Here is a 115,343-nt window from a genome sequence, read left to right as displayed (position 1 = left end):
GCAAAGCGGTGAACATCAAAACCAAGCGCGGGGTAATTAAGCCGCGTACGCCGAACCAGGCACAATACATTGCGAATATCCTCGACCACGACATCACCTTTGGCGTTGGCCCTGCGGGTACGGGTAAAACGTATCTTGCGGTTGCCGCTGCGGTCGATGCGCTTGAGCGTCAGGAGATCCGTCGAATCCTGCTGACCCGTCCGGCAGTGGAAGCGGGCGAAAAACTCGGCTTCCTGCCGGGTGACCTCAGCCAGAAAGTCGATCCCTACTTACGACCGCTGTATGACGCACTGTTCGAAATGCTCGGGTTTGAGAAGGTCGAAAAGCTGATTGAGCGTAACGTCATTGAAGTTGCGCCGCTGGCCTACATGCGCGGTCGTACGTTAAACGATGCGTTCATCATTCTTGATGAGAGCCAGAACACCACCATCGAACAGATGAAAATGTTCCTGACCCGTATCGGCTTTAACTCCAAAGCAGTTATCACCGGCGATATCACCCAGATTGACCTGCCGCGAAGCACCAAATCCGGTCTGCGTCATGCCATTGAAGTACTGGCTGAAGTCGACGAAATTAGTTTTAATTTCTTCCATAGCGAAGACGTGGTTCGCCACCCGGTGGTCGCCCGTATCGTCACGGCGTATGAAGCCTGGGAAGAAGCAGAACAGAAACGCAAAGCCGAGCTGGCTGCAGAACGCAAGCGCGAAGCTCAGGAGCAGGAACAAAAATGAGTCAGGTTATTCTCGATTTACAGCTGGCATGTGAAGACGAATCTGGTTTACCAACAGAAAGTCAGTTTCAGGGTTGGCTGGATGCGGTGATCCCACAGTTTCAGGAAGAGTCTGAAGTTACCATTCGTCTGGTCGATGACGCGGAAAGCCACGAGCTGAACCTGACCTATCGCGGGAAAGATAAATCAACCAACGTACTCTCTTTCCCGTTTGAAGCCCCGCCGGGCATTGAAATGCCGCTGCTGGGCGATTTGATCATCTGCCGTCAGGTAGTCGAGAAAGAAGCGCAGGAACAAGGCAAACCGCTTGAGGCCCACTGGGCGCACATGGTGGTGCACGGTAGCCTGCATTTACTCGGTTACGACCATATCGAAGACGATGAAGCGGAAGAGATGGAATCCCTAGAAACAGAGATTATGCTTGCTCTGGGCTATGAGGATCCGTACATTGCCGAGAAAGAATAAGCATTTCGAAATCTTGTAAGCCTGATAAGGCGCAGCCGCCATCAGGTATTGCGCCTTATCCGGCTTACCTGGTTTGAAGTACGATAAAGAGACATGCCGTCAACAGCTGAATATACGCATGACGAGCTTTGTATTAACTAACATGAGAACCCATACGACGCCATGAGCGACGACAATTCACACAGTAGTGACACCTTAAACAGCAAAAAGGGATTTTTCTCCCTGTTACTGAGCCAACTTTTCCACGGTGAACCAAAAAACCGCGACGAACTGTTGGAGCTGATCCGTGATTCCGGGCAAAACGACCTTATCGATGAAGATACGCGCGATATGCTCGAAGGGGTGATGGATATTGCGGACCAACGCGTGCGCGACATCATGATCCCTCGCTCTCAGATGATTACCCTGAAACGCAACCAGACCCTGGACGAATGTCTCGATGTCATTATCGAGTCTGCCCACTCGCGTTTCCCGGTGATCAGCGAAGACAAAGATCACATTGAAGGGATTCTGATGGCCAAAGATCTGCTGCCGTTTATGCGCAGCGATGCCGAAGCCTTCAGCATGGAGAAAGTGTTACGCCAGGCGGTTGTCGTACCTGAAAGCAAGCGAGTTGACCGCATGCTGAAAGAGTTCCGCTCCCAGCGTTATCATATGGCTATCGTCATCGACGAATTCGGCGGTGTCTCAGGTCTGGTGACCATTGAGGACATCCTTGAACTGATCGTGGGTGAAATTGAAGATGAGTACGACGAAGAAGACGATATCGATTTCCGTCAGCTTAGTCGCCACACCTGGACCATTCGCGCTCTGGCGCCGATCGAAGACTTCAACGACGCTTTCGGTACCCATTTTAGCGACGAAGAAGTAGATACCATCGGCGGGCTGGTCATGCAGGCCTTTGGTCATCTGCCCGCGCGCGGGGAGACTATCGACATTGATGGTTACCAGTTCAAAGTGGCAATGGCCGACAGCCGTCGTATTATTCAGGTTCATGTCAGAATTCCGGACGACTCACCCCAGCCCAAACTGGACGAATAAACCCGAAACTGGATCTAAGACTACATGGCATTTGCCCCATTAATTGAACGCCAGCGCATTCGCCTGCTGCTGGCGTTATTATTCGGTGCCTGCGGGACGCTGGCTTTCTCTCCGTATGACATCTGGCCCGCTGCGATCGTTTCACTGATGGGCTTGCAGGCTCTTACCTTCAATCGCCGCCCGCTCCAGTCTGCCGCAATCGGCTACTTCTGGGGATTGGGGCTGTTTGGCTCCGGCATCAACTGGGTTTACGTCAGCATCGCGCAGTTTGGCGGTATGCCGGGCCCCATTAATGTGTTCCTCGTGGTTCTGCTTGCCGCATACCTTTCCCTCTACACCGGCCTGTTTGCCGGCGTGTTGGCGCGTCTGTGGCCGAAAACCACCTGGGTACGCGTGGCGATTGCCGCGCCGATCGTCTGGCAAATAACCGAATTCCTGCGCGGCTGGGTACTGACCGGCTTCCCGTGGCTACAGTTCGGCTACAGTCAGATCGACGGTCCGTTAAAAGGGCTGGCTCCGGTGATGGGCGTTGAGGCGATTAACTTCCTGCTGATGGTGGTTAGTGGCCTGCTGGCGCTGGCGCTGGTGACGCGTAACTGGAAGCCGCTGATTGCCGCGCTAGTGCTCTTTGCTCTGCCCTTTCCGCTGCGCTATATCCAGTGGTACGCGCTTGAGCCGGAAAAAACCACTCAGGTCTCGATGGTGCAAGGTGACATTCCGCAGTCGCTCAAATGGGATGAAGGTCAGTTACTCAACACCCTGAAGATTTATCTCGACGCCACCCAGCCTGAGATGGGCAAATCACAGCTGATCATCTGGCCAGAATCCGCTATTCCGGACCTGGAAATTAATCAGCAGCGTTTTCTGGGCATGATGGATGACCTGCTGAGATCGAAAAACAGCACGCTGATTACCGGTATCGTTGACGCACGTCTGAACAAGCAGAATCGTTACGACACCTACAACACCATCATCACGCTGGGTAAAGACAGCCCGTACAGTTACGACTCCAGCAACCGCTACAACAAAAACCATCTGGTACCGTTTGGCGAGTTCGTCCCGCTGGAATCGATCCTGCGCCCGTTAGCGCCGTTCTTTGACCTGCCAATGTCGTCTTTCAGCCGTGGGCCTTATGTGCAGCCACAGCTGCATGCGCACGGCTTTAAGCTGACGGCTGCCATCTGCTATGAAATCATTCTTGGCGAACAGGTACGGGATAATTTCCGCCCGGATACGGACTACCTGCTGACGATTTCCAACGATGCCTGGTTTGGTAAATCCATCGGCCCGTGGCAGCACTTCCAGATGGCGCGTATGCGTTCCCTCGAGCTGGCGCGCCCTCTGCTGCGTAGCACCAACAACGGTATTACGGCGGTGATTGGTCCACAGGGTGAGATTCAGGCGATGATCCCGCAGTTTACCCGCCAGGTCCTGACCACCAGCGTGACGCCAACGACGGGCTTAACCCCTTATGCACGTACCGGTAACTGGCCGCTCTGGCTGCTTACCGCGCTGTTTGGCTTTGGTGCGGTAGTAATGAGCCTGCGCCAGCGTCGTAAGTAACCTTCCTTTCCCGGCCGGATAACGTTTCGCTTATCCGGCCCACAAAACATTTCCCGCTCCCCATTCTGGCACGTCTATTGCTTTGTTCTACAAGACAAATGCAGTTTTGGCTGAATGTGCAACCTGGTCGCACCAACGTTGAGCGCCGGTAGCACCTGAAAAGTGCAACAAGATATTTTTGCCCCCAAATGGTGCGGCGCACCTCGCAAAAATAAACAATAAAACAGCAAATTCTTTACATTCATCCAAACTAAATGTTAACAAACATATACAAGACTGCACGTTTTAGTAGCAAACAATAACAACATCACATGGGTATCAATGCGTCCCTGGCGCAGACGATAAAGGAGTTGGATATGCAATTACGTAAGCTCGCCACTGCCATGCTGGTCATGGGAATGTCCGCCGGTCTGGCGCACGCAGAAGACGCAGCACCAGCGGCAGGCAGCACGCTGGACAAGATCGCCAAAAACGGCGTGATTGTGGTCGGCCACCGTGAATCATCGGTACCGTTTTCTTACTACGATAACCAGCAAAAAGTGGTCGGTTATTCACAGGATTACTCCAACGCGATCGTTGAAGCCGTGAAGAAAAAACTGAACAAGCCTGACCTGCAGGTGAAGCTGATCCCGATTACTTCACAAAACCGTATCCCGCTGCTGCAAAACGGCACCTTCGACTTTGAATGTGGCTCCACCACCAACAACGTCGAGCGCCAAAAACAAGCGGCTTTCTCTGACACCATTTTCGTTGTTGGTACTCGTCTGCTGGCGAAAAAAGGCGGCGACGTCAAAGATTTCGCCGATCTGAAAGGTAAAGCCGTAGTCGTGACTTCGGGTACCACCTCAGAGGTGCTGCTGCACAAGCTGAATGAAGAGCAAAAAATGGATATGCGCATCATCAGCGCGAAAGACCACGGTGACTCTTTCCGTACTCTGGAAAGCGGCCGCGCCGTTGCCTTTATGATGGATGACGCCCTGCTGGCTGGCGAGCGCGCGAAGGCGAAGAAACCAGACAACTGGGAGATCGTCGGCAAGCCACAGTCTCAGGAAGCTTACGGCTGCATGCTGCGTAAAGATGACCCTCAGTTCAAAAAGCTGATGGATGACACTATCGCCAAGGCGCAGACCTCAGGCGAAGCTGAGAAATGGTTTGATAAGTGGTTTAAAAATCCAATTCCACCGAAGAACCTGAACATGAATTTCGAACTGTCAGACGAGATGAAAGCCCTGTTCAAAGAACCGAATGATAAAGCGCTTAACTAATTAATTAGAAGAGTACACAAAACCTTTCAAGTTATATCGAGGCGGCAACTGAGCGAATTCCCGGGCGCTTACATGAGTAAGTAACCGGGATGAATAAAGGCAGCCAACAACGAGATATCTTGAAGGATGAAGTGTAATCAGGGAGGCTTCCCCTCCCTCTCGATTGCTACTCAGCACGGACAGACTATAAGTCTGATGGTCGTTCCCCATCAGGCCTGAAAACCGCAAAACGCTGAATAACAATCTTCGGGGGTAGCGCTGCTACCCTTTTTTTTCTGGAGTAGATTTATGTCTATAGACTGGAACTGGGGTATTTTTTTACAACAAGCCCCGTTCGGCAACACCACCTATCTCGGCTGGCTCTGGAGTGGTTTCCAGGTCACTGTCGCGTTATCTATCACCGCCTGGGTTATCGCTTTCCTCATCGGCTCTTTATTCGGCATCTTACGTACCGTACCAAATCGTTTCCTTTCCGGGATCGGAACGCTGTACGTCGAGCTGTTTCGTAACGTTCCGCTCATTGTCCAGTTTTTTACCTGGTATCTGGTCATTCCTGAACTGCTGCCGGAAAACATCGGGATGTGGTTTAAGTCAGAACTGGATCCCAACATTCAGTTCTTCCTCTCATCCATGCTTTGTCTGGGGCTGTTTACCGCTGCGCGCGTCTGCGAACAGGTTCGTGCCGCTATTCAGTCTCTGCCTCGCGGGCAGAAAAATGCCGCGCTGGCGATGGGGCTGACGTTGCCGCAGGCCTACCGCTATGTTCTGCTGCCAAACGCTTACCGCGTGATTGTTCCGCCAATGACCTCGGAGATGATGAACCTGGTAAAGAACTCCGCGATCGCCTCCACTATCGGCTTGGTCGATATGGCTGCGCAAGCGGGTAAACTACTGGATTACTCCGCCCACGCATGGGAATCGTTTACGGCCATCACTCTGGCCTTCGTACTGATTAACGCCGTCATCATGCTGGTGATGAATCTCGTCGAACGCAAAATCCGCCTGCCTGGCAATTTGGGAGGCAAATAATGTACGAATTTGACTGGAGTTCTATCGTCCCTTCCCTGCCGTATCTGCTGGATGGGCTGATCATCACGCTGAAAATCACCGTCACGGCAGTCGTCATTGGTATCGTCTGGGGGACCATCCTTGCGGTAATGCGTCTGTCCAGCTTCGCGCCAATTGCCTGGTTTGCGAAGGGCTACGTCAACGTATTCCGCTCCATTCCGCTGGTGATGGTGCTGCTGTGGTTCTACCTGATTGTGCCCGGCTTCCTGCAAAACGTGCTGGGTCTGTCGCCAAAAACCGATATTCGCCTGATCTCAGCGATGGTCGCATTTTCGATGTTTGAAGCCGCGTACTATTCCGAGATTATCCGCGCCGGTATCCAGAGTATTTCTCGCGGGCAGTCTAGCGCCGCGCTGGCGCTGGGGATGACCCATTGGCAGTCGATGAAGCTCATCATTCTGCCGCAGGCATTCCGCGCGATGGTGCCGCTGCTGCTTACCCAAGGCATCGTACTCTTCCAGGATACCTCGCTGGTCTATGTATTGAGTCTGGCAGACTTCTTCCGTACCGCCTCCACCATTGGTGAGCGTGACGGCACGCAGGTTGAAATGATCCTGTTTGCTGGCGCCGTTTATTTCGTATTCAGTCTGAGCGCATCGTTGTTGGTCAGCTATTTGAAGAAAAGGACAGTTTAATGATTACCCTGAAAAATGTTTCTAAATGGTATGGTCACTTTCAGGTGCTGACCGACTGCTCCACGGAAGTGAAAAAAGGTGAAGTGGTGGTGGTCTGCGGCCCGTCAGGTTCAGGTAAATCAACGCTTATCAAAACGGTGAACGGGCTGGAGCCGGTACAACAGGGCGTCATCACCGTTGATGGTACCGTGGTGAATGATAAAAAGACCGATCTGGCCAAACTGCGCTCTCGCGTTGGCATGGTGTTCCAGCACTTTGAACTGTTCCCGCATCTGTCGATTATTGAGAACCTGACTCTGGCGCAGGTAAAAGTGCTTAAACGCGATAAAAAGCCGGCCCGCGACAAAGCGCAAAAGTTACTGGAACGCGTTGGTCTGTCAGCGCATGCCGAGAAGTTTCCAGCTCAGCTCTCCGGGGGCCAGCAACAGCGTGTCGCCATCGCTCGGGCGCTGTGCATGGATCCTATCGCTATGCTGTTTGACGAACCGACGTCAGCACTCGACCCAGAAATGATCAACGAAGTACTGGACGTCATGGTTGAACTGGCCAATGAAGGGATGACCATGATGGTGGTTACCCACGAAATGGGCTTTGCGCGTAAAGTGGCGAACCGGGTGATCTTCATGGATGAAGGGAAGATTGTTGAAGACTCACCGAAAGAAGAGTTCTTCGCTAATCCAAAATCAGACCGTGCCAAAGACTTCCTCGCGAAAATCCTGCACTAATTTTGCTGGCGCGCACCTCCATGTGCGCGCCACCTCACGATTTATCTCTTCACTTCTCGAAACAGGCACAGCCCAGCGTTAACCTTGTCACAAAGTCCCACTTACAAGGAGCAACAATGGCACTTCCTATCCTGTTTGATTGCGATCCAGGTCATGACGACGCTATCGCAATTGTTCTCGCCCTCGCTTCACCTGAACTGGATGTGAAAGCGATAACCTCCTCTGCCGGTAACCAGACCCCCGACAAAACGCTGCGTAACGTATTGCGTATGTTAACGTTGCTCAACCGCACGGATATCCCAGTGGCCGGTGGCGCAGTCAAACCGCTGATGCGCGACCTGATAATTGCCGATAACGTCCACGGTGAGAGCGGGCTTGATGGCCCGGCGCTGCCTGAACCCGCTTTTGCTCCACAGGACTGTACCGCCGTGGAATTGATGGCGAAAATCCTGCGTAACAGTCAGGAACCGGTGACGATTGTCTCCACCGGGCCACAAACTAACGTGGCATTGCTACTGAATAGCCATCCTGAACTGCACCCCAAAATCGCCCGTATCGTAATCATGGGTGGGGCAATGGGCCTCGGAAACTGGACGCCCGCCGCTGAGTTCAACATCTTCGTGGATCCAGAAGCCGCTGAGATCGTGTTCCAGTCGGGCATTCCGGTGGTGATGGCTGGACTGGATGTCACGCATAAAGCGCAAATACATCGTGAAGATACCGAACGGTTCCGCGCTATCGGCAATCCCATTTCGACAATCGTTGCTGAACTACTCGACTTCTTCTTTGAATATCACAAAGATGAAAAATGGGGATTCATTGGCGCGCCGCTGCACGATCCATGCACCATTGCCTGGCTGCTGAAACCTGAACTGTTTACCACCGTTGAACGCTGGGTTGGTGTGGAAACTCAGGGCAAATACACCCAGGGAATGACCGTGGTTGACTACTACTTCCTGAGCGGCAATAAGCCAAACGCCACCGTAATGGTGGACGTGGATCGCGAAGGTTTTGTCGATCTGCTGGCAGAACGGTTGAAGTTTTACGCCTAATGCGTAGGCCGGATAAGACGCAGCGCGTCGCATCCGGCAACATTATCACGGCTCAAACGGTCGACGCTGGAACTGATCGTGTCCGCATTTCGGGCATAGCGGCAGCACGTCAGGAGTGTACACCGCTAAATGGAAGTGGCACTTCTCGCAGACCAGATTGCCCAACCCGACCACCTCGCCGCTGTGATAAACCCCGTGATGGCTGAGGTCCTGGAACACTTCGCGCCATTCGAGCTGCGTTTTATCGGTAATATCGGCCAGTTCCTGCCAGATACTCTCTTTGATTACCCGCATAAAGACGCTGTCGGTCTCCTCATCGAGGCTTTCTTCATAGCTCAGAGCAAACTCTTCCAGATCGCGTCTGACGGCCCGGGTGAGCTCTTCCACCTCGGTGCGCGTTAACTCCCCGGTCTGCATAACGCGCTGACGCGCCTGTTCCACCAACGCATCAATATCGCGTTCGCCATTACGCAGGCGTTCACTCAGTGAAGCCACCAGTTCACGGTAATATTGAGCAACCTTGTTCATCGCTTCGCCTCCTGGGTCGTTAACTGTCTATAATAATAGACGTTATTTACGCTACGCTTTGCAAGACTGTCCACAGAGTGTGTAAATTCGTGCAAGAATTATCCTTACGGGAATTCAACGTTGAATGCGCGAAAGGCTGTTTTGGCGCGGGCGTTTGGGCTATGCTATGCGGATCTAAAACACCACATCTAGAGCTACGTTTGTAGCTGTATTGAAAACAGGACCACTGGCTGCCATGCAAGAGCAATACCGCCCGGAAGAGATAGAATCCAAAGTACAGCTTCACTGGGATGAGAAGCGCACATTTGAAGTTACCGAAGACGAGAGCAAAGAGAAGTATTACTGCCTGTCTATGCTTCCCTATCCTTCTGGTCGACTACACATGGGCCACGTCCGTAACTACACCATCGGTGACGTGATCGCTCGCTATCAGCGTATGCTGGGCAAAAACGTATTACAGCCAATCGGCTGGGATGCGTTCGGTCTGCCGGCGGAAGGTGCAGCGGTCAAAAACAATACCGCCCCCGCGCCTTGGACGTACGACAACATCGCTTACATGAAAAACCAGCTCAAAATGCTGGGTTTCGGTTACGACTGGAGCCGCGAGCTGGCGACCTGCACCCCGGAATACTACCGCTGGGAACAGAAGTTCTTCACCGAGCTGTACAAAAAAGGGCTGGTGTACAAGAAAACGTCTGCCGTTAACTGGTGCCCGAACGACCAGACCGTACTGGCGAACGAACAGGTTATCGACGGCTGCTGCTGGCGTTGCGACACCAAAGTTGAGCGTAAAGAGATCCCGCAGTGGTTCATCAAAATCACCGCTTACGCTGACGAACTGTTGCGCGATCTGGATAATCTGGATCACTGGCCTGACACCGTGAAAACGATGCAGCGCAACTGGATTGGCCGTTCTGAAGGCGTGGAAATCACCTTCGATGTGAACGATTACGACAACACGTTGACCGTCTACACCACACGCCCGGACACCTTTATGGGTGCGACCTACCTGGCCGTTGCTGCAGGTCATCCGCTGGCGCAGAAAGCCGCTGAAAATAACCCAGAACTGGCTGCCTTCATTGACGAATGCCGCAACACCAAGGTTGCTGAAGCCGAAATGGCGACCATGGAGAAGAAAGGCGTCGACACTGGTTTCAAAGCCGTTCACCCGCTGACTGGCGAAGAGATCCCGGTTTGGGCGGCAAACTTCGTGCTGATGGAATACGGTACAGGCGCAGTTATGGCCGTTCCGGGTCACGATCAGCGCGATTACGAATTTGCGACTAAATATGCCCTGACCATCAAGCCGGTAATTCTGACCGCTGAAGGCGCAGAGCCGGATCTGTCTGAACAAGCGCTGACCGAAAAAGGCGTGCTGTTTAACTCCGGTGAGTTTGACGGCCTCGACTTCGAAGCGGCCTTCAACGCTATTGCTGACAAGCTGGTAGCTAAAGGCGTGGGTGAGCGTAAAGTTAACTATCGTCTGCGTGACTGGGGTGTTTCCCGTCAGCGTTACTGGGGCGCGCCGATTCCGATGGTGACGCTGGAAGACGGTACCGTCCTGCCAACGCCAGAAGACCAACTGCCGGTTATTTTGCCGGAAGACGTAGTCATGGACGGCATTACCAGCCCAATCAAAGCCGATCCAGAGTGGGCGAAAACCACCGTTAACGGTATGCCTGCGCTGCGTGAAACTGACACCTTCGATACCTTTATGGAGTCGTCCTGGTACTACGCGCGCTACACCTGCCCGCAGTATCAGGAAGGTATGCTGGATTCCGACGCGGCGAACTACTGGCTGCCGGTTGATATCTACATTGGCGGTATTGAACACGCCATCATGCACCTGCTCTACTTCCGCTTCTTCCACAAACTGATGCGCGACGCAGGCATGGTCAACTCTGATGAACCAGCTAAACAGCTGCTGTGTCAGGGGATGGTTCTGGCCGATGCGTTCTACTACGTTGGTGCCAACGGCGAACGTAACTGGGTTTCTCCGGTTGATGCCATCGTTGAGCGTGACGAAAAAGGTCGCATCGTTAAGGCTAAGGACGCAGAAGGCCATGAACTGGTGTATACCGGCATGAGCAAGATGTCCAAGTCGAAAAATAACGGTATCGACCCGCAGGTCATGGTTGAACGCTACGGCGCCGACACCGTACGTCTGTTCATGATGTTCGCTTCTCCGGCTGATATGACGCTGGAATGGCAGGAGTCCGGCGTTGAAGGGGCGAACCGCTTCCTGAAACGTGTCTGGAAACTGGTTTACGAACATACGTCCCAGGGAGATGTTGCTGCCCTGAACGTTGATGTGTTGAGCGAAGATCAAAAAGCGCTGCGTCGCGACGTGCATAAAACCATTGCTAAAGTCACCGATGATATCGGTCGTCGTCAGACCTTTAACACCGCGATTGCGGCGATTATGGAGCTGATGAACAAGCTGGCGAAAGCACCGCAGGCAGATGAGCAGGACAGAGCCCTGATGCAGGAAGCATTGCTGGCTGTTGTACGCATGCTTAACCCGTTCACCCCACACGTTTGCTTCACCCTGTGGCAGGCGCTGAATGGCGAAGGCGATATCGACAACGCGCCGTGGCCGGTGGCGGACGAAGCAGCAATGGTTGAAGACTCAACGCTGGTTGTGGTTCAGGTAAACGGCAAAGTACGTGGCAAAATCACCGTTCCGGTAAACGCCACTGAAGAGCAGGTTCGTGAACGTGCTGGCCAGGAGCATCTGGTGGCAAAATATCTTGATGGCGTTACCGTACGTAAAGTGATTTATGTACCGGGTAAACTCCTCAATCTGGTCGTTGGCTAAGCGCGGGAGGAAGCGTGCGACTTCTGACAACATTGTTGTTATCGCTGGCGGTGCTTGTCACCGCCGGGTGTGGCTGGCATCTGCGTAGTACTACGCAGGTTCCACCCTCAATGAAAACCATGATCCTGAACTCTGGCGATCCGAACGGCCCGTTAAGCCGCGCGGTGCGTAATCAGCTGCGTCTGAACGGTGTTACGCTGCTTGAGGACGGTACCATGCGTAAAGATGTGACGTCCTTACGACTTGGCGCTGTGAGTCTCTCAAAGGATACGGCATCGGTATTCCAGAACGGTCAAACGGCTGAATACCAAATGGTAATGTCTGTAAGAGCTACTGTGCTAATTCCAGGTCATGATATTTACCCTATCAGCGCCAAAGTTTATCGTTCGTTCTTTGATAACTCTCAAGCAGCACTGGCGAAAGATAACGAGCAGGACATGATCATCAAAGAGATGTATGACAAAGCGGCTGAACAGTTAATTCGTAAGCTGCCAAGCGTACATCTGGCCGATACTCAGTCATCCAAGGCTGATGCTGAGCCTACGGTGAATAAAGCCGAGACGCCTGCGTCATCTCCGGCGCGTGTCTCCACCACGCTGGGTAACTGATGCTCAAGTTGTACCCTGAACAACTCCGCGCACAGCTCAATGAAGGGCTGCGCGCGGCGTATCTACTCTTAGGTAACGATCCTCTCTTATTGCAGGAAAGCCAGGATGCCATCCGTCAGGCTGCCGCAACACAAGGATTCGAAGAACACCACGCCTTCACTCTGGACAACAGCACCGACTGGGGAGAGATATTTTCACTCTGCCAGGCGATGAGCCTGTTTGCCAGCCGTCAAACCCTGCTTCTGCAGTTGCCTGAAAATGGCCCTAATGCCGCCATTAATGAACAGCTCGCGTCACTCGTCACTCTGTTACATGACGATCTGCTACTGATGGTTCGCGGCAACAAACTCACCAGGGCACAGGAAAACGCCGCATGGTATACGGGGCTTGCAAATAACGCGGTTCAGGTAAGCTGCCAGACGCCGGAACAAGCACAGCTTCCTCGCTGGGTTGCCGCCAGGGCGAAACTTAACAACCTGCAGCTGGATGACGCAGCCAATCAGCTTTTGTGCTATTGCTATGAAGGTAATTTGTTAGCACTGGCGCAAGCGCTGGAACGATTAGCGTTGCTTTGGCCTGACGGCAAGCTAACGCTGCCTCGCGTGGAGAAAGCGGTTAACGATGCCGCGCACTTTACCCCATTCCACTGGGTAGACGCGCTGCTGATGGGCAAAAGCAAACGCGCGCTGCACATTCTGCAGCAGCTACGCCTGGAAGGTAGCGAGCCGGTTATTTTGCTGCGTACGATACAGCGTGAGTTGCTGTTGCTGGTTAACTTAAAACGGCAGTCGGCCCATACGCCTTTGCGCACGTTGTTTGATAAACACCGGGTGTGGCAAAATCGCCGGGGTATGATGGGAGATGCGTTAAACCGGCTGAACCCGGCGCAACTGCGTCAGGCTGTTACGCTTTTAACGCGTACGGAAATTACGCTTAAACAAGACTATGGTCAGTCAGTGTGGGCGGAACTTGAGGGGCTTTCCCTTTTGCTCTGTCATAAATCGCTGGCCGATGTTTTTATTGATGGTTGATATGAAATCATTGCAGGCTCTGTTCGGTGGCACCTTTGATCCGGTGCATTACGGTCATCTTAAACCGGTTGAAATTCTGGCGAATCTGATTGGCCTTTCCCGGGTCATCATCATGCCCAATAACGTGCCGCCACATCGTGCGCAGCCCGAAGCGTCCGCTGAGCAACGTAAGCGTATGGTTGAACTGGCCATTGCTGATAAACCTCTGTTTTCCCTGGATGAACGCGAGCTGAAACGCGATACCGCCTCCTACACCGCGCAAACGCTAAAAGAGTGGCGCGAGGAGCAAGGCCCAAACGTGCCGTTAGCGTTTATCATTGGTCAGGATTCGCTGCTTACCTTCCCTTCCTGGCATGACTACCACACGATTCTGGGTAATACCCACCTCATCGTGTGCCGACGTCCGGGCTATCCACTCGAAATGGCGCAGGAAAAACACCAGCAATGGCTGGAGGATCATCTGACCCATTCAGCAGATGACCTGCACAACCTGCCTTGCGGGAAGATTTACCTGGCCGAAACGCCGTGGTTTAACATCTCCGCCACGCTCATCCGTGAGCGCCTGGAAAAGGGCGAGCCGTGCGACGACCTGATGCCAGACGCGGTGCTTGACTATATCAATCAACAGGGACTGTATCGCTAAGCGCCTTGCGTAAGGCCGTCAGCAGGCGGTTATTCTCTTCCTGGCTGCGAACGGCTACCCGATAATAGCGCGCATCCAGCCCCGGATAATTGGCGCAACTGCGAATCAAGACATGCTGTTTCAGCAACGCAAGTTGCAGATCAATATCCGCACGATCGCAGCGTAATAAACGATAATTTGCCCGGCCGGGATACGCCGTCAGGCCGGGCAGATCTTGCAGTTGTTGATCAAACCGCTCCCCCTCTTGTTCCAGCCATTTCCACGTCGCCCGCTGATACGCGCTATCGCGTAAGATAATCTCGCCTGCCAGGGCAGCAAACGCATTAATTGACCACGGCATTTGTTGGCTGCGCATCTGTGCAACCGCCTGTTCGTTACTGTTGACCAGATACCCCAGACGCAGTCCCGGGATCGCATAGAATTTGGTGAGCGAACGCAGCACCCAAATATGCGGGTTCTTGTGCAGTAACGGGATAAACCCCGACTCCTTGGCAATAAAATCGATAAACGCTTCATCAAGGATCAGGGCGATCCTCAGCGACTCGCAACTCGTGGCAATTTCACGCAGCAGGCGGGTTTCGGGCAACAACCCGGTGGGATTATTGGGCGTACAGAGAAACAGGCAGTCCAGCTCAGGCGTTAACGCATCGAGGATCGCATCGGTAAGCTGCCAGCCATCCTCTTCGCACAGCGCAAACTCATGGATCGTACAGTCTCCCCATTGCAGCGCCCGACGATATTCCGCAAACCCGGGCGTCACAATCATCGCGTGGCGTGGCTTCAGGCCATGCACCAGGGTAAAAATGGATTCGGTTTCACCGTTCCCGGCCAGGATCCACGAGGACGGAATTTGATGATGCTCCGCCAGCGCGGCATGCAGTTGCGCGTAATCGACATCCGGGTAACGCTCCGTGCAGTCCAGATTGTCGATAATCGCCCGTTTTAAACTTAATGGCATACCCAGCGGGTTAATATTCGCGCTAAAATCCAGCAACTGCTCAGGCAAGATGCCCAACAATTCGGCGGCTTCTCGGGTGTTACCGCCATGTGCGCTCTTCAATAAAGACATCGTGCCGCTCCACGTAAAAAAGGGTATTTTAGTGAAAAATCACTGCGCAATCAGGGCAAACATCATATTTTGTGCGAATAGCCTCACGAGGAAAACATGAGACTCTGGTTAGTACGTCATGGCGAAACCGAAGCCAATGTCGCTGGTTTATATAGCGGCCACGCCCCCACACCGCTAACGGAACGGGGGATCGCTCAGGCGCAAACGCTGGGTACGCTGTTACGCAATGTCCCTGTCGACAACGTTCTGTGCAGCGAACTGGAACGCGCCCGCCATACAACGCAGTTGATTCTGGCGGAACGTGAAGTTCCTGTGCGCAACATGCCTGAGCTTAATGAGATGTTTTTTGGTGACTGGGAAATGCGTCACCATCGCGATCTGGCGCGCGAAGACGCCGAAAATTACGCCGTGTGGTGTAACGACTGGCAGAATGCGACGCCCACCAATGGCGAAGGTTTTCAGGCGTTTTCCCAGCGAGTGGAACGTTTCATTGCCCAGCTTGCTGATTATAAAGCGTGCCAAAATCTGCTGGTGGTGAGTCATCAAGGCGTGCTGAGCGTGTTGATCGCCCGTCTGCTGTCCATGCCCGCTGCGGCAATGTGGCATTTCCGCGTCGAACAAGGCTGCTGGAGCGCAATTGATTTTTGTGACGATTTTGCGGTTCTGAAAGTGCTTAACAGCCGGGCCGTATGGCGCGACGGGGAGTGAAAGCGCTGTTTTTTATGCCGAAGGGCCTCTCTCCCATTGACACCCCATGACAGGCTGTTATTCTCCGCAGCCTGACTTTTCCCGCCCTTCAGAGCTTTGCAGAAATTGTTTTACAAAAATGGCGATGCATTCTGTGGCGTGGGGTGGGATGATAGCGCACTTCACAAGCGCATTCGGAGACATTTGTCCCGATATCGCCTCTGGTTCAGGTATACTAACAGACGTTTTTAACTCTTTTCACCCAGGGGGAACACTTGCAGGGTAAAGCACTCCAGGATTTTGTAATCGACAAAATTGATGACCTGAAAGGTCAAGACATCATCGCCTTAGACGTTCAGGGCAAATCCAGCATCACTGATTGCATGATTATCTGCACCGGTACATCCAGCCGTCACGTTATGTCTATTGCAGACCACGTGGTTCAGGAGTCCCGCACTGCTGGCCTGCTGCCGCTCGGCGTGGAAGGCGAGAATGTCGCTGACTGGATCGTCGTTGACCTCGGCGATGTGATTGTCCACGTGATGCAGGAAGAGAGTCGTCGCCTGTATGAACTGGAAAAACTCTGGAGTTAATGCGTGAAGCTGCAACTTGTCGCTGTGGGTACGAAAATGCCTGACTGGGTACAAACCGGATTTACCGAGTATCTCCGTCGGTTTCCGAAAGATATGCCCTTTGAGCTGATCGAAATCCCGGCAGGAAAGCGCGGCAAGAACGCGGACATCAAACGCATTCTCGACAAAGAGGGTGAGCAGATGCTGGCTGCCGCAGGCAAAAACCGCATCGTCACCCTTGATATCCCGGGTAAACCCTGGGACACGCCGCAACTGGCGACCGAACTGGAGCGCTGGAAACTGGACGGTCGTGACGTCAGCCTGTTAATTGGCGGGCCTGAAGGTCTCTCTCCTGCCTGTAAAGCCGCAGCGGAACAAAGCTGGTCACTCTCTGCATTAACCCTTCCACACCCTCTTGTTCGGGTTCTGGTTGCGGAGAGTCTGTACAGGGCGTGGAGCATTACCACCAACCATCCTTATCACCGTGAGTGATCATTGATTCTTGAGTAGATTAAGCAGCGGATGAAACTACAGAATTCTTTTCGCGACTATTCGGCTGAGTCCGCGCTGTTTGTGCGCCGGGCGCTGGTCGCTTTTTTGGGGATTTTGCTGCTAACCGGCGTGCTGATCGCCAACCTTTATAATCTGCAAATCGTTCGCTTCACTGATTATCAGACCCGTTCGAACGAAAACCGCATCAAACTGGTGCCTATCGCGCCGAGTCGCGGCATCATTTATGACCGCAACGGTATTCCTCTCGCCCTTAACCGCACCATTTATCAGATAGAAATGATGCCGGAAAAGGTAGACAACATTCAGGATACCCTCGACGCGCTGCGTAACGTCGTAGACCTGACGGACGACGATATTGCTGCCTTTAAAAAAGAGCGCGCCCGTTCACACCGTTTCACCTCAATTCCGGTAAAAACCAACCTGACTGAAGTTCAGGTCGCACGCTTTGCCGTGAATCAATATCGCTTTCCTGGGGTCGAAGTTAAAGGCTATAAACGCCGCTATTACCCATACGGCTCTGCGCTGACCCACGTAATTGGCTACGTATCGAAGATCAACGATAAAGACGTAGACCGCCTGGACAAAGACGGCAAACTGGCTAACTACGCGGCAACGCATGACATCGGCAAGCTGGGTATTGAACGTTATTATGAGGACGTGCTTCACGGCCAAACCGGGTATGAAGAAGTTGAAGTGAACAACCGCGGCCGCGTCATTCGCCAGCTGAAAGAAGTGGCGCCGCAGGCCGGGCACGATATCTATCTCACCCTTGATTTGAAACTCCAGCAGTATATTGAAACGCTGCTGGCGGGCAGTCGTGCCGCCGTGGTGGTTACCGACCCGCGTACCGGTGGCGTTCTGGCGCTGGTATCTATGCCGAGCTATGACCCGAATCTGTTCGTGGATGGTATCTCCAGTAAAGATTACTCCGGGTTGCTCAATGACCCGAACACCCCCTTGGTTAACCGCGCCACACAGGGTGTTTACCCCCCTGCTTCGACGGTTAAACCTTACGTTGCGGTTTCTGCGTTAAGCGCAGGCGTCATCACCCGCAATACCGGCCTGTTCGATCCGGGCTGGTGGCAGCTACCGGGCTCTGAAAAACGTTACCGCGACTGGAAAAAGTGGGGGCACGGCCATCTGAACATCACCCGCTCACTGGAAGAGTCCGCGGATACGTTTTTCTATCAAATCGCCTATGATATGGGGATTGACCGGCTTTCCGAGTGGATGAGCAAATTTGGCTACGGCAAATATACGGGCATCGATCTTGCCGAAGAGCGCTCCGGCAATATGCCAACCCGCGAGTGGAAGCAAAAACGGTTTAAAAAGCCATGGTATCAGGGTGATACCATTCCCGTCGGCATCGGCCAGGGTTATTGGACAGCAACCCCAATCCAGATGAGTAAAGCGCTGATGATCCTTATCAACGACGGTTTGATAAAAGTCCCGCATCTGCTGATGAGCACGGCAGAAAACGGCAAGCAGGTGCCGTGGGTACAGCCGCACGAACCGCCCGTTGGCGATATTCATTCTGGTTACTGGGAAATCGCGAAAGACGGTATGTACGGTGTTGCGAACCGCCCTAACGGAACTGCGCATAAGTATTTTGCTGGCGCGCCTTACAAAATTGCGGCGAAATCCGGTACCGCGCAGGTCTTTGGCCTGAAAGCTAATGAAACCTATAACGCACATAAGATCGCCGAGCGTTTACGTGACCACAAGCTGATGACGGCCTTCGCCCCCTATGATAAACCCCAGGTCGCTGTCGCCATGATCCTTGAAAACGGCGGTGCGGGTCCGGCGGTGGGTACCATTATGCGCCAGATCCTTGACCATATTATGTTGGGCGACAACAACACCAATCTGCCTGCGGAAAACCCAGCGGTTGCAGCAGCGGAGGACCAATAATCGTGACGGATAATCCGAACAAAAAAACATTCTGGGACAAAATCCACATAGATCCCACAATGTTGCTTATTTTGCTGGCTCTGCTGGTTTACAGCTCACTGGTCATCTGGAGCGCCAGCGGCCAGGATATTGGCATGATGGAGCGCAAAGTCGGCCAGATCGCAATGGGCCTGGTCATCATGGTAGTGATGGCGCAAATTCCCCCCCGGGTGTATGAGGGCTGGGCGCCCTATCTCTATATCTTTTGCATCATTCTGTTGGTGGCGGTAGACGCCTTCGGCGCCATTTCCAAAGGTGCGCAGCGCTGGCTGGATTTGGGTATCGTGCGTTTTCAGCCTTCTGAAATTGCCAAAATCGCCGTGCCGCTGATGGTTGCGCGCTTTATTAACCGTGACGTTTGCCCACCATCGCTAAAAAATACCGCCATTGCGCTGGTGCTGATTTTTATGCCCACGCTGCTGGTCGCCGCCCAACCAGACCTCGGCACTTCAATTCTGGTCGCCCTTTCCGGTCTGTTTGTCTTGTTCCTTTCTGGTTTGAGCTGGCGCTTAATCGGCGTTGCGGTGGTTCTGGTCGCGGCGTTTATCCCGATACTGTGGTTCTTCTTGATGCATGATTACCAGCGTCAGCGCGTCATGATGCTGCTCGACCCGGAAACCGATCCGCTGGGCGCGGGTTATCACATAATTCAGTCTAAAATTGCTATTGGCTCCGGCGGGTTACGCGGCAAAGGCTGGCTGCATGGTACACAATCGCAGCTTGAGTTTTTACCCGAACGCCACACCGACTTTATCTTTGCTGTCTTAGCGGAAGAGCTGGGTCTGGTGGGGATCTTGATTCTGTTGACGCTCTACATTTTGCTGATTATGCGCGGATTATGGATCGCTGCCCGCGCGCAAACCACCTTTGGTCGCGTCATGGCGGGTGGCTTAATGTTGATATTATTCGTTTATGTCTTCGTAAATATTGGTATGGTGAGCGGTATTCTGCCCGTGGTTGGGGTTCCACTCCCACTGGTCAGTTACGGAGGCTCGGCACTTATCGTGCTGATGGCCGGGTTCGGGATTGTTATGTCGATCCACACCCATAGAAAAATGTTGTCGAAAAGCGTGTAAGGGGTACGCAATGCGTAAGCAGTGGCTTGGTATCTGCATCGCAGCAGGAATGCTCGCGGCGTGTTCGAGTGATGATGGTCAGCAACAGGTTGCTGTCGCGCCGCAGCCTGCGGTGTGTAATGGTCCGATTGTTGAAATCAGCGGGGCCGATCCGCGCTTTGAACCCCTGAACCCAACGGCGAATCAGGACTACCAGCGTGATGGTAAAAGCTACAAAATCGTGCAGGATCCCTCCCGCTTTAGCCAGGCCGGACTTGCCGCTATCTATGATGCGGAACCAGGAAGCAACTTAACCGCGTCTGGCGAAGCGTTCGACCCGATGCAGCTGACCGCTGCGCATCCGACGCTGCCTGTCCCCAGCTATGCCAGAATTACCAATCTGGCAAACGGCAGGATGATCGTCGTGCGCATTAACGATCGCGGGCCTTATGGCAACGATCGCGTGATTTCACTTTCGCGCGCCGCAGCCGATCGTCTGAACACCTCCAACAACACTAAAGTGCGTATCGACCCAATCATCGTCGCCCAGGATGGTTCATTGTCCGGACCGGGTATGGCTTGTACCACGGTCGCGAAACAAACTTATGCCTTGCCTGCGCGTCCTGATTTAAGCGGTGGCGGCAATATGGGAAGCATGCCTTCGCCATCGGATGCAGGTCAGCCGCAAGGCGATATTCGTCCGATCAGCAATTCCACGCTGAAAAGCGATGATCCAACCGGTGCGCCAGTAAACAGCAGTGGATTCCTCGGTGCGCCAACCACGCTCGCATCAGGCGTGCTGGAAAGCAGCGAGCCGACTCCGGTGCCGCAATCGACAACCACCGCACCGGTCACGTCAACCGCGCCGGCAGCAACACCAGCCGCCGTCACAGCTCCTGCGCCTGCGGCAACTGCCAACGGACGCTATGTGGTTCAGGTTGGCGCAGTCAGCGAGCAGTCGCGCGCGCAGCAGTATCAAAAGCGTTTAAGCCAGCAGTTTGGCGTTCCTGGCCGGGTGGTACAAAACGGCGCAGTCTGGCGTATCCAGATGGGGCCGTTTGCCAGCAAAGCCGAAGCCTCCACATTGCAGCAGCGTCTTCAATCCGAGGCGCAATTACAGTCCTTCATCACCGGCGTGTAATAACGTAAATCAGGTATCTGAACTGTCAGTTTCTGTAAATGACATTAACAAAGTCACGCGGAAAGTCAGATGCCTGCCAGTTATGCATTTGCTATAGTAGGGCACTTTTTTAAATTTCATCACGGACGTCGTAGTTCAGACCATGAAGACCACTTTTTCCGCTCGTTTCGTGCAGCGTATGGCGCTCACCGCGGCTCTCTGCGCAGCCTCTCTCTCTGCTGCCCATGCCGATGACCTGAATATTAAAACCATGATCCCGGGTGTTCCGCAGATCGATGCGGAGTCGTATATCCTGATTGATTACAATTCAGGTAAAGTTCTGGCAGAACAGAACGCAGACACTCGCCGCGACCCCGCCAGCCTGACCAAAATGATGACCAGCTACGTCATCGGCCAGGCGATGAAAGCCGGGAAATTCAAAGAAACCGATCTGGTCACCGTCGGCAATGACGCATGGGCTACGGGCAACCCGGTCTTCAAAGGTTCATCGCTGATGTTCCTCAAGCCAGGCATGCAGGTTCCTGTTTCTCAGCTGATCCGTGGTATTAACCTGCAATCCGGAAACGACGCGTGCGTGGCGATGGCAGACTTCGCAGCCGGTAGCCAGGATGCTTTCGTCGGCCTGATGAACAGCTATGTGAATGCGCTGGGCCTGAAAAACACCCACTTCCAGACCGTTCATGGTCTCGATGCTGACGGTCAGTACAGCTCGGCTCGCGACATGGCGATGATTGGTCAGGCTCTGATTCGCGACGTGCCTAACGAATACTCTATCTATAAAGAAAAAGAGTTCACCTTTAACGGCATTCGTCAGTTAAACCGCAACGGCCTGCTGTGGGATAACAGCCTGAATGTCGACGGTATCAAAACCGGTCACACCGATAAGGCTGGCTATAACCTCGTTGCATCCGCAACCGAAGGCCAGATGCGTCTGATCTCCGCCGTTATGGGTGGTCGCACCTATAAAGGCCGAGAAACCGAAAGTAAAAAACTGCTGACCTGGGGCTTCCGTTTCTTCGAAACCGTGAACCCGTTGAAAGTGGGTAAAGAATTTGCCTCAGAACCTGCCTGGTTTGGTAACACCGATCGTGCGTCGTTAGGCGTTGATAAAGACGTCTACCTGACCATTCCGCGCGGCCGCATGAAAGACCTGAAAGCCAGCTATGTGTTGAACACCACTGAACTGCACGCCCCGCTGCAGAAAAACCAGGTTGTCGGCACTATCAACTTCCAGTTAGATGGCAAAACCATTGAACAGCGTCCGCTGGTGGTGCTGCAGGAAATCCCTGAAGGCAACTTCTTTGGGAAAATCATTGATTACATTAAATTAATGTTCCATCACTGGTTTGGCTAAAAATCGAACACTTGAAAGTGTGATTTACGTCCCCATATACTAGGTATCCAGATAACTCCCACGCGCAGTGGGAGTTATTATTTTTTGATGTAACGCCGGAGCTGACATGAAAACCAAACTTAACGAACTGCTTGAATTCCCTACTCCATTTACTTACAAAGTAATGGGGCAGGCGTTGCCTGAGCTGGTTGATCAGGTGGTTGAAGTGGTACAGCGCCATGCGCCAGGTGATTACTCTCCGACGGTAAAACCGAGCAGCAAAGGCAACTACCACTCGGTCTCAATCACCATCACTGCTACACACATTGAGCAGGTTGAAACGCTGTACGAAGAATTAGGCAATATCGATATCGTACGCATGGTGCTGTAAAAACCTGTCGGTTACCCGCTGCATCCCCGCTCGGGTAACCCCTCCCCCCTGTGATATACTTTTCCCCTCTTTAACATTCTCTACGGAGATGCCGTTTTGTATCAGGATAAAATTCTGGTCCGCCAGCTCGGTCTTCAACCTTACGAGCCAGTCTCTCTGGCCATGCATGAATTTACCGATACCCGTGATGAAAACAGTCATGATGAAATCTGGCTGGTAGAGCATTATCCTGTCTTCACCCAGGGTCAGGCAGGTAAAGCTGAGCACGTATTGATGCCGGGAGATATTCCGGTGATCCAGAGCGATCGTGGCGGTCAGGTGACCTACCACGGGCCAGGCCAACAGGTTATGTATGTGCTGTTGAACCTGAAGCGTCGTAAACTTGGCGTGCGCGAACTGGTTACGCTGCTGGAGCAAACCGTCGTGAATACCCTTGCGGAAATCGGCATTGACGCCCACCCGCGAGCCGATGCGCCTGGCGTATATGTGGGTGAGAAGAAAATCTGTTCTTTGGGATTACGTATCCGTAAAGGATGTTCATTTCACGGCTTAGCGCTCAACGTGGATATGGACTTGTCGCCTTTCCTGCGTATCAATCCTTGCGGTTATGCCGGAATGGAGATGGCGAAAGTATCGCAGTGGGATAGCACAGCCACGACCGAGAGCATTCGCCCCCGCCTGCTGGCCAACATCTTCGCGCTGTTGGGTAACCCACCGCACGAGTACATTGCGGACTGAAAATACGGTCATACTTTGCCACGGCATATGTTGTGGCAAATGGCACAAAACAACAACTATTTTACATTTTGCCAGCCTGTCAGGCTGCTTTCTGGCCCGTTTCAATGATATACTGCGTATCACTAATTCAAAAATAGTTGATAAATGCAACATTCCCTTGAATTGAAACGCTTTCCTTCGTAATTCGCAACTGGAACACGCAAGCTATGAGTAAACCCATTGTGATGGAACGCGGTGTTAAATACCGCGATGCCGATAAGATGGCTCTTATCCCGGTAAAAAATGTGGCAACAGAGCGTGAAGCCCTGCTGCGTAAACCGGAATGGATGAAAATAAAACTGCCAGCTGACTCCACTCGCATCCAGGGCATCAAAGCGGCAATGCGCAAAAATGGCCTGCACTCTGTCTGCGAAGAAGCTTCCTGCCCTAACCTGGCTGAATGTTTCAATCACGGAACAGCAACCTTTATGATCCTCGGCGCAATCTGTACTCGCCGTTGCCCATTCTGTGACGTTGCCCATGGCCGTCCGGTTGCTCCTGACGCCAACGAGCCGTTAAAACTGGCTCAGACGATTGCGGATATGGCGCTCCGCTATGTCGTGATTACCTCCGTTGACCGCGACGATCTGCGTGACGGCGGCGCTCAGCACTTTGCTGACTGCATCACCGCGATTCGTGAGAAAAGCCCGTCGATTAAAATCGAAACGCTGGTGCCTGACTTCCGTGGCCGTATGGATCGCGCGCTGGATATCCTCACAGCCACGCCGCCGGACGTGTTTAACCACAACCTCGAAAACGTACCGCGTATTTATCGTAATGTACGCCCTGGGGCTGACTACAACTGGTCGCTGAAGCTTCTGGAACGCTTCAAGGAAGCGCACCCGGAGATTCCGACCAAATCGGGTCTGATGGTGGGTCTGGGTGAAACCAATGCTGAAATCATTGAGGTCATGCGCGACCTGCGTAGCCATGGCGTGACCATGCTGACGCTGGGGCAGTATTTACAGCCAAGCCGCCATCACCTCCCGGTTCAACGCTATGTAAGCCCGGATGAGTTCGATGAGATGAAAGCAGAAGCCATGGCTATGGGCTTTACCCACGCTGCTTGCGGTCCATTCGTGCGCTCTTCATACCATGCTGACATGCAGGCCAAAGGGCTGGAAGTGAAGTAATCGTGTAATACTCACTTACATATCAGCAATAAAAAACCGGCAAATCGCCGGTTTTTTTTCATGCAGAGTTTGCAGTATTACTCTTTATGAGAAAGCTTCTCAGCCTGAACGCTACCATCAGCCTCTTTCTTGGCATCGGCATTATCGTCGTTCATTGCTTTCTTGAAGCCCTTGATTGCCGTCCCCAGGTCTCCACCCAGAGTACGTAACTTCTTGGTACCAAACAGCAGAACAACCAGTGCGGCAACCACCAGCAGTTTGGTAATACTAATCTCACCCATAGATACCTTCTTGACTTAAACCAGGCTACATAAAGCGCCATATTAACCTGAGAATATTAACGGCCTTTCGACGCGCGCACACAATAGCAATCTGTAACAAGGTGAATCAAGCCTTGTTTAAAAAAACGTCATAATAATTGCGGTGGCGCAAAGCGTCGGTTACTTAACACCGGAAGTTGTGCCCTGACCTGCCTCACCCGCTCGGCGGAAACCTCGGCCATAATGAGAGCGGGCGTTTCAGCCGCCGCCGCAATAGTCACGCCAAAGGGATCGATGACCCGGCTTTGGCCGATATTCTTGTTACCGCATTCTCCAGCCGCAACCAGATAACACGTGGCATCCAGCGCTCTTGCCGCCAAAAGCGTGGCCCAATGATGCTCTTTTAACGATCCCCGCACCCAAGCCGCAGGTAAAACGAGAATCTCAGCCCCCTGCAACGCGTGCGCCAGCGCCAGCTCAGGGAAGCGCAGGTCATAGCAGGTCATTAGCCCTACTTTTAATCCGCCTACGTCCAGCAGCGGTGCTATGGCGTCCCCTGCATCGACATTACGTGACTCCTGAATCGAAAAGGCATCATAGAGATGTAATTTAGCGTAATGGGCCACTACCCGACCAGCCCGTAGCGCCACCAGCATGTTAAATGCCCGGCCTGGCACAGAGGGAACATGAATCGTCAGGATTGTCGTCATCTCATTTTGTGCGCTTTCTCGCAACAAATGCGTCAGAAACCCGCCTTCCAAAAGCTGAGCTGATTTCACTGACAGGTCAGGGTCTAAATCGTCACGCGCCAACAATGCCTCCGGTAATACCAGTAGCGACGCCCCCTCTCCAGCAGCCTGAGACATCAGTAAGGCGCAGGTTTCTGCATTTTTTTCCCATGAAGGTCCCACGGCAAATTGCCCTGCTGCAACGAACATATTCCCTCCAGAAAACTTTGTTAAGCTCGCCAACAACAATTATTCAGCGTTACACTCACCCTCTATACAATCAAATAGCAGGATTACGCAGTGTTACAACTCCTTTTAGCGGTTTTTATCGGTGGTGGCACAGGTAGCGTAGCAAGATGGATGTTGAGTATGCGGTTTAACCCGCTGCATCAGGCCATTCCATTCGGTACGCTGGCTGCAAACTTACTTGGCGCATTTATCATTGGTATGGGTCTGGCATGGTTTAATCGCATGACAAATATTGACCCAATGTGGAAGGTGCTGATTACTACTGGCTTTTGCGGGGGACTGACAACGTTTTCCACTTTCTCTGCTGAGGTAGTGTTTTTACTGCAGGAAGGACGCTTTGGTTGGGCTATGGTGAATGTACTGGTTAATCTGTTGGGATCATTCGCGATGACCGCCCTGGCATTCTGGTTGGTATCTGCCTCTCCCGCACATTGAAGCGAAAAAAACCCGCAATTAAGCGGGTTTTGAATGCTTGCTGTCGTATGCTTACAGAGCGATTACGTTTGCAGCAGAAGGGCCTTTGGCACCGTTAGTGATTTCGAACTCTACACGCTGACCTTCAGCCAGAGTTTTAAAACCATTGGTCTGGATTGCAGAGAAGTGTACGAACACATCTTTGCTGCCATCTTCCGGAGTAATGAAACCGAATCCTTTGGACTCATTAAACCACTTAACGTTACCTTTAATCTTAGACATCAAAATTACCTTTACATGAAAAATAGACACAAATGCTGTGTCGGGTATCAGTACAACAATTGTGGTGCACTTTGTCCAGTCGAACTTTATCAAAAAGTGATAAATGTCGCGTTATTTTTCAGTTAAACTTCCTATCACTATGTTTTTAAAAGGCTTTCCAATAAACCACCTGACAATACAGGTAGTCCATCAAAACTGGAACCGCATCCACGCAAAGTAGACGTTGCCGTTGTTATACGTTCCAGGAATGTAGGTCATCTGAAACGTTGCCGGACCATAACCAATTGATGCCAGCGGTAACAGCACCGGTACCGGAATGTAGTTCCAGTTATCACGCGCGGTGAAACCGGCGGTAAAGCCGAGACCTGTATGGAAGTTTTCATCAGCCAGCGGTCGCCAGGTTTTTTCCCAGCCATAGCCGCCAATGGGTTCCCATTTATTGTAGGAATCCTTAAACGCCATGATATAAAGTCCGTGCCAGTTACCTTTATCATCCCAACGGGATTGACCAAATCCTGCACCCCACGGCCGTTCATTGTAGCGATCCGTTTTTTCTTTATCGTAGGCAAAACGCGCATGCCAGGTAATAGCAGGTACATACAGATCATAATGTTCCGGCTGCTGCCAGGTTTCACTGACATTATCTTTAAAAGTAGCAAACCAGCCTTTATCTTCAGCAGCAGCCTGGGAAGTGAAAGCTAACTGAATAAAAACAAATGAAAAAATGAGAAAATATCGTTTAGCGAAAATCACAACTTAATTACCATCCTGGGATTTATTATTAATTTTAGCAAACCCAACCTTAATGTCAGCTTAACAAAAATGCGCAAATAAAAAATCAGAATATTCCTCAGCCTATAACCTACCCCTTTATTTACTGAGCCATTTCATAGGAACTATTTTCTCTTTATTGCCAATAAATTGTGCTTTCCTGCGGCGAGAGTTAAATAACATCACAATAAATTAACAATAAAGCATCAATACCACCACAAAACACACACACCAACGCTGCGCTTCACAGTTTTTTATTGTGATATTCTTTTTTTAATCGCGATGCTGAAAAAACGGCTTAGCCATCGCTTGAATCCGTATTTTTATTGATTTCAATCAGCAAGAGTTATCGGTTTATTAGGCACATTCTGTCACCACTTTTTACTTTTTTTAGTTTTTTAACTTTCTGGGCAGCAATGCGACAGGGGAAACAATGTTGACATTTATTGAACTCCTTATTGGGGTTGTGGTTATTGTGGGTGTAGCGCGCTACATCATTAAAGGTTATTCCGCGACAGGCGTACTGTTTGTCGGCGGTCTGGTTTTGCTGATTATCAGTGCGTTGATGGGCCATAAAGTTTTGCCGTCTAGCGCAGCAACAACGGGCTATACGGCAACAGACATTGTTGAATATATTAAAATTTTGCTGATGAGCCGTGGCGGCGATCTCGGCATGATGATTATGATGCTGTGTGGTTTTGCCGCCTACATGACGCATATTGGCGCGAATGATATGGTGGTTAAGCTGGCCTCTAAGCCGCTGCAGTATATCAATTCACCTTATCTGCTTATGATTGCCGCCTATTTTGTCGCCTGCCTGATGTCCCTGGCGGTCTCTTCAGCAACCGGTCTGGGCGTATTGCTGATGGCGACATTGTTCCCGGTCATGGTTAACGTTGGGATTAGCCGTGGCGCCGCAGCGGCCATTTGCGCCTCCCCAGCCGCTATTATTCTTTCGCCAACATCCGGTGATGTAGTGCTGGCTGCAAAAGCCGCGGAAATGCCGCTGATCGATTTCGCGTTTAAAACCACGCTGCCAATTTCCATTGCCGCCATCATTGCTATGGCGATTGCCCACTTTTTCTGGCAGCGTTATCTGGATAAAAAAGAGAACATTTCTCATGAAATGTTAGATGTGGCTGAAATTACCACTACCGCCCCGTCGTTTTACGCCATCTTGCCATTTACCCCGATCGTTGGCGTCCTGATTTTCGATGGAAAATGGGGCCCACAGCTGCATATCATTACGATTCTGGTGCTGTGCATGCTCATCGCTGCTGTACTGGAGTTCGTACGAGGATTCAACACCCAGAAGGTTTTCTCGGGTCTGGAAGTCGCCTACCGTGGTATGGCGGATGCCTTTGCTAACGTGGTGATGCTGTTAGTCGCGGCGGGCGTTTTTGCCCAGGGTCTGAGCACAATCGGCTTTATTCAGAGTCTGATTTCTATCGCCACCTCGTTTGGCTCCGCGAGCATTATTCTGATGCTGGTACTGGTGATCCTGACTATGCTGGCGGCAATGACCACGGGGTCCGGTAACGCACCGTTCTATGCCTTCGTTGAGATGATCCCGAAACTGGCGCACTCTTCTGGCATTAACCCGGCTTACCTTGCTATCCCGATGCTGCAGGCATCAAACCTTGGACGCACAATCTCTCCGGTCTCCGGTGTGGTTGTCGCTGTCGCAGGGATGGCAAAGATCTCTCCGTTCGAAGTAGTGAAACGTACCTCGGTTCCGGTACTGGTTGGACTGCTGGTTGTGATTATCGCAACTGAAGTGATGGTGCCGGCGACGTCCGCCCTGATTGGCGGTTAACGATAACTGTCAGCATCTGACCTTGATACGCAAAATCATTTAAGCTGCATCAAGGCGGCAAGTGAAGACATCCCCAGTACCATAGATAATTATGTGACTGGGGTTTCTTCACGCCGCCCACAAAGAGGCAGCTTCAAGGATGACGTGAATTAGCCGCCGTGATAAATACGCTGCGGCCTCCCCACCTTACCGTGAATAATCTCCGCAATAATCAAATGACGGCTGGCACAGTACTCCAGGTAGCGCCTGGAGGTGGTACGGCTGATAGTGAGTGCCTGGGCGATCGTTTCCGCAGTATGATGTACCGTCGGATCGGCAAATAATTTCAACACCGCATTCAGCGTTAACGCATCAATTCCGGTCGGCAAATCGCCTTTCGGTTCGCCGCGCGCATAAGCATTAAACATTTCATCAATCTGCTTTTGACTGGCGCTGTCATTACCGGCCAACATGCGTCTGCGCTGTTGATAACGCGTCAGCGTCTGTCCCAGGCGCTCGTAGGCAATGGGTTTGACCAGATAATCAAACGCGCCGCTGCGCACGGCCTCGGAGACCGTTTCCATGTCGCTGGCCGCCGTGGTAAACACCACGCCCCCCGGATAACGCGTCTGGGTTAGCTCATGCAACAACGTAATTCCCTTGCCGTCCGGCAAGTAGTTATCGAGCAGAATCAAACCGGGCTTAAAACGCTCAATCATCATCCTCGCTTGCGCAAGATTACCCGCCAGCCAAATCTGGCTGAAGCCGGGTATATGGCGGATATATTCAGCATGCATTTCCGCCAGTAGCGTTTCATCCTCAACGATCAATAGCGTTAATGGTTCCGTCATTATTTTTTTTCACTTTCGGAAGAAATAAAGAAAATAAGGTGCCGCAGGGGGAGTTATCTTCGAGTGTAATCACCCCGTTACAGCGCCTCACATAACTTGCAATCAGATACAAACCGATGCCATGTTCACCTGGTTCATCGGTACGGGTGCTCACACCCTGTTCAAATATTTTTTCACGCAATGCTTCCGGTACACCGCATCCCTGATCGGCAACTTCGATGATCACGTCATCCCCTTCATCGCTCAAATAGAGTTCGACGATCTTGTTGCCTTGCTGGGTGCGCAAGCTCGCTTCAAATGCATTATCAAGCAGATTGCCAACAATTGCTGCAAACTCTGTGCTATCCAGCCCCTCGGGGAGTTGATGCAGTTGACTGCCAGGAACGATAGTCATAGTGAGGCCCAGTTCACGCGCACGCTGCACCTTGCCAAACAACAGACCGGCTACCTGACGATCGGCAAACGCGCCGCGCAGGCTGTCAATCAGTTGCTGTTGCGCCTGCGATTCCCCCTGCACCATTGCCAGCACCCGGTCATACTCTTTCATTTGCAGCAGGCCATTAATGGTCGACATCCAGTTAAGGTGTTCATGACGCAGCGTTCTCAGGCTCTCTACATACTGTTTGATCTGCGTTAATTGCGCATTAAGAGTAGCAATTTCATCTTTACTACGAAAACTGATGATTGCCCCAAGCAGTTCATCGCCGGAGCGAATCGCCTCACGGTTAGCGATAACGCTCAGGCCATTAAAGTTCACCATCGCGTCCTGTCGTTTTTCCGCAATCTGCTGGGTGAAAAAGTCAGTCGGCTGAACCACCTCACTAACCGGTTTTCCAAGCCACTTTCGTCCAGGCGAAGACAGCCCCAGCATTTTCCTCGCGCTGCGGTTTATTGCGGTGATATACCCATCAGGGTCCACGGCGATCAAACCTTCATATACCGAGCTGAATAGCGCTTCCTGCTGACGCACTACCCGCGCAATTTGCTTAGGTTCCATCCCCAACATCTGTCGGCGAATATGGGCAGCAAATAACCAAGAGAGCAGCATAAGTACCAGCAACAGCAGGATAAACACCCCTGCCATTGGGAGTAAAAAGTCCGATCGCCAGCTATCGATTTTACTGATCAGATAGCCAATTGAGACCACGCCAATGATTTTGCCATCGTCATCAAAGATTGGCGTTTTGGCGCGCATCGCCATCCCAATGGACCCTTTGCCGGTAATAAAGTAACTTTCCCCTCTTTCCAGCGCGCCGGGTTTGGTGAACTGCATCGGGTAGCCAATTTTTTCCGGATTTGGGTGGTAAAGGCGGACAGAGTTGGTATCCCCGATCACCACATAGTCGAAGTCAGTCCCGCTCTGCAGTTTGTCGGCAATGGTCGCCAGACGCTTGTAATCACGATGCTTCACCGCCGCGATGATACTGTCGTTAGAGGCGATGATTTTGGCCTGGTTCATCGCCATATCGCGGACATGCGTTGCCAGATAATCTTCAAAACTGGCGGTAAAGTATTGTGCTAACGCGGCGATAATAAAAATAGAAACGACCAAAATAAGCAGAAAGATACGCAATGGAAACGCCAGACTGCGAAAAAAAGGAAACCGTGTTTTATTTTTCTGCTCTGCCATATTTCTTCCTCAGCGACGATACCCGAAACTTATTTCTCATTGTAGTTGTAATAAAAATGTTTTATTTGCAAGTCGCGGTATAAAACAGGATCGTTGCAGATTCCCCACCTTAAATCAATTAAACAAATTAAAACCACACGCTATTTCGGAGTTAAATTAATTAAAAAACTTAAAACCATAAAACACATTAAAACCTTCTAACTTATTGTGAAATAAATCAAAAATCACCTCCAAAATACTCCTTACGATGTATGCAGCAGGGAAAAAAAGAAATACTCCGTAATAAAAAAACATTCCCTTCAATTGCAAACAAGAAGTTATCAGGTTGCTAAACAGAGCAACAAAAACAGAAACCCAGTAACAAATATAGCATCGGGGCTCTATTCACTATGTTCGGTAATAATATATTCACGCAAGTTAAACGCTCAGAAAATAAAAAGATGGCGGCTATCGCGCAATTTCTGAAAGAGAATGATTTGAGCGTTGATACAACTGTCGAAGTATTTATCACCGTCACCCGTGATGACCGCCTGATTGCCTGCGGCGGCATTGCCGGCAATATCATAAAGTGCGTCGCCATCTGCGAATCCGTAAGGGGTGAAGGCTTAGCGCTGACGCTGGCGACCGAGTTAATCAACCTCGCCTATGAGCGCCACTGTACGCACCTCTTCATCTATACCAAAACCGAGTACGAGTCGCTGTTTAAGCAGTGCGGTTTTTCTACGCTGACCAGCGTTCCCGGCATTATGGTGCTGATGGAAAACAGCACTACACGTCTGAAACGCTACGCTGAATCACTGGCGAAACAGCGCCATGAAGGGAAAAAAATTGGCTGTATCGTCATGAACGCCAACCCCTTCACCAACGGACATCGTTTTCTGATCCAACAAGCAGCCGCGCAATGTGACTGGCTGCATCTGTTTTTGGTGAAAGAAGATACCTCGCGTTTTCCGTATGAAGACCGACTGGATCTGGTGCTTAAAGGGACAAAAGACATTCCACGTTTAACCGTTCATCGCGGTTCGGAATACATCATTTCCCGCGCCACATTCCCGTGCTACTTCATCAAAGAGCAGAGCGTTATTAACCACTGCTATACCGAAATAGACCTGAAAATCTTCCGCCAGTATCTGGCCCCGGCTCTCGGCGTCACGCACCGCTTCGTCGGTACCGAGCCGTATTGCACCGTCACCTCCCAGTACAACAACGATATGCGCTACTGGCTGGAGACCCCAACGCTTCCCGCCCCACCGATTGAACTGGTGGAAATTGAGCGGCTGTGCTTCCAGGAGATGCCGATTTCTGCCTCCTGGGTGCGCAAGCTGCTGGTTAAAAAAGATCTCACGGCTATCGCATCCCTGGTCCCTGACGCCACGCTGCACTATCTGCAAAGCATGGTTGAGCGGGCCTCATCGGGTGCGGCAGTCCGCCAAAATACCCCCGCATTAGCAACAGGTGAAAAATGAAAATAAACCAGGCAGCCGTCGCAGGCACACTCGAGTCCGGTGATGTGATGATTCGCATCGCCCCACTCGATTCGCAGGATATTGACCTGCAGGTTAACAGTAGCGTCGAAAAGCAGTTCGGTGATGCCATCCGGGCCACCATTCTGGACGTTCTGTCCCGCTACAACGTACGCGGCGTGCAATTAAATGTTGATGATAAAGGCGCACTGGACTGCATTTTACGTGCGCGACTGGAAGCACTACTGGCCCGCGCTGGCGGTATTCCTGCACTGCCATGGGAGGATTGCCAGTGATTAGTGAATCTTTGCAGCAACGTAAAACCCGTACCCGCCGCAGCATGCTGTTCGTACCGGGCGCCAATGCCGCCATGGTCAGCAACTCGTTCATCTATCCGGCAGATGCGCTGATGTTCGACCTGGAAGACTCCGTCGCGCTGCGCGAGAAAGATACTGCTCGCCGTATGGTGTACCACGCGCTGCAGCATCCGCTGTATCACGACGTTGAAACTATCGTGCGCGTAAACGCCCTCGACTCCGAATGGGGCATTAACGATCTCGAAGCCGTGGTACGCGGCGGCGCTGACATCGTGCGTTTACCGAAGACCGATACCGCGCAGGATGTCATCGACATCGAAAGCGAAATCCTGCGTATCGAGAAAGCCTGTGGCCGTGAGCCAGGCAGTACCGGTCTGTTAGCCGCCATCGAATCGCCGTTAGGCATTACCCGTGCGGTAGAAATTGCCCACGCTTCCGAGCGCCTGATCGGTATTGCACTGGGTGCGGAAGATTATGTGCGTAACCTGCGCACTGAGCGCTCTGCGGAAGGGACTGAACTGCTGTTTGCCCGCTGCTCTATTTTGCAGGCGGCACGCTCTGCCGGCATTCAGGCGTTCGACACCGTTTATTCCGATGCCAACAACGAAGCGGGTTTCCTGCATGAAGCCGCACACATCAAGCAACTGGGTTTTGACGGTAAGTCGCTCATCAACCCGCGCCAGATCGAGCTCCTGCACAACCTGTACGCGCCGACACGCAAAGAGCTGGCTCACGCGCGCCTGGTCGTGGAAGCCGCTGAAGCCGCCGCTCGCGAAGGCCGTGGCGTAGTTTCCCTGAACGGCAAAATGGTCGACAGCCCGGTTATCGAGCGCGCCCTTCTGGTTATCTCCCGTGCAGAACTTTCCGGCATTCGCGAAGAATAAGGCAAAAAAATGACGCAGAAAATCGAACAGTCTCAACGCCAGGATCGCGTGGCGACCTGGAGCCGTCATGCAGAAAGTGAGCTTTCCGCTTATCAGAGCACCGCAAAAGTAGAATTACAGGCGCAAAAACCGCGCGACAAAAAGCTGTGCGCTAACCTGGAAGACGCCATTCGTCGTTCAGGTTTACAGGATGGCATGACCATCTCTTTCCACCACGCTTTTCGCGGTGGCGATCTGACGATTAACCTGGTGATGGACGCCATCGCCAGAATGGGCTTTAAAAATCTGACGCTGGCTTCCAGCTCCCTGAGCGACTGCCATGCTCCGCTGGTTGAGCACATCCGTCAGGGCGTGGTCAGCCGTATTTACACCTCCGGGCTGCGTGGCCCGCTGGCGGAAGAGATCTCCCGTGGCCTGCTGGCCGAGCCTGTGCAGGTCCACTCCCACGGCGGCCGTGTACACCTGGTGCAAAGTGGCGAACTCAGCATTGATGTGGCGTTCCTCGGCGTACCGTCCTGTGACCAGTTTGGTAACGCTAACGGCTATACCGGTAAAGCGTGCTGTGGTTCACTGGGCTATGCCCGCGTCGATGCCGAAAATGCAAAACAGGTTGTCCTGCTGACTGAACAGCTGCTGACCTATCCGCATAACCCGGCCAGCATTACGCAGGATCAAGTGGATCTGATTGTACAGATCGATCAGGTCGGCGATGCGGACAAAATCGGTGCTGATGCGACACGCATGACCACCAACCCGCGTGAACTGTTAATCGCCCGTAGCGCGGCAGACGTCATTGCTAACTCCGGTTACTTCAATGAAGGCTTCTCACTGCAGACAGGAACCGGCGGCGCTTCTCTGGCCGTTACTCGTTTCCTGGAAGACAAGATGCGCAGCCGCGATATCCGTGCTGACTTCGCGCTGGGCGGCATCACCGCTACCATCGTTGACCTGCACGAAAAAGGCCTGATTCGCAAACTGCTGGACGTACAGAGCTTTGACCGTAACGCGGCTGAGTCGCTGGCCCGCAATCCAAACCACATTGAGATCAGTGCCAACCAGTATGCCAACTGGGGCTCAAAAGGCGCCTCCGTCGATCGTCTGGACGTCGTGGTGCTGAGTGCGCTGGAAGTTGATACCAGCTTCAACGTTAACGTACTGACCGGTTCTGACGGCGTACTGCGCGGCGCATCCGGCGGTCACTGCGATACTGCGGTTGCCGCTGCGCTTTCCATCATTGTCGCTCCGCTGGTTCGCGGACGCATCCCGACGCTGGTTGATAACGTCCTGACCTGCGTAACCCCAGGCTCCAGCGTAGACATCCTGGTCACTGACCACGGTATCGCCGTTAACCCTGCGCGTCCGGAACTGGCTGAACGTCTGAAAGAAGCCGGTATGAAAGTGGTGTCCATTGAATGGCTGCGCGAACGTGCACAGCAGCTCACCGGTCAGCCACGCGCTATCGAATTCACCGACCGCGTGATTGCCGTTGTGCGTTACCGCGATGGCTCGGTGATTGACGTTGTGCATCAGGTGAAGGAATAAGCCATGCGCCTGCTCCCTGAACACGCCACCCAACATGCGGTTTCGATTCCCGAGCTGCTCGCCAGCCGGGATGAGAGACAAGCAAGGCAACATGCCTGGCTGACGCGTCATCACGCGCCACTGGTCTCGTTTACCGTGGTCGCACCGGGTCCGATTAAAGACAGCGCATTAACCCGTCGCATCTTTAATCACGGCGTCACCGCCCTGCTCGCGCTGGCGGAAAAATCCACCTGGATTATCAGGGAGCAAACGGCGCTGGTTTCTGCCAGCGGTCCGGAAGGTCTTTTGTCTATTGAGGCCCCGGCCCACGCTCTCAAGCTCGCCACGATTGAACTTGAGCATTCACATCCGCTGGGACGGTTATGGGACATCGATGTCCTGACCCCTGAAGGGGAAATTCTGTCCCGGCGTCATTTCGCACTCCCTGCCCGCCGCTGTCTGCTGTGCGAGCAAAGCGCTGCCGAATGCGCGCGAGGTAAAACCCACGCGCTTTCCGACTTACTCTCTCAGATGGAGGCACTGCTGCATGATGCCGATTCCCGCAACATCAACCAATAACGCAGTCCTTCCTCTGGATCTGCCTGACGCTTACGCAACGCTTGCGTGGCGGGCCATGTTGACTGAAGTCAACCTGTCGCCCAAACCGGGTCTGGTGGATCGTATTAACAACGGCGCACATAAAGATATGGCGCTGGAAGATTTTCATCGCAGCGCTGAGGCAATTCAGGCCTGGCTGCCGCGTTTTATTGAATATGGGGCGTTTAGCGCACAGCTGTCGCCTGAAGATGTGTTGAAAGGACTGCGCCCACTGGGCATGGCCTGCGAAGCCGATATGTTTCGCGCCACCGAGGGGGTAAACACCCATAAAGGGAGCATCTTTTCACTGGGGCTGCTGTGTGCCGCCATTGGCCGCCTGCACCAGCTCCAACTGACTGTTACCGCTGAAACCCTTTGCTCAACGGCAGCAACATTTTGCCGTGGCCTGACCGAGCGCGAACTGCGCCAGAACAATCAACAACTCACGGCTGGCCAACGTCTTTATCAGCAACTGGGATTAACCGGCGCACGGGGCGAAGCCGAAGCGGGATACCCGCTAGTCATCCAGCATGCCCTGCCGCACTACCGCGCACTGCTGACTCAGGGCCGCGATCCTGAACTGGCGCTACTCGACACGTTATTGCTGCTGATGTCTATCAATGGCGACACCAACGTGGCTTCACGTGGCGGCGCAGAAGGTCTGCGCTGGCTACAGCAGCAGGCCACCGCTCTATTGCAGCAAGGGGGGATTCGCACCCCTGCCGATCTCGAATACCTGCGCCAGTTCGACCAACAGTGTATTGAACGCAACCTCAGCCCAGGAGGCTGCGCCGATCTGCTGATCGTCACCTGGTTCTTAGCTCAGATTTCACAAGTTCATCATTATCACAATTAAAGATCCTTTCCGGAGAATCACACACATGTCTTTAGCAAAAGATAAAATATGGAAATTACTGGCCCCATTGGTCGTAATGGGCGTCATGTTTCTTATCCCTGTCCCTGATGGAATGCCCCCGCAGGCCTGGCACTATTTTGCCGTTTTCGTGGCAATGATTGTTGGGATGATCCTGGAGCCAATCCCGGCAACAGCGATAAGCTTTATCGCCGTAACGATCTGCGTCATCGGCAGCAACTATCTGCTGTTTGATGCTTCAGAGCTGGCCGACCCGGCGTTTAAAGCGGGTAAGCAAGCGCTGAAATGGGGTCTGGCAGGCTTCTCCAGCACTACCGTGTGGTTGGTGTTTGGCGCGTTTATCTTCGCGCTGGGCTATGAAGTCACCGGTCTGGGTCGTCGTATCGCGCTGTTCCTGGTAAAATTCATGGGTAAGCGCACCCTGACGCTGGGCTACGCGATTGTCATCATCGACATTCTGTTGGCGCCGTTTACACCATCCAACACCGCGCGTACCGGTGGTACCGTATTCCCGGTTATCAAAAACCTGCCGCCGCTGTTTAAATCATTCCCGAACGATCCGTCCGCGCGCCGTATCGGCGGATATCTGATGTGGATGATGGTAATCAGTACCAGCCTGAGCTCCTCTATGTTCGTTACCGGTGCTGCACCTAACGTGCTGGGTCTGGAATTCGTCAATAAAATTGCCGGTATTCAAATCAGCTGGTTGCAATGGTTCCTCAGCTTCCTGCCGGTTGGTATTATTTTGCTGATCGTTGCTCCGTGGCTGTCCTATGTTCTTTACAAGCCAGAAGTTACTCACAGTGCTGAAGTTGCCGCGTGGGCTGGTGATGAACTGAAAACCATGGGTAAACTGACGCGTAAAGAGCTGACCCTGATCGGTCTGGTTCTGCTCAGCCTGGGTCTGTGGGTCTTTGGCGGTAAACTGATTGATGCGACCGCTGTGGGTCTGCTGGCAGTCTCGCTGATGCTGGCGCTGCACGTTGTCCCGTGGAAAGACATCACCCGTTATAACAGCGCATGGAACACCCTGGTTAACCTCGCCACGCTGGTCGTTATGGCGAATGGTTTAACCCGCTCAGGCTTCATCGACTGGTTCGCCAACACGATGAGCTCGCACCTGGAAGGCTTCTCGCCTAACGCGACCGTGATCGTTCTGGTGCTGGTGTTCTATTTTGCTCACTACCTGTTTGCCAGCCTTTCCGCACACACCGCCACCATGCTGCCGGTTATTCTGGCCGTCGGTAAAGGCATCCCGGGCGTTCCGATGGAACACCTGTGTATCCTGCTGGTACTGTCCATCGGTATCATGGGCTGTCTGACTCCGTATGCAACTGGCCCTGGCGTTATTATTTACGGCTGCGGTTATGTGAAGTCCAAAGACTACTGGCGTCTGGGTGCTATCTTCGGCGTTATCTACATCTCTATGCTTTTGCTGGTCGGCTGGCCGATTCTGGCAATGTGGAGCTAATCATTCGGGTTCCCGCCTGATGAAAATGATGCCAGTCAGCTAAACCTGACTGGCATTTTTTATGATTAAATAGATGATATTCAGAATTGATATAAGTATCCGAAATCATCATGACATCAACATGGCGTTATTCTTCGCTGCTGGCAGCACTTCTGCTCCCAGTTTCTGTAGCTCAGGCCGACGAACTTCAGGCAAAACAGTACGCTGATTTTGACAGCTACGTGCTGGCCCTCTCCTGGCAAACCGGATTTTGTCAGAGCCAATACGAGAGAAATCGTCAAGAGCCCGACGAATGTCGTCTGCAAAAAGAGAGCGCGGATAAAGCAGATTTCCTGACCGTTCACGGTTTATGGCCCAGCCTGCCAAAATCCATCGCCGCCCGTGGAGTAGACAACCGCCGCTGGATGCGCTTTGGCTGCGCGACTCGCCCTATTCCCAACCTGCCTGAAGCGCGCGCCAGCCGTAAATGCGCGGCTCCCGAAACGGGCCTGTCGCTGGAAAGCGCGGCAAAACTCAGTGCCGTAATGCCCGGTGCCGGCGGGAGATCTTGTCTGGAACGTTACGAATATGCCAAGCATGGCGCCTGTTTCGGTTTTGATCCCGACGCATACTTCGGCACGATGGTACGGATGAATAATGAGGTTAAGAACAGCGAGGCTGGCAAATTCCTCGCGGAAAACTACGGCAAAACCGTCAGCCGCAGCGCATTTGACGCCGCCGTCGCTAAAAGCTGGGGCAGAGAGAACGTCAAAGCCGTGAAGCTAAGCTGCCACGGCAATCCGGCCTATCTCACAGAAATCCAATTGACCCTGAAAGCCGACACCATTAACCAGACGTTATCCGCACAGTCATTCTTACCGCAACCGCATCCGGGTAACTGCGGTAAACAGTTTATTATCGACAAAGTGGGATACTGAAAATAACGACCGGCGCGGCAAGCTGGCGTCGGTCCATATGGTTAGCGTTTTGAACGGGCATCCGGGCGAATTAAATCAAAGCGGTGTGTTTCACTGATCGAATAATACGCCGTTGGCCCGCCCGCACGCAGTACCGGTTTTGCTTTCGCCGTCTGGTAGATGCCGCCTTCCAGTAGCGTTTCATCAATATGAATACCCACCACTTCTCCCAGCACCAGCCAGGTTTCAACAGGCGAACCATCAGCGGTGGTCAGTTGCAGACTTTGCGATAAGCGACACTCAAAATTGACCGGGCTTTGCGCCACGCGCGGCACGCTGACTATCCGACTATCTGCTTTGCTAAGCCCGGCGGCAAAAAACTCATCCTCGCCGTGAGGCAAGCTGGCTGACGTTTCGTTCATCGCGCTGGCCAGCTCAAGAGTCGTCAGATTCCAGACAAACTCACCGGTGTCGATAATATTCTGCACGCTATCTTTCCAGCCGCTGCTGGCGAAACCGATAATCGGCGGGTGATAATTAAAGCAGTTAAAGAAACTGTAAGGTGCAAGGTTATGCCGACCGTCGCTGTCGCGGGAGGCAATCCAGCCAATAGGGCGCGGTCCAATGATGGCATTCAGCGGGTCATGCGGTAAGCCGTGTCCTTGTGATGGTTGATAGAAATACATAGTGTTCTCTGTTGAAGTTAACATCAGCGCAGCACAAATTATGCTTCGCTCATCTCCCTGGAAAAAGAAGATCAGCGTAGAACAATCCGCTAAAGATTACGATTGAATAAAGTTGAGCAGATCGCCGTTGATCTGTTGTTTATGGGTAGTGCAAATGCCATGCGAACCGCCAACATACACCTTCAACTGCGCGTCCGGCAGTATTTCCGCCGCAACCTTTCCGCAGGTTTCAAACGGGACAATCTGATCGTCATCACCATGGATCACCAGCGTCGGAATAGTCATCTTTTTGAGATCCTCACGCAGGTCAGTTTCTGAAAACGCGTGAATACAGTCGTACAACGCTTTGATGGAACCTTGTAAGCCTTGTTCAACAAAGCTTTCACGAACGGCTTTCGACGCATTTACGCCCGGGCGGTTGTAGCCATAAAATGCAGCGGTCAGTTCATAGAAGAAGGCAGCGCGATCGTTTATCACTCCCTCACGGATGCCATCAAACACCTCTTTCGGCACACCATTTGGGTTAAAGTCGGTCTTGATCATTATGGGCGTCACCGCGCCGATTAACACCGCTTTGGCTACCCGCTGCGTTCCATGGCGTCCAATGTACCTCGCCACTTCCCCGCCCCCGGTAGAGTGTCCGACATGTACGGCATCTTTAAGATTGAGATGCGCGGTAAGTTCAGCCAGATCGTCAGCATACTGATCCATATTGTGACCATCCCAGGGCTGGGCTGAACGCCCATGCCCACGCCTGTCATGGGCGATCACCCGAAATCCTTTCGACCCGAGGAACAGCATCTGATCCTCAAACGCATCTGCCGTCAGCGGCCAGCCATGGCTAAAGACGATAGGCTGCCCACTTCCCCAATCTTTAAAATGCAAATAGCTGCCGTCTTTCAAGGTAAGTTTGTCGTACTGGCTCATGAGATCTCCTGTCGCGGAACACTGAGTTGTTTGACGCGCCCGCAGCGAGCGCTTAAAAAGCATAATGCAAATTGGAGAACGATCGCGTTTTTCGGCTAAAATCACACCATACGCAACAATATTGATGATTTGCCTGAATGTGAACTAAATCACTTCAAACCAGGGGTAAGTCTCAGTATCATCATAAAAGCTAAACCCTTGCCGCCTGACGGTGAGGGTTTTCTTTTGGGATTATTTACCTGCGCACCCGCAGTATCGACGACATGGAGTAACAAATGTCCAGACCAACTATCATCATTAACGACCTCGATGCGGAACGCATTGACCGCCTGTTGGAGCAACCTGCGTTTGCTGGTTTACCGATTGCCGACGCCCTGAACGCCGAGCTGGATCGTGCCCAAATGTGTTCACCAGAAACCATGCCGCACGATGTCGTGACCATGAACAGCCGCGTGAAATTCCGCAATCTGAGTGATGGCGAAGTCCGTGTGCGTACCCTGGTGTATCCGGCCAATATGACTGACAGCAGCACACAGCTTTCGGTAATGGCACCTGTTGGCGCTGCACTTCTGGGCCTGCGCGTTGGCGACACCATTCACTGGGAACTACCAGGCGGGACCTCAACACACCTCGAAGTCATAGAGCTTGAGTACCAACCTGAAGCTGCGGGCGACTACCTGCGCTAACTCTGTCTTATCAAAGCCACTCGCTTTATCTTACAGGGGATGCATCCGCATCCTCTTTCCGGTTAGTCCCCAGCTCCTGACTCTCACCTTATCTCCTGTTCGCAAAACATAAATCTGTGTCGTGACTGACAGAATCATTTTTAATACTATGCTGATATGTGTTCATGTAATGACAAGGAGAATGTTTATGTACAACACAATCATAATGCCTGTTGATGTATTCGAAATGGAACTGAGCGACAAGGCTATTCGCCATGCAGAATTTCTGGCACAGGAAAACGGGGTTATTCATCTGCTGCATGTGCTGCCAGGCTCAGCAAGCTTAAGCCTGCACCGCTTTGCAGCCGATGTCCGTCGTTTTGAAGAGCATCTACAACACGAAGCGGAAACCCGTCTGCAAACGATGGTCGGTCACTTCAGCATCGATCCTTCCCGTATTAAACAACACGTCCGCTTTGGCAGCGTACGTGACGTCGTCAACGAGTTGGGTGAAGAGTTGAATGCGGATGTGGTCGTCATTGGATCGCGCAACCCATCAATCAGCACTCATCTGCTTGGCTCAAACGCTTCCAGCGTTGTTCGCCACGCTACTCTGCCAGTGCTGGTTGTACGTTAATAGCCTCTAATTTGCTAAAGAAAACCCCTGCCAGGTTAATGCCTGACAGGGGTTTTTATTGCCTGACGATCAGTACAAATGACCGATATTCACGATAGTACTAACCGTATCGCCAAAGAACGTCAGACGACCCAGGAATACGCCAACAAACAGCAGGACAAAGAGCGCTTTTGCACGACGCTCGCCCTGGCGGCTGAGGACAAAGGCCACCGCCAGACACACCAGACTTGCCAGATAAAGCGGCGACGTCAGCCAGGCATGTGCCGTCATCTGCATGATGGTGCCACCACTTAGCCAGATAATGGGCGCGGCAATCATGACCGCCATACAAACGACAATCCCCTGACGCAATGCGGCAACGGCAGGCGTGAGGTTAAGCAGCGGAATCGCCGCACAACCCATAACCCACACCGTGATGAAGAACAGCAGCATCGTCAGACCGTTGGCGATCGCCACCATCGCCGGGGCGGCATAGGTCATCCCCTGTACCGCCACCAGCGCGATCCCGAGAACAGAGGCCAGAACGGCCGGCGCTTTGTGCCCTTTTGCCAAAAACGTCACGCCCACCGCCGCGCCGTATAAAGTTGCGCCGAGAATCTCACGGCTCAGCCAGGCATGCTGGAGGTTAATCAGGGCATTGTAGGCGCGATCCGGATGCGCCAGGTGCAATACCGCCGCCACGGAAGCAGCCGCCAGAACCAGCCCGCTTACCAGCCAGTACAGGCGCTTTCTTTCCAGTTTCCCTTGCAGCGTGCGCAGCGTCAGAATGAGCGTTATACCAACCGACATCTGGCTCAATACGGTAAAAATAACCAGAGGGAATTCATACTTTTCCATTACTTGCCCTCCGGTTGCTTCGGTTGACGCGCGAGGATAAAACGCGTGCCAGGGTTAAGCTGCGGCATACGTGGGAATCCCGGCGGATACTGTACGGCATTGTTGGGGATCGGATCGGCATCCAGATCGATAAGCGTCAGGGCGCCTACCGGGCAGGCACTCACGCACGCCGGCTGCATACCGACATCGAGACGCTCGTAGCACATGCTGCATTTTTCCGCTTTTTTCATCTCTTCATTAAAGCGCGGCGCACCGTATGGGCAATTGCGGATACAGTTTTTGCATCCGATACAACGTTCCGGATTATGCACCACAACACCATCCTCGCGTTTGGTGTACGCCTCTACCGGACAAGCCGCCAGGCAGGCCGGATTTTCGCAATGGTTACAGGCCAGCGAGTAGAACGCTCGCTCCTCATGCGGGTAAATTTCTTTATCCAGCGGGTAGACATAGCGCCAGAAACGTTCAGGCTCCAGCTGATTAAAACTCTTACACGCCATCGCACAGCCACGGCAGCCGATGCACTTATCGCTATTGACTAAAAACGCGCGTCTCATGCCGCAGCTCCTTCATTTCCTGACAGAGTAATATCTACAAATTGACTGTGTATGGCCGCACCGGGCGCGCCTGTCGCCATTTTTCCCATATCGGCGGGCGTATCTTTGACCACATTCTGTACGTTGTAACTAAGCTTGTTGAACCAGGATTCGTACATCACAAGAAAATCTTCCGGCACATTAGTGGTAATTTTGGCTCGCAACTCAACATGGCCCACCTCGTTGAAGACTTTGACGTGAGCGCCCTCAGTGATGCCCTTTTTCTGTGCAGCAAGCGGGTGGATATAAACAAAGGGTTCTGGCCAGAAAACCTGCATCCAGTCCAGATTGACAAACTGCGAGTGCAGACCGTACTGAAGATGAGGTGTAAACAGGTGGAACGGCAGCGCACCCTGTGCACCCGCTTTATATTCCGACAAAGCCGTGTGACCATTTTCCGCACAACGTTCTGATTTGAACTCGTACTTGCCTGACGGCGTTTTGAACTTGCGATCGTACCAGGCCGCGGTGCTGACCATTTTTGCTTTGCGTGGTCCTTCCAGCAGGTCATCCCAGCCCGCAATGCCAAACTGTTTCCCCATCCCCTCATTAAATTCCTGATCCAACCAGCGTTTAGCATCAAACGCCTGCGGGAAGGTACATGAACCGGGTTCCAGTTTATTGATGGTTTTGGACAGCAGCGCCGCGATTTCCGGATCGCTCTTGCACTCATACAGCGGTTTGATAGCCGGCTCGTTGACGGATAACCAGTAGTGCCAATAAGACGAAGAGACATCCCATTGTTCAAAGGTGGTAGTGACAGGCAGCACGATATCCGCATGTTGGACGGTTTCGTTGAAGAACTGGTCGACACAAACCACCATTTCCAGTTTATCAAACGCTTTGATCATCTTGTTGCGGTCGAAATCCTGAGCAAACGGGTTTTTAGAGGCCACCCACAGCATCCGTACCGGTGGTTCACTGGCGTCCAGAATCCCTTGCGCCGTCTGGTTGATATTCAGCGCACGATCGGAGTATTCGCTCTTCTCACCGCTATCGCTGACAAACTCACCCACCGGACCACCTGCGCCTTTTATTCCGACAGAACCTGCAGGAGGCTTCTGCATCATTCCATGGTAGTTATAACCCCATGTCTGCAGATGACCGTAGCGGGCACCGCCGCCCTCAATACCAATATTGCCGGTCATTGCCACAAAGGCATCGATCGCCCGTACGTTAGCGCCGCCGTTAACATGGCGCTGCATGCCGTAGCCAATCCACACGGTGGCAGGATTAACCGCCGTAAACTCTTCCGCTAACTGGCGAATGGCATCCGCCGACAGACCGCAAATTTCAGCGGCCCACTCGACGGTCACACTGCTGCGCAGATAAGCTTCGAATTCCGGGTATCCGTGGGAATAGTTATTGACGAAATCCTGATCAACTAAACCTTTATCCACCAGGTGACGCGCCATGCCCAGCGCCAGAGCGCCATCTGAGCCTGGGCGAACACGTAAATAAAGATCGGCTTTCGCGGCGGTCTGCGTTAACAGCGGATCGATAACGACAACTTTTGCGCCTTTCTCCCGCGCCTGATAGATGTATTTCATAGTGTGCATAGAGCACCAGGCCGGATTCGCGCCCCAGATGATGATATATTTTGCTTTTACAAAATCTTCCGGGTCGTTACACCACATATCCCCCATATCATAGTTCTGGGCGTCGATACCGGCTGGCCAGCAAGGTGTCCCGGCAAAACGGGTGGTGTAACCCAGCGAAGACATCATCCCTTCAACGGCATAACCCATCACCCCAAGGTTGCCTGAGTATTTTGACAGCGCCAGCCCCAGCATTGAGCCGTCTTTCTTTTTAATCTCCAGCATCTTGGTCGCAATGCGCTGCATTGCTTCGTCCCAGGAGATACGACGCCAGTTACCGCTGCCGCGAACATCCTGAACCATCGGATATTTAATGCGATCCGGGCTATACACCCGGCGAGGATAAGTCAGACCTTTTACACAGGGTGTTCCATGCGTAAACGTTGACTCAGGCGCGCCTTCCACAAAGGTAATGACGTCATCCTTCACCCAGGTTTTCAGGCTACAGGTGTCATAGCAGTTACGCGGACAGGCGTTGCGAGAAATTTTGTAAGTTTTAGGGTTAAACGGAATTGGCGGTTGCGCCAATGCGCAGCGTGAAGTCAGCAACCCCCCAGGCAGGGCAGCCACGGTTCCAAGGGCAACTAACCCTTTCAAAAATGAACGTCTGTTCAGAACTCCCGGTTCATTACTCATATTGATACTCTCGTGTTTAATTCATTAAGCCAAGAAGACAACCTTCCCGCTACGGTTTTCAGCGTGGCGGTTTGTGCATTTATATTTATTTTTTCGATATACTCGGGCACCCACAGCGCTATATACTCACTTACACATCGAGTGAAGGCGACCTGGTATTTAGCTGATGTTCTGGCATTAGCCGATAATAAAACAGCCAATTCCAATACATATGAAATATGATCATCCGGTATATTATTTTTGTGGTTTATAGATAAACCTATATTTGCCATGAATTCCCGAATGCTCAAAGTTGATTTACCCATTACGAGGGCATCTTCTTCGAGATAAACCGAAGCGAACGGCGCAGCCTTTAACGTCTGTGGCCCAACAAATAGCGCATTGAAGTCGTACTCCGCGTCCAACCACTCCTGTTCTGTTAGCCTCGAGGCATGTGCTTCCAGAGCTGAATAAGCCGCTTTCAGCGTGTGACTATCGTGAGAAATAAAAAAATCACGCAACAATAACCCTGTCGATTCAAAGATCGTCAGGGTTTCATATATTTCACCCATGAATTAACCAACCATTTATTCATAAAACAAATGAAAACGTAACACAGGTTGATATAATAAAGAAAACGCCTCATCTTTCTTTGATGAAACTAATGGTCAGACTCATTAAATAAATGTGTTACGCGGTTTATTGTTTCAAGAATTGACAATCTGAAAGCGTGGAAATAAAAAACCGCCAGCGGATGGCTGACGGTTTTGGCATTGCAGGTGTGTCTTACTTTTTTTATGCTACTGTCGTGCGAATCAGATAATCAAACGAACTCAATGAGGCCTTCGCGCCTTCACCGGTCGCAATGATGATCTGCTTATACGGTACGGTGGTGCAGTCACCAGCGGCGAAAACCCCCTTCACGCTGGTTTCGCACTTGGCATCGATGATGATTTCACCCATGCGATTACGCTCGACGGCACCTTCCAACCAGTTGGTGTTTGGCAGCAGACCTATCTGTACAAAGATACCCGCCAGTTCCACACTGTGAACGTCGCCACTCACGCGGTCGCGATACTCCAGGCCGGTGACTTTGCTGCCATCGCCTTTCACTTCTGTCGTTTGCGCATTCAGAATAATATCGACGTTTTTCAGACTGCGAAGCTTATTCTGCAGCACCTGGTCAGCCTTCATTTCAGGTGCGAACTCCAGCAGCGTCACATGTTCAACAATGCCTGCCAGGTCAATAGCAGCTTCAACACCGGAGTTGCCGCCACCAATCACCGCAACGCGCTTGCCTTTGAACAGCGGGCCATCGCAGTGCGGGCAGTAGGTTACGCCTTTGGTGCGATACTGATCTTCACCCGGAACGTTCATGTTGCGCCATTTCGCACCGGTGGCAATGATAATGCTGCGTGCTTTGAGCACCGCGCCGGATGCCGTTTCAATCTGATGTAAACCGCCTTCCTGCGCCGCCGGAACCAGTTTACTTGCGCTCTGGCTGTCGATCACATCAACATCATAGTCATCAACGTGTGCTTTCAGCGCGCCCGCCAGTTTCTGGCCTTCGGTTTTCGGTACCGAGATGTAGTTTTCAATATCAACGGTATCAAGAACCTGACCGCCAAAACGTTCGCCCATCAGACCGGTGCGAATACCTTTACGTGCAGAGTACACTGCCGCTGCCGCCCCCGCAGGACCGGAACCGACAATCAGCACGTCATAAGCATCACGTTTGTTCAGCTCTTGTGCCGCACGTTTTTCTGCGCCGCTATCTACTTTCGCCACGATCTCAGTCAGCGTCATACGCCCCTGACCGAACTCTTTGCCGTTCATATACACCGCCGGAACGCCCATCACGTTGCGATCGGTAATTTCGTTCTGGAATGTACCGCCGTCAATCGCCGTATGCTTGATGCGTGGATTCAGTACCGACATCAGGTTCAGCGCCTGTACCACGTCCGGACAGTTATGACAGGAAAGCGAATAATAGGTTTCAAACTCAAAATCACCGTCGAGATCGCGGATCTGCTCCAGCAACGCCTGCGCCTCTTTTGACGGATGACCACCGGTCCACAGCAGCGCCAGCACCAGGGAGGTAAACTCATGGCCCAGCGGAGAACCGGCAAAGCGCGGCCCCTGGTGAGAACCTGGATTGGTGATCAGGAACGATGGCTTGCGTACCGCCAGAGTATTGTCTTCTTTAAAGGTGACTTTTTCTGACAGTTCAGCAATTTCAGTCAGCAGTTCCTTGATTTCTGCCGATTTAGCGCTGTCATCCAGCGTAGCAATCAGCTCAACAGGTTTGGTCAGTTTCTCAAGATAAGCCTTGAGCTGGGTTTTCATATTTGTGTCGAGCATTCTTCTTCCCTCTCTGAAAACATCATCATGCAAGCCGACTTTGCGGGACTGCATTAATGCAACTTGCGTCATGGTGCTGGAATGAAACAGGCGCAAACTGCGCCTGTGGAATGGCCGGATGCACTGCGTTTATCCGGCCGACAAATTATGCGACTTAAATCTTACCGACCAGATCTAAGGATGGAGCCAGGGTCGCTTCGCCTTCTTTCCATTTCGCCGGGCAAACTTCACCTGGGTGAGAGGCAACATACTGTGCGGCTTTAATTTTACGCAGCAGGTCAGACGCATCACGGCCGATACCTTCAGCGGTAACTTCGATTGCCTGGATGATACCCTGCGGGTCTACAACGAAGGTTGCGCGGTCAGCCAGACCTTCATCTTCACGCATGTTGTCGAAGTTACGGGTCAGGGCGCCAGTCGGGTCGCCGATCATCGCGTATTTGATTTTCGCGATGGTGTCAGAGCTGCTGTGCCATGCTTTGTGGGTGAAGTGGGTGTCAGTAGATACGGAATAGACATCTACGCCCAGTTTCTGCAGTTCTTCGTAGTGGTCAGCCACATCACCCAGCTCGGTCGGGCAAACGAAAGTAAAGTCAGCCGGGTAGAAGAAGAAGACGCTCCAGCGACCTTCGGTATCTTTCTCGGTTACTTCGATGAACTCACCGTTTTTGAACGCCTGGTTTTTGAAAGGTTTAATTTTGGTATTAATCAAAGACATCTGTACTTCCTCCGTGTTTTCGTTGAGAGATAAGTTAACGAAAATCTCTTCGCAGGGCTAATGCGTTTCCTTTATCAAATCAATAAGCGTTAACTAACAACCCACTCAAACTCATGTTGTGAACCTAAAGATAAAAGTAAAAAAGGCCCCCTTTGCAGGGAGCCTCATTACCCGAGCTACCCGCAGGTAACGTCAGTGCCAGCAGGGCTGGCTATGTGTTGCGCTCTACATTACCTTAACAAAGGTCGTAACAGCGATTGGGATTACATCACCCCACTCAAGAAAGGGCAATCGACAGATGGTCGATCTTACCTATGGCTGCGATAGGTTTTGCAACTTAGCCCCCTTTCCTTCTGATTTTATAAGGAAAATCAATGTTTAAACGTACCTTACTCTTAACCCTGCTTCCTGCCGTGGTGCACGCCGAAGAACTTCCTGCCCCCGTTAAAGCTATTGAGAAACAGGGCATTACTATTCTCAAACCCTTCGACGCGCCGGGTGGAATGAAGGGCTACCTGGGAAAATACCAGGATATGGGCGTTACTATTTATGTTACGCCTGACGGTAAACACGCCATTTCCGGTTATATGTATAACGAAAAAGGCGAAAACCTTAGTAATACGCTGATAGAAAAAGAGATCTACGCCCCTGCCGGGCGCGAAATGTGGCAGCGAATGGAAAAAGCATCCTGGATTCTGGACGGGAAAAAAGAGGCTCCGGTCATTGTTTACGTGTTTGCCGATCCCTTCTGTCCCTATTGCAAACAGTTCTGGCAGAAGGCTCGCCCGTGGGTAGACTCAGGTAAAGTTCAGTTGCGCACAATACTGGTTGGCGTAATTAAACCCGAAAGCCCGGCTACCGCCGCAGCGATTCTGGCCGCAAAAGATCCGGCCAAGACCTGGCATGACTATGAGGCATCCGGTGGGAAAATGAAGCTACAAATCCCGACCTCCGTCTCACCGGAGCAGATGAAGGTATTGAATATCAATCAAAAGTTGATGGATGATTTAGGCGCCAACGTCACGCCGGCTATCTATTACATGAGTAGAGACGATACGTTACAACAGGAAATCGGCTTACCGGATAAGGAGAAATTAAACATTATCATGGGTAATAAATAAATGTGAAAAAATGAGTGGTTGTTATCATTCCCATGTCAATCACTCATTTAGATTAACTTTTTTGGTCAAAATTACGCAACATGTGCTATTTTTAGTTTAAATTAATAATTCATTAAGCACACAAACATAAACCACAAGAATATTCACAACTTAAAATATTTCAGAATTAAATTTTTCAAAACATGACCATCACAGGAAGGTATGTATGGCTAACCTCTATGACCTTAAAAAGTTCGATCTCAATCTATTGGTTATCTTTGAGTGTATTTATCAACATTTGAGTATCACTAAAGCTGCCGAAACTTTGTATATCACCCCCTCTGCCGTTAGCCAGTCACTGCAACGGCTACGCACACAATTTAATGACCCACTGTTTATCCGCTCCGGAAAAGGCATAACACCAACGATTATGGGGATTAACCTTCATCATCATCTTGAGAAAAATCTCAACAGTCTGGAGCAGACAATAAACATCATGAATAACTCCAGTCTGAAGAAAAAATTCATTATTTACTGTCCACAACTACCAACAATTATCAACATCGAGGAAATTATTCATTTTGTCAGAGAAGAATCGCATGTCGAAATTGAGCACCATAACATACTCATCACTGCTGAAAGTACGGAAAATCTGTTGGCTTACAGAAAAGCAGATTTAGTCATTGCTACCGCTCCAGTGAGTAATCGCTCGATAATATGCTCGCCATTTAAAACTGTCGAAACAATATTAGTTTGCAACAAAAATCATCCGAGAATTAATGGAGAAAGTACGCTTGAAACAATATTAAAAGAACAGTTCACGCAACTTATTTCTGAAGATACAGGTGTTAAGGAATACTGGCAACAAACCAGCACATTGCTGGCTAATCGAGATGTTGGCTTCCGCAGCGACTCATTAATAACGATCATTAACATTATTTCAAATACAGACATCATAGGTCTGCTACCAAGAGATATTTACGAACAATATACCGGATCATTTAATTTAAAAGAGATCTGTATCGATATTCCCTTACCAAAAATAAATTTATTTTTGATGTATAACAGAGCATCACTCAACAATACTGGCTTCGTTAATTTAATTAATAAAATAAATGATAAACATGATAAAAGAACTACCAAGTAGAACTTTACCTATTCATTTTAAATATTTATGAATGAGCATAATTCAAAATAACCATGAATGTATTAAAACGTTGCACCTGGAAAAAATTAGCATATCTTATTGTCAGCATTTGTTATTGTTTTAAATAATAATTTTGATATGAGTTTAATATGTCTATTTATAAAATCCCGCTTGATCAAAACGTGCTGGACGCCGCTCTGGAGCGCATAACCTGGGCGCTGGAAACTCTGCCTCGAGTTTGTGTCTCTTTCTCCGGCGGGAAAGATTCAGGACTGATGCTACATCTGACAGCTATGCTTGCACGCCAACTGCATAAAAAAATTGACGTACTATTTATCGACTGGGAAGCCCAGTTTTCCTGCACTATTGATTATGTTGAGGCGCTTCGTGCACGTTATTCCGATATCATCGAGCGCTTTTATTGGGTGGCTTTACCACTCACCACCCAGAATTCCCTCTCTCAATTTCAGCCAGAATGGCAGTGTTGGGAACCAGGTACTCCGTGGGTTCGCCAGCCTCCCACGGATGCCATAACCGATCCAGAGTATTTCTCCTTCTATCAACCCGGCATGACCTTTGAACAATTTGTTCGCGAGTTCGCTGACTGGTATTCAGAGAAACGTCCAGCCGGCATGATGGTCGGGATCCGCGCCGATGAGTCATATAATCGTTTTGTCGCCATTGCCAATTCGCAAAAGCAGCGCTTTGCCGATGATAAACCCTGGACCACCAGCGCCCCCGGCGGGCATACCTGGTATATTTACCCGATTTATGACTGGAAAACTGCCGATATCTGGACCTGGTTCGCAAAAACCAGAATGTCGTGCAATCCCTTATACAATCTCATGTATCAGGCCGGTGTCCCAACACGTTACATGCGTATTTGTGAGCCTTTTGGCCCGGAACAGCGTCAGGGATTATGGCTATATCACGTCATTGAACCCGAGCGCTGGGCAGCCATGTGCGCCCGTGTCAGCGGTGTAAAAAGTGGCGGAATTTATGCCGGTCACGATAACCATTTTTACGGGCACCGCAAAATATTGAAACCCGAACATTTAAACTGGCAGGAATACGCCATGCTGCTACTCAACAGTATGCCGGAAACGACCGCTGAGCATTATCGCAATAAAATCGCCATCTATTTGCAGTGGTATAAGAAAAAGGGCATGGACAATATCCCGCAAACTCAGGAAAAAGATATTGGCTCAGCGGATATTCCGTCGTGGCGGCGTATCTGTAAAGTCCTGCTGAATAACGACTACTGGTGCCGGGCGCTGTCATTCAGCCCAACAAAACCCAAAAACTACCAACGTTATAATGAACGCATGAAAATAAAACGCCAGCAATGGGGAATCTTATGCAACACCGACTAACTCAAGAACTCACTGGTTTTCTTTCTGGGCTGTCAGAAGAAGAGCGAATTGAAGCAATCAACCAATTCAGAATGGCTATCCACAGCGTCAGCCCTTTTCGTGAAGAGCCAGTAGACTGTGTACTATGGATTAAAAACGAGCATATATCACCCAATGACTATAACCCTAATAACGTTGCGCCTCCGGAGAAAAAGCTGCTGCAGAAATCCCTCGAAGCAGACGGATTCACGCAGCCCATCGTGGTAGTTCACTCCACGGCGGAAGAATACGAAATTGTCGATGGTTTCCACCGTCATGAGCTAGGTAAAAGCAAACCGTCGCTGAAATCACGCCTGCATGGCTACCTGCCGGTCACCTGTTTACAGCGTGAACGCCATGAACGCATGGCAGCGACAATTCGTCATAACCGTGCCCGTGGGCGGCATAAAATTCATGCCATGTCGGAAATCGTTCGTGAATTATCACTACTGGGATGGAGCGCAGAGAAAATCAGTAAAGAGTTAGGTATGGACGACGATGAGGTTTTACGTCTGAAACAAATTAACGGTCTGCAAGAGTTATTTGCCGACCGTCGCTTCTCCAAAGCCTGGACAGTAAAATAACTACAGCGCAACCAGACGTTCGGCTGCCGCCAGCAGCGTCGATTCTTGCTTGGCAAAACATAGGCGAATCAGCTTATGCGGGAAAGGATCGGCGCAGAAAACCGACAACGGGATCGCGGCAACGCCCACTTCTTTGGTCAGCCACTGGCAAAACTCAACGTCGTTAAGTGTGGAGACGGCACTGTAATCGACCAGCAGAAAATAGGTGCCTTCACACGGCAAAATTTCCAGTCGGCTGTCACGCAGCGCGTTCACCAACACATCGCGTTTTTTCTGATAAAAGGCTGGCAACTCACGATAGTGTGTTGGATCCTCCCGCAGCATATCCGCCAGCGCCAGCTGAGCCGGCGTATTCACTGAGAACGTCAGATACTGGTGTACCTTGCGTAATTCAGCGCTAATGGCGGCAGGCGCAACGCAGTAGCCGACTTTCCAGCCGGTCATATGGTAGGTCTTCCCAAACGATGAAACGGCAACGGCGCGTTCGCGCAGGTGTGAATGCGCCAGCACGCTGGCATGTCCCTGTCCGGCGAAGCAAATGTGCTCATAAACTTCGTCGCTAATGACAAAGATCTCACGTTCTTTAATTGCCTGCCACAGGGCATCAAAATCGGCGTGATGCCATACGGTGGCGGAAGGGTTGTGCGGCGTGTTAAGGATCACCAGTCGGGTACGTTCGCTGAGTACAGCGCTAAATTCCTGCCAGTTGACGCGAAAAGACGGCGGTTGCAGCGCGATACGTTTAACTACGCCGCCGGATAATTCGACCGCGGGCGCATAGCTGTCGTAGCTCGGGTCAAAACAAATCACCTCATCGCCAGGACGCACCAGCGCCGTAATTGCGGCGAACAGCGCTTCTGTGGCCCCCGCCGTCACGGTCACTTCACTATTCGCATCAGGTTTATAGCCGTACAACTGCGCGGTTTTATCCGCAATGGCTTCGCGCAACGGCTGTACGCCCGTCATCGGCGCATACTGGTTTGCGCCATGCGCGACGTGATACGCCAGGCGTTCCTGCAAAAAAAGTGGGCCGTCAAAATCAGGAAATCCCTGCGAGAGGTTAATGGCCTGATGCTGCTGCGCCAGCGCGCTCATTTGCGTGAAGATAGTGGTGCCAAGATTAGGCAGTTTGCTTTGCGGAATCAGCGGGTTATTACTCATTATTGTTATCCCAGCGTGTGATGTTGTGGTTGAAGCCACTATAGCACGATGCTAGTATTTGGCAATCAAGACGTTCAGACGTCTATATAAAAATAACCTGCATTGACAGGACAGCCAAAAGGACAACACAACATGAGTAATACCGAGATTCGCGTCGTCACCGGCCCGGCCAACTATTTTTCCCATCCCGGCAGCCTGTCAAGACTCAACGATTTTTTCACCGCAGAGCAACTCTCACGCGCCGTATGGGTTTACGGTGAACGCGCCATCGACGCGGCCCGCCCTTATCTGCCTGAGGCATTTCATCTTGCCGATGCAAGGCACCTGCTGTTTACGGGACATTGCAGCGAAACCGATGTTACTCAACTGGCAAAAGAGTCAGGAGACAATCGCAGCGTGGTGATTGGTGTGGGCGGCGGGACATTGCTCGACACGGCCAAAGCGCTGGCTCGTCGTCTGGGTCTGCCTTTTGTCGGTATTCCTACTATCGCAGCGACCTGCGCCGCATGGACACCGCTCTCCGTCTGGTACAACGATGCAGGCCAGGCGCTGCATTTCGAAATTTTCGCTGACGCCAATTTCCTCGTGCTGGTCGAGCCAGAGATCGTTCTCGATGCGCCTGAAGAATACTTACTGGCGGGGATCGGCGACACGCTGGCGAAATGGTACGAGGCAGTCGTGCTCGCACCTGAGCCGGAAAACCTGCCTCTGACCGTACGTCTGGGTATCCATGCTGCGCAGACGATCCGCGACGTCCTGTTGGAAAGCAGCGAGCAGGCGCTGGTCGATAAGCAACAAGGCACGTTAAGCCGCACATTTTGCGATGTAGTGGATGCAATTATTGCCGGAGGCGGCATGGTCGGCGGTCTGGGTGAGCGCTACACCCGCGTGGCGGCGGCGCATTCGGTACATAATGGCCTGACCGTGCTCCCGCAAACGGAGAAGTTTTTACATGGCACCAAAGTGGCGTACGGCATACTGGTGCAAAGCGCGCTGCTGGGACAAGATGATGTGCTGGCGCAGTTAATTACCGCCTATCAGCGCTTCAACCTGCCAACCCGGTTGGCTCAACTGGACGTGGACATCAACAACCGCGCCGAAATCGACAACGTGATTGCGCACACCCTGCGCCCTGTGGAGTCCATTCATGCGCTGCCGGTAACGTTAACGCCACAGACGCTGCGCGCAGCGTTCGAAAAAGTAGAATCGTTTACGGTGTGATTATGGTGTGGGATGCCTGATGGCGGCAACGCAGCGCCCCCCTGGTGCTTACTAGAGTAAGTGACCAGGGTGAACACGCCTGCAGCTTGAATGATGAAGAGCATTAACAGCAGCGTGCGCCGCCTTTCCCCCCGTAGCGCGCATCCTGGCGTTCGCGGAAAAATTCTTCGTAGGTCATTGGCGTCAGGTCCGGATGCGTGACGCGCATATGCTCAACATAGTTGTCGTAATCCGGCACACCTATCATTAATCGGGCGGTTTGACCCAAATACTTCCCGGCTTTAGAGAGCGTTTCAAACATAGTGGTTCCCTGTCGAACAAACGCCCTCCCCATTCAGGAGAGGGCTCGTTGGTTAAGAGAATATTAGTGCGCGCCTTTCGCCTGCGCCACGATCTCTTCGACATTCTCAGGCATCGGTTCGTATGGCGTTTCTTTCGACGTAGGTTTGTCCTCTTTCAGTGCTGCCAGTGCAGTTTTGATGGAGAACAGACCCAGCACCACAACGACTACCATGAAGAAGATAGTGAGACCCGCATCCAGGCGGTTGTTAAACACCAACTGCGTCAGCTGCGACTGAGTGTACTGCGCCGGAATATTACCGCTGTCGATCATCGCCTGGAACTTGTTAGCGATGGCGAGGAAGCCAATTTTCGCATCCGGGCTAAACGCTTTCTGCCAGCCGGCGGTCAGGGTACAAATCAGCAGCCAGGCCGTTGGCACCAGCGCCACCCACGCGTAGCGCTGACGTTTCATCTTGAACAGCACCACCGCGCAAAGCATCAACGCCATACCGGCCAGCATCTGGTTGGCGATACCAAACAGTGGCCACAGGGTATTAATACCACCCAATGGATCCACCACGCCCTGGTGCAAGAAGTAACCCCAGGCCAGCACGCACAGCGCCGTTGCCAGCAGGTTCGCAGGCAGCGAATCGGTACGTTTCAGACCCGGTGACACCACGCCCAGCAGATCCTGCAGCATAAAGCGTGCGGCACGCGTACCGGCGTCTACCGCCGTCAGAATAAACAGGGCTTCAAACAGAATGGCGAAGTGATACCAGAACGCCACATCCATCATGCCGCCCAGCGCACCATGCAGAATATACGCCATGCCCACCGCCAGCGTCGGCGCACCGCCTGCGCGGGAGATAATGGATTGTTCGCCGACATCGTTCGCAATCTGATGCAGCGTATCAGGCGTGATAACAAAGCCCCAACTGCTCACAACCTGTGCCGCTGACGCAACCACATCGGTGGTTCCGGCAGGTGCCAGTACAGCCATCGGGCTGTTCATCGCAAAGTAGACGCCCGGGTCGATAACGCAGGCCGCCACCAGCGCCATAATGGCGACAAAGGATTCCATCAGCATCCCGCCGTAGCCAATAAAACAGGCCTGACCTTCATTCGCCAGCATCTTCGGCGTGGTGCCGGAGGCAATCAGCGCGTGGAAACCAGAGACCGCACCGCAGGCGATGGTAATAAACAGGAACGGGAACAGGTTACCGCTCCAGACCGGGCCTGTACCGTCAACAAACTTGGTCAGCGCAGGCATGGTCAGCGTCGGACGCATGATCAGAATCCCTACCGCCAGACCAACAATGGTACCAATTTTCAGGAAGGTAGAGAGATAATCACGCGGTGCCAGCAGCAGCCACACCGGCAGTACGGCGGCGACAAAGCCGTATCCCACCAGCATCCAGGTCAACTGTACGCCGGTAAAGTCAAAGTACGGTGCCCAGGTCGGGCTTTCAGCCACCCAGCCGCCGGAAATAATAGCAAACACCAGGAATACCAGACCGATGACCGACACTTCACCAATGCGGCCCGGGCGCAGATAACGCAGGTAAATCCCCATGAAGATCGCCAGCGGGATAGTAAAGGCGACGGTGTAGGTTCCCCACGGGCTGTGGGTCAGCGCTTTCACGACGATCATCGCCAGTACCGCGAGGATAATCACCATGATCATAAAACAGGCCACCAGAGCAATGACGCCCGCCGTTGGGCCCATTTCTTCTTTCACCAGTTCGCCAAGGGAACGACCATCGCGACGGGTAGAAACAAACAGCACCATAAAGTCCTGCACCGCCCCCGCCAGTACCACCCCGGCAAGCAGCCAGATCATACCCGGCAGATAGCCCATTTGCGCCGCCAGCACCGGTCCAACTAATGGACCCGCTCCAGCAATCGCCGCGAAATGGTGGCCAAACAGCACTTTTTTATCGGTAGGAACATAGTCCAGACCATCGTTATGACGCACAGCTGGCGTCATACGCGTCGGGTCCAGCGCCAGTACATTTTTCGCGATGTACAGGCCGTAGAAACGGTAAGCGATAAGGTAGACACAGACCGACGCCACGACTATCCACAACGCGTTGATCTGTTCGCCACGATTTAATGCGATATAGCCGAGGGCAAATGCTCCCATAACGGAGAGCACTGTCCAGACGAGGTACTTCCCTGATTTATTCATACTTGGTTTTCCGTTGTCCTGGTCAGAGAGATGTTACATTTTGTTTCTATAACATCTTTTCTGAATTTAACAACCTGACAACCATGTAAACCCGAAGTATCACTGAGTATTTACATTGCATTGTTAACTGGATCACTTCATTTAGCCGTTAACCCTGCAATTTCATTTTACTTTGTCGGGCGACTCACCCCATCACCGCAGTGCCTAAACGACAGGTGCAACAGCGTCGTCCCTGCTCATCAAAGATGACGATTTCCCAGCTTTGACTCTGACGCCCGAGGTGCAACGGCTGGCAAACGCCGCGCACTTTCCCCTGCGCAACCGCCCGATGGTGCGTGGCGTTCAGTTCCGTACCCACCACACACTGCCCGTCGCGAGTCATCAGATAACCCGCCATCGAACCCAATGTTTCCGCCAGGGCCGCCGACGCGCCGCCGTGCAGCAGACCAAACGGCTGATGCGTCCGGCTATCCACCGGCATTTCGGCTTCCAGCACATCATCCCCCAGTCGGGTATAGACCATGCCTAAATGCGCCACCATCGTGTTCTGACTGGTGGCATTCAGTTCATCCAGCGTTAAATGACGTTTCCAGATCATCGTCATGCCCCCAGCGTGGAGCCGCCGTCCACCACGATATCCTGAAGCGTGATGTGGCTCGCCAGATCGGAAGCGAGGAATAAAATCGTGTTAGCGATTTCCTGTGGACGAGCGATTTTTCCCAGTGGAATGCCGAGCTTAAACTGCTCGCCAAACCCACGAATGCGCTGTTTCTCCGCGTCATCGCTGACCCACAACGTACGCTGCATGTCGGTGTCGGTCGAGCCTGGCGAAACCACATTGCAACGCACACCGCTGCCTGCCAGTTCAAGTCCGACGGTCAGTGCCAGGTTTTTCAGCGCGGCTTTTGACGCACCGTATGCGCTCATACCGATACGCGGCGTGTGCGCCGCATCCGACGCGACGGTCACGATTGCCCCGCCCTGCTGGCGACGAAACTGCGCCATCGTCTGTTGAAACAGATTGAACGCCCCACCAACGTTAACCGCAAACGTCTGCTGCCACTCCTCAATACTCAGCGCATCGGTGGCCCCCATACGCAAAATACCCGCCGCATTGACCAACACATCCAACCGCTCGCGCGTTTGCAGGACGCGCTGACACACCTCAGCCACCTGTTCAGCATTCGCCACATCCAGCACTTCGGTGGCAAACGGGTAGTTATCCTGAGAAAATTCACGATCGAATCCTGTCACCTCAGCACCCGCTTTCACAAACGCCAGCGCGGTGGTGTAGCCAATCCCTTTTCCCGCGCCGGTTACCCAGACGGTTTTCCCTGCGAAGTCAAATCCTGACATTACTTCACCTCGCGAGAGAGCAGCGTCCACCAGGCGTCAATGGTCGGGTTTTTCGCCAGCATCACGAAGTCAATATCGCCATGAACCTTACGCCAGCGCGCCGCCAGCGCCATCATGCGCACGGAATCCAGTCCGTAGTCGATCAGGTTTTCGTCATCCATCGGCTCTTCGGACTCATCCAGCAGCGGCAGAATAATGCTGCGTAACGCATCTTTGCTGGCCGGTACCGGCGTCGGTAATAATTCCTGAGTCATCACCACACGCCCGGAGCGTCCCGCCACGTATTTCAGCGACATCAGATGTTCGTCACGGCTAAAGTCTGCCAACGCATCGGCAACCATAAACGGCTTGATGTCGCGCATAAAGGCGTCTGTTGCGGTGGTCATACAGCCAATATGCGCATACACGCCGGTAATGATCAGTTGATTACGTCCGGTCTCCTTAAGCATCTGTTCCAGCGGGGAGCGATGAAATGCGCTGTAACGCCATTTCACCAGAATGGTATCCGCTTCATCCGGCGCCAGCGCCTCAACGATTTTCTGCTGTTCCGGCGAACGCGTCAGTCCCGGTCCCCACATATCATTGAGCAGAGCGCGGTCTTCATCACTCTGTTCTTTCGGCTGAGCGGTGTAATACACCGGAATGTTATGCTCTTTGCAGTACTGACGCAGTGCGGCGATGTTAGCGACGACCTGCTCCATCATCGGGCAGTTATCGCCCCAAAAACCGATAAAATAGTCCTGCATGTCGTGGATCAGCAGTGCGGCGCGTTCGGGGTCAAACGCCCAGTCCACTTTGTTCACCGGAACATCAAGCGCCGTGGGTAGCGCATAAGCCTGCAGTTTAGGAATTGCCATCTCTTATTCTCCTTCAGGCCAGTGAACGTGATGCCAGCCACTGACGTAATTGTTTTTTATCTACTTTCCCAACCGGAGTCAGCGGTAACGACTCAACGCACTCCACGCGGTCAGGTAATTTAAATTCCGCTACGCCCTGTTCGCGTAGAAAACGACGCACCTGCACCGCTCGCAGCGGCTCTTTTACCACCAACCAGGCACAGCTTTTCTCGCCCATCAGTTCGTCATCCATACTGACCAGCGCGGCATGGATCACCATCGGGTGGCGCAGCAGCAGGTTTTCAATCTCTTCTGCAGCGATCTTCTCTCCACCGCGGTTGATCTGATCCTTCTCGCGTCCCTGGACGGTGATGTAGCCATCTCGATCGATGGCGATCAGATCGCCGGAGCAGTAAAAACCGTTGGCGTCAAAGGCGCTGGCATTGTGCTCAGGACTGTTGAAGTAGCCGCGGAAGGTGTATGGGCCACGCGTCATCAGGCGCCCGGTTTCTCCCTCGGCTAAAGGGTTGCCGTCAGCGTCTGCTACCCAGACTTCATCATCGGGACACATCGGGCGGCCCTGGGTATTGATGATACGTTCAGGACTGTCGTCCAGACGGGTGTAGTTCACCAGTCCTTCCGCCATGCCGAAGACCTGCTGCAGCTGGCAGCCGATCTCCGCCGGAATACGCGCCGCAAGCGAGGCGGAAAGCCGTGCCCCACCGACCTGTAGCAGCGTCAGCGAAGCCAATTGCGCATTGCTCCCCCACTCCGCAATTGCCTGCAGCCACAGGCTCACCGCTGGCGGCACTAGCGCCGTGACGTTAACCTGATGCTGTTCAATCAGAGGGAAGCACAGGGTGGCGCTCGGGTCAGCAGCCAGCACGACGGTGCCGCCAGCCAGGAATACCCCCAACGCGCCAGGCGAACTCATCGCGTAGTTATGCGCCGCCGGGATCGCGCATAAATAACGCGTTTCCCCGGTGAAGCGGCAAATCTCATTGCTGCGACGCACGCTGTAGTAGTAATCGTTATGGGTACGAGGAATCAGCTTTGGCGTCCCGGTAGTCCCGCCTGAAAGCTGGAAATAGGCCACCTCATCAGCAGGCGATGGCGTGGCGGAAAAATTAGTCGCAGGCTGGCTTATCGCCGTTTGCAGATTGTGTTCGCCTTCATCATTGCGCAGTTGCACCACGCGCACTGAATTGTGTTCAGCCACAAAAGCGTTAAGAAAATCGTCCCCGCTAAACAGCGCATGCTGACGATCGGCAATCAGCAGCGCCGGTTCAATCTGTTTGGCATAGGCGTTAAGTTCATTACGCTGATGGCTGAATAATGCCAGCACCGGAGCTACACCCAGCTTGAGCAGCGCAAAGAAAGTGATATACAGCTCAGCCACGTTGCCCAGTTGCACCAGCGCGGTTTCGCCGGGTTTGATCCCCTGACGGCGCAGGCTGCAGGCGAGATTGTCAGTGGCCTGATTCAGTTGGCGATAGCTCAGGTGGCGTTCGCCATCGATCACCGCCGTATGGTCGCTGTCGGCGTGACGGGTCAGAATGTCGGTCAGCGGCAAATCCTGCCAGTAACCTTTTTCACGATAGCGGCGGGCAAACTCCTCCGGCCAACGGGTGAAAGGAATACTCATTATCGCTCCTTAGAGGCCTGGTCAATAAGGCTCTTAATGCAGTCCAAAAACATTCAACATCGTGGAGAGTTTGGCTCCCGTTTCACGCCATTCCGCAACCGGGGACGAAGCCGGAACAATCCCGGCACCGGCAAAGAAACGTACCTGATTACGCAGCAGCTTCGCACAACGGATCGTCACCACCCATTCGCCGTTACCTTGGGCATCACACCAGCCGACAATGCCACCGAACAGTTCGCGATCGAACGGCTCCAGCTCGGCGATAAGTTTGCGCGCAACCTGATGCGGGAAGCCGCTCAGCGCAGGCGTCGGATGCAGCAGGCACGCGAGCGTCAGGGCGTTTTCTTGCGCGTTGGCTTTACCCTCAAACGGCGTGCCGAGGTGCCAGAGCGTAGGCGTGGTGACCAGTTGCGGAGAAGAAGGGAGTTGCAGTTCACGGCTGCGATCGCGCAGGACATTTTTCATGGCCTGCGTCACCAGTTCGTGCTCATGGCGATCCTTTTCGGACGCCAGCAGGCGGATACCCGCCTCCCGGTCCAGCACATCGTCCGGTTGACGACGTGCCGAGCCTGCCAGCGGTAATGAGCTGAAACGATCGCCTTCTTTGCGTAACAGCAGTTCCGGACTGGCGCCAATCAATACGCCACCGTCTTCAAGAGGGACGTGGAAGTTGTAGCTCGCCGGATTTTGCGCCACCAGGCGCTCCAGCAGCGCCCCGCTGTCAATATTGGCATCAGCGGTGATATCGATCAGACGTGACAACACCACTTTGTCGACTTCCGGGGTTGCCGTCAGCGCAGCCGCGCGAGCGACCATATCTTCAAAGAAGTTCTGTTCCGGGATCGATTTACGTTCAACGACGTTCAGCGACTGATGAGCGTTAAAGTAACGAGATGATTGCTGCTTCGCCGTTCGGGAGAACGTCTGCCACGACTGGGGAATAAACAGCGATGACGGCTGGCGGGTGTCAAAAGGAATCGCCCCGACCATGATGGGGTTAGCGATACCCTGCGCTTTGGCATCAGCAAACAGTGCATGCATTTTCTGTTGGAAAGGGCTGTCTGGCGAATCGCCATCAATTGCCGGTTCCGCATAGCGGGCGAAGCATCCTGACGTCGTAAAACTACGGTACGGCGACATAAAGAAAAAACTGTCGGGAGCGAGCGTCGGCATAGTCTGCGTTTTTTCCTCGGCCAGTGACGTTTCCATATCATCCTCCAAAAATGATAAAAGCTCTAATAATGATTATCATTTATATTTTCGGTCGCTAACCTAAAAGCAAAGCGGCGGTATGTCAACTCTTGTGGCAGCACAATGTGCGACTTTGGCTTGCATCCTTGTCCACTAACAATGAAAATGAGAAGCATTACTTATACTGATAACAGGATGCTGATTCGTGAGTCTCCCCTCTTTTTGCCGCACCGTGCTCTTACTGGCAGGTTTGTCTATTTCAGGAATTTCTTTAGGTTATGCCGCCGACTGGCCGCGTCAGGTTACCGACAGTCGTGGTACGCATACGCTGGAACATAAGCCGCAGCGAATTGTCTCCACCAGCGTCACCCTCACCGGCTCGCTGCTGGCAATTGATGCCCCGGTCATCGCCAGCGGCGCCACTACGCCGAACAATCGCATCGGCGATGCACAGGGCTTTTTACGCCAGTGGAGCGAAGTGGCAAAGGCGCGCAAACTGAGCCGCCTGTATATCGGCGAACCGAGCGCTGAGGCCGTGGCAGCGCAAATGCCGGATCTGATTCTGATCAGCGCCACCGGGGGAGATTCAGCCCTCGCGCTATACGATCAGTTGTCCACCATTGCGCCAACGCTAATCATTAATTACGACGACAAAAGCTGGCAGGCGCTGCTGACGCAGTTAGGTGAAATTACCGGTCAGGAGCAACAGGCGGCTGCGCGTATTGCCGAGTTTGATAAGCAACTGCAGGCGGTCAAGCAGCGTATTACCCTGCCGCCGCAACCGGTCAGCGCGCTGGTATACACCGCTGCAGCGCACAGCGCCAACCTGTGGACGCCTGAGTCGGCGCAGGGCAAGCTGATGGAGCAGTTAGGTTTCACCCTGGCACCGCTGCCTGCCGGATTGCACACCAGCCAGAGTCAGGGCAAACGCCACGATATCATCCAGCTTGGCGGTGAGAACCTGGCGGCTGGCCTGAACGGCGAAGCGCTGTTCCTGTTCGCTGGCGACAACAAAGATGCCGACGCCATTTATGCTAATCCGCTGCTGGCACATCTGCCTGCCGTGCAGAATAAACGTGTTTACGCCCTGGGTACGGAAACCTTCCGTCTCGACTACTACAGCGCGACCTTGCTGCTGCAACGTCTGTCAGCTCTCTTTTAATCGCCAGCGCCGGATACGGCTAACGCCTTATCCGGCCTACAAACCGTAGAAGACAACGCTATCCGGCATTCACAGGCATTTGTCGGAATCGGCGCACTTCTCCCAGCAACAGCAGCAGTAGCAGACCGACAATCACCAGCCCAAACCCACTTACGCTTGCCGAAGCAACCGGTGTCATCATCGCCCCCAACCCCCCTAACAGCGCCGCGCCGATCGCATCTCCTGTAACGTTCTGCGCAGTCCACAAACCGTTAATTCGCCCGAGCATCGCTTCTGGCGTCTGCGTCTGTAACAGGGTGTACTGCAACAAAGAGCTGACCGCACTCAGCCAGCCGAACAGCGCCAGGCAGACAACGCCAAGCTCCCAGACCGGCATCAACCCAAACAGACCGATAGCCAGGAACGAAGCCACGGTCGATACCAGCATGATCAGTCCCGGACGCACGCTGTGCGCCAGTTGCCCGCTGGTCAACGCGCCCACCGCCGCGCCAAGAGGAATGGCCGCATACAGCAGACCTATTTGCGCACTCGACATTTGCCAGTTAATCGCCAACGCGGGATACAACACGCGCACGGCGCTCGCCATAGTCAACAGACCGCCAAGCAGCGCAATGCCGCCAATCAGCGGGCTGGCAAGCAGAAAGCGAAATGCTGCCAGCAGCGATTTTAGCGGATGCTCGCGCGGCTGCGGCGGAGGTGGCAGCGCGGGAAGGCTCAGCAACGGCAGCAAGGTAATGAAAGTGCCCGCCGCCGCCAGACCGTAGTTCCACGCCACGCCACCGGTCGCAAGCAATACCCCGCCAAGCATCGGCGAAATAACCGAACCCAGACGTACCGTCAACATGGTAATCGCCCCGGCCTGCATCAAATTCTCCCGGCCAACCAGCGCCGGTGTTGCCGCCAGCAACGCGGTCACGCCCAGCGAGGCAAAGAAACCGTCCCATAAGCCAAGCAAATAAATCGCCAGTAACGACGGTTCGGGCAGCAGCGCATTCAGACACAGACCAATAAAGCCGATTCCGCAGGTTCCACGAGCCAACAGGATCACTTTTTTACGCTCATAGCGGTCGGCCAGCACCCCGCCCACCATCAGACCAATAAACATTGCGCTGCCGGTCAACGTTACTGACAAACCTACCTGCCAGGTCGACTGGGTCATCATCTGGATCTGTACCGGAACCGCCACGCCGAGTAGCCCCAAAGAGACAATGGAAATAAAACGGGCGAGGAAGACGGCGCGAAATGCAGGGTGGGTCTTTAACAGGCTGAGATTGAGCAGCCAGGATTGTCGATTCATTACAGAGCCTTACCAGGTACTTTTTCAATATCCATTAGATGGCTGCACATGCTAACATATCCAAATAAGATCGATAACGATAATTACTATCATTATCAGGGAAGTTGATATGTCATGCTCTGTTTCCGCGACACGTGCCTTCGCCGTGCCCGGACTATTGTTATTACTTGTTCTCACCACGGTATTAAGTCTGGTTATTGGCGCCAAGTCGCTACCTGCCTCCGTGGTGCTGGATGCACTTACCAGCAGTTGTCAAAGCGCTGATTGCACCATCGTGCTGGACGCGCGACTGCCGCGCACGCTGGCGGGGCTGCTCGCCGGTGGGGCGCTGGGTCTGGCTGGTGCATTAATGCAAACGCTCACGCGTAACCCTCTCGCCGATCCCGGCATTCTGGGCGTTAATTCCGGTGCCAGCTTCGCTATTGTGCTGGGAGCCGCGCTGTTCGGCTTTTCCTCTGCGCAAGAACAACTGCTGATGGCCTTTTCCGGGGCGCTGGCCGCGTCGCTTATAGTGGCATTTACCGGCAGCCAGGGCGGCGGGCAGTTAAGCCCGGTACGCCTGACGCTGGCGGGCGTTGCGCTGGGCGCGGTGCTGGAAGGATTATCCACCGGAATCGCCCTGCTCAACCCGGATGTCTACGATCAGTTGCGTTTCTGGCAGGCCGGTTCATTGGATATCCGCAGCCTGCAAACGCTGAAGGTCGTCCTGGTGCCGGTACTGATTGCCGCGGCTGTCGCGTTGTTCCTTAGCCGCGCCCTGAATAGCCTGAGCCTCGGGAGCGACACCGCCACCGCACTTGGCAGCAAAGTCGCTCGCACGCAGTTTATTGGCCTGTTGGTGATTACCGTACTGTGCGGCAGTGCGACCGCGATTGTTGGCCCTATCGCCTTTATCGGCCTGATGATGCCGCATATGGCGCGCTGGCTGGTGGGGGCAGATCACCGTTGGTCGCTGCCCGTTACCCTGCTGGCAACCCCCTCTCTGTTGTTAATTGCCGATATCATCGGTCGCCTGATTGTCCCCGGCGAACTGCGCGTTTCAGTGGTCAGCGCATTTATCGGCGCGCCGGTGCTTATCTTTCTGGTACGCCGGAAACCGCGCGGGGGTGGAGCATGATGCACCTCTCCCGCCGCCTGATAGTCAGCAGCCTGCTGCTGGTTGTAGGTTGTCTCGCCGTTGGCTTGTGGAGCCTGCGTAGCGGCGTCGTTACGCTGGAAACCCAGCAAATTATTGCCGCTCTGCTTGGCGATGCGCCGCGCAGTATTACGCTGGTGGTGACCGAATGGCGTTTGCCACGCGTGCTGATGGCGCTATTGATAGGCGCGGCGCTCGGCGTGAGCGGTGCAATATTCCAGTCGCTGATGCGCAACCCGCTGGGCAGCCCGGATGTGATGGGTTTCAATACCGGTGCCTGGAGCGGTGTGCTGGTGGCAATGGTGCTGTTCGGACAGCATCTCACCGCTATCGCGCTTGCGGCCATGGTTGGCGGGGTCCTGACGTCTCTGGTGGTCTGGGCGCTCGCCTGGCGCAATGGTATCGACACCTTCCGGCTGATTATTATTGGGATCGGCATACGCGCCATGCTGGTTGCGTTCAACACCTGGCTACTGCTGAAGGCATCATTAGAAACCGCGCTGACCGCCGGACTGTGGAACGCCGGATCGCTCAATGGCCTGACCTGGGCCAAAACCTGGCCTTCTGCCCCACTGATTATCCTTATGCTGGTGTGCGCCACGCTGCTGGTGCGCCGGATGCGTTTACTGGAAATGGGTGATGACAGCGCCTGTGCGCTTGGCGTCAGCGTAGAGCGCTCACGCCTGATGATGATGCTGGTTGCGGTTGTACTGACCGCTGCCGCCACCGCGCTGGCTGGCCCTATCTCGTTTATTGCCCTTGTCGCCCCACATATCGCGCGGCGAATTAGCGGCACATCGCGCTGGGGATTAACCCTGTCGGCGCTGTGTGGCGCGTTGCTGCTGTTGATGGCGGATTTATGCGCCCAACAGCTGTTTATGCCTTATCAGCTTCCGGTGGGCGTTGTCACCGTAAGCCTCGGCGGTATTTATCTTATCGTCTTGTTAATTCAGGAGTCCCGCAAAAAATGATCGAATCAGTAGCCCGTTTGCGTGGCGACCAGTTAACGCTGGGTTATGGCAAATTTACCGTAGCGGAAAACCTCAATGTGTCGATTCCAGACGGTCACTTCACCGCAATTATCGGGCCAAACGGCTGCGGAAAATCAACACTACTGCGCACGCTTAGTCGTCTGATGACGCCCGCGCACGGTAAGGTCTGGCTCGACGGCGAGCATATCCAGCACTATGCCAGCAAAGAGGTTGCTCGCAGAATAGGTTTGTTGGCGCAGAACGCCACCACGCCGGGTGATATTACGGTACAGGAGCTGGTTGCCCGTGGGCGCTACCCGCATCAGCCATTGTTTACCCGCTGGCGAAATGAGGATGAAATCGCGGTCTCAAACGCAATGCAGGCGACGGGAATCACTCATCTTGCGTCACAAAGTGTGGATACCCTTTCCGGTGGACAACGCCAGCGCGCATGGATTGCGATGGTGCTGGCGCAGGAAACGTCGATTATGCTGCTCGATGAACCTACCACCTGGCTGGATATCAGCCATCAGATCGATCTGCTGGAGCTGCTGAGTGAGCTAAACCGGGAGAAAGGGTATACGCTGGCCGCCGTTCTGCACGATCTTAATCAGGCATGTCGCTATGCAACGCATCTGATTGCGCTGCGTGACGGAAAAATTGTTGCCGAGGGTGCGCCGAAGGAGATCGTCACCGCGCAGCTTATTGAAAAAATCTATGGTCTGCGCTGTATGATTATCGACGATCCGGTTGCCGGAACGCCGTTAGTGGTGCCGCTTGGGCGCAATAAATAGCAAGATTTACCGTCTGGCGGACTGCTCGCCGCCAGACGAAATGTCATCACACCAGTTGTTGATCAATAAACGTCATTTTTTGCTTACGCGCCACCATGGCGTAATTCAGCAGAACACCACCACACGCCACCATGCCACCCAGCAAAGCGGCCAAAATAACGATCATCGATTTTGCCGGACCATCTTTATGCACTGGCAGCGAAGGTGAAAGTTGATATTTAAATGGCGTAAATTTTACATCATTCACATTCATAGCTAACAGCTGTTCAACGTGATATTGGCGGTTACGTAATTCACCGTTAATTTCAGCAACATCCGTTACCGACTTTTCTATTTCTAATTTACGTGCAATGCCGTCAGCGCCCAGTGAAATAGAGAAATCAGGGTCATCTTTCACCGCCTGGCCATTACTGTAGACCGGTTTTTTAATCCCAGCGGCATTCGCAATTTCCAGTGAATAATGCAGTCGCTGGATTTTGGCGTCCAGTTGATTCTTAAGCCTGATGCGATCCATCTCCAGTCTTTCTTTCTCAAAGCTGGTTTTGATGGACAGTTTATTGCGAATATCTTCCAGCGTTTCTTTCACCACAGCATCAGAAATATACTGGATATAGCCCTTCAGCACAGACTGGGCTTCTTCAGCCTGGGGCGCGGTAAAGCTTAGCGTCCATGCGGTATACAGCGAAGTCTCATTCTTTTTTCCCACATTGCTGTCAACCGCGTTCATTTTTTCACTGAGCCTGACAATTGCCCGATGCAGGTCCATTTCATCGATATCCGCGCCTTTCAGTTGTTCCATCACGTAAGGAGAAGAACGCAGATACTCTTCCAACAATGAGGGCGACTGAAATTTTTTGATAAACAGATTAAATACTTCACCACGGCTAACGTTAATATCCATATCCAGCACGCGCAATTTGGTCAACGTATTTTCGAGGTTCTGCCACTGGACGGGCTCGGCCGGCGTCACGATGGCCTGACTGGTCCATTTTTGCGGTAGTAGAAAAGAGACCAGAATACCCACACAGGCAAAGGCGAAAACGGTCGCCATAATTTTCGTCCTGGCACGCCATAAGATTTCGATAAGATTAACTAAATCGATTTCATTAGCATTTACCGCTGGCTGAGGATATGCAGTAAAATCCGAAACGTTATCTTGCTTAATATTTAATGATGACATGTGTGTGACCTGAGATCCGTACCCAAAGAAGAACATTTCCGAAAGAGAAGTCTACCAGTTAGTAAGATTTATCCGAAACACTCTTTGTGCTCGAAGCCCTACCAAAAATTATATTCGGAATTTATTCACCCTTTTAATCGCCCTCATCACACCAAAAAAGATCAACCCCATAACATAATTATTACATCATGGGGTTATTTGATCGTCGCGATAGTAAGATTCGCTTTGTTACACCGAATTATTGATCAAGGTGTTTATTATTGGCCCTATCGCCTCAAACGAGCTGGGAGAGATAATATCGACATGCGCGCAGTCCTGACGATATACATCCAGACTGGATATCCACGGTGACCAACTGCGTTCAGGACTGACCCCCGGCACTAAGGTGCGCTCAGCAACGAACAGCGTGGCGTGACCAGCAAACGGCACGCTGTGTGCCGTGGTGAGCAGGCGAACCGCATCGGCGTAGTTGCCTTCGATAGCATTAAATAAGGCCTCTGACGCATTCCCCTGCTGCGCTGCCAGAAACGCTTCACGTTCACGCTCGATCTCGGCCAGTACCGCGGGATCCAACCCATTGGCCTCCTTTTCCTGCCAGTTTTGCGTTTCCGGCGGCCAGGTATCCAGCAGCCCCAGGAATGCAACTGTCTCTCCTCTGGCATGTAAGCGTGCGGCGATTCCCTGCGCCAACGTCCCCCCCAGCGAGTAGCCTAATAAATAATAGGGACCATGAGGCTGCTGGCTGAGCAGCGTTGCCAGGTGATGTTCGCATACCGCATCAAGGTTTTCCGCCGTCTGCATAGGGCCATCCGGTCGCGGCGACTGAATGCCAATAATCGACCACTGCGGACTGAGGTAACGCGACAGCACGCTAAACTGCCAGGCGAAACCCGACGCCGGATGGAAGCAAAACAGCGTTGGGCCATGACTTTCACGCAGCGGCAGCAGCGTTTCGAATCCCAGACGCTGCGACTGTTCATCATCATTGCTCTCCAGCAGTGCACTCAGTTGTTCAACAGTAGAAGCCACCATTATCTGCCCAGGCGTTACCTGACGCTCAAAAATCTGGCTCAACTGCGCTGCCAGCTTCATCGCCAGCAGCGAATGTCCGCCAAGCGCAAAGAAGTCAGCCTCTACGTCATTAACCTCGCAATCCAGCAAAGCCGCAAAAGACTGCGCGATGGCGGTTTCAGTCCCTGCTCGCGGCGCACGTCCTGACGTACGCGACGTCAACTGCGGCATCGGCAGCGCTTTACGATCCAGTTTACCGTTTGCACTCAGCGGCAGCTCCGCCAGTTGCAACAATACCGTCGGCACCATATGCGCAGGCAGTTTTTCACGCAGACTTTCCCGCAATGCAGACGTATCCAGCGGTAACCCCGATTGCGACACCAGATACCCCACCAACTGTCGTGCATCGCCGCCTGTCGCCGCCGCCTGGTTGAATACGCAGGCATGGGCTACGGCATGTTCGACATCTGGCAGTTGCTGCATCACCCGATCAATCTCACCGAGCTCAATGCGCTGTCCGCGAATTTTAAGCTGGTCATCGCTGCGCCCGAGGTATTCCACTGCGCCATTCTCCAGCCAGCGCGCCACATCCCCGGTACGGTACATGCGTTCACCAGGGTTAAACGGATCGGCGATAAAGCGGCTCGCAGTTAGATCCGCTCGCCCCAGGTATCCTTGCGCCAGTTGGATCCCCGTCAGATAGAGATCACCTGCCACGCCAAAGGGCACCGGGCGCATCATGGCGTCCAGGATCCGTAAACCGGTATTCCATACCGGATAGCCAATCGGCACGCTATTGCCCGTTACGGCAGCGAGATCGTCCCCCCAGGCCGGATACCAGCTCACATCGACTGCCGCTTCCGTTGGCCCGTATAAATTGTGCAGTGGCGCATGAGTCAACTGTTCCCATTCGCGGCATAAATCTGCAGGTAAGGCTTCGCCGCTGCAGAATACCCGTTTCAGCGAGGCACAGCTCTCCCGCGCGGTTTCCGGCGTCAGTGAAGCAACAAAAGCGGCCAGCATAGAGGGAACAAAGTGCGTGGTCGTCACCCCTGATTGCGCAAAGAACTGCTGCATCGCCAGCGGATCGCGGTGCGCTTCAGGTTCTGCCATGACCAGTTTTGCCCCGGCAATAAACGGCCAGAAAAACTCCCATACCGAGACGTCAAAACTGCACGGCGTTTTTTGCGCCACCACATCATCGGCGGTCAGTGGATAGTGATTTTGCATCCACAGCAAACGGTTAACGATGGCGGTTTGCCCAACCATCACCCCTTTTGGTCTGCCGGTAGAACCGGAAGTAAAAATAATATAGGCCGTATGATTAGGTTGAGATAGCGCCAGCGGTGCAGCATCCTCTTCTGGCAGCGGCGCGTTGTAGCACAGACTTTCCAGCTCCGGAATATCGCTAAAGCGCGCCAGTTGCTCTTCGGTCGCGATCAACAATTTTGGCTTCGCATCTTCGAGCATCATCCGCAGGCGATCGTCCGGGTATCCGGTATCCAATGGCAGCCAGGCAGCTCCCGCCTCAACAATACCGTGCAGCGCCAGCGTGAGGAACACGGAACGCGGTAATGCCACGGCAACGCTGTCACCAGGCTGTACGCCACGCTCGCGCAGGCGGCGCGCCAGCGCCACAACCTGTTGGCGCATTTCACGATAGCTAAACTGATAGCGGGCATCAGCCAGCGCCGGGGCATCCGGCGTTTTATCGGCCTGCTGTGCCACCAGCGCACTCAGCGTGGTGGACGGGATCGCCACGGTCGTGTCGTTAATCTTCGCCAGCCGCTCATGTTCTGTCGGCAACAGCATCCCGGCATCGCCGCAGCATAGCGACGGATTGTCGGCAAACTGCGCGATAAGCGCGGTTAAACGTGATGCATGTTGCGCCAGCGTCGCGGCATCGTAGCGCTGTTTATTGGCCAGGATTTCAATACTCAGCCCGCCGTTTTCATCCGGGAACAGCGCCAGCTCCAGATCGTTCACCGGACCTGTCGCCAACGTATGGGTTTGCGCCTGAACGCCAGGAATATTCAGTTGATAGTCGAATATTTTCACGTTCAGTACCGGGCCAAACAGCGGTTCGGCACCGGCTGCGCGCCCGCTGTCGCGAACAATTTGCTCAGCATCATATCGCTGATGTCGGCGCATTTTCTTCAACTGTGCGGCCAGTCGTTGGGCAAGTGCAGGCAAGCTTTCTGCCGCATTCAACTGCACGCCAAATGGCAGGACGTTTAAAACCGGTCCGGTGGACGTGAGCGCCGCCGACCCCATACGCCGCATAAAGATAAACCCGGCGGCATATTCCATTCGGCTGCATAAACGTCCGAGCCACAGCGCCACCAGCGCAAGGGCCAGATCCGCACGCTGAACGTCTGGCATACGTGCCGCAAGCCGGCGAAACTCCCCTTCAGGCGCGGTTAACTTCAGACGAATAATATCCGCGCTGGCCGACCGCCCTGGCAGGGGTTTGTTAGACAGCGAAGCCGGAGGTGGGAGTTGCTTTCGCTGCTCGGTCCAGAAGGCGCCGTCGCGTTGCCAGGCATCGCTTTGCCGATACTGTTGATACTCTTCCACCACCTCAGAAAATGGCGTAAAAGGTGATTCCGGCGTGGACTCGCCATGCAGCCATGCTCGGTAAATCGCGGCTATCTGGCGGGTAATGGCCGGGAAACTGAAGCCATCAACCAGCAGATGATGGTAACGCTGATACCAATACCAACGCTTTTCTCCCACCTGAATGAGCAGGTGAAAAACCAGCGGCTTAGTGCCATCAGCACGGATGTCCTGCTGCAGGTCAGCCTGCATCAAGGCGCGCGCTGCCGCATGCGGATCGGATTTTTCGCGCAGATCGATAATTTCTGGTGGCGCAAAGGCAAGCGCAGAGTCTACCCATTGCCAGACCTCGCCGTTATCTTCGCTAAACCGCATCCTTAGAGTATCGGCCTGCTGCAGACCCGCCACTACCGCTTTCGCCAGCAACGGTGCGTCCAGTTCGCCGGTTAATTCTACGTAGTGCGCCACGCTCCACGCTGAGGGCAATGTGGAGAGTTTTTCCGCCATCCAGATCCCCGGCTGAGCCGCAACTAACGGTAAACGTTGAGTCATGGAGCCTCCTGCACATCGACGTAGTTCGCTGGCGTTAGCGTGGTCCAGTTGGCATCCAGCCATTGCTGGCAGGCTTCCTGTGATTGGGGTTCGCACGCGACCGTCCAGCCAGCAGGAAGTGAGCATTGCTGCGGCCAAAGGCTAAACTGACGTTGGGGATTTTGCAGAATGTAAAACTGGCCCTGCGGATTATCGAAGGGGTTACTGAATTCCATACTCAACTCCTGTCGTGGAACATCGTCCGGTTAAATCGTGTCGGTAAGCGGTTGCCAGAGCGTGATCAGCCCTTGCATCAGTCCGCCGCGCCAGCAAAGCGCATCGTGTCCACCATCAACCTGACGCCAGAAAATAGACTGTGGTGCAGAGGGTAACTGGGCATATAGCGCCTGATTTGCGCGATAAATAATGGGTTCGCGGATCCCGGCTTCCAGGACAATACGCAGCCCCTGAGCGCTTATCTTTCCGCTCTTCAGTTGCTCAACGATCGCCCCATCCTGATGACCACCACGATGCGGCCACCAATAAGAGCCCGACTGGCTGAGCACGCAGCCAAAGCGCGCAGGCCAGTTCAGCCCGGCATATAGCGATGACAGCCCGCCAAAACTTTGCCCGGCGACGACGGTACGCTGCGGGTCGTCACTGAACGCGGTCGTGGTCTTCACCAGCGGCAATAGTTCCTGCTGTACTGCCAACCAAAAATCCGCATTACACGGCAATTCGCGGCTGCGGTGAGCCGTGTCGATGGTATCAATCAGGAGATAAACGGCGGGCGGGAGGTGTCCGCGATGGGTGAGTGAAGTCAGCGCAGGCCAGACCGGCATACTCTGTGCCCAAAACTGTCCGTCCAGCAGGATGGCCAGCGGACGCGCTTCCGGCTGAGCTTCACCAGTGGTAAACACCCACACGCGGCGTGTATTGCCGAGTCTGGCGCTACGCCATTGCAGGCAAACTGCGGGCGAGTCGGGGTTTTCAGGTCGATCCCATCCCGGTTGTACGGGTGCATCAGGCATTTCCAGCGCAGACACCGCATGACCACGACCGCCCTGCCAGCTCTGCGGATTGAGGGGATCGGCAATAGCCTGCGGCAACAATTGCCGCCAGCCTTCACGCAGCACGGTTCGGTCAGGCGCTTCGCCCGGCGTCTGCGCGGCAAAAATATCATTTCGTTCTGTTGGGATAAAACAGTAACTGCCGCGCCAGTTGGCGCTGAGGGAAACACTCCAGCACCAAACATTTGTTCCGTCAATGCGTTGCATCGACTGCGGGGTGGCATTTTGATGGTGGTCGGTGACGCCGGTGATATAGACCCATACGCGATGAATGGCTGACTCTTTTTCCGTTCCCTGCGGGTCGCGCCACCAGAAGGTTACCCGATAATTTCCGTTGTCTTCACGCTCCCACTCCGGGCCTTTTTTTGACTGCCACCACGCCTCGCTTCCCATCTTTAACGTCGTCACCGCCATAACCCCATGTTTATTGTCGAATTTTATGATCTAGCGTGAAATATATTGATAATATTATTGATAACTATTTGCATTTGCAATAGCGTATTGTCGCGCTGTGGGAAGCGCGCACAGTTTTTCACCACTTATAAACCGGCCTGGCGCTGCGTACTTTTTCTGGAATGGAGGGTTTACGCGGATGCGGGCGACATCAGACCAAATGCCGCACCACGGCACATTGGTACTCGTGGCTAAAAGAACAGCAGGACATACAATGAACAACAAGATTCATTCACTGGCCTTATTGGTCAATTTAGGGATTTACGGGGTAGCCCTGCCAGCGATGGCAGAAGATCAAACCGATAGCGCCGCTGTCTCTCATGAAGACACCATCGTGGTTACCGCCGCCCAGCAGAACCTGCAGGCACCGGGCGTTTCAACCATTACCGCTGATGAAATTCGTAAGAATCCTCCCGCTCGCGATGTGTCGGAAATCATCCGTACCATGCCAGGCGTCAACCTGACCGGTAACTCAACCAGCGGTCAACGCGGCAACAACCGCCAAATCGATATTCGTGGCATGGGGCCGGAAAACACCCTGATTCTGATCGACGGCAAACCAGTAACCAGCCGTAACTCTGTGCGTCAGGGCTGGCGCGGCGAGCGTGATACCCGCGGCGATACCGCCTGGGTGCCACCAGAAATGATCGAACGTATTGAAGTGCTGCGTGGTCCTGCCGCGGCACGCTATGGCAACGGTGCGGCTGGCGGCGTGGTGAATATCATCACCAAAAAAGGCAGCAACGAATGGCACGGCTCCTGGGATACCTATTTCAACGCCCCGGAACATAAAGACGAAGGTTCAACCAAACGCACCAACTTTAGCCTGAATGGCCCGCTGGGCGGGGATTTCAGCTTCCGTTTGTACGGTAATCTCGATAAAACCCAGGCCGACGCGTGGGATATCAACCAGGGTCATCAGTCAGAACGTACCGGCACGTATTCAAATACTTTACCGGCCGGTCGTGAAGGGGTGATCAACAAAGACATTAACGGCGTGGTTCGCTGGGATTTCGCCCCGCTCCAGTCACTGGAACTGGAAGCTGGCTATAGCCGTCAGGGCAACCTGTATGCGGGCGACACTCAAAACACCAACACCAACCAACTGGTGAAAGATAACTACGGGAAAGAGACCAACCGTCTTTACCGCCAGAACTACTCTCTGACCTGGAACGGCGGCTGGGATAACGGCGTCACTACCAGTAACTGGGTGCAGTATGAACATACGCGTAACTCCCGTACGCCGGAGGGCCTGGCGGGGGGTACCGAAGGGATTTTCGACCCGAATGCGTCACAAAAATACCTCGACGCCGACCTGAGTGACGTCATGCTGCACAGTGAAATCAGCATTCCGTTAGATCTGCTGGTTAACCAAAATCTGACGCTCGGTACCGAATGGAACCAGCAGCGCATGAAGGACATGTTGTCCAATTCGCAGACCTTTATGGGCGGTGATATTCCAGGGTCCAGCAGCACCAACCGCAGCCCGTACTCAGACGCAGAGATTTTCTCTCTGTTTGCTGAAAACAACATGGAACTGACCGACAGCACCATGCTGACGCCAGGTTTGCGTTTCGATCATCACAGCATTGTGGGCGATAACTGGAGTCCGTCCCTGAACCTTTCCCAAGGTCTGGGCGATGACTTCACCCTGAAGATGGGGATTGCGCGCGCCTATAAAGCGCCAAGCCTGTATCAGCTCAACCCGAACTACATTCTGTACAGTAAAGGTCAGGGTTGCTACGCCACCGGCTCCGCGACCGGTATTGGTTGCTATATGATGGGCAACGATGATCTGAAGGCCGAAACCAGTATCAACAAAGAGATTGGTCTGGAGTTCAAACGCGACGGCTGGCTGGCTGGGGTAACCTGGTTCCGCAACGATTACCGTAACAAGATTGAAGCAGGTACAGTCCCGTTCGACAGAACGTCTATCACCAACAAAGGGAAAACGACTTATACCGATATCTATCAGTGGGAAAACATTCCTAAAGCGGTAGTTGAAGGTCTGGAAGGGACGTTGAACGTGCCGGTTAGCGAAACCGTTAACTGGACTAACAACATCACCTACATGCTGCAAAGTAAGAATAAAGAGACCGGCGAGCGTCTGTCGATTATTCCTGAATACACGCTGAACTCGACCCTGAGTTGGCAGGCACGTGAAGATCTGTCATTGCAATCCACCTTCACCTGGTACGGCAAACAGCAGCCGAAAAAATACGATTACCAGGGTAAACCCGTTACCGGTAGCTCGGCCAGTGAAGTCAGCCCATACAGCATCGTAGGCCTGAGTGCGACCTGGGATGTGACGAAAAACGTCAGCCTGACCGGCGGCGTGGATAACGTCTTTGACAAACGTTTATGGCGTGAAGGGAATGCCCAGACCACGGGCGATATCGTGACCGGGAACTATATGGCGGGCGCAGGCGCGCACACCTATAACGAACCGGGCCGGACGTGGTTCATGAGCGTTAACACACACTTCTGATAACGTTTTTCCCTCTCCTCACTGCGGGGAGAGGGAAAGCGTAAGAAATCATGCACACAACGCACATCCCGCTCCCTTTCGCAGATCATACGCTGCACATTGTCGAATTTGATCCCGACACTTTCCATGAGCACGACCTGCTCTGGCTCCCCCACCACACTCAGCTCCACTCCAGTGGGCGTAAGCGTAAAGCTGAGCACTTAGCGGGACGCATTGCCGCAGTCCACGCACTGTGTGAATTTGGCCACAAAACCGTGCCCGGCATCGGTGTGCAACGCCAACCATTGTGGCCGCAGGATCTGTTTGGCAGCATCAGCCATAGCGCAACAACGGCGCTGGCGGTCGTATCAACGCATCCCATTGGGCTGGATATAGAAGCTATTTTTACACCACAAACCGCAGTTGAGCTGGCTGATAGCATTATTGATAACCACGAACATCAGATTTTGCAGCATACCTGCCTGCCCTTTCCGCTCGCCTTAACCCTGGTATTCAGCGCAAAGGAGAGCCTGTATAAGGCGTTTTCCAATCAGGCATCGGGGCTACCAGGTTTCACCAGCGCAAAAATCACCGCACTCACGACTCAGCAATTAACATTACAAATCATGCCGTCATTTTCGGCAAACCTCGGCAATCAAGAAGTTAACGTTCATTGGTTTCAGCGTGATAAAAATATCGTGACGCTATTTCCATTCTCACCATCAGGATCGTGATCCTTTTCTCTTTTTAAGAAATTAGCTGCGCAAATCGTAGACAGTTCGATTATCTCGACTTATCGTTAACTTGAATAATAAATCATATTTGAATAAATATTCAGAGTGGAGAAAGAGATGAACAAGACCTTGATTAAATCCGTATTACTGGCCTCGATCCTTACCACATCGGGTTCGCTGTATGCTGCCGACAACGGACTGATTGCGATTATTACCCCTTCTCACGATAACCCGTTTTTTAAAGCCGAAGCCGACGGTGCAGTCGCCAAAGCAAAAGAGCTGGGATACGCCACGCTGGTTGCCTCTCATGATGATGACGTCAATAAACAAAACCAACTGATTGAGACTGCTATTGCTCGTAAAGCAAAAGCGATCATTCTCGATAATGCGGGTGCAGATGCCACCGTAGGGCCGCTGGAAAAAGCCAAAGCAGCGGGTGTAGCTGCTTTTCTGATCGATCGCGAAATCAATAAAACCGGCATCGCGGTGGCGCAAATCGTGTCGAATAACTATCAAGGCGCACAGCTCGGCGCAGAGAAGTTCGCCAGGTTACTGGACGGAAAAGGGAAGTACGTTGAACTGCTGGGACGTCAATCCGACACCAACGCCCATGTACGCTCGCAGGGGTATCACGATGTACTCGATGACTATCCGGACATGAAAATGGTAGCCCAGCAGACGGCAAACTGGAGCCAAACCGAAGCCTTTACCCGAATGGAAGCCATTCTACAAACCAACCCAGATATCGTAGGCGTGATCTCAGGTAACGACACTATGGCGCTGGGTGCAGAAGCCGCACTAAAAGCGGCGGGGAAAAATAATGTCATCGTGGTCGGTTTTGATGGCAGCGACTACACCCGCGATTCAATCATTAATAAAAGCAATATTAAAGCGACAGTACTGCAGCCCGGCTGGCAACAGGCACAAATGGCTGTTGAGCAGGCGGATTACTATCTGAAAAACGGCAAAGCCCAGAAAGAAGAAAAACAGCTCATGGATTGCGTGCTGATTGACGAAACCAATGCCAGCAAGCTGAACAAGTTCAACCTGAGCCACTAAGCGGAGGCACTATGTCGTTAACACAATGGGGTGCCGCGCTGGTTGGATGCGCCACCCTGTTGCTGACGGCCTGTACGGTAGTTGACCTCGACGAAAACGGCAAACCAATTATCCCGGCCGATCCTCAGGCCAAAGCCAGTTTCGACAACCAGACTCCCGATCAGATCGCGCAACAAACCTGGCAATCCCGCGTCCTGGAAGCGGCACAGCAACATGTTCTGGATGCTTCAGCGCTGACCACTCGCCTGAAGGCCCCCTCACCCGCTCCTGAAAGCGTGTTTGTACGCCTGACCAGCCAGATTGATAGCGTCGACACCACCAATGGGCGAGAGCACACCATCGTGGTGAGGGTCAATGATATGCCCGTCACGATTCAGATTGGCCCGGTAATGCGTGGCAATGCTATTCGCGATGCCAGTGGTTTCAAGTTTGAAGATTTTACTAACCAGGTTCAGTTTGCCCAACTGTCACGGGCTTATAACCGTGAAGCGGCGAAACAGTTACCCGCCGTTGACACTAGCTGGCAAGGGAAAACTGCCACGGTGCTGTTTGCCGTGACGTTGAATGCTGGAAAAGCGGAAAACGCAGCAGCACTGACGCTGGAACAGGAGGCTCACTAATGCGCAATACCTCAGCTGATGACATCATCCTGCGCACGCATGCCATTTCAATGCTGTTTCCCGGCACAATTGCGCTGGACAGCGTCGATTACCAGGTCTGGCGTGGCAAGGTGAATGTGATTATTGGTGAGAATGGTGCGGGGAAATCGACGTTGATGAAGATCCTCGCTGGCGTTCAGCAACCCAGTAGCGGTGAGATGTCGCTCAATGGAAATCCCGTGCGCTTTGCCAGCACCCGGGATGCTGCGGCACATGGAATTGGTATGGTGCATCAGGAGTTAAACCTGTTTGAGAACCTCACCGTCGCGGAAAACATTTTCCTCGGTCGGGAGATTCAAAAAGGCATGGCCCCCATTAATGAGGCCGAGCAAGAGAAACGCACCGCGGAATTATTAACCCGGCTCGATCAGCCGATATCACCGCGCGACCTGGTTGGCAATCTCAAAGTAGGGCAGCAACAGCTGGTCGAAATCGCCAAAGCACTGGCTGAAGATGCAGATATCCTGATTCTTGATGAACCCACCTCAGCGCTCAGTAAAACTGAAGTCGAGATTCTGTTTCGCGTGATCCGTGAACTTACTCGCCAGGGCGTGTCGATAATCTATATCTCCCATCGTCTCGAAGAATTGATGGCAATTGGCGATGTGATCACTATTTTACGCGATGGTAAATTTCAAGCCGAAGCCAAGGTTATCGACATCGATGTCCCGTGGATTGTGCGCGAGATGTTGGGCAGTGATCCGGTAAGCAACTTTCTCGAACCCGGCCGCACGTTTGGAGCTCCGGTTCTGGAAGCTGAACATATCACCTGCGTGAATACCGCTGGCAGCGCAGTCGTCAATGACGTCACCTTTAACGTTCACGCCGGTGAAATTGTCGGTATCTATGGACTTATGGGGGCTGGGCGAACCGAATTGTTCGAGTGCTTGTTAGGTACTGAGCGCAACTACCTCGGAAAACTGTGGCTCGACAGCAAACCGGTCCCGCAGCGCTTAACCACCGCCGATCGCATCCGTATGGGAATGAGTCTGGTGCCGGAGGATCGCAAGCGCACAGGGATTTTCCCCATTTCATCCGTCGCCACCAATCTGACTATTGCCAGCCTTTGGCGGCGTCTGCAACGTGGCTTTGCCATTGCCCGCAAAGATGAAGAGGCCGTGGTCGCCAGCACAATTGGCAATCTGTCGATAAAAGTCTCCTCGCCAGAGGTTGAAATTCAGGCGCTGAGCGGAGGGAACCAGCAAAAAGTGGTGATTGGTCGCTCTCTGCTCACCAATCCCAAAATTCTATTTCTTGACGAACCCACACGCGGCATCGATGTCGGGGCGAAAGCCGATGTGTTCCGCATGATGGTCCAGCTTTCCCAGCAAGGTATTGCTGTGGTCTTCTCCACCTCAGATTTAAAAGAAATTATGGCGGTTTCTGACCGCATTCTGGTGATGTCCGGCGGCAAGCTAACTGCCGATATCGCCCGCGATCGTGCCGAAGAATCGGCGCTGGTAACCGCAAGTGCTCAGGGGTTCTGATATGAAAACACTACAATCTGCCGCCATCGCGCCTCGCTCCACAGTCGCCTTCTCTCGGGAAAATATCCTGCTACTAATCCTAAAACTGCGCACTTTTATTGCACTGTTTTTAATCGTCGGGTTCTTTGCCTTCACCGTACCGGGATTTCTCTCTGGCGGCAGCATGGTCATTATGATCAAGCATATCGCCATTAACGCCTTTCTGGCTCTGGGGATCACGTTTGTCATTATTACCGCCGGGATTGATCTCTCAATTGGCGCTACGCTTGGGCTGTGCGGCATGGTCGCGGGATGGCTAATCACTAAAGGCATTGTATTGCCAATGTTCGGCATCGCAATTTTCCCCAGCGTCTGGGTGATTGTGCCTGTCGTCTTGTTGATTGGTGGGCTGATTGGCGCGGGGAATGGTTGGATCATCACCCACTATAACGTCGCACCGTTTATTTGTACGCTCGGAACCATGTACGTTTTGCGCGGGGCGGCGATGCTGACCTCCGATGGGCAAACCTTTCCCGGGCTTTCCGGCAATCCGCAGCTCGGCAATACCGGTTTTGATGAGATTGGTGCCGGTACACTGTTTGGGATTCCGTGGGCCATCTGGATGATGATTGTGCTGGCACTGGTCATTGCTTACGTCGCTCGTCGTCTACCCTTTGGTCGCCACGTTTACGCCATCGGGGATAACGAACGCGCTGCTGAGCTGTCAGGGGTAAAAGTAAAACAGGTGAAAATCTGGGTGTATACCCTATCCGGACTGTGTGCCGCGATTGCTGGAATTGTGGTCTCGGCACAGCTTTCCGCCAGCCATCCGGCCAACGGTACGGCATTTGAGATGAACGCCATTGCCGCAGTGGTTCTCGGCGGTACGTCACTGGCCGGTGGACGGGGCACGATTTTAGGCACGCTGATTGGCGCTTTCGTTATTGGTTTTCTGGCCGATGGTCTGGTGATGATGGGCGTCAGCGAGTTCTGGCAAATGGTGATTAAAGGTATCGTGATTATCGTCGCGGTCATCATCGACCAGATGCAAAACCGGATGCAGCAAAAAGCCGCGGTGGTAGCACAAAAGGCGGCGATGGAAAGTCAGTAATCCCCTCTGAAAAGTCTGATATGCACAACCAGACAGCTCCAGGGGCCTCCTGGGGCTGTCAATTGTTTAACTCACCGTGACATCACCCTTTCACCAGACTGCGGGCTGTCGGGTAGTCGGTGATCAATACGTCAATATAATTCCCCTGCAATGCCCCGCGTATCGCATTCTGTTTTTCCACACCACCAGCCAAAGCAATCACGTGGTTACACTCCCGGATCTGCGAAAGCTCCATTCCGATGACCGGGTCTTCCTCATGGCTGAGTACCGGGTTACCTGCTGCATCGTAATAATGCAGACAGATATCGCCTACTGCGCCGCGCTCGGCGAGCAGTCGCAACATTTCTTCGTTGTAGTAGTTGCCTGAGTTTTTCAGCAATTGAGAAGGCTCCAGTTCGCCAATACCGACAATTGCCACATCCACTTTAGCAAACTTTTCAACCACCGCGGCAACGTCAGGGCTGTTAACCAACCGTGTACGCTCTTCAACCGAATGCTCAATACTTTGTGAAGGCAGCAGCCAGGCCGGACAGCCAAGGTGCGCTGCCAACTGTTGCGTAAGAATCGTGGCCTGCACGTTACCATTCGGCCCTACGCCGCCCAGCAGTTGGATCACCCCCGCCGCACGGATATTTTGCGGGTGCATCTCATCGACCATACAGCGAATGGTGCTACTCCAGGAGGAAATTCCAACCAGATCCTCGGCACGCAGGCGGGTTTCAACGTAATGCGCCGCCGCACTGCCAATAGCATGCTTAATTTGCGTATTGCTGGGGTTGTCACCGACATCCACGACAATCGCCTGACGAATACCAAACTGCTCTTCAATGGCTTTTTCCAGCGCCACAAAGATATTGGTCGGCTGTACGACGGTGATTTTCACCAGCCCTTCTTTCTGACAACGCGTTAAAGCACGGGAGACAAAGGACTGCGACAAATGCAGCAGCGTGGCGATTTCAGACTGTTTTTTATTTTCGGCGTAGTAAAGCGTGGCAATCTTAACCAGCAACCGCTGTTCATCTTGCTTTGACATGGCATTCCCCCTGATAAACTGCCTGTTATTTTTATTCATACCTGAATAGATAACAAGTCATCAGTACCTTTCCAGTTATCACGTTAGTGTGATCCTTTTCTCTTTTCTCCAAAATTTGGTGGCACAAGCCGTAGACAAACCGCCAGACAAGGCATATCTTTAATCATGAATAATAAATCAGTAGTGAATATTTATTCTAACCAATAACGACTGACTGTTTTATCTGCAGATTACGTAGTGGGTAGAGAGACAGTTGCACTACTGCACTCACATGGAATATTTATTCATTCAAGATTAAACATTCAAGAGGTGTCTTATGAATCCGTTTTCGCTCTCAATACCAGAGCTAGAAAAGAAAGCACGTGCCGTGCGTCGCCGCATTATCGTGTTGAATGCTGAAAGCCCGGCTGGCGGGCACACTGGCGCAGACCTGTCGCAGGTTGAACTGCTGACAGCACTCTATTTTCGCATCCTGAATTGCTCCCCGGAGATTAAAGAGAGCGACGAGCGCGATATCTACATCCAGTCAAAAGGTCACGCTGTGGGCGGTTACTACTGTGTCTTGGCTGAAGCCGGTTTTATTCCTGTGGACTGGCTGGCGACCTATCAACACGCTGATTCGCATCTGCCGGGGCATCCGGTAAAACATAAAACGCCAGGAATTGAATTGAATACCGGAGCTCTTGGTCACGGTCTGCCGGTTGCAGTAGGGATTGCGCTGGCGGCTAAACGCAGCAACAGCAAACGCCGGGTGTTTGTCGTCACCGGTGATGGTGAACTGGCCGAAGGCAGCAACTGGGAAGCAGCACTGGTCGCTGCCCACTATAAACTGGATAACCTGATTATCATCAACGACAAAAATAACCTCCAGCTTGCCGGATCAACCAAAGAGATCATGAACACCGATCCGCTGGATGAAAAATGGCGAGCCTTCGGTATGCAAGTCACAGAGTGTCGCGGGAACGATATGAGCGATGTAGTGCGCACGCTGGAAGGATTAACCCCTGAAGGCAAGCCATATGTCGTCATTGCACACACCACCAAAGGAGCCGGGATCTCTTTTATCCAGGGCCGCCCGGAATGGCACCACCGCGTGCCAAAAGGAGAAGAAGTTGAACTGGCGCTGGAGGAACTGAAAGATGCGTAATAGCGAACACCTCGCCACCGTCATGGTGAACACGTTAATTGCCGCGGTCAAACGTGGAATGGATGTTGTGCCGGTGGTGGCTGACTCAACATCAACAGCAAAAATCGCCCCATTTATGAAGGAATTTCCCGGTCGTCTGGTCAACGTGGGTATTGCCGAACAGACGTTGGTCGGTGCTGCTGCCGGACTGGCGCTGGGCGGTAAAATCGCCGTAACCTGTAACGCTGCGCCCTTCTTGATTTCACGGGCCAATGAGCAAATTAAAGTCGACATTTGCTACAACAATACCAACGTGAAGTTGATTGGCCTGAACGCAGGGGCCAGCTACGGACCGCTCGCCAGTACGCACCACAGCATTGATGATATTTCCGTGCTACGCGGTTTTGGCAATATTGAGATTTACGCCCCGTCCTGTCCGGTGGAATGCCGACAGATTCTCGATTACGCCTTAAGCCACATAGGTCCGGTTTATATTCGCCTGGATGGCAAAGCCTTACCCGAATTACACGACGAAAACTACCAGTTCGCGCCGGGTAATATCGATATTTTGCGCAAAGGAAAAGATGTCGCACTGGTGGCAATGGGCTCAACTGTGCATGAAATTGTCGAGGCTGCCACAGTGCTGGAACAGGCGGGTATTGACGCCAGCGTAATCAGTGTACCGTCAATTCGTCCCTGCAATACCCAACAGTTACTGGCAGCTTTAACCCACTGCAAGGCAGTGGTTAGCGTGGAAGAACATAACATTAATGGCGGCGTGGGAAGTCTGGTGGCTGAAGTGCTGGCAGAAGCTGGCTGTGCCATTCCACTGCGTAGATTGGGGATTGCCGATGGCCAATATGCAATCGCAGCCGATCGTGCAGCAACGCGCGCGCACCATGAAATTGACGCGGCGGGTGTCGTGAAAAACGCCACCGCACTGTTGCTGGCAACACGATAAAACAATAACAACAACAGAACACTTACTGGAGAAAGCGATGTCACGAATTCCTCATCAGTTGACCATGGCGGTGATTATTGGCAATCGGGGATTTTTCCCGAGCTATCTGGTTGCTGAAGCCCGCGAACAAGCCAGCGTGCTCTTTGAGCGGCTGGGCATTAACACCATTATGCTCAACGATACGCAGACAGAACTCGGCGGTGTTGAAACCCGTCAGGATGCGAAAGTTTGTGCTGAACTTTTCCGCGCTCACCGCGACAAGATTCACGGTGTGGTGGTACTACTGCCGAACTTTGGCGATGAAAAAGCGATAGCGGAAACGCTGAGACTTTCCGGTTTAGATGTCCCGGTTCTGATCCAGGCGCAGGAAGACAACCTGGATAAAATGGGGCTTGCCACTCGCCGTGACAGCTTCTGCGGCAAGATCTCCCTGTGCAATAACATGCGCCAGTACGGTATTCCGTTTACGCTAACCACCCAGCATGTCTGCGACCTGTCAGGCGAGGTGTTTGCACAAGACCTGAAACGTTTCGAACAAATCTGTCGCGTGGTCGCCAGCATGCGCGGAGTTCGCGTCGGCGCTATCGGCGCACGTCCAGCCGGGTTTAATACCGTCCGTTACAGCGAAAAATTGCTCGAAAGACTGGGTATTGCCGTTGAAACACTGGATCTGTCTGAAGTCTTTACCCGCATCAAACGACTGCGCGACGACGATATCCGGGTGGATGAAAAACGCCGCCTGTTGATGGATAACGCCGACGCCAGCACCATTCCAGCCGACAAACTGGTCACCATGGCAAAACTGTTTGTCGTTATCAGCGAATGGGTCATCGCTAATGATATTGATACGACTGCCATCCAGTGCTGGACCTCGCTGCAGGAAAATTTAGGCATCAACGTGTGCTCAATCATGAGCGTGATGTCCGGGCAGTTAATGCCCAGTGCCTGCGAAGTGGATGTGATGGGCGCGTTGTCAATGTACGCCCTCGCCAGCAGCAACTTAAGTCCAGCATCCATTGCCGACTGGAACAATAATTTCGGCGACGATCGTGATAAATGCGTTCTTTTTCACTGCGGTAATTTCGCATCAGCCAGTCTGGACAGCCCGAAGATGGGGACGGCGGATATCATCGGTACCACCGTCGGTAAAGAGAACACCTGTGGTGCAGTTCACGGTCGTATGAAAAGCGGTGCCTTGACCTACTTCCGCCTGAGTACCGACGATTTAACCGGCGAAATCAAAGCCTACGTCGGTGAAGGGCTATCGGTTGACGATCCGCTGGACACTGTCGGCTGCCGAGCGGTAATCCAGGTGCCTCATCTGGAGAACCTACTGGCCTGGATTTGTCGTAATGGCTTTGAGCATCACGTGGCAATGAACCATTCCGCCAGCGCAGAGGTACTGCATGAAGCTTTCACCCGCTATCTCGGGGTGGATACCTTTTTCCATCGCTAATACTCAGGGAAACCGAAGGGCTGGAGAAAACAATGTCAGCACAAAAAGACATTATTATTGCGCTTGATGAAGGCACCACCAATGCCAAAGCCGTAGCGCTGGATGGTCAGGGAAACGTGGTCGCGAAGTTCTCCCGCGCGCTGGCGATCCACACGCCCCGTGAAGGCTGGGTTGAACAGTCAGGTGATGCACTTCTGGACGCATCGCTGGATGTTGTGGCACAAGCCATTACCTGCGTCGGCGCACAACGCGTTGCAGCGCTGGCGATCAGCAATCAACGTGAAACGGCGATAGGCTGGTATCGTGCCAGCGGTCGCCCTCTCGGCCCTGCTATCACCTGGCAATGTTCGCGCACGGCCGATTTTTGCCGTGCATTACGTGAACAGGGGCACGAGGCGTACATAAAATCCATCACCGGATTACCCGTTGCCCCACTCTTTTCCGCCTCTAAAATGCGCTGGCTGCTGGAGTCAGTTCCCAACGGTATGACGCTCGCACAGCAAGGGGAAATATGTCTCGGGACCATCGATAGCTGGTTACTGTGGAACTTAACGCACGGCGAGGAATTTCGTTGCGACATCTCCAACGCTTCACGCACGCAGTTGCTCAATCTCAACAGCGGACAATGGGATAACAAGATGTTGGCTCTATTCGGTATTCCGCAGCAGGCGTTGCCCGAAGTTTGCCCTTCCAGCCACCATTTTGGCGTAACAAAAGGTCTGGAGAGGATACCTGATGGAATCCCTATTCTGGCGATGATTGGCGACTCACATGCTGCGCTTTTTGCCCATGGGCTGGGTATGGAAGGCTGCGTCAAAGCGACCTATGGCACCGGATCTTCCGTTATGGCACCCGTATTCTCGGCGCAGTCCGAGGTGAGCGCGCTGGCAACGACCATAGCCTGGCATGACGGTGACACCCTGGTCTACGGGCTGGAAGGTAATATTCCGCATACGGGAGATGCCGTCGCATGGATGGCCGATAGCACAGGTCTTAGCGAATTACCGGAAGAGCAACTGCTTCATGAGCTCAATACGCTGCCCGCCACGGTTGACTCCACGCTGGGCGTCTATTTTGTTCCGGCACTTACCGGGCTGGGCGCGCCCTGGTGGGATGAAGATGCCCGGGGGTTGATTCACGGTCTCAGCCGCGGAGTGAAACGCGCACATCTGGTACGTGCGGCACTGGAGTCGATTACCTATCAGATTGCCGATGTTGTTTTAGCGATGCGCCAGCACAACGGTTTTCGACTCAGCGCGTTAATGGTTGATGGCGGGCCAACAAAAAATGACTGGCTAATGCAGTATCAAGCCGATTTATTGGGCTGTCCGGTGATGCGCAGCGATATCCCTGAACTTTCCGCTATCGGTGCCGGATTGCTGGCACGCAAGAAGCTGCAAGGTGCATCTACCAGCCAGTTGCGAGATTATCTGCCCGAACACGTATCGTTCCAGCCAAACATGGCGCGCCATGGGAGATTGCAAAAACGCTGGCATGAATGGCAAGGAGCCGTCGAACGCACCCGTTGGCAAACCCGTTAATAAATCAACGCTAATGATAAATGCGCCCGCAGCCATAACTGACTGTGGGTGCACTGTTAATTCTTCAAAAGCGAGCTACTGCGGCTGACACGCCGCCAGCGATCGGCGTTGCTGTCCTTTTTCATCGAAGTTATCGGCAGCCAGCCAGCGCTGCAAAACAGCGTCGCACTGGGGCCATTCACTATCAATCATCGATAACCAGTCGCTGTCGCGATTACGCCCCTTGCGCACAATCTTCTGGCGAAAACGTCCTTCGAAGATAAACCCAAGGCGCTCCGCCGCCCGACGGGAAGCCGTGTTCAGAGAGTCACATTTCCACTCCACGCGACGATAGCCCAACGCAAACGCCTGGCGCAGCAACAGCCAGATGCTTTCGGTGCCGAGTACCGTATTTTTCATGCGCGGTGACCAGGTTACATGACCAATTTCAACCGAACCATGCTCCCGTTCGATCGCCATAAAGCACACCAGTCCCACCGCACGACCGGAACGCTGTTCAATGACAGCATAGGGAACCAGAGATGCATCCGTGGATTTGCCCTCTACCCAGCAAGCTGTGGCCTCAACGCTCGTGGGACGAGAACTTGCAAGCCAGGTCCAGTCGCGATCGTCTGGCGCCTGCGCGTAAGCATCAAACAGATCGGCGGCATGGCTGTCGGCATCCAGGGGAACCAGTCGACAATATTGCCCTGCAAGTTCTTCCCGCGGCAGTACGGCAGCACCATTCCAGTCAGGCACAATATCGCCGACGGTCTGTCCATAAAGATTAATTTCCGGCACGATTCAACCCCTGTTGCGAAGTAAAAAATAGTTATAACACCGGCCATTTCGCCTTCAAAGCATCGCGGGGGGATTTCTGACAACGAACAGAAAATCAGCGGCCCTTCTATATGCAGCTTGCAAGATGACGCGTCTATACTGATTAAAAATCAACGCTGAAGAGAACACTATGTCCCTACCCGATTTTCATGTTTCTGACCCTTTTACGTTAGGCATTGAACTGGAAATGCAGGTGGTCAATCCTCCGGGCTACGACCTGAGCCAGGACTCTTCCCGACTGATTGACGCCGTAAAGCCGCAGCTCACCGCCGGAGAAGTAAAGCACGATATCACTGAAAGTATGCTGGAGATGGCGACCGGGGTTTGTCGCAATATCGACCAGGCGAGTGCTGAATTATCCGCCATGCAGCAGATAATCTCACGGGTTGCTGCCGAGCATCACCTCGCCATCTGTGGCGGCGGGACGCATCCGTTTCAAAAATGGCAACGTCAGGAAGTCTGCGATGACGAACGCTATCGGCGCAACCTGGAAAATTTTGGCTATCTTATTCAGCAGGCGACGGTATTCGGCCAACATGTGCATATCGGCTGCGCAAACGGCGATGATGCTATTTACCTCCTGCACGGCCTGTCGCGATTTGTTCCCCATTTTATTGCACTCTCTGCCGCCTCACCTTATATGCAGACGTCCGACACGCGGTTTGCCTGCGCGCGGCTGAATATTTTCTCCGGATTTCCCGATAATGGCCCGATGCCGTGGGTGAATAACTGGCAGGAATTTGAGGGGTTATTTCGTCGACTGGCTTACACCAGCATGATTGATAGCATTAAAGATTTACACTGGGATATCCGCCCCAGCCCGCACTTTGGTACGGTAGAGGTTCGCGTCATGGACACTCCGCTAACCCTTGAACACGCAGTCAATATGGCGGGACTTATTCAGGCTACCGCCCACTGGTTGCTCACTAAACGGCCATTCAAGCACCAGGAGCGTGATTACCTGCTGTATAAATTTAACCGTTTTCAGGCCTGCCGCTTTGGCATGGCGGGAATCATCACCGACGTCAATACCGGCGATGGGCACCGCCTGTCAGATGACACGCTACGGCTACTGGAGAATGTCGCCGCTTCTGCGGACAAAGTAGGCGCGACCAGCGCGATTGAATCCTTACGCCTGCAGGTTAAAAATGGTCATGATGAAGCGCAGAGCATGCGTGATTTTGTCGCCGATGGCGGATCTCTGAGTGGTCTGGTGAAAAAACATTGTGAGATTTGGGCCGGGCTGTAAGCGTGGCGTTTGCGTTGCCCACAGAGATCCCGGACAATGGCTTTTTAACTCAAGTTTAACAATACAATGAAACACCCGCTTGAATCACTGATGACCGCCGCAGGGATCCTGCTGCTGGCTTTTTTGTCTTGCCTGCTGCTGCCCGCCCCCTCACTGGGCATTGTGCTGGCGCAAAAACTCGTCGCCACCTTTCATCTAATGGATCTCAACCAATTTTATACTTTGCTGTTTTGTCTGTGGTTTTTACTGCTGGGGGTGATTGAATATTTTGTACTGCGTTTTATCTGGCGGCGCTGGTTCTCGCTGGCGGATTAGGCCCGCGAGAACCCTTTGCCGTTAATGCGTTCGGCTATGATTTTCTTTGCGATAGGCGCCCGGCGGCTGGCTGAACGTACGGGTGAAAATTCGCGTAAAGGTCTGCTGCGAATCGAATCCGTATTTCAAACAGATGTCATACACTTTCTGGTCGGTATCGCGTAGATCGCGCGCCGCCAATAGCAGCTTACGCTCGCGGATGTAGCGCCCGAGGCTTTCGCCTTTGTACTGCATAAAAAGACGCTGCAGGTGCCATTTGGAATATCCCGCATGGCGTGCAATATCATCAATGCGCAATGGCTGATTCAAATTATCATCAATCCATTCAACAATCGTATCAATGACCTGAGCAGAAATCGTCATCATGCTCTCCCCTGTATTCATTGAGTCGCCTGTTGCCACCAGGCCGTAAACGGTTGGTCCGGTTCGGACAGTATTACCGGTTCACCCAGCATTGGCGTCAGTAGTCGGTAATCCTGACGACGGCTGGCAAGCGCCAGTCGTTTGTAAGGATCATCCCAAGTATGTTTCGCCAGAACGAAACGGCCGGCATGCCCTGGCAACACGGCTTTCGCATGCAGATCGGCCGCAGCCTGCGCCGTCTCTTCTGGCATCATGTGAATAAACTTCCAGTCCTGGTCATATTGACCGTTCTCCATAATCGCCAAATCAACCGAGCCAAACTGCTCACCGATGGCTTTAAAATGCGGTCCATAGCCGGAATCTCCGCTGTAATAAACGTTCTGCTCCGGCGTTTCGAACATGAAGCTCGCCCATAGCGTCTGGTTGCGCTTGATACCGCGCCCCGAAAAATGACGAGCAGGCAGCACATGAACGATCAGTGAATCCGTCACTCTGACGGACTGATTCCAGTCCCGCTCTTCGATTATCTCGCTGCGCATCCCCCAGTAACGCAGATGCGACCCTACGCCGAGCGGCGTAATCACCCGCTTAATTTTCGGCATTAACGCCTTGATAGTGGCGAGATCCAGATGGTCATAGTGATCGTGCGAGATAATGAGCAGATCGATCTCCGGCATCGTCTGCGCAGTCCACGGATAATCCCCGGCAAAGGCTTTGTTCAGGAATGAAAACGGTGCGGCATAATTGCTAAATACCGGATCAATCAGGATACGTTGACCCGCCAGCTGCAAATACCATGAGGAGTGGCCCAGCCAGACCAGAGTATCCTGCTGTGGCGAAAGTCCGGCGAGATCGGTTGCCACCAGCGGTAACGGCTGCGCCGGGCGCGCATTATCACGCTTAGCGACCAGAAACTCCCACCAGGCCGCCAGCATGCCTTTGTTGCCGGTATAGCCCGGTGTCGGCACCTGGTTATGAAACTGTCCATCACGATAGTGAGGTGACTGTTCAACCAAACTCAGTTGTGCCCCTTGCGGGGCCTGACCAAACCCGGCATTGAGTACAAACGGTAAACTTGCAGCTGCGGCAATAAGCATAATAACAACCACACAAACTGTGAGACGCTTCATATCCTGACCTTAAACGCGCCCCTTTCCGCTGGTTTGCGCGACTGACTCTTGATTATGAGTGAGTAAGCACTCATTATAGAAATCGAAAGTTCGCCGTCAAGATGATTTTCAATCTTTGACATTCGCCGTTGCGGTGCTGCAAAGGCCGTGATTCAATCATGTTTTTTACAGACTTAAGGGTAAAGTGTAGTGGCTCGTCCGAAGAGTGAAGACAAAAAACTGGCATTACTGGAAGCTGCAACCACAGCATTTGCACAATCAGGCATTGCGGCATCTACCGCCGTGATAGCCCGCAATGCAGGGGTTGCGGAGGGGACGTTGTTTCGCTATTTCGCGACCAAAGATGATTTGATCAACGAGCTTTACCTCTTTTTGAAGCAAGACCTTTGTCAGTCGATGATGGCAAATTTGGATCGATCGGTGACCGATGCCAAAACCATGACTCACTACATCTGGAACAGCTACATTAGCTGGGGCCTGAACCATACCTGCGGGCATCGCACGATTCGCCAGTTGGCCGTCAGCGAGAAAATCAGCAAAGAAACGGAACAGAAGGCTGACGATATGTTCCCGGAACTGCGCGATCTTTGTCATCGCTCCGTACGACCTGAGTTTATGTCTGACGAGTATCGCGCCTTTGGCGACGCGCTGTTTCTTTCTCTGGCAGAGACCACCATGGAGTTCGCCGCCCGCGACGCGGCTCGCGCAAAAGAATATATTTCGATGGGATTTGAGGCGATGTGGCGCGCACTCACCCGTGAGGAAAAATAATGGACGGCCAGACCTTACATGCCTGTGCAAAGCGCCTTGCGCTCGAACTGCCTTTTACCGAGCACTGCTGGCCATTCGGCCCGGAATACGATGTCTTCAAAGTCGGCGGCAAAATTTTTATGCTGGTCTCAGAGCTTCGCGGACGCCCGCTGGTTAACCTGAAAGCCGATCCGCAAAAGTCACTGTTAAACCAGCAGATCTACCCCAGCATTGAACCCGGCTATCACATGAATAAAAAGCACTGGATATCGGTCTACCCAGGCGACGACATTACCGAGTCATTACTGACGGAGTTGGTAAATGATTCATGGCATCGCGTCGTAGACGGCCTGGCGAAGCGGGATCAAAAACGCCTGCGTCCAGGTTGATTTATCGTTAACTCCGATAAGTGTTTTTGCATTTTCCTGTCTTATCTTTTTCTTGCTAACCCTGTACCCTGCTGAAACAAAACGCACCCGCAGGGTATGAAAAATCACCAGGAGTAGTTATGGATATTGTTTCTGTCGCCTTAAAACGTTACTCCACTAAGGCATTCGATCCGAATAAAAAACTGACCGCTGAGCAGGCCGAAAAATTAAAAACGCTGCTGCAGTTTAGTCCGTCCAGCACCAACTCTCAGCCGTGGCACTTTATCGTTGCCAGCACTGACGAAGGTAAAGCGCGCGTGGCGAAATCCGCAGCCGGCGGTTTTGTATTCAACGAACGTAAAATGCTGGATGCTTCCCACGTCGTGGTGTTCTGCGCCAAAACGGCGATGGACGATGCCTGGCTGGAGCGCGTGGTGGATCAAGAAGATCGCGATGGCCGTTTCGCCACCCCTGAAGCCAAAGCCGCAAACCACAAAGGCCGCACCTTCTTTGCCGACATGCATCGCAAAGAGCTGAAAGATGACAACCACTGGATGGCAAAACAGGTGTACCTGAACGTCGGTAACTTCCTGCTGGGCGTGGCGGCGATGGGTCTGGATGCGGTGCCGATCGAAGGTTTCGATGCGGCGGTCATGGATGCAGAATTTGGCCTGAAAGAAAAAGGTTTCACCAGCGTAGTTGTGGTCCCGGTGGGTCATCACAGCGTAGAAGATTTCAACGCCGCGCTGCCAAAATCTCGTCTGCCGCTGGAAACAACACTGACGGAAGTTTAATCCCCGCATTTGCATAAGCTCTACACAGCGGTCATCATAGACCGCTGTTTATTAAGGAGACGTTATGCAGGAATTGATATCTCAGGTAGAAGAACTCGGCATTGAAATAAATCACACCACCTCACTGGTGATGATTTTTGGCATTATTTTTATCACCGCCATTATTGTTCACGTTATTTTGCATTGGGTGGTATTACGCGCATTTGAAAAGCGCGCCAACGCCAGCTCCCGCCTGTGGCTACAAATCATCACGCAGAACAAGTTATTTCATCGGCTGGCATTCACCCTGCAGGGTATCATTGTCAATATACAGGCCGCACTCTGGTTACAGAAAGGCAGTGAAGCAGCAGAAATATTAGTAACCTGCGCACAGCTGTGGATCATGATGTACGCCCTGTTGTCCTTGTTTTCCCTGCTGGACGTCATTCTCAATCTGTCGCAAAAATTCCCTGCCGCATCGCAATTGCCGCTAAAAGGCATATTTCAGGGCATCAAGCTCATCAGCGCTATTGTCGTCGGAATATTGATGATTTCCCTGCTGATTGGTCAGTCACCGGCAATATTGATAAGCGGTCTGGGTGCCATGGCCGCCGTGTTAATGCTGGTGTTTAAAGATCCGATCCTCGGGCTGGTGGCCGGAATACAGCTTTCAGCCAACGATATGTTGAAATTGGGTGACTGGCTGGAAATGCCTAAATACGGCGCAGATGGCGCGGTGATTGATATTGGCTTAACCACCGTAAAAGTGCGTAACTGGGATAACACCATCACCACTATCCCAACCTGGTCACTGGTATCGGACTCATTTAAAAACTGGAGTGGGATGTCGGCTTCCGGTGGGCGACGCATTAAACGCAGCATCAGCATTGATGCCACCAGCATTCATTTTCTTGATGAGGATGAGCGTCAGCGGCTGCATAAAGCGCACCTGCTGAAACCGTATTTGACCACGCGCCATCAGGAAATTGACGAGTGGAATCAGCAGTTAGATGCGCCTGAATCGGTATTAAACCACCGTCGGATGACGAATATTGGCACCTTCCGCGCCTATCTGAACGAATATTTGCGTCATCATCCGCGGATTCGCAAAGATATGACGTTAATGGTGCGCCAGCTTGCGCCAGACGATCACGGCTTACCGATCGAAATTTATGCTTTTACCAATACGGTGGTCTGGCTGGAATATGAAAGTATTCAGGCTGATATTTTCGACCATATATTCGCCGTGATCGAAGAATTTGGCTTGCGCATTCATCAATCACCCACCGGAAATGATATTCGCGCACTGTCAGGCGCATTTCAACGCTAACGCTCAGGTACTGGCGCGTGAAATATAGCGCCAGTCCATCATCACCCTTTCCGTCTGCGCGTCAGGATTTTCTATTTTATTCAGCAGCAATCCTACCGCTTTGCGGCCTATATCCCGCGAGGGCTGCTCAATGGTCGAAAGCTGTGGGGAAACCATTTCTGCCAGTTCCGTACCGTCGAAGCCCACGACGGCGATATCCTGCGGGATCTGTAATCCGACATTGAGAATAGCACGCATCGCGCCAGCGGCCAGCGTGTCCGATACGGCAAACACCGCGTCGGGTTTCACCTCTGCGGCAAGCAATGTTTTCATCGCCGCAATTCCTGCACTGGAACTTAACTCGCTGGCGTATTCTACGGCCTGATACTCAAGCGACAGCGCATGCAGCGCCGCTTTATAGCCGCGTTCGCGCAACCGGGCGTATTTATAACTCAGATCATGATTGATCAGCGCAATGCGTCGATAGCCCTTTTCCACCAGGTGAGATATTACCGACTGCGCAGCGTCAACATCGTTAATCCCTACGCAGGAAACCGCGCCTTTATCCGCATATTCCGCACACTGAACCCAGGGAGCGTCGCCAATCAGCGTGGTCAGTTCCGGTAATTTTGAGAATGCATCCATGGTGATAATGCCATCAACGATTTTCCCAGACAGCAACTTTAGCGCCGATTTTGAGCGGGCGGTATCCGAGCCGGAATTACACAGCAAAATGCGATAGCCATTCTTTTCCGCCTCTTCTTCAATGCCTTTAACAACCTCTGCACAAAAAGGGTTGGCAATGTTGGAAACCATCACCAGAATCATCGAGCTGCGTGCCGTACGCAGCTGACGAGCCAGCAGGTTGGGCTGATAATTGCTTTCTTTAATAGCCTGTAGCACGCGCTCGCGATTTTTGGCTTTGACGGTATCACTGTGATTCAGCACACGCGATACCGTCGCCACCGACACACCGGCAAGCTGGGCGATTTTTTGAATAGACATAACGACGACAAGTCCTGCGGTTTAGGCTTTACGTTGAGGCTACCATAAAATCACTGCCCGGCGAACCGGGTGCGTGTTTAGCGCTGCACTGATACCCAGCGCTGCTGCTGATGGCTTTTTATAATCGCATCAATGATATACATCACATCCGCACCATCAGAAAATGACGCAAATCGACGCTCCGCCGTCGCGGGCATTTTGCCTGCCTGCACCGCCTGATAGAACTGCTGCATCATATTCTTGAACGCATCCGGCCAGCCCTCAATATGCCCACCCGGAAAGTGCGCACTGGCAGCAACATCCGCATTCATCAATCCTGGGTCATCCGTCAGGATCTGGTTCGCCTGCTGACGGTGCCCGATCCAAAGCTGTTGCGGCGTTTCCTGATCCCAGTGCAGTGAACTCTGGCTACCGTTAATTTCAAAGCTCAGGTGATTCTTGCGCCCGGCACTCACCTGTGAAACGCTAAAGCAGCCTTTGCTACCATCGTCAAAACGTACCAGCACCGATCCACAATCTTCCGTCGTCACCGCTTTATTCTCAAATTGCAGGTCAGCCGTTTGCTGGCCAAACGTAGCGTTACTGGCGATGCTGGCTTTTCGTACCGGCCAGACGATAGCCAGATCGGCCATCACCTCGACAATACGTTTTCCAGTGACGAATTGCACCGTGTCACACCAGTGGGAACCGATATCCGCTACCGCCCGTGAGTTGCCGCCTTGTTTGGCATCGACCCGCCAGTTGTAGTCAGTTTCCAGCAGCATCCAGTCCTGCAAATAGCTCCCCTGGACAGCAAACAGACGCCCTACGCTACCGCGCCTGACCATGCTGGCAGCCTGTTGTACCATCGCAAACTGACGATAGACAAAGCTCACCCCGTGCACCACTCCTCCCTGCTCCGCCAGCGTTTCCAGTTCACGAGCCTCATCAGGCGTCATACACAGCGGCTTTTCTGAAAACACGTGCAGACCCGCGCGTAAAATCTGCCGATTGATGTCGGCATGCAGATGATTCGGCGTACAGTTATGCACCACCTGCAGTCCGGGATGCGCCAGCATCGCCTCAACGCTGCCGTACGCGTGAGGAATATGAAGAGCATCTGCACGTTCCTGGGCAACCGCCAGCGAGCTATCGCAGAGCGCCACCACGTTCACACCGCCGAGTCGACGCAACGCCTCGATATGTGCAGGCCCAATAAAACCGCTGCCAATAATGCCAACCTGTATCATTTGCGTACCTCATCGCCAGCGGCGAAATCATCAAATGCGCGTGAAGAAACCGGAATAATATGGCGGCGTATAAAATCACTCCCCTCACGCGCCCCGGTTTGCGCGTCTTTCAGGCAACACTCCCATTCCAGTACCGCCCAGCCAGGGAAATCATATTGCGTGAGCTTGCTGAAGATGGTTTTGAAATCGACCTGACCGTCCCCCAGGGAACGGAAACGCCCAGCGCGATCGAGCCACGGCTGATAACCGCCATAGACACCACTGCGGCTACTGGCGTGGTACTCAGCGTCCTTGACGTGAAACGCTTTAATGCGCGAGTGGTAAACATCGATAAACCCAAGGTAATCCATCTGCTGCAATAACAGATGGCTCGGGTCATAGAGAATGTTGCAGCGAGGATGATGATTAACCAGCGCCAGAAAGCGCTCAAACGTTACGCCATCGTGCAGATCTTCACCGGGATGGATTTCAAAGCAAACATCCACCCCATGATGATCAAAGCGATCGAGAATGGGCCTCCAGCGGCGCGCCAGCTCCAGAAAAGCCTCTTCAAAGCGCTGACGGTTATGCGGTGGCCACGGATAAAAGAAGGGCCAGGCGAGCGAACCTGAAAACGTAGCATGCGCCGTCAGCCCCAGCCTTTGCGAAGCCGCAGCGGCCTGGTGGAGGGTTTCGATGGCCCACGCCTGCCTGGCCTGCGGATTAGCGCGTACAGATGGCGGAGCAAATCCGTCAAAAGCGTCATCGTAAGCCGGATGGACGGCAACCAGTTGGCCTTCAAGATGGGTAGATAGTTCGCTAATCACCAGCCCATGCCCGGCCAGCATCCCACGAATATCATCACAATAGGCCTGACTTCTGGCTGCTTGTTCGACATCAAACAAAGACTTGTGATTACACGGGATTTGTAATGCCTTATAGCCCAGCTCCGCCGCCCATTTTGCCACGCCTTCCAGGGTGTTAAATGGGGGGCGATCCCCGATAAATTGCGCCAGAAAAATGCCAGGCCCCTTGATGGTTTTCATAACCCCTCCTGAAAATTACGCCTGCTCTTTGTCGTCATACTTGAAAGAGAAAAGGAAAATCACGGCAATCACTGCGGCAGCCACTGCCGGGATCCACCAGAATGTGGTCCACGCCTGAGGCACCGTTTGCCCCGCCACCAGACGGTTGTAAAGTGCGCCTGAAATTTGCGAACCAAGCAGCATACCGATCCCATAGGTAAACATAACGATCATGCTTTGCGCCTGACCTTTAACTTTCTCCCCGGCGATACGATCGGTGTAAATAAAGCCGACCACGAAGAAGAAGTCGTAGCACACGCCGTGCAGCAGAATGCCGAGATACAGCAGGAATCGGCCCTCTTCGCTGATGCCGAGGGCAAAGAATGCGTAGCGCACAAACCAGGCGCACATCCCGATTAACAACATGTATTTCACGCCCAGACGCCTGAACAGGAACGGGATCACCAGCATGAAGAAAATTTCAGACATCTGACCAAACGACATCGCCGTACTGACATCGCCAACGCCCGCATCAGCCAGAAACGACGCGGTATATGCGTAATAGGTTCCCAACGGTACAGAAATAAGCGTCGCGCAGAGCGAGAAGACAAAAAAGTGACGAACCTTGAGTAAGGCGAAAGCATCCGCACAAAACAGATCGCGCACTTTTACCGGCAGTCCTTTCGCCGGTGCGGGCGTGTTGGGCAACGTCAGGCTGTAGAGCGCCAGAATCACAGAAATAACCGCCGCCAGCGTAAAGATGCCGGTAGTATCCGAGATTCCGGTTACGCCGATAAAAATCCCCGCGACAATCCAGCCAATGGTGCCAAACACCCGCACCACCGGGAAAGTTTTGTCTTTATCCGACAGGCTATGAAAAGCAATGTTGTTGGTAAGCGCCAGCGTTGGCATGTAGCACAACGTGTAGCCAAACAGCAGACCAATCAACAGCGCACCGTTTTGCGCCACCAATGCCTGCGGAACAAACCAGAGGATCGCCGCGCCTGCAAGGTGCATAACCGCCATCACCTTTTGCGAGGCAAAGAAGCGGTCTACCAGCATCCCTAAGACGAACGGCGACAGAATAGAGGCAATGGGCCCGGCTGAAAACGCATCGCCAATCAGCAGCGACATGTTGTGCTGGCTCATCACCAGCCCCAGCGTGACGGACCAACTTCCCCAAATAAAGAACTGTAAGAACATCATTAGCGACAGCCGGGGTACCAGCAGCCGGTACTGTACGTTCTGTTTTCCACTACTTTCGGTTGTTGACACCATTTTTTGCCTCACCTTTAAAAAGTAATCGATTACAAAATAGATTCAATAGAAAAGTAATCGATTACAAAACAAAGATCCTGCCAGCAAAGGCAAAATTGCGAGAGCGGTCACGATAAACATTGAGAGAAGATCCGATCCCATCCTGACGATGGGATCGGTAGAAACTTAGCGGGACTTACGACACAGCAGTTTGAAGGCAACGAACAGGAACAGGATCCACACCGGCAGGAGGATAGCTGACAGGCGCATATCGTCCATCGTACACATCAGCACCAGAATCATGCCAAGGAAAGCAATACACAGGTAGTTCCCTGCCGGGTACAGCAGCGCTTTGAACTGCGTGTCACGTCCCTTACGACGCATCGCCGCCCGGAATCGCAGATGGGCCAGGCAGATCATAATCCAGTTCAACAACAGCGTCGCCACAACCAGCGCCATTAGCAGGCTAAAGGCCTTTTGTGGCAGGACATAGTTGATCAGTACGACCAGAGACGTAATAGCACCGGAGAGGATCAGTGAATTCACCGGTACGCCGCGACGGCTGACGCGGGTTAAGAACTTCGGCGCGTTCCCCTGGACAGAGAGACCAAACAGCATACGGCTGTTAGAGTAGACGCCACTGTTATATACCGACAGCGAAGCCACCAGAATGACAAAGTTCAGAGCTGAAGCCACCACGTTGCTATCAAGATTATGGAAGATCATCACAAACGGGCTGCTGTTGGATTTCACTTCCACCCACGGGTACAGCGCCAGCAGCACCACCAGAGAACCGATGTAAAACAGCAGAATACGGTACACCACCTGGTTTACCGCCTTTGGAATGCTTTTCTGCGGATCCTGCGCTTCTGCGGCAGTAATCCCGATAAGCTCAAGTCCGCCAAAGGAGAACATAATCACCGCCAGCGACAGGATCAACCCGTTCCAGCCGGTGGCAAAAAAGCCGTTGTAACGCCACAGGTTATCAATGCTTGCATGTTCCCCGCCGTGACCGGAAAACAGCATCCACACGCCAAAACCAATCATGCCGATAATGGCCAGCACTTTAATCAGCGCAAACCAGAATTCCGTTTCGCCATACAGACGTACGTTGACCAGGTTAACCGCGTTGATGATCACGAAGAATGCCGCGGCCCAAATCCAGGTCGGGACATCGGGCAGCCAGTACTGCATGTAGATCCCAGCCGCGGTCAGTTCCGCCATGCCAACCAGCACAAACATCACCCAGTAGTTCCAGCCGGACAGAAAACCCGCGAACGGTCCCCAGTATTTATAGGCAAAATGGGCAAACGATCCGGAAACGGGTTCTTCCACCACCATTTCGCCCAGTTGACGCATAATCAAAAAAGCGATGATCCCGGCAACGCCGTAACCCAGTAACACCGCAGGTCCCGCCATCTGAATAGCCGGGCCAATGCCCAAAAACAGGCCGGTACCAATTGCGCCGCCCAGCGCAATTAATTGAATATGGCGGTTTTGCAACCCCCGCTGAAGCGTCGGCTCATTCGTTGACGCGGCATCAGACACGCTGGTGTCAGATGCAGTTGACGCGTTTTTCACGCCCTTCCCCTGTGTCGTTTTTATTGAAGGGGCTTCTTTTAACATTTCAACCTGGTTGTCGCAAGGCGCAATAAGGACCCGCTGTGCCCGTGGCATTGCGTTTGTTCATAATTACAGTGAATTATTCTGGACGAAAAGGCATCGCAGGCCACAGAATGCGCTTTACTGTTTTTCTAACATTTTCAAACGGGTGAACCCGCTGTGTTTCAGCCACTCGTTTTTGAGCCAGGCCAGGCAACGACTGTCATGAATAAGATCATCAAACGACTGGAAATCGTCAAAAGCGCTATTGAACTGGAAGATGAGGAGATTATTTTCCAGCAGGTAGATCATCTGAAAAATGAGCCTATGTCAGTCTTGCCAGGCGCCATCGTTCAGGCGCTCGAAGCACGGCGCTTTAGTGATGCCCTACGTGAAATCACGGCCTGGCTGCAATCTCAACGGGCAGTCTCAACGTGGCAGGATCCTGCCATTGCCGCCAGTAAACTGGAACTAAAAGCGCTCGAAACACAGCTGCGTGACCTGATCGATAAGCGCAACACGCGCATTCAAATCCTCGATGATTTCAACGATCTGTATCATCTTCGCCTTGGGCCGCTGATGAGCCGGATCCTCGAGTTGCGTAAACAGCTCGCCGCCAGCGCCCAGCGCAAACAGGAAGCGGAGCGAAAACGCCGGGAACAAGACTATCAATCCTGCCAGCACTATATTTCCCAGGCCGTTGATCAACTGGCCAGGCTTAAGCAGCTCTGGATGAACCAGAATTCAGATTCGCGCGAATCGGTGGAAACACGTCAACGAATTCAGCAACAAACGGAGCTTATTACCGCCCTGCTGGCGGAGATTCGTGAGCTGGAAAACGACTTTTCTCGCCAGGACGACAGCGCAGCCCGTCAGGCACAGGAAGAAGCCAGCCATGAATATGATGAATATCAGGAGCAGCAGCAGGATGCGCAACATCGTTTTAGCCGTGACCAACGACTTTCTTCTGAAGAGCGTAATGAGTTAAAACGCCTGTGGCGTCAGGCCAGCCGTCTTTGTCATCCGGACGTGGTGGCGGACGATCTGAAAGAGAAAGCGCATCAGATGATGGTGCAGCTTAACCAGGCGCGCCAGAATGCCGACCTTGCTGCCGTTCGGGCGCTACTGACTCAATTGCAAAGCGGCCTCGAACCGATGATGGCGAGTGACCGATTGAACGATCTGCAGCATTTACGCAGCAAAATACAGCAGCTCAGAGAACAAATTAACGCACTGCTCAAAGAGATTACCGAACTGGAAGCTGAGAACGCCTGGCGCCTTGCCACCTCCGTGACGGATAAAGAGGCTTACTTCTCCGATCAACAACGGGCGCTTACTGAAATCCGCAATACGCTGGAACAACAGGTGCAACAGGTTGAGCAGGAGCTGTTGGCGGGCTAAGCGCTATCAGCGATAGCGAGCAGAAAATATAACATCTTCAAGCGAGATTTGAAGATTAAGCACTAAATGACAAAAATAGCACAAAATGCTTAGTTATTAAGATAGGTCAGAGTTATCACCTTAAATGCTCGAATTTTAGGTCGATAACTGCAAATAAGACAATATTTCTCTCTCCCACCGCTCTCCCTCTCTCTTTATCCTGGCCTTGATTAAGAATTCTCCTACCTGCCAATAGTCCCATTAAGAAGAATGGTTATCTGTTTGAAATATAAGATTTTTCATATAAATCCCCTCCAGTATAAATAGGAATACCCTGTCTTTATAGAAATGGCTGAAACATTATTCGCGTGATCCATAAGCGAAATCTATCAATCATTTACTCAGAGCTGAAATAAACGATTTATCTTAAATTTTAACAAAGTGTAATATCTACTTTAAGAATAGTTAATGATTCAAATTAATACAGAAAATATCTGTTGAATCTGCAATAAATAAGGATGCGTTCACACCAAAGAACGTCATACGAGATTTAATTAACATTTCATGCGTCGCAAGAAACTCTTTTTTTAGACTAAAAAAAGAGGCGACCGCCTGCACCAAAATTTCAAGGAGATCGTTATGTCTAAGGCTATTTTTTTGGGTGAATCAATTTATCCCTGGCTAGGCATGCGTGAAATCCTACGTGGTTCATCATTATATATTGATATCGCGTACTACTCCTCTCAGACGCTTTCTGCCGTCAACATAATCCCTTATGAAATGGATTGCATCATTATTAATCCTGACAACTCAGATGTTTTAAAATATGCCAGGATTATCCGCAACATGGCTTTACGCCCTGCCACAAAAATTATTGTTTTGGCAGATGAAGCTACTTTTTCTATTTTTCAAACCGTTTGCGGGAAAAACATGCTGTTCCTCGATCAAGACGCCAGCCTTGATCGGTTACTGCTTGCCGTGACGCGCATATCACAAAACAAAAAACCACGTAGTATCAAAGAAATAAATAACAAAATCACAGCAAACGAATTTAACGTAATGATGATGCTTGCCCGGGGTTGGTCATTGACTCAAATCGCTGGAGCATCACAAAAAAGTGAAAAAACCATCGGGGCGTACAAAAGCAACATTGCCAGAAAACTCGGGAAAAATAACACCCGGCTCAAGTACACCATTTCTCACTATAGCCAGCCGTAACTGACTTATTTAAGGACAATTATCACGGTTATTATTTAAAAGATTTTCTTTCGGCTCACTTTTTAATTCCGCATCGCACGGAAGGGAATCCTATTTCCAAAAATCTATTACCGGGTAGCACATCCGCGTGCCAACCATAGCCAACAACTCAATGTATTAACAATACACATAACAGGAATGTAGACGAGGGTTATATATGAACAAAGTTTACAGCATTATTTGGAACGCGGCGCTCGGTATCTGGGTGGTCGTTTCCGAATTAACCAAAGGAAAGAAAAAAAGCAGCTCACGTAAAACTGTCGCCGTACTGGCGGCCGGCGCATTAAGCGCTGCTTCAATGCAAGCTTCAGCAACTCCGATTATCGATATCGGTGGACATAATATCTTCGCCGACTACCAGACAGGTATTTCTGTTGGGGATTATGAGGGTGTCCACGACTACGGATTTTTATATGAAGATATCACTGCTGGTGAGGCACTCAATATCAGCGGCGCGATCCCAACCATCAGTCCGGGTCAAAGTGGCGTTGTTGAATCAACGACCATCAGAGAGCTACTGCAAACCGGCAAAATCACCCTGCAGGCCACCAGCCCTGCCCAGGGCGTAAAAACGATTACTACTGCCGAGGAACTGGCGGAATACCTGACTTATAACCAATCATCAACGCCTTCGCAGAGCACAGAATTTGAGATTAACGACCCGGCGTTCCCCGGCGAAAAAACAACTATTAAAGTCTTTGATACCAATGCGTTAAGTAACTTTCTTACCGAATCACAGATTGGCGATTCGGCATTAAACACTTACGATCCGACGCAGTCTAAAATCTACAAACAATTTGGCATCGCGCTGGCGACAAACGGCTCCACGGCCAATCTGAATATTGGCGACGACACGCTCAATGTACGCGCCAAAGCCAATACCATCGAATTACTGGCCAAAGACTCCTCCTTACTGGAGGCTCAGGACGCGGGTAGCCAGGTTTACTGGCAATCCGATAACTTTATAAAATTTAACGCCGCCCCGGTTATTCCTGAAAAAACCTTCGCCGGCTCAGCGCAAACCTCCGTGTTTGGCGATGATGTCACGCTCATGACCTACGGCTATGATACGGACGGCAAAGTCGTCGAAACGGGTGAGCGCACATTTAACATCACCAACACGCAGGAGTTGGCCGAATTTAACGACTGGCTGTTGGGCAATAGCAGCGACGCGGCGGAAAACCCGGAAGGCGAAAAAGTCAGCCAAATCCAACTGTGGCTGGAAGCGAATGAAGTCACTACCGTCACCGCAGCACAAACGAAGTATGCCGAGCTGATTGATGGTCTGATCAATTCCAGCAAGCCCTCAGACGTGCTCAGTTGGGATTACGACGTCTGGACAGACGGCTTATCGCATGCCAATAACGCGACCGCTGACCGCGGTGAGCTGCATGCTATTTACGCCAACGGCGCAGGCACCTCCGGCACCCTGAACAAAGATGCGATTCTTGCCGTTGACGGCAGTATTAATGGCGTCATGAAAGCCGTTGATAGCGGGGTTATCACAAACTTTGGCGAACTGAACGCATTACGAACGTCTACCGGGCAGAGCCTGGCGATTGGCATGCTGGCAAAAGACGCGACGGCAACCAACAACGGGATGATCAACTCCGGGCTGTTTATCGATAAAGACGGCAACCAAAACGTCAACAGCTATGGCGCATTTGGTATGCAAGGTCAAGGCACCAGCCAGATCGCTAACAACGGCATCATCAACCAGGCGATCACCACCGATAACTTTGGTACCGCTTCGGCAGCCGATCCCTGGAGCAAAAACGTCCCCGCTTCTTCGCTGACGCTGGCGATTGGTATGCAATTGTCTGACGATGCACAAGGGGTCAACAACGGCGATATTAACGTCGTAGACGGACGTAAAAGCGGTACATCCTTTGCCAGCGGCACCGCTTATGGCGTAGAAGTCGCCGGGAATGCCACCTTTACCAACGCTCAGAATGCCTCTATTTATCTTGGTCGCGACGCAAGCGATCCGGCTAAAGATGTCACCATGGCAGGCGGTTCCAGCCTGAGCGCCGGTATTATGATCAAGAGCACCAAAGAGGTGATTAACAACGGCCTTATCACGCTGGGAACCGGCGTCCGTAACGCCGCGGGGATTTTGGTCGGAAATGCCACGGGCAACGTCCTCAATACCGGCAATATCGTGATCAATGGCGGTTCTAAAGGGGGCAGCAGTAAAAACTACGGCATCTCCGTACACGACAGCGGCGCAGAAAATAATCAGGAAATCCGTAACGACGGCAAGATTAACGTGAATGGCACCAACAACGTAGGGATCCACGTTAGCGCCAATAACAAAAATGCCGAAGTCACCACCAGCGCTGCAGGCGCTATCGTGGTGGACGGTGAAGGCGGCGTCGGTAACCGTAACTACGCCATCTGGGCGGAAGGTGACGCCAACGGTCAGGCAGTGGTTAACGTCTATTCCAATATTACGCTGGATAAAGCCGGTAACATCGGCGTCCACGTGCGTGATAACGCCATCGCTAACGTTGACAGCTTAAGTAGCCCCTCATTTAACAGCACCGATCAGATTGGTTATTACCTGTATGGTAAGGGCGCGACCGCCAATATTGGTCAGGCGGTGATGAATGACAACGGTCAGGATCGCACCACCATTTTCCGTATCGCCAATGGCGCATTGCTGGCCGGTAATACCACTAACCCGAAAGATCAGTCCACCTCCAACCTGGATTTGACTCTCAGCGGTAACAATTCCGTGGGCGTACTCGCCACCGGCGCAGGCAGTAACGTAGATACCGGTGAAGCAACGTTCACCGTTAAGGGTACTGACTCTGCGGCGCTGGTTATCGAAGGCGGCGCGAAAGGGACCATCAGCGATAAAACCACCATCAATTTAACCGGTGAAAGAACCGTTGCCGGAGTTGTGGATGGTCAGGCGCATCAGTTGAATGGTAATGCGCAGGGCAATGCCACGAGCACGACCCTGACCTCAAACGCGAAGATCACCTCTGAAGCCAGCGGCAACAAGGTAATCGCCTATGTGGCGAGGAATCTGGGCAACCTGATCCTTGATACCAAATCGATTATCGATCTGGCCAGCGTCGACAGCATCGGTGTCGATGTTCAAAAAGGCGGTAGCTTAACCAATAACTCCTCCCTCGCCCTGCATGTCAGCAACGGCATCGGCGTACGCGCCTCAGGCTCCAGCGCGCAGATTAATAAGCTGGGCAAAATTCAGGTTGATGATGGCACCGCTGGCGTTCTGTTGACCCAAGGGGCAAGCCTGCTGATTAACGGTATGACTGGCGACAGCATTACCACCGATGGCTCCGCTGACGGTATTCGCCTGGCCGAAGGCGCTGGCGCTCTGGCCGCGCAAAGCGTGATGATCCGCGCTGAGGGTACCGGTGCCGGTATTCAAAACGATGCCAACAACACCAATATCACGCTGCGTGATGTCACCATCGACTCCAACGATGGCCCAGGGATCCGCACCAGCGTGGCGCTGACCATGAACGATGGGCTGAACAATATCCTCAACGTCAACGGTAAAGGTACCGGCTTCGCCTTTGAACAACGTAATGGCGACGCGGTGACGGGTAATCTAACCATCGGCAAAGGCTATACCATTGAGGTACTCAACAGCGAAGGCAGCGGTATCCGAGCCAATACGGACGGTCGTATCACCACCAATGCCGACATCAACGTGCATGACAGCGCAGGTGGTTCAGCAATCATCGCGAAAAACGTTAGCGCATTGACCAACAGCGGCAAGATTATCTCTGCCAGTACCACCTCACCGGTAATAGACGCCAGCGGCGACAGCAGTAAAGCCATCACCAACACGGGAACCCTGCAGGCAATCAACGACTCGGCCGTGGCAGTTCAGTCTGGTAAAGGCAATGACACCATCGATATCAGCGGCGGTGTGACCAGCGGCGTAATCAACACCGGTGAAGGTACGGATACCTTCAACTGGCGTAGCGGCTCTTATGCTGGCGAAGTGAATTTCGCGGGTACTGGCGGTAACAATAAAGCCAACATTGGCAATGTGACGCTGGATAAAACGCGCCACATCCTTACCGCAGCGGGAACGGGCAACGCCCTCACCTTCACTGATACAAAAGGTGCGAAGATTGGTACGCTGGCTAGCGACAACCTGAATACCGGTACCAACATTGGCACTGGCTGGGATTCACTGACCATCAGCGGGTCAAATGCAGATGTACGCATCGTTGAAAACCTGAATCTGGCGAGCGAAACCCTTGCTGTAAACAATGGCGCCACGCTGCGTACCGGCGACCACGTCGAACCAACCAGCACTGCCGCAAGCATTGGCGATTACAATGTCACCACCCAGGGCGCAGACAGCAAGGTTATCTTCGATACTCAGGGGGATACCTCAGCAGCACAGATCTATCGCGGGATCATCAGCGGCGACGGGAAATTTGAACGTGCGGCGGGCGGCACCACGGTGTTTACCGCCAACAATAGCTACACCGGCTCTACCACCATTGATCAAACCGGTACGCTGCAGTTAGGTGACGGTGGAAATGAAGGCGAAGTGAGCGCCGTCTCTGACATCATCGACAACGGCGTATTGGCGATTAATCGCGCCAACACCGTGCTGCTCAACGGTGTGATCTCCGGTATCGGCGCGCTACAGCAAATCGGCGGCGGCATTACCCGTCTGAACGGTAACAATACCTATACCGGTAACACCACCGTTACCAACGGCACGTTGCTGGTGAATGGCGATCAAAGCGCGGCGCGCGGCGTCACCACCGTCAGCGGCACGTCCACACTGGGCGGTAAGGGCATTATCGGCGGTAACGTGCTGATGAACGATGCCACAACCATCAGCGCCGGTGACGGCGGTGCGGGTACGCTATCTGTTAACGGTAATCTGCAGCTTGGCAGCAAAACGACCTCCGCTTTCGAACTGGGCCAGGCCTTTACGCCAGGCGGTGCGCTAAACGATCTGGTGAACGTGGCAGGCGATCTGCAACTGGACGGGACCCTGGATGTTACCACTTCGCAAGGCGGTAACTTCGGACCGGGCGTGTACCGTATCTATAATTACGGCGGTACGCTGGATAACCAGACGCTGGAGCTGGGCGCAATACCGGACAGTCAGGATAAGAGCAATATTTTTGTCCAGACCTCTATCGACAAACAGGTCAACCTGGTGAACGCCAACGGCGTTACCCTGCAGTTCTGGGACGGGGCGACGGTAAGTCAGAGCCACGGCGCGTCGGGCATTGAGGGCGACAGCAAAATTGACGGTGGCGATGGCAAATGGATGGCGATCGGCAGTCAGGGTGATAACAACTGGACCACGGCAACGGGCGAAGGTAACGCACCTTGGGCGCAGAAGTCCTTTGCCGTCTTCACCACCAAAGGTGGCACCGTTACCGTGGATAACGCCGCGGGAGAAGTTAACTTCTCCGGGGCACAGTTTGACGCCGATGGCTATGTCGTTAAAGGCGACGCACTTAACGCTTATGCCACCACGGAAAACGCGACTCACGCAGGCCAGACGCCGGGAACCGGTGAACTGCTGCTGCGCGTTGGCGCGGGTGGCGCGGGGCAAAACTATACCGCGACCATTGAGTCCGTCATCCGCGAAGCCAGCACGACTGACAAGCTGACGCTGGTGAAAACCGACCTTGGCCGTCTGATCCTCAGCGGTGATAACGCGTATCGCGGCGGCACACGCATTGATGGCGGTACGTTGCAGATTTCCGCCGACAGCAACCTCGGTCAGAGCGGAACCGACCTGGCTATCAACAACGGCTCCACGCTGCAGATGGGCGCGGACCTGACCAGCAATCGCACCATTGCGCTGGGCGCGAATGATAACGCGGCGGTGTTTGACCTCAATTCACATAACTTCACGCCAACCGGTGAGATTACCGGCGACGGTAAACTGAAAGTCACCAGCAGCTCAAGCGATGCGGGCAGTACTCTGTCGCTCAATCGCGCGAACAGCTATAAAGGCGACACAGAAATTGCCGGTACCGGAAATGCCAACAATGTGACGGTCAACGTCAGCAAAACCGGGGCCTTTGGTAGCAATGAAAACAGCACCGTGAACGTCAATAACGGGGCGACGCTCAATGTCAGCGGAACAGAGACCAGCCTGAAATCCCTGACCATGAACATCGCCGACAGCCTGTTAACACTGGCGGATAACGTCACCGCCGCGAGCGCAAAACTGAACCTGACGGGCACAGCGAAAGCGCTGTTAACCGATAACGCCACCGCGGGCGAGGCCACGGTTAACGTGTCAAAAGACAGTACGTTGGCGCTGGAAGAAAACGCCAGCGGTGGTTCTGCTAGCGTGAATAACAGCGGACTGATGACCTTTGCGGACCAGGCGTTAGCAGAGAATACTGTCGTTAAAAACCTGGCAGGCGGTAAGGTCGATATCAGCGCAGTCGACAGCGCTACATCTATCGGCTCGTTGTCCGGCGCGGGGAATGTCGAACTGGGCAATAAAGAGTTGTCGCTGGGTAATCTGCATCTTGATGACACCATCAGCGGCATTATCAGCGGCAACGATGGCAGCCTGGTGAAAATCGGTGACGGCACGTTAACGCTGACCGGCGATAACACCTGGACCGGCACCACGGACGTCAATGAAGGCGTACTGCTGGTCAACGGTAATCAGTCTGCCGCGACCGGTCAGGTGACGGTGAAATCTGGGGCAACGCTCGGCGGGAACGGTATTATCGGCGGCGCGGTTGATGTACTGGATGACGGCCATATTACCGCGGGTGCGGCCATCAATAGCGTGGGTAAACTGACTACCGGTTCACTGACGCTCAGCGATAACGCACAGCTTGATTACCAGTTTGGTCAGGCCTATACCCCAGGCGGAGCCTTCAATGACCTGATTGATGTCAATGGCGATCTGACGCTCGACGGTAAGCTCAATATCCAGACCTCTCCAGGCGGAAGCTTTGACGTTGGTGTTTACCGCGTCATCAACTACACCGGCACATTAACCAACAATGTGATGGACATTGCCGACGCGCCGGAAGCTGCGGACAGCCTGTACGTACAAACCTCGGTTAAAAACCAGGTTAACCTGGTCAACCATGCCGGGCTGACGCTGCGCTTCTGGGACGGCACCGGCGGTGAGAATGGCGAGCTGAAAAACAACGGCGTCATCAACGGCGGCGACGGTATCTGGCAATCCAGCCAGGGTAATGACAACTGGACAACGGATGAATCAACGCCAGAAGGCGCGCTGAATGCACCGTTTACCGATGCCGCGTTCGCCGTCTTCCAGGGTGAAGCGGGCAATGTAACCGTCGATAACAGCAAAGGCGACGTCATCATCAGTGGCGCACAGTTCGCCACCGATGGTTATCGCGTGGGCGGTGAAGCCATTACCACCGATACGGCTAATACGCTGATTCGCGTCGGCGATGGCACAGTAGACGGCGCTAACTACACCGCGACTATCGACAGCGTGATCCGCGGCACCGGCGGCTTGAATAAAGGCGACCTCGGTACGCTCATCCTCACTGGCGACAATACTTACAGCGGTGGAACCACCATCACCTCAGGTACGCTGCAGGTGGCGGGTGATACCAACCTTGGCGCACCAGAGACGGGAATTATCTTTAATGGTGGTACGCTGAAATATGGTGAAGCGTTTGATACCGCTCGTCAGGTGACTCTGGAATCCGGCGGCGGGACATTCGACACCAACGGACATAACGTTTCTCTGCTGACGGAAGTCGAAGGTAACGGTCAGTTGACCAAAACTGGTAAAGGCTCCCTCACCCTGACGCTGGATAACACCTACACCGGTGGCACCACCATCGAGCAAGGCGTTTTACAGCTGGGTAACGGCGGTGATATCGGCAGCATTCAGGGGGATATCGTTGATAACGGCGTACTCAACGTCAATCGTGGCGATACCCTGGCGCTGACCGGTAATATCAGCGGCGAAGGCCAACTGCATCAAACCGGCAGCGGTGTTACGGAGTTGCATGGTGAAAACAGCTACAGCGGCGCAACGCTGATTGCCAACGGTGTACTGCAGGCGGGTAATACCAACACTCTGAGTAGCGCATCACACCACTACGTTGTCGCTGACACTACCCTCAACACGCAAGGTTACAACCAGACGGTAGCGGGACTGAGCAACGGCGGCGATGTTTCACTCATCGGCCAGCAGACTGGCACAACGTTAACCGTCAAAGGGGATTACACCGGCGAAAAAGGGACTATCAACATGGCGGCCACACAAAATGGCAGCGGCGCAGGCATTGCCGACCGTCTGATTATCGATGGCGGTAAAGCCAGCGGTAGTACGCTATTGGATGTCGATGGTTCTGGTCTCGGCGCACCAACTATTGGTGATGGTATCGAAGTGGTAACCGCGCTCAATGGCGCAACCACTACGGCACAAACGTCACGAGACGCCTTCCATCTTGCCGCCGATCGTATGGCAGCAGGCGCATTTGAGTATCAACTGCATGCGGGTAACGCTCAGGGTCAGGGTGAAAACTGGTATCTGAGAAGCGAATATCGTCCAGAAACTATGCTGTATTCTGGTCTCGCCAGCGTCGTTCGTCAGAGCGACATCAGCCTGTTAGGCAACATGCACCAGCGTATGGGTGACGAGGTTAAACCGGGTATTGATGAAGACAATCGCGCCTGGGCAAGAATGATTGGCTACTCCGGTAAAACCAAACTGGATGATGCGGCTGGAACGCAAACCAGTTCCCATACCATGGGGATTCAGGTTGGCGTCGATATGTATGCCAACGAAAGCTGGAAAGCCGGGATGTATACCAGCATTCTTGATATCGACAGCAACGTGAAAGGCACGAAGACAGGCAGCGACGGCAAAGGCGGCAACATCGACGACAACGCGTTTTATGTCGGCGGCTACGCCACCTGGTTCTCAGGCGACGGGATGTATGTTGATAACGTCCTGCAATACGGTAACCATAAATCCCGCCTGGCGGCGACCGGTAACAACGGCTCGTATACTGTCAGAGGCAACACGCTGACGGCGTCAACAGAAGTGGGTAAATCGTTCCGTTTAGGCGCCAGCGCATGGAGTCTGGAACCTCAGGCTCAGTTGATCTATCAATACAGCGACTTTGATAACGGGCGGCTTGATGGTGTGACCCAAACGAAAGTGAAAATGGATACCGCGGATTCCTTTACCGCCCGTCTGGGCGTACGTCTGGTCGCTGACTATGACACCAACCATGGCAAATTCCAGCCTTACGGCAGGGTCAACGTCTGGCAGGGTCTGGGTTCAAAAGACAAAACGCACTTTAGCAATGCGGTAGCCACCACCACGCTTGAGTCTTCACAACAGTACTCCAGCACTGAAGTTGCAGCCGGTCTGTCATGGTCTATCGACAGAAACCTGCAGGTTTACGGAGAACTGGGTACGCAATTTAGTAACGGTGGCAGTAAGTCGCAGGTTGAAGCGCCGGTTAATGCATCAATTGGCTTTAAGAAATCGTTCTAAGCTGACATAAACTCGCTAGCCCTCTGTTTAACAGGGGGCTTTTTTTTGCCTGTCACAGATACAAAGCTACCTGATGCGCTTAACGTATCAGGCCTACGGACTTATTTTTATAGGCAGGAAAAGCGCGGGAGCGGCCCTCTGGCAACGCGAAACAAACGAGATTCAGGGGAACAACAGAGAGGGAGAAGATTAAGGATTATACTGCGTCAGGAGTAACGGGATCTCTTCTGCTAACACTGGGGGAGAAATGAAAAAGCCTTGAATTTTGTCACAACCAATCTGCATCAGCCGGTCCAGTTCGGACTGGGTTTCCACCCCTTCAGCAAGAACTTCAATACCAAAATTGTGCGCCAGTGAAATTATACCCTCAACAATCTTTGTTGAGCGGGTATCGGGTTCAATGCCGGCGATAAATTCCTTATCAATTTTTAAGGTATCAAAAGGATATTTCAACAGATAGTTAAGATTGGCGTGGCCGGTTCCAAAATCATCAAGGGCAATTTTGACCCCGATCGCCTTCAGCTCCGTCATATTTTTAGCCGCGACCTGACTGTCGCACAGCGGCGACGTTTCCGTGACCTCTATCTGGCATCGATGGGGCGGGAGACCACATACAGTAAGGTTTTTTCTGACGCGTTGGGGTAACAGCGGATCGCAGAATTCAAGCGCGGAAATATTGACGGACAATACAAGGGGCTCTGGCCAACGGGTTGCCACATCCCAGGGAGTGTG

General features: G+C 52.8%; 102 protein-coding genes (2 of these 102 cut by a window edge). 63 read left to right on the top strand and 39 right to left on the bottom strand.

The window, feature by feature from the left end:
- The 9 genes from BZK42_RS08545 to rihA all read left to right on the top strand — a co-directional run.
- On the top strand, window positions 1–731 hold the 3' portion of the coding sequence (locus BZK42_RS08545; RefSeq protein WP_019076268.1) for a PhoH family protein. 316 nt of this gene lie to the left of the window's left edge; the window shows 731 of its 1,047 coding nt (coding positions 317–1,047); the start codon falls outside the window, past its left edge; its stop codon occupies window positions 729–731.
- On the top strand, window positions 728–1,195 hold the full coding sequence (gene ybeY / locus BZK42_RS08540; RefSeq protein WP_003835559.1) for an rRNA maturation RNase YbeY: 468 nt from the start codon (window positions 728–730) through the stop codon (window positions 1,193–1,195). Before BZK42_RS08545 ends, ybeY begins: the two co-directional genes overlap by 4 nt.
- Before the next feature lie 162 nt (window positions 1,196–1,357).
- Window positions 1,358–2,236: a CNNM family magnesium/cobalt transport protein CorC gene (gene corC / locus BZK42_RS08535; protein WP_005121418.1), complete on the top strand. Its 879-nt coding sequence runs from the start codon at window positions 1,358–1,360 to the stop codon at window positions 2,234–2,236.
- 24 nt (window positions 2,237–2,260) lie between these two features.
- A complete protein-coding gene (gene lnt / locus BZK42_RS08530; RefSeq protein WP_080858999.1) occupies window positions 2,261–3,799 on the top strand; it encodes an apolipoprotein N-acyltransferase in 1,539 nt (512 codons plus the stop codon).
- A gap of 356 nt (window positions 3,800–4,155) precedes the next feature.
- Complete coding sequence (gltI, locus tag BZK42_RS08525; protein WP_016152242.1) at window positions 4,156–5,064, top strand: glutamate/aspartate ABC transporter substrate-binding protein GltI; 909 nt, start codon at window positions 4,156–4,158, stop codon at window positions 5,062–5,064.
- Window positions 5,065–5,352: 288 nt separating this feature from the next.
- Window positions 5,353–6,093 (top strand): glutamate/aspartate ABC transporter permease GltJ, encoded by a 741-nt coding sequence (gene gltJ / locus BZK42_RS08520; protein WP_080858998.1) that lies wholly within the window; start codon window positions 5,353–5,355, stop codon window positions 6,091–6,093.
- Window positions 6,093–6,767 (top strand): glutamate/aspartate ABC transporter permease GltK, encoded by a 675-nt coding sequence (gltK, locus tag BZK42_RS08515; RefSeq protein WP_003022757.1) that lies wholly within the window; start codon window positions 6,093–6,095, stop codon window positions 6,765–6,767. Before gltJ ends, gltK begins: the two co-directional genes overlap by 1 nt.
- On the top strand, window positions 6,767–7,492 hold the full coding sequence (gene gltL, locus BZK42_RS08510; protein WP_003022754.1) for a glutamate/aspartate ABC transporter ATP-binding protein GltL: 726 nt from the start codon (window positions 6,767–6,769) through the stop codon (window positions 7,490–7,492). Before gltK ends, gltL begins: the two co-directional genes overlap by 1 nt.
- A gap of 116 nt (window positions 7,493–7,608) precedes the next feature.
- Window positions 7,609–8,544 (top strand): pyrimidine-specific ribonucleoside hydrolase RihA, encoded by a 936-nt coding sequence (gene rihA / locus BZK42_RS08505; protein ID WP_080858997.1) that lies wholly within the window; start codon window positions 7,609–7,611, stop codon window positions 8,542–8,544.
- Between the two features lie 45 nt (window positions 8,545–8,589).
- On the opposite strand, the gene BZK42_RS08500 is transcribed toward rihA, so the two are convergent.
- The gene (locus BZK42_RS08500; RefSeq protein WP_003022748.1) at window positions 8,590–9,072 is read right to left on the bottom strand and encodes a zinc ribbon-containing protein; all 483 of its coding nucleotides are present in this window, start codon (window positions 9,070–9,072) and stop codon (window positions 8,590–8,592) included.
- A gap of 235 nt (window positions 9,073–9,307) precedes the next feature.
- Between BZK42_RS08500 and leuS the strand changes: the two genes are divergently transcribed.
- Genes leuS through nadD form a run of 4 tightly spaced genes read left to right on the top strand, consistent with a single transcriptional unit; the run spans window position 9,308 to window position 14,172 of the window.
- Entirely contained in the window at window positions 9,308–11,890 is a 2,583-nt protein-coding gene (leuS, locus tag BZK42_RS08495; protein ID WP_095715181.1) for a leucine--tRNA ligase, read from the top strand.
- A gap of 14 nt (window positions 11,891–11,904) precedes the next feature.
- A complete protein-coding gene (gene lptE / locus BZK42_RS08490) occupies window positions 11,905–12,498 on the top strand; it encodes an LPS assembly lipoprotein LptE (protein WP_047359495.1) in 594 nt (197 codons plus the stop codon).
- The gene (gene holA / locus BZK42_RS08485; RefSeq protein ID WP_046274591.1) at window positions 12,498–13,529 is read left to right on the top strand and encodes a DNA polymerase III subunit delta; all 1,032 of its coding nucleotides are present in this window, start codon (window positions 12,498–12,500) and stop codon (window positions 13,527–13,529) included. Before lptE ends, holA begins: the two co-directional genes overlap by 1 nt.
- A gap of 1 nt (window position 13,530) precedes the next feature.
- Entirely contained in the window at window positions 13,531–14,172 is a 642-nt protein-coding gene (gene nadD, locus BZK42_RS08480; protein ID WP_049259746.1) for a nicotinate-nucleotide adenylyltransferase, read from the top strand.
- On the opposite strand, the gene cobD is transcribed toward nadD, so the two are convergent.
- Window positions 14,147–15,241 (bottom strand): threonine-phosphate decarboxylase CobD, encoded by a 1,095-nt coding sequence (cobD, locus tag BZK42_RS08475; RefSeq protein WP_047359496.1) that lies wholly within the window; start codon window positions 15,239–15,241, stop codon window positions 14,147–14,149. The genes nadD and cobD overlap by 26 nt on opposite strands.
- A gap of 96 nt (window positions 15,242–15,337) precedes the next feature.
- Here cobD and BZK42_RS08470 point away from each other — a divergent pair, with 96 nt between their 5' ends.
- The 10 genes from BZK42_RS08470 to lipA all read left to right on the top strand — a co-directional run bounded on the left by BZK42_RS08470 (window position 15,338) and on the right by lipA (window position 24,793).
- On the top strand, window positions 15,338–15,949 hold the full coding sequence (locus tag BZK42_RS08470; protein ID WP_046274589.1) for an adenosylcobalamin/alpha-ribazole phosphatase: 612 nt from the start codon (window positions 15,338–15,340) through the stop codon (window positions 15,947–15,949).
- Between the two features lie 254 nt (window positions 15,950–16,203).
- Window positions 16,204–16,521, top strand: a complete 318-nt coding sequence (gene rsfS / locus BZK42_RS08465; protein WP_003022728.1) for a ribosome silencing factor — start codon at window positions 16,204–16,206, stop codon at window positions 16,519–16,521.
- Between the two features lie 3 nt (window positions 16,522–16,524).
- The gene (gene rlmH, locus BZK42_RS08460; RefSeq protein ID WP_003022725.1) at window positions 16,525–16,992 is read left to right on the top strand and encodes a 23S rRNA (pseudouridine(1915)-N(3))-methyltransferase RlmH; all 468 of its coding nucleotides are present in this window, start codon (window positions 16,525–16,527) and stop codon (window positions 16,990–16,992) included.
- 30 nt (window positions 16,993–17,022) lie between these two features.
- Window positions 17,023–18,924: a peptidoglycan DD-transpeptidase MrdA gene (mrdA, locus tag BZK42_RS08455; RefSeq protein WP_016152233.1), complete on the top strand. Its 1,902-nt coding sequence runs from the start codon at window positions 17,023–17,025 to the stop codon at window positions 18,922–18,924.
- Window positions 18,925–18,926: 2 nt separating this feature from the next.
- Entirely contained in the window at window positions 18,927–20,039 is a 1,113-nt protein-coding gene (gene mrdB, locus BZK42_RS08450; protein ID WP_006685529.1) for a peptidoglycan glycosyltransferase MrdB, read from the top strand.
- Between the two features lie 10 nt (window positions 20,040–20,049).
- Window positions 20,050–21,159, top strand: coding sequence for an endolytic peptidoglycan transglycosylase RlpA (gene rlpA / locus BZK42_RS08445; protein ID WP_047359497.1), 1,110 nt, complete (start codon window positions 20,050–20,052; stop codon window positions 21,157–21,159).
- Between the two features lie 142 nt (window positions 21,160–21,301).
- Entirely contained in the window at window positions 21,302–22,513 is a 1,212-nt protein-coding gene (gene dacA / locus BZK42_RS08440) for a D-alanyl-D-alanine carboxypeptidase DacA (protein WP_003022711.1), read from the top strand.
- Between the two features lie 106 nt (window positions 22,514–22,619).
- Window positions 22,620–22,883: a DUF493 family protein YbeD gene (gene ybeD, locus BZK42_RS08435; protein WP_003022706.1), complete on the top strand. Its 264-nt coding sequence runs from the start codon at window positions 22,620–22,622 to the stop codon at window positions 22,881–22,883.
- A gap of 96 nt (window positions 22,884–22,979) precedes the next feature.
- Window positions 22,980–23,621 (top strand): lipoyl(octanoyl) transferase LipB, encoded by a 642-nt coding sequence (gene lipB / locus BZK42_RS08430; protein ID WP_016152231.1) that lies wholly within the window; start codon window positions 22,980–22,982, stop codon window positions 23,619–23,621.
- Window positions 23,622–23,827: 206 nt separating this feature from the next.
- A complete protein-coding gene (gene lipA, locus BZK42_RS08425; RefSeq protein ID WP_003022702.1) occupies window positions 23,828–24,793 on the top strand; it encodes a lipoyl synthase in 966 nt (321 codons plus the stop codon).
- 77 nt (window positions 24,794–24,870) lie between these two features.
- On the opposite strand, the gene tatE is transcribed toward lipA, so the two are convergent.
- Both tatE and BZK42_RS08415 read right to left on the bottom strand, forming a co-directional pair.
- Complete coding sequence (gene tatE / locus BZK42_RS08420) at window positions 24,871–25,074, bottom strand: twin-arginine translocase subunit TatE (RefSeq protein WP_016152230.1); 204 nt, start codon at window positions 25,072–25,074, stop codon at window positions 24,871–24,873.
- A gap of 128 nt (window positions 25,075–25,202) precedes the next feature.
- Complete coding sequence (locus tag BZK42_RS08415; protein ID WP_016155964.1) at window positions 25,203–25,991, bottom strand: deaminated glutathione amidase; 789 nt, start codon at window positions 25,989–25,991, stop codon at window positions 25,203–25,205.
- Window positions 25,992–26,081: 90 nt separating this feature from the next.
- Between BZK42_RS08415 and crcB the strand changes: the two genes are divergently transcribed.
- The gene (gene crcB / locus BZK42_RS08410; protein WP_003831281.1) at window positions 26,082–26,465 is read left to right on the top strand and encodes a fluoride efflux transporter CrcB; all 384 of its coding nucleotides are present in this window, start codon (window positions 26,082–26,084) and stop codon (window positions 26,463–26,465) included.
- Between the two features lie 51 nt (window positions 26,466–26,516).
- Here the strand turns inward: crcB and cspE are convergent, their stop codons facing one another.
- On the bottom strand, window positions 26,517–26,726 hold the full coding sequence (cspE, locus tag BZK42_RS08405; protein WP_000034825.1) for a transcription antiterminator/RNA stability regulator CspE: 210 nt from the start codon (window positions 26,724–26,726) through the stop codon (window positions 26,517–26,519).
- Between the two features lie 189 nt (window positions 26,727–26,915).
- Window positions 26,916–27,479 carry a lipid IV(A) palmitoyltransferase PagP gene (pagP, locus tag BZK42_RS08400; protein WP_080858995.1) on the bottom strand — a complete coding sequence of 188 codons (564 nt, stop codon included), beginning with the start codon at window positions 27,477–27,479 and terminating at the stop codon, window positions 26,916–26,918.
- Between the two features lie 451 nt (window positions 27,480–27,930).
- Here pagP and dcuC point away from each other — a divergent pair, with 451 nt between their 5' ends.
- Window positions 27,931–29,313 carry an anaerobic C4-dicarboxylate transporter DcuC gene (dcuC, locus tag BZK42_RS08395; RefSeq protein ID WP_016152227.1) on the top strand — a complete coding sequence of 461 codons (1,383 nt, stop codon included), beginning with the start codon at window positions 27,931–27,933 and terminating at the stop codon, window positions 29,311–29,313.
- Window positions 29,314–29,462: 149 nt separating this feature from the next.
- On the opposite strand, the gene dpiA is transcribed toward dcuC, so the two are convergent.
- Window positions 29,463–30,143, bottom strand: coding sequence for a two-component response regulator DpiA (gene dpiA / locus BZK42_RS08390; protein ID WP_016152226.1), 681 nt, complete (start codon window positions 30,141–30,143; stop codon window positions 29,463–29,465).
- A complete protein-coding gene (gene dpiB / locus BZK42_RS08385; protein WP_080858994.1) occupies window positions 30,112–31,773 on the bottom strand; it encodes a sensor histidine kinase DpiB in 1,662 nt (553 codons plus the stop codon). Before dpiB ends, dpiA begins: the two co-directional genes overlap by 32 nt.
- Before the next feature lie 389 nt (window positions 31,774–32,162).
- Here dpiB and citC point away from each other — a divergent pair, with 389 nt between their 5' ends.
- From citC to rna, 8 genes are all read left to right on the top strand, one after another.
- Entirely contained in the window at window positions 32,163–33,239 is a 1,077-nt protein-coding gene (gene citC / locus BZK42_RS08380) for a [citrate (pro-3S)-lyase] ligase (RefSeq protein ID WP_016152224.1), read from the top strand.
- Complete coding sequence (gene citD, locus BZK42_RS08375) at window positions 33,236–33,532, top strand: citrate lyase acyl carrier protein (protein WP_003831276.1); 297 nt, start codon at window positions 33,236–33,238, stop codon at window positions 33,530–33,532. Before citC ends, citD begins: the two co-directional genes overlap by 4 nt.
- Window positions 33,529–34,437: an aldolase/citrate lyase family protein gene (locus BZK42_RS08370; protein WP_019076252.1), complete on the top strand. Its 909-nt coding sequence runs from the start codon at window positions 33,529–33,531 to the stop codon at window positions 34,435–34,437. Before citD ends, BZK42_RS08370 begins: the two co-directional genes overlap by 4 nt.
- A 9-nt stretch (window positions 34,438–34,446) precedes the next feature.
- Window positions 34,447–35,979 carry a citrate lyase subunit alpha gene (citF, locus tag BZK42_RS08365; RefSeq protein ID WP_016152222.1) on the top strand — a complete coding sequence of 511 codons (1,533 nt, stop codon included), beginning with the start codon at window positions 34,447–34,449 and terminating at the stop codon, window positions 35,977–35,979.
- A gap of 3 nt (window positions 35,980–35,982) precedes the next feature.
- Entirely contained in the window at window positions 35,983–36,537 is a 555-nt protein-coding gene (gene citX, locus BZK42_RS08360; protein WP_053388579.1) for a citrate lyase holo-[acyl-carrier protein] synthase, read from the top strand.
- Window positions 36,506–37,411 (top strand): triphosphoribosyl-dephospho-CoA synthase CitG, encoded by a 906-nt coding sequence (citG, locus tag BZK42_RS08355; RefSeq protein ID WP_047359502.1) that lies wholly within the window; start codon window positions 36,506–36,508, stop codon window positions 37,409–37,411. Before citX ends, citG begins: the two co-directional genes overlap by 32 nt.
- A gap of 25 nt (window positions 37,412–37,436) precedes the next feature.
- Window positions 37,437–38,900 carry a citrate/succinate antiporter CitT gene (citT, locus tag BZK42_RS08350; protein ID WP_016152219.1) on the top strand — a complete coding sequence of 488 codons (1,464 nt, stop codon included), beginning with the start codon at window positions 37,437–37,439 and terminating at the stop codon, window positions 38,898–38,900.
- Between the two features lie 110 nt (window positions 38,901–39,010).
- Window positions 39,011–39,817, top strand: a complete 807-nt coding sequence (gene rna, locus BZK42_RS08345) for a ribonuclease I (protein WP_080858993.1) — start codon at window positions 39,011–39,013, stop codon at window positions 39,815–39,817.
- A gap of 41 nt (window positions 39,818–39,858) precedes the next feature.
- Here the strand turns inward: rna and BZK42_RS08340 are convergent, their stop codons facing one another.
- Together BZK42_RS08340 and BZK42_RS08335 are read right to left on the bottom strand one after the other, a co-directional pair.
- Window positions 39,859–40,482 (bottom strand): flavin reductase family protein, encoded by a 624-nt coding sequence (locus BZK42_RS08340; protein WP_047359504.1) that lies wholly within the window; start codon window positions 40,480–40,482, stop codon window positions 39,859–39,861.
- Window positions 40,483–40,578: 96 nt separating this feature from the next.
- On the bottom strand, window positions 40,579–41,409 hold the full coding sequence (locus BZK42_RS08335; RefSeq protein ID WP_016152216.1) for an alpha/beta fold hydrolase: 831 nt from the start codon (window positions 41,407–41,409) through the stop codon (window positions 40,579–40,581).
- Between the two features lie 275 nt (window positions 41,410–41,684).
- Between BZK42_RS08335 and rnk the strand changes: the two genes are divergently transcribed.
- Window positions 41,685–42,095 (top strand): nucleoside diphosphate kinase regulator, encoded by a 411-nt coding sequence (gene rnk, locus BZK42_RS08330; RefSeq protein WP_005120853.1) that lies wholly within the window; start codon window positions 41,685–41,687, stop codon window positions 42,093–42,095.
- A gap of 187 nt (window positions 42,096–42,282) precedes the next feature.
- Window positions 42,283–42,711 carry a universal stress protein UspG gene (uspG, locus tag BZK42_RS08325; protein ID WP_016152215.1) on the top strand — a complete coding sequence of 143 codons (429 nt, stop codon included), beginning with the start codon at window positions 42,283–42,285 and terminating at the stop codon, window positions 42,709–42,711.
- Between the two features lie 69 nt (window positions 42,712–42,780).
- Here uspG and BZK42_RS08320 read toward each other — a convergent pair whose 3' ends face one another.
- The 6 genes from BZK42_RS08320 to ahpC form a co-directional block, all read right to left on the bottom strand.
- Entirely contained in the window at window positions 42,781–43,548 is a 768-nt protein-coding gene (locus BZK42_RS08320) for a dimethyl sulfoxide reductase anchor subunit family protein (protein ID WP_080858992.1), read from the bottom strand.
- Window positions 43,548–44,105, bottom strand: coding sequence for a 4Fe-4S dicluster domain-containing protein (locus tag BZK42_RS08315; protein WP_049269768.1), 558 nt, complete (start codon window positions 44,103–44,105; stop codon window positions 43,548–43,550). Before BZK42_RS08315 ends, BZK42_RS08320 begins: the two co-directional genes overlap by 1 nt.
- Window positions 44,102–46,378: a molybdopterin-dependent oxidoreductase gene (locus BZK42_RS08310; protein ID WP_080858991.1), complete on the bottom strand. Its 2,277-nt coding sequence runs from the start codon at window positions 46,376–46,378 to the stop codon at window positions 44,102–44,104. Before BZK42_RS08310 ends, BZK42_RS08315 begins: the two co-directional genes overlap by 4 nt.
- Entirely contained in the window at window positions 46,375–46,929 is a 555-nt protein-coding gene (locus BZK42_RS08305; protein WP_080858990.1) for a TorD/DmsD family molecular chaperone, read from the bottom strand. The genes BZK42_RS08310 and BZK42_RS08305 overlap by 4 nt, the downstream gene beginning before the upstream one ends.
- A gap of 223 nt (window positions 46,930–47,152) precedes the next feature.
- Window positions 47,153–48,718 (bottom strand): alkyl hydroperoxide reductase subunit F, encoded by a 1,566-nt coding sequence (gene ahpF, locus BZK42_RS08300; RefSeq protein ID WP_016152210.1) that lies wholly within the window; start codon window positions 48,716–48,718, stop codon window positions 47,153–47,155.
- A gap of 154 nt (window positions 48,719–48,872) precedes the next feature.
- Window positions 48,873–49,436, bottom strand: coding sequence for an alkyl hydroperoxide reductase subunit C (gene ahpC / locus BZK42_RS08295; RefSeq protein WP_004859485.1), 564 nt, complete (start codon window positions 49,434–49,436; stop codon window positions 48,873–48,875).
- A 374-nt stretch (window positions 49,437–49,810) separates the two neighbouring features.
- Between ahpC and dsbG the strand changes: the two genes are divergently transcribed.
- From dsbG to BZK42_RS08275, 4 genes are all read left to right on the top strand, one after another.
- Window positions 49,811–50,557: a thiol:disulfide interchange protein DsbG gene (dsbG, locus tag BZK42_RS08290; RefSeq protein WP_046274577.1), complete on the top strand. Its 747-nt coding sequence runs from the start codon at window positions 49,811–49,813 to the stop codon at window positions 50,555–50,557.
- Window positions 50,558–50,762: 205 nt separating this feature from the next.
- Window positions 50,763–51,683: a DNA-binding transcriptional repressor CitR gene (gene citR / locus BZK42_RS08285; RefSeq protein WP_080858989.1), complete on the top strand. Its 921-nt coding sequence runs from the start codon at window positions 50,763–50,765 to the stop codon at window positions 51,681–51,683.
- A 149-nt stretch (window positions 51,684–51,832) separates the two neighbouring features.
- The gene (locus tag BZK42_RS08280; RefSeq protein ID WP_046275108.1) at window positions 51,833–53,056 is read left to right on the top strand and encodes a phosphoadenosine phosphosulfate reductase; all 1,224 of its coding nucleotides are present in this window, start codon (window positions 51,833–51,835) and stop codon (window positions 53,054–53,056) included.
- The gene (locus BZK42_RS08275) at window positions 53,041–53,658 is read left to right on the top strand and encodes an IbrB-like domain-containing protein (protein WP_046275109.1); all 618 of its coding nucleotides are present in this window, start codon (window positions 53,041–53,043) and stop codon (window positions 53,656–53,658) included. The genes BZK42_RS08280 and BZK42_RS08275 overlap by 16 nt, the downstream gene beginning before the upstream one ends.
- On the opposite strand, the gene BZK42_RS08270 is transcribed toward BZK42_RS08275, so the two are convergent.
- Window positions 53,659–54,819, bottom strand: coding sequence for a pyridoxal phosphate-dependent aminotransferase (locus BZK42_RS08270; RefSeq protein ID WP_046275110.1), 1,161 nt, complete (start codon window positions 54,817–54,819; stop codon window positions 53,659–53,661).
- Window positions 54,820–54,951: 132 nt separating this feature from the next.
- Here BZK42_RS08270 and BZK42_RS08265 point away from each other — a divergent pair, with 132 nt between their 5' ends.
- Window positions 54,952–56,040, top strand: coding sequence for an oxidoreductase (locus BZK42_RS08265; protein ID WP_046275111.1), 1,089 nt, complete (start codon window positions 54,952–54,954; stop codon window positions 56,038–56,040).
- A 103-nt stretch (window positions 56,041–56,143) separates the two neighbouring features.
- Here the strand turns inward: BZK42_RS08265 and BZK42_RS08255 are convergent, their stop codons facing one another.
- From BZK42_RS08255 to entC, 7 genes are all read right to left on the bottom strand, one after another.
- Window positions 56,144–56,341: a YbdD/YjiX family protein gene (locus BZK42_RS08255; protein WP_019076244.1), complete on the bottom strand. Its 198-nt coding sequence runs from the start codon at window positions 56,339–56,341 to the stop codon at window positions 56,144–56,146.
- 63 nt (window positions 56,342–56,404) lie between these two features.
- Window positions 56,405–58,510: a pyruvate/proton symporter CstA gene (gene cstA, locus BZK42_RS08250; RefSeq protein ID WP_016152202.1), complete on the bottom strand. Its 2,106-nt coding sequence runs from the start codon at window positions 58,508–58,510 to the stop codon at window positions 56,405–56,407.
- Window positions 58,511–58,694: 184 nt separating this feature from the next.
- On the bottom strand, window positions 58,695–59,108 hold the full coding sequence (gene entH, locus BZK42_RS08245; protein WP_029139447.1) for a proofreading thioesterase EntH: 414 nt from the start codon (window positions 59,106–59,108) through the stop codon (window positions 58,695–58,697).
- 2 nt (window positions 59,109–59,110) lie between these two features.
- The gene (entA, locus tag BZK42_RS08240) at window positions 59,111–59,866 is read right to left on the bottom strand and encodes a 2,3-dihydro-2,3-dihydroxybenzoate dehydrogenase EntA (RefSeq protein ID WP_046275112.1); all 756 of its coding nucleotides are present in this window, start codon (window positions 59,864–59,866) and stop codon (window positions 59,111–59,113) included.
- Complete coding sequence (locus BZK42_RS08235; RefSeq protein ID WP_016152199.1) at window positions 59,866–60,723, bottom strand: isochorismatase; 858 nt, start codon at window positions 60,721–60,723, stop codon at window positions 59,866–59,868. The genes entA and BZK42_RS08235 overlap by 1 nt, the downstream gene beginning before the upstream one ends.
- A gap of 13 nt (window positions 60,724–60,736) precedes the next feature.
- Window positions 60,737–62,347 carry a (2,3-dihydroxybenzoyl)adenylate synthase EntE gene (entE, locus tag BZK42_RS08230; RefSeq protein WP_046275113.1) on the bottom strand — a complete coding sequence of 537 codons (1,611 nt, stop codon included), beginning with the start codon at window positions 62,345–62,347 and terminating at the stop codon, window positions 60,737–60,739.
- 33 nt (window positions 62,348–62,380) lie between these two features.
- Window positions 62,381–63,556, bottom strand: coding sequence for an isochorismate synthase EntC (gene entC, locus BZK42_RS08225; RefSeq protein ID WP_016152197.1), 1,176 nt, complete (start codon window positions 63,554–63,556; stop codon window positions 62,381–62,383).
- Window positions 63,557–63,743: 187 nt separating this feature from the next.
- Between entC and fepB the strand changes: the two genes are divergently transcribed.
- Window positions 63,744–64,700 carry a Fe2+-enterobactin ABC transporter substrate-binding protein gene (gene fepB / locus BZK42_RS08220; RefSeq protein ID WP_046275114.1) on the top strand — a complete coding sequence of 319 codons (957 nt, stop codon included), beginning with the start codon at window positions 63,744–63,746 and terminating at the stop codon, window positions 64,698–64,700.
- A gap of 58 nt (window positions 64,701–64,758) precedes the next feature.
- Here fepB and entS read toward each other — a convergent pair whose 3' ends face one another.
- On the bottom strand, window positions 64,759–65,997 hold the full coding sequence (gene entS / locus BZK42_RS08215) for an enterobactin transporter EntS (RefSeq protein WP_016152195.1): 1,239 nt from the start codon (window positions 65,995–65,997) through the stop codon (window positions 64,759–64,761).
- 109 nt (window positions 65,998–66,106) lie between these two features.
- Between entS and fepD the strand changes: the two genes are divergently transcribed.
- From fepD to fepC, 3 genes are read left to right on the top strand one after another with little or no spacing between them, the layout of a single operon-like run.
- Entirely contained in the window at window positions 66,107–67,114 is a 1,008-nt protein-coding gene (gene fepD, locus BZK42_RS08210; RefSeq protein WP_046275115.1) for a Fe(3+)-siderophore ABC transporter permease, read from the top strand.
- Entirely contained in the window at window positions 67,111–68,103 is a 993-nt protein-coding gene (gene fepG / locus BZK42_RS08205; protein ID WP_016152193.1) for an iron-enterobactin ABC transporter permease, read from the top strand. The genes fepD and fepG overlap by 4 nt, the downstream gene beginning before the upstream one ends.
- Complete coding sequence (fepC, locus tag BZK42_RS08200) at window positions 68,100–68,897, top strand: iron-enterobactin ABC transporter ATP-binding protein (protein WP_046275116.1); 798 nt, start codon at window positions 68,100–68,102, stop codon at window positions 68,895–68,897. Before fepG ends, fepC begins: the two co-directional genes overlap by 4 nt.
- Window positions 68,898–68,943: 46 nt before the next feature.
- Here fepC and wzz(fepE) read toward each other — a convergent pair whose 3' ends face one another.
- The 4 genes from wzz(fepE) to fes all read right to left on the bottom strand — a co-directional run bounded on the left by wzz(fepE) (window position 68,944) and on the right by fes (window position 75,659).
- Window positions 68,944–70,077 carry an LPS O-antigen length regulator Wzz(fepE) gene (gene wzz(fepE), locus BZK42_RS08195; RefSeq protein ID WP_046275117.1) on the bottom strand — a complete coding sequence of 378 codons (1,134 nt, stop codon included), beginning with the start codon at window positions 70,075–70,077 and terminating at the stop codon, window positions 68,944–68,946.
- 228 nt (window positions 70,078–70,305) lie between these two features.
- A complete protein-coding gene (gene entF / locus BZK42_RS08190; RefSeq protein ID WP_080858988.1) occupies window positions 70,306–74,196 on the bottom strand; it encodes an enterobactin non-ribosomal peptide synthetase EntF in 3,891 nt (1,296 codons plus the stop codon).
- Complete coding sequence (locus BZK42_RS08185; protein ID WP_016152190.1) at window positions 74,193–74,411, bottom strand: MbtH family protein; 219 nt, start codon at window positions 74,409–74,411, stop codon at window positions 74,193–74,195. Before BZK42_RS08185 ends, entF begins: the two co-directional genes overlap by 4 nt.
- Window positions 74,412–74,441: 30 nt before the next feature.
- Window positions 74,442–75,659 carry an enterochelin esterase gene (fes, locus tag BZK42_RS08180; protein ID WP_016152189.1) on the bottom strand — a complete coding sequence of 406 codons (1,218 nt, stop codon included), beginning with the start codon at window positions 75,657–75,659 and terminating at the stop codon, window positions 74,442–74,444.
- Between the two features lie 253 nt (window positions 75,660–75,912).
- On the opposite strand from fes, the gene BZK42_RS08175 reads away from it, so the two are divergent.
- The 6 genes from BZK42_RS08175 to BZK42_RS08150 all read left to right on the top strand — a co-directional run bounded on the left by BZK42_RS08175 (window position 75,913) and on the right by BZK42_RS08150 (window position 83,194).
- A complete protein-coding gene (locus tag BZK42_RS08175; protein ID WP_016155941.1) occupies window positions 75,913–78,186 on the top strand; it encodes a TonB-dependent siderophore receptor in 2,274 nt (757 codons plus the stop codon).
- A 50-nt stretch (window positions 78,187–78,236) separates the two neighbouring features.
- Window positions 78,237–78,899, top strand: a complete 663-nt coding sequence (entD, locus tag BZK42_RS08170; RefSeq protein ID WP_046275120.1) for an enterobactin synthase subunit EntD — start codon at window positions 78,237–78,239, stop codon at window positions 78,897–78,899.
- Window positions 78,900–79,016: 117 nt separating this feature from the next.
- Window positions 79,017–79,958: a D-ribose ABC transporter substrate-binding protein gene (locus tag BZK42_RS08165; protein ID WP_016152186.1), complete on the top strand. Its 942-nt coding sequence runs from the start codon at window positions 79,017–79,019 to the stop codon at window positions 79,956–79,958.
- 11 nt (window positions 79,959–79,969) lie between these two features.
- Entirely contained in the window at window positions 79,970–80,578 is a 609-nt protein-coding gene (locus BZK42_RS08160) for a DUF2291 family protein (protein WP_016152185.1), read from the top strand.
- The gene (locus BZK42_RS08155; protein WP_181632800.1) at window positions 80,578–82,104 is read left to right on the top strand and encodes a sugar ABC transporter ATP-binding protein; all 1,527 of its coding nucleotides are present in this window, start codon (window positions 80,578–80,580) and stop codon (window positions 82,102–82,104) included. Before BZK42_RS08160 ends, BZK42_RS08155 begins: the two co-directional genes overlap by 1 nt.
- A gap of 1 nt (window position 82,105) precedes the next feature.
- Window positions 82,106–83,194, top strand: a complete 1,089-nt coding sequence (locus BZK42_RS08150) for an ABC transporter permease (RefSeq protein WP_080858987.1) — start codon at window positions 82,106–82,108, stop codon at window positions 83,192–83,194.
- Window positions 83,195–83,276: 82 nt separating this feature from the next.
- On the opposite strand, the gene BZK42_RS08145 is transcribed toward BZK42_RS08150, so the two are convergent.
- Window positions 83,277–84,227: a sugar-binding transcriptional regulator gene (locus tag BZK42_RS08145; RefSeq protein WP_046275122.1), complete on the bottom strand. Its 951-nt coding sequence runs from the start codon at window positions 84,225–84,227 to the stop codon at window positions 83,277–83,279.
- 316 nt (window positions 84,228–84,543) lie between these two features.
- Between BZK42_RS08145 and BZK42_RS08140 the strand changes: the two genes are divergently transcribed.
- From BZK42_RS08140 to BZK42_RS08125, 4 genes are read left to right on the top strand one after another with little or no spacing between them, the layout of a single operon-like run.
- On the top strand, window positions 84,544–85,374 hold the full coding sequence (locus tag BZK42_RS08140; protein WP_016152181.1) for a transketolase: 831 nt from the start codon (window positions 84,544–84,546) through the stop codon (window positions 85,372–85,374).
- Window positions 85,367–86,314 carry a transketolase family protein gene (locus BZK42_RS08135; protein WP_016152180.1) on the top strand — a complete coding sequence of 316 codons (948 nt, stop codon included), beginning with the start codon at window positions 85,367–85,369 and terminating at the stop codon, window positions 86,312–86,314. Before BZK42_RS08140 ends, BZK42_RS08135 begins: the two co-directional genes overlap by 8 nt.
- 37 nt (window positions 86,315–86,351) lie before the next feature.
- Window positions 86,352–87,770: an L-fucose/L-arabinose isomerase family protein gene (locus BZK42_RS08130; protein WP_046275123.1), complete on the top strand. Its 1,419-nt coding sequence runs from the start codon at window positions 86,352–86,354 to the stop codon at window positions 87,768–87,770.
- A 32-nt stretch (window positions 87,771–87,802) separates the two neighbouring features.
- Entirely contained in the window at window positions 87,803–89,311 is a 1,509-nt protein-coding gene (locus BZK42_RS08125) for an FGGY family carbohydrate kinase (RefSeq protein WP_080858986.1), read from the top strand.
- A gap of 75 nt (window positions 89,312–89,386) precedes the next feature.
- Here BZK42_RS08125 and BZK42_RS08120 read toward each other — a convergent pair whose 3' ends face one another.
- Window positions 89,387–90,091: a GNAT family N-acetyltransferase gene (locus tag BZK42_RS08120; RefSeq protein ID WP_016152177.1), complete on the bottom strand. Its 705-nt coding sequence runs from the start codon at window positions 90,089–90,091 to the stop codon at window positions 89,387–89,389.
- Window positions 90,092–90,260: 169 nt separating this feature from the next.
- On the opposite strand from BZK42_RS08120, the gene BZK42_RS08115 reads away from it, so the two are divergent.
- Both BZK42_RS08115 and BZK42_RS08110 read left to right on the top strand, forming a co-directional pair.
- Window positions 90,261–91,379 carry a YbdK family carboxylate-amine ligase gene (locus BZK42_RS08115; protein ID WP_019076232.1) on the top strand — a complete coding sequence of 373 codons (1,119 nt, stop codon included), beginning with the start codon at window positions 90,261–90,263 and terminating at the stop codon, window positions 91,377–91,379.
- A 66-nt stretch (window positions 91,380–91,445) separates the two neighbouring features.
- A complete protein-coding gene (locus BZK42_RS08110) occupies window positions 91,446–91,694 on the top strand; it encodes a DUF1158 domain-containing protein (RefSeq protein WP_016152175.1) in 249 nt (82 codons plus the stop codon).
- A 21-nt stretch (window positions 91,695–91,715) separates the two neighbouring features.
- Here BZK42_RS08110 and BZK42_RS08105 read toward each other — a convergent pair whose 3' ends face one another.
- Entirely contained in the window at window positions 91,716–92,057 is a 342-nt protein-coding gene (locus BZK42_RS08105; RefSeq protein ID WP_003021996.1) for a RamA family antibiotic efflux transcriptional regulator, read from the bottom strand.
- Between the two features lie 17 nt (window positions 92,058–92,074).
- Window positions 92,075–93,187 carry an MBL fold metallo-hydrolase gene (locus BZK42_RS08100; RefSeq protein ID WP_016152174.1) on the bottom strand — a complete coding sequence of 371 codons (1,113 nt, stop codon included), beginning with the start codon at window positions 93,185–93,187 and terminating at the stop codon, window positions 92,075–92,077.
- A 189-nt stretch (window positions 93,188–93,376) separates the two neighbouring features.
- On the opposite strand from BZK42_RS08100, the gene BZK42_RS08095 reads away from it, so the two are divergent.
- From BZK42_RS08095 to BZK42_RS08080, 4 genes are all read left to right on the top strand, one after another.
- A complete protein-coding gene (locus tag BZK42_RS08095) occupies window positions 93,377–93,958 on the top strand; it encodes a TetR/AcrR family transcriptional regulator (RefSeq protein WP_053389453.1) in 582 nt (193 codons plus the stop codon).
- Window positions 93,958–94,326, top strand: coding sequence for an MmcQ/YjbR family DNA-binding protein (locus BZK42_RS08090; RefSeq protein ID WP_016152172.1), 369 nt, complete (start codon window positions 93,958–93,960; stop codon window positions 94,324–94,326). Before BZK42_RS08095 ends, BZK42_RS08090 begins: the two co-directional genes overlap by 1 nt.
- Before the next feature lie 119 nt (window positions 94,327–94,445).
- A complete protein-coding gene (nfsB, locus tag BZK42_RS08085; protein ID WP_047415091.1) occupies window positions 94,446–95,099 on the top strand; it encodes an oxygen-insensitive NAD(P)H nitroreductase in 654 nt (217 codons plus the stop codon).
- Window positions 95,100–95,163: 64 nt separating this feature from the next.
- Window positions 95,164–96,408 (top strand): mechanosensitive ion channel family protein, encoded by a 1,245-nt coding sequence (locus BZK42_RS08080; protein WP_016152170.1) that lies wholly within the window; start codon window positions 95,164–95,166, stop codon window positions 96,406–96,408.
- Between the two features lie 3 nt (window positions 96,409–96,411).
- On the opposite strand, the gene BZK42_RS08075 is transcribed toward BZK42_RS08080, so the two are convergent.
- The 5 genes from BZK42_RS08075 to pheP all read right to left on the bottom strand — a co-directional run bounded on the left by BZK42_RS08075 (window position 96,412) and on the right by pheP (window position 102,463).
- Window positions 96,412–97,392 (bottom strand): LacI family DNA-binding transcriptional regulator, encoded by a 981-nt coding sequence (locus tag BZK42_RS08075; protein ID WP_080858985.1) that lies wholly within the window; start codon window positions 97,390–97,392, stop codon window positions 96,412–96,414.
- A gap of 77 nt (window positions 97,393–97,469) precedes the next feature.
- On the bottom strand, window positions 97,470–98,621 hold the full coding sequence (locus BZK42_RS08070) for a Gfo/Idh/MocA family protein (RefSeq protein WP_047358058.1): 1,152 nt from the start codon (window positions 98,619–98,621) through the stop codon (window positions 97,470–97,472).
- On the bottom strand, window positions 98,618–99,646 hold the full coding sequence (locus tag BZK42_RS08065) for a sugar phosphate isomerase/epimerase family protein (RefSeq protein ID WP_047358057.1): 1,029 nt from the start codon (window positions 99,644–99,646) through the stop codon (window positions 98,618–98,620). The genes BZK42_RS08070 and BZK42_RS08065 overlap by 4 nt, the downstream gene beginning before the upstream one ends.
- A 15-nt stretch (window positions 99,647–99,661) precedes the next feature.
- Window positions 99,662–100,903, bottom strand: coding sequence for an MFS transporter (locus BZK42_RS08060; protein WP_016155933.1), 1,242 nt, complete (start codon window positions 100,901–100,903; stop codon window positions 99,662–99,664).
- Window positions 100,904–101,068: 165 nt separating this feature from the next.
- Complete coding sequence (gene pheP / locus BZK42_RS08055; RefSeq protein ID WP_032931079.1) at window positions 101,069–102,463, bottom strand: phenylalanine transporter; 1,395 nt, start codon at window positions 102,461–102,463, stop codon at window positions 101,069–101,071.
- 246 nt (window positions 102,464–102,709) lie between these two features.
- On the opposite strand from pheP, the gene BZK42_RS08050 reads away from it, so the two are divergent.
- The 3 genes from BZK42_RS08050 (at window position 102,710) to BZK42_RS08040 (ending at window position 114,611) form a co-directional block, all read left to right on the top strand.
- Window positions 102,710–103,885: a coiled-coil domain-containing protein gene (locus tag BZK42_RS08050; protein ID WP_016152164.1), complete on the top strand. Its 1,176-nt coding sequence runs from the start codon at window positions 102,710–102,712 to the stop codon at window positions 103,883–103,885.
- A gap of 618 nt (window positions 103,886–104,503) precedes the next feature.
- Entirely contained in the window at window positions 104,504–105,082 is a 579-nt protein-coding gene (locus BZK42_RS08045) for a helix-turn-helix transcriptional regulator (RefSeq protein ID WP_080858984.1), read from the top strand.
- Window positions 105,083–105,278: 196 nt separating this feature from the next.
- Window positions 105,279–114,611 carry an autotransporter outer membrane beta-barrel domain-containing protein gene (locus BZK42_RS08040; protein ID WP_080858983.1) on the top strand — a complete coding sequence of 3,111 codons (9,333 nt, stop codon included), beginning with the start codon at window positions 105,279–105,281 and terminating at the stop codon, window positions 114,609–114,611.
- A 189-nt stretch (window positions 114,612–114,800) separates the two neighbouring features.
- On the opposite strand, the gene BZK42_RS08035 is transcribed toward BZK42_RS08040, so the two are convergent.
- Window positions 114,801–115,343, bottom strand: the 3' portion of a protein-coding gene (locus BZK42_RS08035; RefSeq protein ID WP_016152160.1) for a putative bifunctional diguanylate cyclase/phosphodiesterase. 225 nt of this gene lie beyond the right edge of the window; 543 of the gene's 768 nt are visible here — the last part of the coding sequence; the start codon falls outside the window, past its right edge; the stop codon is at window positions 114,801–114,803.

The organism is Citrobacter braakii (genome assembly GCF_002075345.1).
Classification (GTDB): domain Bacteria; phylum Pseudomonadota; class Gammaproteobacteria; order Enterobacterales; family Enterobacteriaceae; genus Citrobacter; species Citrobacter braakii.
This window is presented reverse-complemented; position numbering and strand designations above follow the sequence as displayed.

What these genes read in the sequence shown, in the direction of transcription:
- BZK42_RS08320 (WP_080858992.1), bottom strand. Translation starts at nt 43,548, where the DNA reads ATGGAAAAGTATGAATTCCCTCTGGTTATTTTTACCGTATTGAGCCAG.
- ahpF (WP_016152210.1), bottom strand. Translation starts at nt 48,718, where the DNA reads ATGCTCGACACAAATATGAAAACCCAGCTCAAGGCTTATCTTGAGAAA.
- BZK42_RS08040 (WP_080858983.1), top strand. Translation starts at nt 105,279, where the DNA reads ATGAACAAAGTTTACAGCATTATTTGGAACGCGGCGCTCGGTATCTGG.
- BZK42_RS08160 (WP_016152185.1), top strand. Translation starts at nt 79,970, where the DNA reads ATGTCGTTAACACAATGGGGTGCCGCGCTGGTTGGATGCGCCACCCTG.
- tatE (WP_016152230.1), bottom strand. Translation starts at nt 25,074, where the DNA reads ATGGGTGAGATTAGTATTACCAAACTGCTGGTGGTTGCCGCACTGGTT.
- citT (WP_016152219.1), top strand. Translation starts at nt 37,437, where the DNA reads ATGTCTTTAGCAAAAGATAAAATATGGAAATTACTGGCCCCATTGGTC.
- BZK42_RS08100 (WP_016152174.1), bottom strand. Translation starts at nt 93,187, where the DNA reads ATGAAGCGTCTCACAGTTTGTGTGGTTGTTATTATGCTTATTGCCGCA.
- entF (WP_080858988.1), bottom strand. Translation starts at nt 74,196, where the DNA reads ATGACTCAACGTTTACCGTTAGTTGCGGCTCAGCCGGGGATCTGGATG.
- entC (WP_016152197.1), bottom strand. Translation starts at nt 63,556, where the DNA reads ATGGAAACGTCACTGGCCGAGGAAAAAACGCAGACTATGCCGACGCTC.
- ybeD (WP_003022706.1), top strand. Translation starts at nt 22,620, where the DNA reads ATGAAAACCAAACTTAACGAACTGCTTGAATTCCCTACTCCATTTACT.
- entH (WP_029139447.1), bottom strand. Translation starts at nt 59,108, where the DNA reads ATGATCTGGAAACGTCATTTAACGCTGGATGAACTGAATGCCACCAGT.
- BZK42_RS08090 (WP_016152172.1), top strand. Translation starts at nt 93,958, where the DNA reads ATGGACGGCCAGACCTTACATGCCTGTGCAAAGCGCCTTGCGCTCGAA.
- BZK42_RS08060 (WP_016155933.1), bottom strand. Translation starts at nt 100,903, where the DNA reads ATGGTGTCAACAACCGAAAGTAGTGGAAAACAGAACGTACAGTACCGG.
- BZK42_RS08115 (WP_019076232.1), top strand. Translation starts at nt 90,261, where the DNA reads ATGTCCCTACCCGATTTTCATGTTTCTGACCCTTTTACGTTAGGCATT.
- BZK42_RS08500 (WP_003022748.1), bottom strand. Translation starts at nt 9,072, where the DNA reads ATGAACAAGGTTGCTCAATATTACCGTGAACTGGTGGCTTCACTGAGT.
- dcuC (WP_016152227.1), top strand. Translation starts at nt 27,931, where the DNA reads ATGTTGACATTTATTGAACTCCTTATTGGGGTTGTGGTTATTGTGGGT.
- rnk (WP_005120853.1), top strand. Translation starts at nt 41,685, where the DNA reads ATGTCCAGACCAACTATCATCATTAACGACCTCGATGCGGAACGCATT.
- fepC (WP_046275116.1), top strand. Translation starts at nt 68,100, where the DNA reads ATGATCGAATCAGTAGCCCGTTTGCGTGGCGACCAGTTAACGCTGGGT.
- BZK42_RS08175 (WP_016155941.1), top strand. Translation starts at nt 75,913, where the DNA reads ATGAACAACAAGATTCATTCACTGGCCTTATTGGTCAATTTAGGGATT.
- entD (WP_046275120.1), top strand. Translation starts at nt 78,237, where the DNA reads ATGCACACAACGCACATCCCGCTCCCTTTCGCAGATCATACGCTGCAC.
- BZK42_RS08145 (WP_046275122.1), bottom strand. Translation starts at nt 84,227, where the DNA reads ATGTCAAAGCAAGATGAACAGCGGTTGCTGGTTAAGATTGCCACGCTT.
- gltK (WP_003022757.1), top strand. Translation starts at nt 6,093, where the DNA reads ATGTACGAATTTGACTGGAGTTCTATCGTCCCTTCCCTGCCGTATCTG.
- BZK42_RS08165 (WP_016152186.1), top strand. Translation starts at nt 79,017, where the DNA reads ATGAACAAGACCTTGATTAAATCCGTATTACTGGCCTCGATCCTTACC.
- BZK42_RS08255 (WP_019076244.1), bottom strand. Translation starts at nt 56,341, where the DNA reads ATGTTTGAAACGCTCTCTAAAGCCGGGAAGTATTTGGGTCAAACCGCC.
- BZK42_RS08415 (WP_016155964.1), bottom strand. Translation starts at nt 25,991, where the DNA reads ATGTTCGTTGCAGCAGGGCAATTTGCCGTGGGACCTTCATGGGAAAAA.
- nadD (WP_049259746.1), top strand. Translation starts at nt 13,531, where the DNA reads ATGAAATCATTGCAGGCTCTGTTCGGTGGCACCTTTGATCCGGTGCAT.
- leuS (WP_095715181.1), top strand. Translation starts at nt 9,308, where the DNA reads ATGCAAGAGCAATACCGCCCGGAAGAGATAGAATCCAAAGTACAGCTT.
- BZK42_RS08265 (WP_046275111.1), top strand. Translation starts at nt 54,952, where the DNA reads ATGAGTAATACCGAGATTCGCGTCGTCACCGGCCCGGCCAACTATTTT.
- dacA (WP_003022711.1), top strand. Translation starts at nt 21,302, where the DNA reads ATGAAGACCACTTTTTCCGCTCGTTTCGTGCAGCGTATGGCGCTCACC.
- cstA (WP_016152202.1), bottom strand. Translation starts at nt 58,510, where the DNA reads ATGAATAAATCAGGGAAGTACCTCGTCTGGACAGTGCTCTCCGTTATG.
- gltL (WP_003022754.1), top strand. Translation starts at nt 6,767, where the DNA reads ATGATTACCCTGAAAAATGTTTCTAAATGGTATGGTCACTTTCAGGTG.
- fepG (WP_016152193.1), top strand. Translation starts at nt 67,111, where the DNA reads ATGATGCACCTCTCCCGCCGCCTGATAGTCAGCAGCCTGCTGCTGGTT.
- gltJ (WP_080858998.1), top strand. Translation starts at nt 5,353, where the DNA reads ATGTCTATAGACTGGAACTGGGGTATTTTTTTACAACAAGCCCCGTTC.
- citC (WP_016152224.1), top strand. Translation starts at nt 32,163, where the DNA reads ATGTTCGGTAATAATATATTCACGCAAGTTAAACGCTCAGAAAATAAA.
- dsbG (WP_046274577.1), top strand. Translation starts at nt 49,811, where the DNA reads ATGTTTAAACGTACCTTACTCTTAACCCTGCTTCCTGCCGTGGTGCAC.
- citG (WP_047359502.1), top strand. Translation starts at nt 36,506, where the DNA reads ATGATGCCGATTCCCGCAACATCAACCAATAACGCAGTCCTTCCTCTG.
- BZK42_RS08235 (WP_016152199.1), bottom strand. Translation starts at nt 60,723, where the DNA reads ATGGCAATTCCTAAACTGCAGGCTTATGCGCTACCCACGGCGCTTGAT.
- citR (WP_080858989.1), top strand. Translation starts at nt 50,763, where the DNA reads ATGGCTAACCTCTATGACCTTAAAAAGTTCGATCTCAATCTATTGGTT.
- BZK42_RS08070 (WP_047358058.1), bottom strand. Translation starts at nt 98,621, where the DNA reads ATGATACAGGTTGGCATTATTGGCAGCGGTTTTATTGGGCCTGCACAT.
- BZK42_RS08150 (WP_080858987.1), top strand. Translation starts at nt 82,106, where the DNA reads ATGAAAACACTACAATCTGCCGCCATCGCGCCTCGCTCCACAGTCGCC.
- mrdA (WP_016152233.1), top strand. Translation starts at nt 17,023, where the DNA reads ATGAAACTACAGAATTCTTTTCGCGACTATTCGGCTGAGTCCGCGCTG.
- citX (WP_053388579.1), top strand. Translation starts at nt 35,983, where the DNA reads ATGCGCCTGCTCCCTGAACACGCCACCCAACATGCGGTTTCGATTCCC.
- BZK42_RS08105 (WP_003021996.1), bottom strand. Translation starts at nt 92,057, where the DNA reads ATGACGATTTCTGCTCAGGTCATTGATACGATTGTTGAATGGATTGAT.
- dpiB (WP_080858994.1), bottom strand. Translation starts at nt 31,773, where the DNA reads ATGGCAGAGCAGAAAAATAAAACACGGTTTCCTTTTTTTCGCAGTCTG.
- BZK42_RS08305 (WP_080858990.1), bottom strand. Translation starts at nt 46,929, where the DNA reads ATGGGTGAAATATATGAAACCCTGACGATCTTTGAATCGACAGGGTTA.
- BZK42_RS08340 (WP_047359504.1), bottom strand. Translation starts at nt 40,482, where the DNA reads ATGTATTTCTATCAACCATCACAAGGACACGGCTTACCGCATGACCCG.
- fepD (WP_046275115.1), top strand. Translation starts at nt 66,107, where the DNA reads ATGTCATGCTCTGTTTCCGCGACACGTGCCTTCGCCGTGCCCGGACTA.
- BZK42_RS08270 (WP_046275110.1), bottom strand. Translation starts at nt 54,819, where the DNA reads ATGAGTAATAACCCGCTGATTCCGCAAAGCAAACTGCCTAATCTTGGC.
- uspG (WP_016152215.1), top strand. Translation starts at nt 42,283, where the DNA reads ATGTACAACACAATCATAATGCCTGTTGATGTATTCGAAATGGAACTG.
- BZK42_RS08140 (WP_016152181.1), top strand. Translation starts at nt 84,544, where the DNA reads ATGAATCCGTTTTCGCTCTCAATACCAGAGCTAGAAAAGAAAGCACGT.
- BZK42_RS08075 (WP_080858985.1), bottom strand. Translation starts at nt 97,392, where the DNA reads ATGTCTATTCAAAAAATCGCCCAGCTTGCCGGTGTGTCGGTGGCGACG.
- entA (WP_046275112.1), bottom strand. Translation starts at nt 59,866, where the DNA reads ATGTCAGGATTTGACTTCGCAGGGAAAACCGTCTGGGTAACCGGCGCG.
- cobD (WP_047359496.1), bottom strand. Translation starts at nt 15,241, where the DNA reads ATGTCTTTATTGAAGAGCGCACATGGCGGTAACACCCGAGAAGCCGCC.
- BZK42_RS08110 (WP_016152175.1), top strand. Translation starts at nt 91,446, where the DNA reads ATGAAACACCCGCTTGAATCACTGATGACCGCCGCAGGGATCCTGCTG.
- nfsB (WP_047415091.1), top strand. Translation starts at nt 94,446, where the DNA reads ATGGATATTGTTTCTGTCGCCTTAAAACGTTACTCCACTAAGGCATTC.
- BZK42_RS08185 (WP_016152190.1), bottom strand. Translation starts at nt 74,411, where the DNA reads ATGGAATTCAGTAACCCCTTCGATAATCCGCAGGGCCAGTTTTACATT.
- dpiA (WP_016152226.1), bottom strand. Translation starts at nt 30,143, where the DNA reads ATGACGGAACCATTAACGCTATTGATCGTTGAGGATGAAACGCTACTG.
- BZK42_RS08130 (WP_046275123.1), top strand. Translation starts at nt 86,352, where the DNA reads ATGTCACGAATTCCTCATCAGTTGACCATGGCGGTGATTATTGGCAAT.
- fes (WP_016152189.1), bottom strand. Translation starts at nt 75,659, where the DNA reads ATGGCGGTGACGACGTTAAAGATGGGAAGCGAGGCGTGGTGGCAGTCA.
- BZK42_RS08280 (WP_046275108.1), top strand. Translation starts at nt 51,833, where the DNA reads ATGTCTATTTATAAAATCCCGCTTGATCAAAACGTGCTGGACGCCGCT.
- cspE (WP_000034825.1), bottom strand. Translation starts at nt 26,726, where the DNA reads ATGTCTAAGATTAAAGGTAACGTTAAGTGGTTTAATGAGTCCAAAGGA.
- lipA (WP_003022702.1), top strand. Translation starts at nt 23,828, where the DNA reads ATGAGTAAACCCATTGTGATGGAACGCGGTGTTAAATACCGCGATGCC.
- corC (WP_005121418.1), top strand. Translation starts at nt 1,358, where the DNA reads ATGAGCGACGACAATTCACACAGTAGTGACACCTTAAACAGCAAAAAG.
- BZK42_RS08080 (WP_016152170.1), top strand. Translation starts at nt 95,164, where the DNA reads ATGCAGGAATTGATATCTCAGGTAGAAGAACTCGGCATTGAAATAAAT.
- BZK42_RS08125 (WP_080858986.1), top strand. Translation starts at nt 87,803, where the DNA reads ATGTCAGCACAAAAAGACATTATTATTGCGCTTGATGAAGGCACCACC.
- entE (WP_046275113.1), bottom strand. Translation starts at nt 62,347, where the DNA reads ATGAGTATTCCTTTCACCCGTTGGCCGGAGGAGTTTGCCCGCCGCTAT.
- lnt (WP_080858999.1), top strand. Translation starts at nt 2,261, where the DNA reads ATGGCATTTGCCCCATTAATTGAACGCCAGCGCATTCGCCTGCTGCTG.
- gltI (WP_016152242.1), top strand. Translation starts at nt 4,156, where the DNA reads ATGCAATTACGTAAGCTCGCCACTGCCATGCTGGTCATGGGAATGTCC.
- citD (WP_003831276.1), top strand. Translation starts at nt 33,236, where the DNA reads ATGAAAATAAACCAGGCAGCCGTCGCAGGCACACTCGAGTCCGGTGAT.
- holA (WP_046274591.1), top strand. Translation starts at nt 12,498, where the DNA reads ATGCTCAAGTTGTACCCTGAACAACTCCGCGCACAGCTCAATGAAGGG.
- rlpA (WP_047359497.1), top strand. Translation starts at nt 20,050, where the DNA reads ATGCGTAAGCAGTGGCTTGGTATCTGCATCGCAGCAGGAATGCTCGCG.
- BZK42_RS08335 (WP_016152216.1), bottom strand. Translation starts at nt 41,409, where the DNA reads ATGAGCCAGTACGACAAACTTACCTTGAAAGACGGCAGCTATTTGCAT.
- BZK42_RS08045 (WP_080858984.1), top strand. Translation starts at nt 104,504, where the DNA reads ATGTCTAAGGCTATTTTTTTGGGTGAATCAATTTATCCCTGGCTAGGC.
- entS (WP_016152195.1), bottom strand. Translation starts at nt 65,997, where the DNA reads ATGAATCGACAATCCTGGCTGCTCAATCTCAGCCTGTTAAAGACCCAC.
- BZK42_RS08310 (WP_080858991.1), bottom strand. Translation starts at nt 46,378, where the DNA reads ATGAGTAATGAACCGGGAGTTCTGAACAGACGTTCATTTTTGAAAGGG.
- rna (WP_080858993.1), top strand. Translation starts at nt 39,011, where the DNA reads ATGACATCAACATGGCGTTATTCTTCGCTGCTGGCAGCACTTCTGCTC.
- citF (WP_016152222.1), top strand. Translation starts at nt 34,447, where the DNA reads ATGACGCAGAAAATCGAACAGTCTCAACGCCAGGATCGCGTGGCGACC.
- BZK42_RS08155 (WP_181632800.1), top strand. Translation starts at nt 80,578, where the DNA reads ATGCGCAATACCTCAGCTGATGACATCATCCTGCGCACGCATGCCATT.
- rihA (WP_080858997.1), top strand. Translation starts at nt 7,609, where the DNA reads ATGGCACTTCCTATCCTGTTTGATTGCGATCCAGGTCATGACGACGCT.
- BZK42_RS08050 (WP_016152164.1), top strand. Translation starts at nt 102,710, where the DNA reads ATGAATAAGATCATCAAACGACTGGAAATCGTCAAAAGCGCTATTGAA.
- BZK42_RS08135 (WP_016152180.1), top strand. Translation starts at nt 85,367, where the DNA reads ATGCGTAATAGCGAACACCTCGCCACCGTCATGGTGAACACGTTAATT.
- BZK42_RS08315 (WP_049269768.1), bottom strand. Translation starts at nt 44,105, where the DNA reads ATGAGACGCGCGTTTTTAGTCAATAGCGATAAGTGCATCGGCTGCCGT.
- BZK42_RS08275 (WP_046275109.1), top strand. Translation starts at nt 53,041, where the DNA reads ATGCAACACCGACTAACTCAAGAACTCACTGGTTTTCTTTCTGGGCTG.
- BZK42_RS08065 (WP_047358057.1), bottom strand. Translation starts at nt 99,646, where the DNA reads ATGAAAACCATCAAGGGGCCTGGCATTTTTCTGGCGCAATTTATCGGG.
- ybeY (WP_003835559.1), top strand. Translation starts at nt 728, where the DNA reads ATGAGTCAGGTTATTCTCGATTTACAGCTGGCATGTGAAGACGAATCT.
- ahpC (WP_004859485.1), bottom strand. Translation starts at nt 49,436, where the DNA reads ATGTCTTTGATTAATACCAAAATTAAACCTTTCAAAAACCAGGCGTTC.
- BZK42_RS08470 (WP_046274589.1), top strand. Translation starts at nt 15,338, where the DNA reads ATGAGACTCTGGTTAGTACGTCATGGCGAAACCGAAGCCAATGTCGCT.